We start from the raw sequence: 115343 nt of genomic DNA on the forward strand, positions 1-115343 counted from the left end.
TTCCAAGTAATCTTCGGCTCGCTCTTTTCGCTTTATTTTTATATAAGTGGTTATTATACGAACTGGCGAGATGCGATATTTTATGGATTTTATCAAGCTATTTCTGCAGTGACTAATTCAGGCTTTGATATTTCAGGTGATTCAATTATCCCTTTTGCTCATGATTATCTCTTTTTACTGGCAATTATGTTCTTAATTTTTATCGGCGGAATTGGATTTCCCGTTTTACTGGAAATTCATGAGTGGTTACATTTTAAGAAAAAGAACTTTCGCAAGAAGAAACGAGGCTTGCCTTTCCGCTTCTCATTGTTTAGTAAAATTGCTTTGCTAGCGTTTATTGTTCTGTTTATTGGTGGGACTATTTTGATTTACTTATTAGAAAAAGATCACCTATTTTTGACAATGAATGAAAGTGGCCGTTGGGTAAGTTCGATGTTTTATTCGATGACTACACGAAACGCTGGCCTCCAAATTAATGATTTAGGGGACTTCCAAATTACAACGTTGATTATTTTTTCTGTGTTAATGTTTATTGGTTGTAGTCCTAGCTCTGTTGGTGGTGGTGTTCGAACAACGACTGTTGCGATTATTGGCTTGTATTTGTTAGCCTTTTTAAAAAGTGAAGATGATATTAGCGTCTTTAGCCGTAAAATAGATGACGATGATGTCAAAAAATCGATTGTCGTCTTCATGTTATCTTTGATTATGTGCTTTTTCGCTGTCGTCTTTTTGTCAGCCACTGAAAATCTTCCCTTGATTTCAATCATTGTGGAAGTCGCTTCTGCCTTTGGGACAACCGGTCTTTCTTTGGGCATTACAGACGATTTAACAACAGTAGGTAAATTAATGATTGCCTTATTAATGTTTATTGGACGTATTGGTATGCTTTATACCTTAATGATTTTTGTACCAAAAGAAACACGTGACTTAGGCTACGAATACCCTTCAGAAAAAATTATTATTGGATAAAAAAACAAAGCCTCTCAAGTAAGAGGCTTTGTTTTTTTATTTTTTCATGTGTGTGACTAGTTTGTTATAACTTTCAGAGCGTTCAATTGCATCTTCTTTAGTTTTATCAAGTAAATGTTCGACTACTTCTTGATTCTGTTTAATTGTATGCAACGCAGAGTAACGTGTTTGTTTTTCAAGGAAATCACGCATTTTGTCAAAATCTGTTTTCTTGTAGTCAATGACCATCGGATCTTTGCCTTTCTTAACTAACTCTGGATTATAGCGATAAAGTGGCCAATAGCCAGATTCAACGGCTTCTTTGGCTTGATCTAACGTCCGAACCATTCCACCTTTGACCCCGTGATTAATACATGGGGTATAACCAATGATAATTGATGGGCCTGGGTACCGCTCCGCTTCGTCAATTGCTTTAATCGTTTGCATTGAGTTTGCGCCTAAAGCCACTTGTGCAACATAGACATTCCCATAAGTGATTGCCATCATCCCTAAATCTTTTTTAGAGGTATGTTTCCCACCCGCTGAGAATTTGGCAATGGCTGAAGCTGGTGTAGCTTTAGATGTTTGTCCGCCTGTATTGGCATACACTTCGTTATCCATAACAAAAATATTAACATCTTCCCCACTAGCAAGAACATGATCAATGCCGCTAAACCCGATATCATAGGCCCAACCATCGCCGCCGACAATCCATTGACTCGTTTTCACTAATAAATCTTTTTGTTCGTAAATTTTTGTTAAAAGTGGATCTTCATCGGCTTCTTCACTTAATGCTGCCGCTAGTTTGGTTGCTCGCTGTTGTGTTCCTTCCCCTTCAGCCATGTGTTCCAACCAATCATTTAACAAGGCTTGAAGTGAATCTGATCCGACGTTTTTAGCAAGACTTTCTTCAACCAGACTAGCTAAATGTTGACGTTTCGTTCGATTGGCAATATACATACCATAACCATATTCCGCATTATCTTCAAACAGCGAATTACTCCAAGCTGGTCCTTGGCCACATTCGTTCGTTGTATAAGGCGTCACCGGTGACGAACCACCCCAAATTGATGAACAGCCTGTTGCGTTAGCAATCATCATTCGATCACCAAATAATTGCGTCAACAACTTAATATAAGGTGTTTCGCCACAGCCTTCACAAGCACCTGAAAATTCCATCAATGGCTGGTTAAATTGGGAACCTTTAACAGAAAGTTTTTTGACTGGGTTGGCTTTTTGTTTAAGAGTCATCGCAAAGGCCCAATTCATCGCTTGCTCTTTCTGAGTTTCATAAGGTTTCATTAAAATCGCCTTGTCTTTCACGGGACATGCCTGAACACAAAGACCACAACCTGTACAGTCTTCTAAAGAAACTTGGATACGATACATCAACCCATCTGTGCCACGCATTTCGCGCATGGCAAAACCTGCAGGTGCTTCTTTCAGTTCTTCTTCATCCGCTAAAAACGGTCGAATAGCCGCATGTGGACAAACAAAGGCACATTCATTACACATCGTACACTTATCCATTTGCCACTCAGGCACTTCTAACGCAATGCCACGTTTTTCATAAGCCGCAGTGCCCATAGGAATGGCACCGCCCTTCATTCCGTTTTCAATCAAATCTGAAACGGTCAGCTGATCCCCTTCTTGACGATTGATTGGTTCTAAAATATTTGTCACAAAAGCTGGAGCTTCCGACTCTTGATTTTCTGGTTCTAAAACAATGGTTGCCCAATCTTCTGGAACTACGATTTCTTGCAGCGATTCAAAGGTAGCATCAATCGCTTGGTAATTTTTTTCAACAATTTCCATTGATTTTTTTCCATAAGTCTTTTTCACTTCTTCTTTAAGTAACGGTAAATATTGCTCTTTCGTTAAAATATTTGTTACTTCAAAAAAGGCAGTAGACATCACTGTATTGATCCGACGGCCTAAGCCTACTTTGCGAGCTAACTCAACCGCATTGATAATATAAAATTTGATTTGGTGCTCCCCAATATATTTTTTTAACTTAGCCGGTAATAAACGGTGAACTTTTTCTTGATCCCAAATAGTATTCAGTAAAAACGTTCCGCCATCTTTTAAACCTTTTAACAGGTCGTATTTATGCAAATAGGAAGCATTATGACAAGCGATGAAATCTGCTTGTTCAATTAAATACGTGGAAGTAATTGGCTCTTTACCAAAACGCAGATGCGAAACGGTTAAACCGCCTGATTTTTTAGAATCATAACTAAAGTAAGCTTGTGCATAAAGGTCGGTATGATCTCCGATAATTTTAATCGCTTGCTTGTTTGCTCCCACAGTTCCGTCAGAACCAAAGCCCCAAAATTTTGCTTGGAAGGTAGTATCTGGCGTTAAATCTAAAGTAGGTTCTTCTGGCAATGATTGATAGGTTACATCATCAACGATCCCCACCGTAAAGCGTTGTTTTAATTCTTTAAATGGCAATAACAAATGGTCATAGATCGCTTTAATTTGATTAGGCGCTACGTCTTTAGAACCTAACCCATAACGTCCACCAATCACAATTGGACGATTTTCATGTTGATAGAGAGCGCTTTGAACATCTAGCAATAACGGTTCCCCTTCGGCTCCTGATTCTTTTGTTCGATCTAAAACCGCAACCTTTTCTACTGTAGCTGGTAATTTTTCAAGAAGGTTTTCGGTAGGAAATGGACGATATAAATGAATATTGATAAAACCAACTTTGCGTCCTTGTTGATTGAGATAGTCGACTGTTTGTTTGATTACTGGTGAAGCCGACCCCATTGAAATAATGACTTCTGTTGCATCTTCAACCCCATAATAATCGGTTAAATCATACGTTGTTCCACGAAGATTGTTAATTTTTTTCATGTATTTTTGAACAATTTTTGGCATTTCTTCGTAATTTTTATTGACTGTTTCTCTTTGTTGAAAATGAATGTCAGGATTTTGAGCGGTCCCTGAAACAGTGGGATGATTAGGATTCATGCCTCCCATTCTAAAACGAGTTACAGCTTCCTGATTCACCATTTCTTTCAGGTCATCATAATCAATCACTTCGATTTTTTGTAGTTCATGGCTCGTTCTAAAACCATCAAAAAAGTTTACAAAAGGTAAACTACCTTCTAAGCTAGCTAAATGAGCAACTGCCGACAAATCCATCACTTCTTGAACACTCGATTCTGCTAACATACAAAAACCTGTTTGGCGGGTAGCCATCACATCGCCATGATCACCAAAAATACTCAACGCACTTGTCGTTACTGCCCGAGCCGCCACATGAAACACAGAAGGCAGCAATTCTCCTGCGATTTTATACATATTGGGAATCATCAACAGTAAACCTTGTGAAGCAGTATAAGTAGTGGTTAACGCACCTGTTTTTAACGAACCATGAACTACTCCCGCTGCCCCAGCTTCTGATTGCATTTCAATAACTTGAACTTTTTGACCATAAATATTTTTTAAACCACTTTCCGCCCATTCATCTACCAACTCAGCCATTGTTGAACTTGGTGTGATAGGATAAATAGCGGCAACTTCTGTAAACGCATATGAAATATAAGCCGCTGCGGTGTTTCCATCCATTGTTTTTTTCATTTTTTCACCTTTTATCTTTCCTAAACATTGCTTGTGACTGTTGTTTTTTGTGTTTTGACATACTGATCAATTGCATTAGCTGCGATTTTCCCAGCGCCCATCGCTAAAATAACGGTGGCAGCACCTGTGACTATATCGCCCCCAGCAAAAACGCCAGGTATTGAGGTTGCTCCTGTTTTAGGATCAGCTTGAATGTAACCCCATTGGTTTAGTTCTATTTCTGGATATGTTGATAACAAGACGCGATTTGCCCCTTGGCCAATTGCCTCGATTACTGCATCAGCAGGAATGGTAAACGTGCTGTCTGGAACCGGTTCTGGCCGTCGTCTTCCAGACACATCTGGTTCACCTAAAACCATTTTGACACATTCAACACCGGCTAGATTTCCTTGTTGGTCATCTAAATAAGCAATTGGATTCGTTAACCAATAATAGTTAATTCCTTCTTCAAGGGAATGGTGGTATTCTTCAATTCTTGCTGGTAATTCTTCTAACGAACGACGATACACAATGTTCACATTTTCAGCGCCTAATCGTTTGGCTGAACGAGCGGCATCCATTGAAACATTCCCGCCGCCAATCACAACAACATTTTTAGCACGTTTAATCGGTGTATCATATTCTGGAAACTCATAGCTATGCATTAAATTGATTCGTGTTAAAAATTCACTAGAAGAATAAACCCCATTTAAACTAGTTCCTGGGATTCCCATAAAATTTGGTGCCCCTGCACCAACCGATAGATAACAGGCATCAAACTCTGACATTATTTCTTCCATCGTAATCGTTTTACCTACTACCACATTGGTTTCTATTGTTACACCTAAGGCTTCAATACTCGCAATTTCTTGTTTAACAATTTTTTTCGGTAATCGAAATTCAGGTATGCCATAGGTTAATACGCCACCAGCTTCATGAAGCGCTTCAAAAATAATTACTTCGTAGCCTAGCTTTGCCAAATCCCCCGCAACTGTTAACCCAGAAGGACCAGAACCGACCACTGCGATTTTCCCTTTTGTTGGTTCCGCTGTTTTCTTAGGAAACTTGTGATTTTCTAATGCCCAATCGGCAACTAAACGTTCTAATTTGCCAATTGCCACTGGTTCAAAGTTTTTGGCTTTCCCTAATTTACAAACTTGTTCACATTGTTTCTCTTGCGGACAAACGCGTCCACAAATAGCAGGTAAATTCGTATATTTACTTAAAATATCGGCTGCTTGTTCCATGTTTCCTTCACGAATAGCTAAAATAAATCCAGGAATATCAATCATCACGGGGCATTTAGCAATACAAGGTGCATTTTTACATTGTAAACAGCGAATCGCTTCTTCTTGCCCTTCTGCTAATGTATAGCCTAAGCAAACCTCTTCAAAATTATTCTTTCTGATAGTAGGTGCTTGTTCCGCAATCGGTGTTTTTATACGACTTTTTCTAGCCATTTTTCTCCACCTGCTCTTTCAAACGATCTGTAAAGCAAACTGCTTCTTCTTCCTGATATTGCTTCATTCGATTAATGAATTCATCCCAATTTACTTCATTGCCTTTAAACTCAGGTCCATCAACACAGGCAAATTTCATGGTGCCATCAACAGTGACCCGACAACCGCCACACATGCCTGTTCCGTCAATCATAATAGGATTCAAGGAAACATAAATTGGTAATTGATGTTTTTCAGCTGTCAAGGTACAAAATTTCATCATGATGCTGGGCCCAATCGCCCAACTGCACGCTACAGATTCACGTGCAATAACTTCTTCCATCGCTTCTGTTACTAAGCCCTTTTTACCTAATGAACCATCATCCGTTGTAATGATTAGCTCATCTGAATAACGACGGCATTCTTCTTGTAACAGAACTAACTCAGCTGTTCGTGCTCCCAAAATCGTAATCACTCGGTTGCCTGCTTCTTTTAAAGCCTTGATAATTGGATAAATAGCCGCGATACCAACCCCGCCACCGACAACCATCACCGTTCCATATTGCTTCACTTCTGTGGGCATACCTAAAGGTCCAGTGATATCCAACAAAGAGTCTGAAGTTTTAAGTTGGGAAAGTGCAGCTGTTGTCTTACCGATTACTTGGAAAATAATTCGAATACTGCCTGCTTGTGGATTTGTCTCCGCAATCGTTAAGGGGATCCGTTCTCCCTTTTCGTCAATTCTTAAAATAACAAACTGTCCAGCCTGAGCATGTGTCGCTATTCTTGGCGCTTCCAGCCAAAAATCAAATGTATTACTAGATAATTGAGTCGATTGAAGAATATTAAACATTGAAATACCTACCTTCATCGTTCCTTTTCATTCTGACTCCTACTTTCTTAAACCCTTAGGCAACGCTATCAGATAAAGTTGTGGCGACACTTTTAACAAATGTTTTTAGCATTTCGATGTCTTCTTCTTCTGCATTGTTTTCAATTTCAACTGTTTCAGCTACTTTTTTAGCACCAGCTTTTTCAAAAGCTCCTACAAAATCATGCGCTGATTTACAGAAAAATTCACCATATTCACGATCACCGGAGCCAACAACACCAAATGGCTTACCTGCTAAATCCTTCTCAGTTAATTCATCAAAGAAATCTTCAAATTCAAAAGGCAGTTCCCCATCACCATAAGTATACGTTGCGATAATACAAGCATCTGCATCATCAAAGAAGTCTACATCAACTTCTGAACATTCTTCACGTTCTACTTCAACTCCAGCTTCTTGAAACTGTTCTTCCAAAATCTCGGAAATTTCTTCTGTGTTTCCAGTCATACTTGCATAAACAATTTTTACTAGTGCCATCTTCATTCATTTCCTTTCTTTTTCCTAAATATTTCAATGCATTCAAATGCAATTGTAACCCCTTACATTAATCCTTAAAAAAATAACTTTTACAAATGATTTTATTCACAAACTAATCTAACTAAGTATGTACTCTTCCCCTTTCGAGATAGAGTATTTTTTACTACGTCTTTACTATACCACATTCCAAACCTTTTTAACAATATTTTTAAGGTAAAAAAAATATTATTTAGGTTCTTTTTTATAAAACGTTTTTCCTTCTTCCAATCATAAAAATTGCTTCTAAAACCGCTCCCCCTAATGCACGAGCTTTGTCGGAGATCGTCAAGCAATCGACTTTCTCAACTGGTCGAGGATCTACATCTGCACACTTCAACCCTTGATAACAGGTTACCTTTTCTGAAATCAATCCTCTCAAAGTCCCTGTCAGAGGCGAATAAACTGGAACCTGATCGATTAAAAATAATGCTTCCCCTTTCAACACGAGATCCCCTATGTTTTTAAGGTGGGTAACTTGTCCTGAAGCAGGGGCATGGACAACTCGTTCCGCACTTTTTCCGCCAATTTCACCTGGAATACCTGTATTAGGTAAAGCTGTTCCTTCAAAGTATAAACGTCCCAACCTATGTCCACGCATTGTCTCAATCACAACATCGACATCTTGCGGTGCTGAAAAGCCTGGTCCTAAAGCAATCGTAATCGGTGCCATTCCTCGATGCGTACCTAAATTTTTCTTAGCCAAAATCGCATCGATAACAATCAGTGGTTTCAATTGTTGAATAGCACTTGCTGTTTGATCGACAAAAACAGGCAGCTTATTTTGCTGCCAACATTTCGCGCAATCCTTTAATGAAGTAATTCGAACAGCAACCAAATCTTCCACTCTTTGTTCTTTCTGGAAAATAGCATCACAAACTGAAACAGTCCGCCGAATGGCCAAAGGACATTCTGTTTCTAATACTAGTATTTTAAAGCCAACGTGCCATAATTTTTGGATAACACCTGTCGCTAGATCGCCTCCTCCGCGAACAATCACTAATTTTTCTTGGATGTTTTGACTGATTTCTCCCATAAAATAAGTCCTTTCTCTAATTCCATATTGCAAGCAATAATCTTGTCTAATTTTTCAAAACAGCTTTTGGGTAATTGAAGACAGACATTCATCGCTTGAACGAACTCTCTTCGCGTATGGGTTTGATTTAAACATAAAATTCGTTGGCCTTGGCTCTCTTTAAACAATCCTTTTGGATGAGCAATCAGTTGAGCTAACAATGTTTCTGTGATTGGTTCTTGTAGTTGCGCATCGGTTAATTCCAAAAAAAGCGGCAACCGATGAATGGTCGTTACATCTATCTTTTGACCAATCACAGAAATCGGAAGCACACCAATTGTGGTGGTTGTTTCTTTTAATATCACGGGTTCATAAGAGGACCAGCCTTTCAAAGGTCGTTGTTTGGACCCATCCGCTTCTAAAAAAACTTTCGTGAAGTGCTGAAACAATGTTTGAAACGAGGTCATTGCAGGCATCGTTAGTTTTGTTTGGTTGTTGATAGCGGTTCCTGCTAAAGTGATTCCGCAGATATTCGGCGTTATTTTTTCAAAATGGTTTGTATAAAAATAATCATACAATTGACGTTGGGGAAACCCAATTTTTGTGGTTGTACTAACCAGAACAGCTTCCTTTCGATATGTTTTTGCTAGCGCCCACATTAAGCTTGTTTTCCCACCACTACCAACAATTGACACAATCTCCTTTCCTTGTAAATCAAAACACTTTTTTAAGGACTCCACAGTTGGTACCTCCTTTCCCCAAGGTCATTTTTCACAGAAAAAATAGAGGCTACGCGTACTTTTGCTTCTTCTAAAAAACATACACTGTGAGTTATTTCCGCTTCATTAATGAGTAAACCGATCCCACAGCCATCCGTCAATGATGGTGGCAAAGTAAAGACGCGAACAGCCACCTTTCTTGCCAACAGTACTTGTTCTGCCAGAACAGCATAATGTGTATTCGGAAAGGTTAGCAAATACTCCATCTTTTCACCTTCTTTTTTTGTTAAAGCGTAATTACTTTAGCCGCTTGATTCATTGTTTCAACAATTTCGTACATATTAGTAATAGAGCCGATAGCTAAGGTGTCTGTTAAATGATAAAAATCTAAACAGGCCCCACACGTTTGAATCGTGGTTCCCTTCTCCGCTAATTGTTGCAAATCAGCTAAGGTATTCGCTGCTTGATTCGTTAAAAACGCCCCTCGATTAAAGAATAATAGCTGTGTAGGAACAGTTTCTGCTTCTGATAATGATTGAAGATAACTTTTCATTAATAGTCGTCCTAGCTGCTCGTCTCCAGTACCTAATTGATCGGAGCCAATCGTAATTACTAAATCTGTTGCTGACTGACTTGTTTGTTGAGTCGCTTCTTCAGGTACCGTAATTTTGACAGAGAAAACCGTGGCTTCTATCTGCTTCGCAGTCAAAGTGGCCTGTTTTTTAGTAGCTAATTTTTTTAAATTTTCAATGGCTACTTCGTTATCGACTAATACCTCGATAGTGCCTCCAGCTAAACCTAACTCCGCCAAAGCTTTTTTTGTTTCAATCACAGGTATTGGGCAAGGTTTCCCCAATGCATCTACTAATTTCATATTTGGCCCTTCTCTCTATAAAAGTACTACTGCTTGTTGTTCTTTTGGCAGAACCTCGCCAATAATTTTGGCAACAGGGTCCTCTTTTTGAATAGCTGCTAAACAGGCTGCCGCTTCGTCAGCAGCGACACTAATTAACAGTCCGCCAGAAGTTTGTGGATCAAACAAAAGTTCTTGCATTTCCATAGAAATTTTTGAATAATCGATTGTCGTTCCGATTGTTTGGCGGTTTCTTTGCCCAGCTGCAGTGACTAAACATTCTGCGGCGTAGGCCAACGCTCCTGTAATGGTTGGTAATACTTCTGTATCAATCAGTAATGTTACCTGATTATCAGCCATTTCTTTTGCATGAATTAATAGACCAAACCCAGTCACATCAGTACAAGCATGTACTGCGTAGGATCGAGCATTCGCAGCGGCATATTTATTTAAACGTTCCATCGAATCTTGCGCGATTTTTTGTTCCGTCTGCTTCGCTAATTGCCCCCGAACAGCCGCTTGAATAATTCCTACACCTAATGCTTTAGTTAAAATCAAGACATCCCCCACCTGTGGCGTATTATTATGCCACAAATTTTCTGGATGAACTTCTCCAGTTACCGCTAAGCCATACTTGGGTTCATGGTCATAAATCGAATGACCTCCCGCCAGTAAAGCGCCCGCTTCCTTTAATTTTAAGCTGCCACCCAAGAGCATTTGTTCCAACCATTCTTTTGACATCTTTTGTGGAAAACAAACAAGATTTAGCGCATAAAGGACTGTTCCGCCCATGGCATAGACATCACTTAAAGCATTAGCGACCGCAATTTTTCCAAATGATAACGGATCATTGACCATTGGTGAAAAAAAATCAACCGTTGAAATCAAAGCTTTTTCAGGCGTTATTTGGTAAACAGCGGCGTCGTCGGCATGTTCAAATCCGACGAGTAGCCGCTCATTTGCCGGTGTTTCGGGTAAGTGTTGCAACAATTGGTTCAGTACACGGGATTCAATTTTTGACCCACAGCCACCTGATGTACATTGTGATAAAAAATCCATGCTGTCCGCTCCTTCTCAAATTAGTAGTTCTTGTAAAGCGTGAATTGTCCAAGTAATTTCTTCAGGCGTTGTCTGCCAACCAAAGCTAAAACGTAAGGTGCCAGTTGCTAAAGTCCCAGCTGTTTGATGGGCTAATGGTGCACAATGCAAACCTGCGCGCGTCATAATGCCATATTGTTCTGCTAGTTGCTGTGCCACTATTGTTTCTTCCTGATTCCACAGTGTGATAGAAACAACAGGGACAGTTTGTGCCACGTCCTTGGTTCCTAAAATTGTGACAGGTAACCCTGATAAACCATTTAAAAAATTCTGCATTAAGGTTCGTTCGTGCTTTTGAATCGCTGCTAAACCAATTTTATTCAACTCTTTAACAGAACTATTTAAGCTTAGAATACCTAAACTGTTTAACGTACCAGCTTCAAATTTATCTGGTAAAAAAGAGGGTTGATCAAAGGAATTAGAATGGCTACCAGTGCCGCCCGTTATCAGTGGTTTGACCGCTTCAGCCCCTCGCTCACTAAAAGCTAACCCACCAATACCTGCTAATCCATATAAGCTTTTATGTCCAGTAAAGGCTAACACATCAATGGCCATCTGAGTCATTTTTATTGGTAAAAATCCCGCCGTTTGAGCTGCATCCAAAACGGTTAATAATCCTTTCTGTTTGGCCCATTGAAAACATTCTTCAATGGGTAAAATGGTGCCTAAGACATTGGATGCGTGTGTCATCACCAAGGCTTTTGTATTCGTTCGCCAGGCTCGCTGAATATCTTCTACATCTAACAGACCCGTTTTTTGACAAGCAACATACGTCACTGAAATGCCTCGTTCTTTCTCAAGTAAGTGAAGCGGTCTAGCTACTGCATGATGTTCTAACATGGTCGTAATCACATGGTCGCCAGGTTGTAAAATCCCCGCTAATGCAAGATTTAAGGAAGTTGTTGCGTTATTCGTAAACGTAATCTGAGCCGCACTGGGTGCCTGAAAAAAGTCTGCTAACAATTGACGTGTCTCTAAAAGAGGAAGCCCCTCTCTAAGCAAAGGGGCATTTCTTCCGTAATTCATGAACTGATTTTCTGCTAAATAGGCAGTCAAAGCCTCAATGGTTGCTGGAAATTTTTTATAGGAAGTCGCTGCATAATTTAAATAAACCAAGTCCTTCATACGTTTTTCCTCTCTAACTATTGGTTTCTTGAATTAATTTTTGGTACTCTTCTGGCGTGTCGATATCTTTTAAACGGCCAGGAGTCGCTATTCTCAACATCTGAACTGCTTCTGGAAAGCGTTCATAAATCATGCGTCCGCCTGTTTCACCAGTCAATGTTAATAGTTCTTGTCGAAATTGATTACCGAATAATACTGGACTACTAGGACAACCATCTTTTTGTAATGGCACTATAATTTTATTTCTCTGACATTTATCTAACACGGGTTGTAGCATTTTAGGTGTTAACAATGGTTGATCACTAGGTAAGTATAAATAGCCAGCTCCCCGAGCTTGTTCAGTTCCTAAACGAATACTGCTACTTTGCCCTTCTTGCCATTGATGATTGAGAATCAACTGAATGTTCTTAGGTAAAGGAAACGCTGGCTGATTCTCAGGCGAAACAACTAAAATCCGTTCTAATACGTCTAATTGATTCACTAAGGTTAACGTGTGCTCTAAAAATGTTTTTCCTTGATATTTTAAGAACAATTTATTTTGGCCCATCCGTTGTGAATTGCCCGATGCTAGAATAATGACACTAACGAGTGACATGAGTTGTCTCCTTTTATCTTTTTTTCTTTTGATAAGGGGTATTTTCTAAAGGCAGACTTGGTCGGAGCTGACCATCCAAGGCAAAATATGCGCCTGCTAAAGCTGGTGCGGTAGGGATCGTTGCTAACTCACCTACGCCTTTAATTCCATAAGCTAAACCTTCGTGAAGATTGTCAGCATGAACCAAAATTGTTTCAATTGGTGGTACTTGAGTGGCGTTCACTAATCCTAGCGTTGCATATTTTGCTTTAACATAGCCTTCTTCTAAGGCAAATTTTTCAGTTAAAGCATACCCCATGCCCATCGCAATCCCACCTTCAATTTGACCTTCAGCAGCTCGTGGATTCACCACTTGCCCCATATCATACGCAGCCACAAATTTAGCTACTTTTCCTTTGTCATCTAGAATAGCTACTTCAGCAGCATAACCATAACCAGCATGACTAACTGGACTTTTTTTATCATTAATTAACGGATCCGTTTTCGCTGAATATTCCCCATAAAATTCTTCACCTTCCAAATCACTTAAAGCACGTCCCATATCAAGCTCATACCGTAATTGCATTGCCGCTCTTCTAGTAGCTTCTCCTGTGAAGAGTGACTGCCTCGAAGCCGTTGTTGTTCCTGAATTCGGCGTTCTTCTCGTATCAGGTGCTTCCGCAACAATCATTTCTGGTGGTAAATTTAATGTTTCACAGGCAATTTGCGTCGTAACGGTTGCCATCCCTTGACCGATACAAGCAGCACTTGTGCGGACATGTATTTTTCCTTCTTCAACAGAAATAATACAACGCCCTGTATCAGGTAGCCCCACACCCACGCCACTATTTTTAAAGAAACTAGAAATTCCAGCAACTTCCGCTTGTTCATAGACGTCTTTAACCGCTAACAAGGCTTCTTTTAACGCCGCATTTTTCGAGACCAATTGTCCATTCGGTAAAGTATCTCCTGGGGCGACGGCATTTTTAAAGCGTATTTCCCATGGTGATAGTCCGACTTTTTCTGCTAACAAGTTTAAATTACTTTCAATTGCAAAAGCCGTTTGGCAAACACCAAATCCGCGAAATGCACCTGCTGGCGGATTATTAGTATATACAGCAAACCCTTCCACATCAATCGTTTGATACTTGTAGGGACCTGCCGCATGTGTACAAGCCCGTTGCAATACCGGTCCTCCTAAAGAAGCATAGGCCCCAGTATCCGCATAAATCACTGCTTTCATTGCAGTTAAATTGCCTTCTTCATCACAGCCGGTCGTAAAGTCCATTTCCATGCCATGGCGTTTGGGATGAACCATCAAACTTTCTTCACGGCTTAGCAGTACTTTTACTGGTTTCTTCAATAACCAAGCGGCTAAGGATGCATGATGCTGAACACTCATGTCTTCTTTTCCACCAAAACCACCACCAACAAGTTTTGATTGAACATGAATTTTTTCCTTGTCTAGTCCTAACATCCGAGCCACTTCCCGTTGTTCATCATAGATACTTTGACCCGCACTAAAGAGTAAAATGCCCTCACCTTCAGGCTGTGCAATCGCACACTCGGGTTCCATAAAGGCATGTTCGTTAATTGGTACGGAATAATGTTCTGACACTACAAACGCAGAATTTGCTAACACTTCCTCTGCATTGCCACGTACCAAGTGTTCATGAGACAAGATATTGCCCTTTTCATGAATAGCTGGTGCACCTTCTGCTAAAGCAGCTTCACAAGAAGTAAGCGGTATCATTTCTTCGTAATCAACTTCCACTAAATTTTTTATCTCTGGTAAGGTTTCTTTTCTTTTTGAAACAACGAGTGCCACTGCATCCCCAATGTACCGTGTTATTTCTCCTTCTGGAATCATTACATCCCAATCGGAAATAAATTCTAAATGACCAATTTTATTATTTCCTGGAACGTCTTTAGCTGTGAACACAGCCACACAGTCAGGATGCGCCAATGCTTGGGTACTATCGATTGATAGAACTTTTGCGCGAGGATAGGCACTCCGTAAAGCAGATGCATGAAGCATTCCTTCTATGTCAATGTCATCTACATAAATCCCTGTTCCTAAGGTTTTCTCCACTGCATCGACCCGTTGGAAGTCTTCCCCTAATTTACCATTTGAATGTTCTTCTGTAATGCTCGTTTCTTCACAAAACATTTTAGCTGCTAACTGAATGGCTTCTATTATTTTCACATATCCTGTACAACGACAAATGTTTCCTCGTATAGCTTTCTGAATGTCTTCTTTTGTGGGTTCGGGTTTCTTGTTCAATAATCCTTGTGCCGAAATAACCATCCCAGGGATGCAATACCCGCACTGAACTGCACCCGTTTTTGCGAACGCATAGGCATAGACATCTTTTTGCCGTTGGCTTAAACCTTCGATTGTCGTGACTTCTTTACCAGCTAATTTTTCTAGAGTAAACAAACATGCTTTGGAAGCCTTTCCATTTACTAACACCGTACATGCACCGCAAGAGCCTTGGTTACAGCCATCTTTTGTTCCAGTTAGGCCCAGATCCTCCCGCAAAAAGTCCATTAATTTTTTGTTTGTTTCACAGGTTTCACTTTGACCATTTACAATAATTGAATACATTTCTTGCACCTCGATTTCTGATATAGTTTAGTGTTCAATCACCTAGATTATACCACAAATCTTCGTTCTAAAAATTATTTTTTAGCAAAAAAACTTTTTTATTTAACTTGAAGATCCTCATTATTGATAGCGCTGTTGAATTAATTCTCCCGCGATGCTAATCGCTAACTCTTCTGGTGTTTCGGCTGCAATATCTAAGCCAATTGGCATGAAAATTCTTTCAATTTCAGTCATTGTATAACCGACCTCTTTTAACCGTCGAACTTGTGAAGCAATTTTGTGTTTGCTCCCCATCACACCAATATATTTGGCTGGTGTTTCCAATAACTGTTTGGCAACGATGAAATCAAAATTGTGTCCTCTGGTAATCACTATACCATAATCGTCCGCCGTTATTTCAATAAACGCAGCTAAATTTTCTAAAGGAATCACCCGTAGTTCTTCAGCTTGTGGAAAAGCTTGTGCCGTCAAAAATTCTGGACGATCGTCCACTACAACGCAATAAAACGATAAATAGTTTAAAATAGGTACCAATGCGCGTGCGACATGACCACTTCCAAAAATATACACTTTCCCTACTTGGAGGATCGCTTCTGTTAAAAAAATTATGTCCTCTTTTTGCTCACAATGGATACCTTTAGGTAGCAAACTTAATTCCCCCTCCCAAGAAGTGGAACCAATCAATTCGCCTGTTTCACTATAAAAGGATACTTTTCCTAAATTGTTTTGATCTAGTTCAGTCACTAACCAACCTTGTTGGTTATTTTGAAAATGCGTTTCTATGGATTCACACAACTCCTTTAAAAATGGCGTTTCCCATGAAAGATAATGGAAAAAAATCGTGACATTCCCGCCACAGACCATACCTAAATCAGCAATATTATTCGGGGCTAAAATAAATTGACGTTGTGCATTTTCTTTCTCAAGAAGTAGCTTTTTTGCCACTTGTTCAGCCTGAAATTCAACCGCCCCACCACCAACAGTTCCGGCTATTCTACCTTCGGCGGAAACCAGCATTCTAGCCCCTTGACTTCGTGGTGTGGATCCTGAACTTGTACCAATCGTTAATAACATCGTGTCTTGCTTTTCCAATATTGCCTGTTTCAAACGCTGAAATACTTCTCTCATTTCAGTTCCTCCGATACTACATCCTGTTCTTTAAAGATTTCTTCAAAACATGCCTCTACCTGTTGATACACTTTTTTCTCAAATAAAAGATATTGATCAATCAACTCTTTTCCTTGATCCGTAACAATTGACCCGCCACCATTACAACCACCAACACTTTTGATAATTAATGGAAAAGATAGCTCTTCTTCAGCTACCCGCACAATCCGCCATGCCTTATTATAAGACATTTTCATCTCTTTTGCCGCTAAGTTTAGTGACCCAGTTTGCTGAATTTTTTGTAAAACTTCGACAACGCCAGGACCAAAAAAGTTCCGATCTGTTTTTAATTTTAAGTTTAGGGAATACGTAAACATCTTCTCCTCCTTTATTCGTTCATTTTTTTATAGATAACGTAAGGGAAAAAGGATACGAAAGCTTACTCACTTTCGTATCAAAAAAAGCAATCTTCACTCAAGTGCTACGCGCTTTTTTGGTTTTAAAATGACATTTAAAAGGACTGCTACCAAAGTGGTTAAGATAACTTCCGAATTACCGAAAATCGTTGTTACCCAAGTTGGAAAACCAGCTAAGCTTCCAGTAGACAATGTGACACCAATTCCAAATGCTAGAGCTGTTCCGACAACCCCAGTATTTCGAGGAGTCATTTCCTGCGAAGCAATCATCCGAATACCTGTCATAGAAATAGAAGCAAAAACTGAAATCGTTGCGCCACCAATTACCGCGTAAGGAATCGTAGTTAATAACGCAGCTACTTTCGGAACAAAACCAGCAATTAATAATATAACTGAAGCGAAAACCAGAACATACTTATTAATCACTTTTGTTACCGTAACCAGACCAACATTTTGTCCAAAAGTTGCCACTGGGATTGATCCAAATAAACTGCCAATAAAGTTAGTGAAACCACTCCCCATAATTCCGCCAGATAATTCTTCATCCGTTGCATCCCGATCCATTGCCCCAACCGTTGTTGCTGTAAATTGGCCGATGGCTTGAACAGCATCAACAATAAACATCACCACAAGCGTAAAGATTGGTACCAATTGAAAATCCAGTCCAAAGTGAAACGGGGTAATTACCTGAACGATTTTAGCATTTTGAACTGGCTCAAAACTAACCATCCCTAAAGCTAAAGAAATCAAATAGCCAATAACCATTCCGTTTAAAATTGCTGATAACTTCAAAAATCCTTTTGCAAAATAATTGAAGTAAAAGACAATCGCAAAGGTTAATAATGCAACTAACCAATTCCGGGCTGAACCAAAATCAGCACTACCAGCTCCTCCTGCCATATACTTAATCGCAACTGGAAACAAGGATAGTCCAATGCTTAAAATAACCGTTCCTGTTACTAAAGGCGGAAACAACACACGGATTTTTTTAATGAACAAACCAACAATAATAACAAGAATACTGCCAACTAATTGGGAACCAAAAATTGCTGCAATCCCAAAATCAGCTCCGATGGCCATCAAAATCGGTACATACGCAAAACTTGCCCCCATCATAACTGGTAACCGTGAACCCACTTTTCCAAAAATAGGGAAAAGTTGAATTAACGTTGCAACTGCTGAAAAAATCAATGATGTTTGAATCAAAATAGTCGTATCACTAGGACTTAATTGACAAACTTTGGCAATCATGATTCCCGGTGTGACAATCCCTACTACTGCTGCGACAACGTGTTGCAATCCCATCGGAATTGCTTCAGAAATTGATAGTTTCGCATCATATTCAAATAATGCTTGCTCTTTTTTTTCATTCATAGGATCGTTTCCTTCTTCTTTTTATTCTAAAAGGATTGTTCCCCTTAATCAATAAAGAATGCAATCCTTTTTCCCTCAGAAACATCTTAAAAATTATCCTTTGACAGCAACTGCTTCAATTTCAAATAAACCATCTTTTGGCAACTTGGCTACTTCTACACAAGAACGTGCAGGCAAAACTTCTGAAAAGTAATTCCCATAGATTTCGTTAATTTTGCTAAAATCAGACATATGTTGTAAAAACACCGTTGTTTTCACAACATTATCATAGGTCATCTCGACCTCTTTTAAAATCGAACCTAAATTGATAAAAGCTTGTTTTGCTTGTTCTTCCACTGTAGTCTTCATTTCGCCCGATTGCGGATCTAATCCTAGTTGTCCAGAAATGTACAACGTATTTCCCGCTAAGACAGAATGTGAATAAGGTCCTACAGCAGCTGGTGCCTGTGCAGAATTAATCATTTTGTTTGTCATCGTTTTCCTCCATTCTATGATTCTTTATTTTCAATTAAAGTCCCTGTTTTTCCAGATAATCCTTCTTTGGCTTTTTCTAATAACGTAATCAATGTTTTTCGACCTGGCTTAGATTCAGCAAACTTAATCGCTGCTTCAACTTTTGGTAACATTGAACCTGGAGCAAACTGACCTTCTTGCGCATATTGTTTCATTTTTTCTGTTGAAACATTCCCTAAGGCTTCTTGATTTTCTTTACCAAAATTAATACAAACTTTTTCAACTGCTGTTAAAATCACGAGCAGATCAGCATCCACTTGTTCAGCCAGTCGTTCACTACAAAAATCTTTGTCGATGACTGCATTGACACCTTTTAGTCGGTTCCCTTCTTGAATGACTGGGATGCCACCACCGCCGCCAGCAATGACTGTTTGGCCAGCATCAACCAATGTTTGAATCGTGAGAAGTTCGACAATATTTTTTGGTTTAGGAGAAGCGACGACTTGGCGATAACCACGGCCAGCATCTTCCATCACTTGTATATTTTTTTCTTTGACTAATTGTTCTGCTTCTTCTTTTGTCATGAAGCGACCAATTGGTTTCGTTGGTTTTTTGAACGCCGGATCATTTTCATCCACGACCACTTGAGTGACTACGGTGGTGACGGCTTTACTTATATTTCGTTGACGCAACTCTTCTTGTAGCGCATTCTCTAAATCATAGCCAATGTAACTTTGACTCATGGCTACGCACATGGATAACGGAACAACTGGATATTGTGGATTATTAAAGGAAAATTCTTCCATAGCTAATTGAATCATCCCCACTTGAGGACCATTGCCATGAGATAAAATAACTTCATATCCTGCTTCAATCAAATCTGCAATCGCTTTGGAGGTCTGTTTTACGGCAGTCATCTGCTCCGTCAAATTATTTCCTAAAGCATTGCCACCTAAAGCTACTACGACGCGTTTGCCCATTGCTTCACCTCATTTTCTGTTTTATAAAAAGGACGATGCTTTTTCTTTTTCACAACGAGTTTTCGTATTAACTGTCTGTTGTCGTTGCATGAAGTCAACGCACATGACTAAGCGTTCTTGACTCGAGACAATCACACATTCATGAATAGACTTGGGAAGGTCTTATTTGTTCATGTTGAAGAGGCAACTTCTAATGATTCATTGTGTAAAGAAAAAGCATCTGTCTTCATGCCAAATTCATTATTTTACTTCTCTTGGTGTCGCTTTATCCGCTAATTCTGTTAAGGTTTTTTGCGGATTTTTTACTTTACTTAAGAAAATCATAGCCGCAATAACATACGGTTTGTAGCTAGCTTCTTTGTAAAGTTCGACCCGATAACGATCGAAAACAGAAGCTTCCACTTCACCTTCTTCACAACTTACACCAGTAATATCAGCTGGTAGACAATGCATATACAAAGCTTTGCCGTCTTTCGTTGTTTTCATCAATTCTTCTGTACATTCCCAATCTTTGTGCTTTTTATTTTGAGAAAGTAATTCTTGTTCTAATTGATCAATTCCTGCTTGGTCACCATTGCCATATAATTCAGTTCGCTTTTCCATTGCCGCAAAAGGTGCCCAGCTTTTCGGATAAACAACATCCGCATCTTTGAATGCTTCTGCCATACTATTCGTTTTAGTAAAGTTTCCACCAAATTCTGCCGCATTTTTCTTCGCAACTTCTTCTACTTCTGGCATAATTTCATAACCTTCTGGATGTGCTAAGACGACATCCATTCCTAAACGGGTCATTAGACCAACAATTCCTTGAGGAACAGATAATGGTTTTCCATAAGATGGTGAATACGCCCAAGTCATGGCAACTTTTTTCCCTTTCAGGTTTTCAATGCCACCAAATTCATGAATTAAATGCAACGCATCCGCCATTGCTTGCGTCGGATGGTCAATATCACATTGTAAATTCACTAACGTTGGGCGCTGTTCCAATACCCCATCTTTATATCCTTCTTGGACAGATTCTGATACTTCGTGCATGTAAGCATTGCCTTTACCAATGTACATGTCATCACGAATACCAATGATATCAGCCATAAAAGAAATCATGTTTGCTGTCTCACGAACAGTTTCTCCGTGAGAAATTTGACTTTTTCCTTCGTCTAAATCTTGAACTTCTAAGCCCAAAAGATTACACGCTGAAGCGAAACTAAAACGTGTTCTTGTAGAGTTGTCTCGGAATAAAGAAATCCCCAAGCCACTATCAAAGATTTTAGTTGAAATATTATTTTCTCTTAAATAGCGTAATGTATCGGCAACTGTGAAAACAGCTTCTAATTCATCTCTTGTTTTTTCCCAAGTTAGGAAAAAGTCATTTTCGTACATTTTTTCAAATTCTAATTTATCTAATTTCTCAATATATTCTTTAAACGTTTCCATTCCATCTGCTCCTTTTTTCTTGTCTAATAATCCTTTACTTAACCACAATAGACCGTTGGTAATGCCGCATAAACGGCTGCACAACGAACCAAATCATCTTTCCAAGTTTTTTCATTTGGTGCATGTGCTTGTGCTTCGGCCCCTGGCCCGAAACCAATACAAGGAATGCCATTACGTCCCATAATTGAAACGCCATTTGTTGAGAAGGTCCACTTATCTAACAATGGGCGTTCTTCACGCATTTCCACTGTTTCTACAGAGCCTTTCCGTGTTTCTCCATAGAGATTTTTATGCGTTTCCATCAAGGCTTTTGTTACATCATGATTTTCTGGAATGACCCACGTTGGGAAATAACATTCAATTTCATAAGTTAAATCAGTATAAGAAGGACGATCATAGTTGTACATTGAAACCGTCACATCATCTCCATATTTTTTAACAGCTGGTAAATTGCGAATTTCTTCCAAACAACTTTCCCAAGTTTCTCCAGCAGTCATTCGACGGTCTAGTGAAACGGTACAGCCATCCGCAACAGCACACCGACTTGGTGAAGAATGGAAAATTTGCGAAACAGTCACCGTACCACGACCTAAGAAACGGGCTTCTTGCCATTCTGGATTGTACTTAGGATCTAACATACGAACTAAACCACGAATCGCTGTGCTTTCTGTATCTCCATTGTTGTTTAAGGCACGAACATCTTGTAAGATATCCGCCATTTTGTAAATGGCATTATCTCCACGTTCTGGTGCTGAGCCATGACACGAAACGCCTTTGACATCAACTTTAATTTCCATTCGGCCTCTTTGACCACGATAAATCCCACCATCTGTTGGCTCTGTTGAAACAACAAATTCTGGACGGATACCATCTTCTTTGATAATGTACTGCCAGCATAAACCGTCACAGTCTTCTTCTTGGACAGTAACTGTTACCAAAGCAGTGTATTTTTCTGATAATAGACCTAAATCTTTCATGATTTTAGCGCCATAAATAGCCGAAACAATCCCGCCTTCTTGGTCAGATGTACCGCGACCACCGATCTCAGTTTCTGTTTCATAACCATCGTAAGGATCAAATTTCCAGTTACTCATTTCACCAATTCCGACAGTATCCATGTGCCCATCAAAAGCAATTAATTTTTCACCAGACCCCATATAACCAAGTAAATTTCCTTGAGGATCAATGTCAATTTTATCGAAACCTAATTTTTCCATTTCGGCTTTTGCTCGCGCAATTTTGTTGCCTTCTTCTGCACTTTCTCCTGGAATTTTGACAAGGTCTCTTAAAAATTTGACCATATCTTCTCTGTAACCTTCTGCTGCTGCATTTACTGCATTAAAATCCATTCCTTTTACCTCCATAAAATTTTTTTATAATTGTCTGGATCAGTGTCCCCTTCGGTAGAAAACATTAAAACGTTTGACGTCTCATCCAGTTGCAATGCCTCACGTAATTCTTGATAGTCGGGATCTTGCATCACTGTAGCTACTAAGCCCATTGCTACTGCCCCAGATTCGCCTGATACAACTTGCGGATCCCCTTTTAATGGCGCGCCCAACATACGCATTCCTTTTTCAGAAACCCAATCTGGTGCTGAAACAAAGAAGGATGTATGATTTTTTAGAATATCAAAAGAAATCGTATTAGGTTCTCCACATGCTAGGCCAGCCATAATTGTCTGTAAATCACCATCGACAAAGCGAATTTCTCCGTCTTTTTTAATTGCTGATTGATATAAACAGTCAGCCGCCTGTGCCTCAACTACGACCATAATCGGTGGGTTTTCTGGAAAAGCATTAGCAAAATAACCAATCACCGCCCCAGCTAAACTGCCGACACCAGCTTGAACAAAAACATGACTAGGTCGTTCAGAGCCAAATTTTCTTAATTGTTGAGAGGCTTCTAACGCCATCGTTCCGTATCCTTGCATAATCCAAGTCGGAATTTTTTCATATCCGTCCCAAGCGGTGTCTTGAACCATGACACCGTTTTCAGTTTCTTCGGCCATTTTATTAGCCATTCGTACACATTCATCGTAATTAACTTCTTCAATTGTGACGGTTGCGCCTTCTTTTTCAATATTTTCTTTTCTCGTCTGTGTTGAACCCTTCGGCATGAGTACAACTGATTTTTGGCCTAATTTATTCGCAGCCCAAGCGACTCCTCGTCCATGGTTACCATCAGTTGCTGTAAAAAACGTAGCTTGTCCAAAAGCTGATCGTAATTGATCAGAAGTTAATTCATCATATGTTAGTTCCGAAACATCTTTCTTTAATTTTTCGGCAATATAGTTAGCCATGGCAAAAGAACCACCTAAGACTTTAAAAGCATTTAAACCAAAGCGATAAGATTCATCTTTAACAAAGAAATCATTTAACCCCAGATAAGCGGCCATATGATTCAATTCTGCTAATGGTGTTTCTGAATACTGTGGAAAACTTTTGTGAAAAGCCAAAGCTTTCTCAATTTTTTCTTTAGACATCAGAGGTAAGTACTTATCCTCCGTCTTCGGCATTTCATTTGCTGTCCATTTAATTTTTTCCAAAAATACTTCTCCTCCTTCTATTTTTAAGTTGCTTTACGAAAAACAAATTTTCCTTGATTTGCCAAGATGACTTGCCCAGCTTCAGCAACTTTTTGACCTCTTAAATAAACCATTCGAGCCTGTCCTTGTGTTTCAAATCCTTCATACGGCGTATAGTCGACATTTTGTAACTGCGTTCTCGCAGCAATCACGCCGGTTGTTCTAGGATCCCAAACAACTAAATCGGCATCACTGCCTTCTTGCACCACACCTTTTTGTGGATACATCGAGAATTGTTTAGCAATATTTTCAGAAAGCAGAGCAACCATTTTTTCCAAGGTGATTCGGCCCTTCGCCACACCTTCCGTGTAAATTAATTCTGGTCTCGTTTCAACACCTGGCATCCCATTGGGAATTTTACTAAAATCATCTTTGCCAACTGTTTTTTGTCCGTGAAAATTAAAACTACAGTGATCTGTCGATATTGTATTGATTGCCCCCTCTTTAATCCCTTGCCACAAAGCCTGTTGATCCTCTCGTTTGCGTAGTGGCGGTGAGCAGACATATTTTGCTGCTTCAAAATTAGGCGCATCGTACAAGTGATCATCTAGTAAAAGATATTGAGGGCAAGTTTCTACATAAACTGATTGTCCTCTTTGACGAGCCCGTTCCACCGCTTCTAACGATCGTTTTGTGCTTAAATGCACAATATTAACCGGCAAATCAGCCATTTCCGCTATCATCAAATATCTTGCTACCGCTTCTGCTTCAACAGCCGCCGGTCTTGATAACGGATGATAGTGCGGGGTTAGCTTTCCTTGAGAAACATATGATTGGATTAATTCATCTACTAAATCACCATTTTCACAATGAACGCCTAACATTCCATTAACTTTTTTTATTTCCTTCATCGCTTCAAAAATTTCCGCATCTGTGGTCCGCAAATTATCATAAGCCATATACATTTTGAAGGAAGTAATACCTGCAGCAATCATTTCCTGAATTTCAGCAGCTATCGTTGGTTTCCATTCAATCATGGACATATGGTAAGTATAATCACATGAACTCTTGCCTTCAGCCAATTGATTCCAAGTAGCTAAACAGTCTTTCAATGAGCCGCCTTTATTAGGTGTAGCCATATCAATAACCGTAGTCGTACCTTTGGCCACCGCCGCTTGGCTTCCAGTGGTAAAGTTATCCGCCGTACTTAACGAACCTTTGCCATTATTTAATTCCAGATGCGTATGCGCATCAATAAAGCCTGGTAATACATAACACCCCGTAACATCCTCAATCTGAGAATTTTCTACTGGTAAATTTGCCCCCATCTCTACAATTTGCTCGCCGTCAATTCGAATATCCAATTGACGACGATTATATGCAGATACGACGGTTCCACCTTTGAGCAGAATAGACATTTATTTATCCCCCAGTCGTAAATTTCCTTTTATGCTTGCATACAATAAGCATATTCTTCAATCATAGTTACCATTAATGCGATTAAATCTTCTGGTACATCTAATCCTTGATCCGTTAATTGAATTGTTGACACCGTTCCCCATAAACGCAGTAAACAAATTTTATCCACAGGATTTTGAACATAGAAACCTGAATTAGTACTGTCATAAAAATCAGATTCACTGTTAAATAAGGTAAATTTGTCTTTGTAAGGGGCACTTGCATAAGGGCAAAATGTTTCACAGTTGCCACATTCGTTACACATCCGATCAACATGGACAATTTGTGGTTTTCCTTCGACATACACAACAATATTTGCTCGGTTTGGACAGACATCCATACAAGATTCACAAATTGTGGAGCATTCTAAGCAACGACTAGCTTGACTACAAGACATCTCGTCTGTCACAAGGATACCCCGTTTGTTTCTAACAAATGCGACATCACTATTTAAATTATCTTTTTCATAGTGATGATTGTGGACAAGACAAATATTATTGGCCGCTTTGGTTGCATCAGCGATTGCTTCAACAATTGTGGCTGGTCCTAAATTAGCGTCACCAATGACATAGACACCTGGTATATTTGTTTCCAATGTTTCTTGATTTGAAACGACTTTCCCATAGTTGTCTGTGTGAATGCCTAATGCTTGGTAAAATTCTGTATCTACTTTTTCACCAACAGCGGCAATAACTGTATCAGCAGGAATATCAATCATTTCTCCTGTACCAATTGGTCGACGGCGTCCAGAGGCATCTCGTTCACCTAGGACCATTTTTTCACAAGTTAATTGTTGATTTTCATGTTTAATTGGCGAAAGTAATTCTAAAAAGTCAACACCATCTTCTAAAGCTAAATAAAGTTCTTCTTCATCTGCTGGCATATTGCGTTTATTCCGACGATAAACCACTGAGACTTTTTTAACACCAGGTAATGTTGTGGCTGCACGAGCACAGTCCATGGCTGTATTTCCGCCACCAACGACGACAATTTGTTCTCCGTAAGGATTAATCGTTGGATTTTCTCGATTTGCTTTTAAAAATTCTAACGAGTTCAATGCTCGACCAGATTCTAAACGAAGGACCCCATGTTTCCATGCACCAATGGCATAAATAACATTCGTATAGCCTTGGTTTTTCAATTCCGCCAATGATGGCGCCTCTTGTCCTGTACGGAATTCGGCTCCCATAAATTCCGCTAACTGAACGTCTTTTTGAACAGATTCCATAGAAATTCGAAATTCTGGTACAATCTGGCTACAAACGCCCCCAATTGTCTCGGATTTTTCAAACACAGTAACAGGCATGCCTTCACGTGCTAATAAATACCCAGCAGAGATCCCTGCAGGGCCTCCACCCACAACAGCTGTTTTAGGTGCATTTTCTTTTGGCTGTGGCTTTTCTAGTGTCGTCAATAATTCATCATAAGCATGTTCAGCTGCTTCTAACTTCACTTCCCGAATATGAATAGATTCTTCATAAAATTGACGTGTACATTTAGTCATACAAGGATGTGCACAAATGGTTCCAGTAATAAAAGGCAACGGATTCTTATCGACAATTACTTGCAAGGCCTTTAAATAATTACCTTCACTGACATAACGAAGGTAAGCAGGAATATCCTGATTGATTGGACAACCACCGTCACTTCGACAAGGAGCAATATAACAATCTGTTAACGGAACTGTTTTTCTTAGTTTGGTACTTTCTGGTAATTTAATTGATTTTTGGTAACGCGCTTGTGTTTTAGCTTTCTCAACAACTTGAGCTAATTTATCCAAGTTGACATGAACCATCTGAGGATATTCTGCTGCGCTTAATACATTAGCAACTTGATTCATTCGTTGATAGCCACCAGGTTTCAACAGAGTCGTTGCCATAGTGATTGGCCAAATCCCAGCATCGAATATTTCTTTACTATTGAAAATATCTGCACCGCCAGAATAAGAAATTTGTAGTTTCCCATCAAATGCTTCTGATAATTTTTGTGCCAATGAAATACTAAGAGGAAATAGCGAACGTCCTGACATGTACATTTCATCACCAGGTAATTCATTTGCTGCAATCGTTACCGGGAAAGTGTTCGTAATTTTAACTCCGAAGCTTAGATTTTTACTATTAGCTAATAATTGCAGACGTTGTAACATCGGTACTGCTTCTTCAAATTGTAAATCTTCTTTAAAATGGTGATCGTCAAAAACCATATAATCAAACCCTAGCTCATCCATCGTTTGACGCGCATATTCATAACCTAACATGGTTGGATTACATTTAATAAAGGAATGGAGCCCTTTTTCACTTAATAAATAGGCCGCAATTCGTTCAATTTCGTCTGATGGACAACCGTGTAAAGTCGACAGCGTAATAGAATGACAGACTTTAGGACTAATTGCTTCGATATATAAGTCATCTACTTTTTTAAAATAAGATAGATATTTTTTGGCAGCTGCTTGGCATTCCGCCCAAATCGGCGTTCCTTCTGCGTTCTGCATTTCGTTAATATAACGATCAATTTTTGGTGATTGAATCCCTGCCAAATCATAGCCAACACTCATATTAAAAATGAAACCATTCGGGTCACCTAGCTCGAACTCTTTACTAAGTAACTTCAAAACGAACCATGCTTTGACGTATTCATCATAAGCTTGGGGAACGCGCAATTCTGTGGACCACTCAACGTTGTAACATTCATCTGCTGCTGCGATACATGGTTTACTCACAGGTAAATCTTCTCCATCCAGTATCTGGACTGTCTTAACTTCAAAAAAACGAGAACCTGTTAAATAGGCCGCAATAATATTTTGTGCTAATTGTGTATGAGGACCTGCTGCTGGACCACAAGGGGTTTCCATTTTTTCTCCAAATAACGAAATCGTTTTTGTAGGATCCGCATGATAAAATTTACGAATGCCAAAAATTGTGCCATCTTGTTGATACTCACTAAAAATCCAATTTAATAAAGCCTCAATTGAGATGGGATGCATAATATCACTCATTAACGTCACTCCTTTTATTTATAATGAAAGCTATTGATTTACTCGTTTCCAGAAAGATTGTGCTTGCGTTTGCGCATCATGCCAAACTTTCTCTTCATCAATTCCTTGAACTTCACGATTACGCATCCGAATTTCTCCATTAATCACCGTGTCAGTGACCATCCCACCATTCATGCCGAATAAAATGTGCATGTTATAATTCTCTTTTGTCATTGGTGTCGGGCCATGATAATCAACAATAATGACGTCTGCTGCTGCATTAGGTTCTAAAACGCCTAGCTTTGTTTTAAAATAGCGATTTGCCATTTGCGGATTATTATCAAACAGCATTGTGGGAATTTCTGCCCAAGCCGCATTTGGATCAGCTAAATGATGTTTGTGGATAACATTTCCTACCTTATAGGATTCCGTCACATCATTCGTATAACCATCTGTGCCAAGACCCATCAAAATACCATACTCATTAAACATGCGCATCGCAGGTGGGCAACCGACCGCATTCCCCATATTCGACTCTGGATTCGTGACCACCATTGTGTCTGTATCTCTTAGTAATTCCATCTCATGAGGTCCAATATGGATGCAATGGCCTGCCATTGTCTGTTTTCCTAAAATCCCTAAATCAAATAATCGGTTCACAATCGGCTTCCCATATTTTTTCAAAGAATCATGAACATCGGCTAAATCCTCTGCAATATGAATATGATAACCAATCCCATCTGGCGTATTGGCTGCACATAATTCTAAAGAAGCATCTGATAAAGTAAAGGCTGCATGCATACCCATCATCGCTTTTTGCATATCATCATTTCTTAAGGAACTGGCTTTAATAAAGGCGGCATTTTCTTGAACTGCTTCCCGCATTTTCTGCTCACCATCGCGATCAGAAACTTCATAACAAAGGCAGGTCCGAATCCCTAACTCGTCCGCTGCATTAGATAATTGGGTTAAACTCCCTGTAATTTCTCCGTAACTAGCATGATGATCAAAGACAGTTGTAACACCGTTGCGAATACTATCTAAATAAGCAACCTTACCACTTTGATAAGTGTCTTCTAATGTCAAGGCACGATCAATTCGCCACCATTGATCTACCAAAATATCCATGAAATTTTTAGGATGATAATTCGTTAAACTTAACCCACGTGCAAAGGTACTATAAATATGATTGTGCATGTTAATAAAGCCTGGCATAATCACTCCACCTTTAGCATCAATAAATGTCGCTTCTGGATAAGCTTGTTTTAATTCTTCTGTCGTTCCGACTTGTTTCACAACTTGACCATCAATCGCCACACACCCATTTTCAAAAAAATGATTCTGCGCATCCCGAGTGATTAAACGCCCATTTCCAATTAATAACATGTATTCTCCTCCTATTTTCCAACCTATTCCCCACATGTAGCAAACGCTTACAAATCAATCGCTCAATCATTCACGAATATAGCTTGTCTAGCTTTTCTAATCTATATTCCCTACGAAAAGCATTTGAAGCGCTTGTATTTTTTACTAACGAACTCATTAACTTGATTAAAGTATATCACCTTACCTTAAAAAAAACAATGCTGCCTAAAAAATATTTTTTAGAATTTTGACAGCCGTTATCTTGTATTATTATTTTTATCATGCTATCATTATTTTTCAGAACAGGTAGTACGCGACATTAAAGGATTTAGCCCTGCCTATTCCATTTAAAAATATTATGTTAAATTTGACACAATCTTATAAAAACTGTTTGTGCCAGGCACATTAGAAAGGAGCTTATTTATGTTATCCGACGAAAAACTTACTTTTTTAACACAAATTGCTAAAGGTTTAGCTGGTCAATTTGGGGAAAACTGCGAAGTCGTTATCCACCAAATCAATGAAGACAATATTAACAACTCTATTGTTTCCATTGAAAATGGTCATGTCTCTTCTCGTCATCTGGGCGATGGACCTTCTCAAGTAGTCTTAGAAGCCTTAAAAAAAGACCCTAGTGAGTTGAATGATCATATTAACTATCTAACCCGTACCCATGATGGTCGTATTTTAAAATCTAGTACAATGTATTTTAAAGATGAGAATGGTCAACTCGATGGTATTTTTGCTATTAACTACGACATCACTACATTGATTGCTGCAGAGTCAAACTTAAAATCTTTGATTTCCACTGCAGAACCTGAAGAAGATAAAGACCCTGATTACATTCCTCAGGATGTTAATGAGTTGTTAGACGATTTAATTCATGAATCAGTCAAATTAGTTGGTAAGCCGGTCCCATTAATGACGAAGGACGATAAAATCAAGTGTATTCAATTTTTAAACAATAAAGGCGCCTTCTTAGTCACTAAATCTGGGGACAAAGTTTCTAACTTCTTCAATATTTCTAAATATACGCTATACAGTTATATTGATGCGAAATAAAAATGGAAATCGATGGAGGTCGGGACAGAAGTGTTTAACTCCAAGAACCACGTAGGTACTGTTCAACATCTATTTGCTTTGCAAATAGTGTTTCTCAGCAATAAGAAGGAATTTCCGAAAATTGTCATAAAACACAACGAGGTACGAGTTGATGTTGCATGATACACTACACTCCGTTTCGTTCGCATCAATTTCTAAGCATGGAACATGCTAGAATTGAAGGACCCGGTGTTCTTTAATTTTTGGAGACCAAGTAGGTATTGTTCATCATCGAATCACTACGTTCTTCGTGATTCTCAACAATTTCGGCTTATTTCCGAAGGACCTTCACCAAGTAGGTACGATGATTTCATCTGTTCATGTTTCACAGTGAAACATCGCAACTCTTAGAGCTGTAGCTCTTTTGAAGGCTGTACTGTGACGAGACGCATGTCGAGAAAACACCTTAGAAGTTGTTGAGATCGAAGCAACGCGGAGTGTTGCTTCTGTTCCCGCCGTTTATCAGTTTTTTAAGCCTGGGACAAAAATCCAAAGTGATTTTTGTCCCAGGCCCTATTCTTTTTTCCTTCACTATTCTACTTTTTCTAAAAGACTTTTTAAATAATAGTAAGAAAAAGTAAAAGGAATTAATTTTTTATTTTAGTTATGGTATGATAGATTGAGTTTAATTTAAAATAACGAAAAATTAAAGATATAGAAATTGGGGGACAACAAATGGGGATTCGAAGTCATTTAGCAATTGCTGCAGGAAAAACTTCGCAATGGGTTTTACAAACATTTTTTAAAGGCGGCAGTAGCTACCCAGGGAAATTAGCCCTAAAAATCGATCCTAAAATTTTAGATACATTGGCAAAAGACTATGAAATTGTCGTAGTCACTGGAACGAACGGCAAAACATTGACAACTGCTTTAACTGTTAACATTTTACGCCAAGAATTTGATGAGGTATTAACAAATCCAACTGGTGCTAACATGGAGCAAGGAATTGTCTCTACTTTTTTAAATGCCAAGGCGAAAAAAGGACAAAAGAAATTTGCGGTTTTAGAAATTGATGAAGCAAGTTTAAGCCGTGTCACTAAATATATTCAACCAAAATTATTTGTTTTTACGAATATTTTCCGCGACCAAATGGATCGCTATGGCGAAATTTATACGACGTATCGCTTAATTATGGAAGGCGCCGCTGCTGCTCCTGAAGCAACTATTTTGTGCAATGGTGATTCGCCAATTTTTAATTCAAAAGAAACTGTAAATCCTCGCAAATACTATGGATTTAATCATTTACCACCGAAAGAGCAATTGGCTCATTACAATACAGATGGGGTTTTATGTCCAAAATGTAATCATATACTTCATTATAAAATGATTACGTATGCTAATTTAGGTGATTACTATTGCCCAAATTGTGGCTTCAAACGCCCTGAATTGGATGTACAGTTAACGGAAATGGTCCGGATGGATAACACATCTGCTGATTTTGTGATTGATGGCGAAGAATACGGCATTGCTGTTGGTGGGATGTATAATGTTTATAATGCGCTAGCAGCCACAGCGGTAGCAGAATATTATCAGGTGGCACCAGATAAAATCCGAGCAGGTTTAGCTTATGATGAAAAAGTTTTTGGGCGTCAAGAAACCATTAAAGTTGGCGATAAAGAATGTACGTTAGTTTTAGTAAAAAATCCCGTTGGTTTAAATCAGGTCATTGATATGATGGGCTTAGCCCCTTACTCTTTCTCGCTGGTTTCATTATTAAATGCCAATTATGCAGATGGAATTGATGTCAGTTGGATTTGGGATGGTAATCATGAAGCCTTTGCTGATATGGACATTCCAAAAGTAATTGCTGGCGGTGATCGCCATGAAGATATGGCCTTGCGTTTAAAAGTTGCGGGTATTCCTGAAGAAAAATTACTAGAAATTGCTGATTTGGAGCAAGTAATTTCAGAAATTAAAACGTTGCCGACAGATCATGTCTATATTTTGGCAACCTATACTGCTGTTTTGCAATTAAGAAAATCATTAACAGCCCAAGGGTATATTCAAGGGGGAATGAATGGTGTCTAAAGAATTAGTCGTTTGTCATTTATATGGCAACTTATTAAATACTTACGGAGATAACGGAAATTTATTGATGCTTAAATATTTAACCGAAAAAATGGGCGTTACCTTCCGATCAGAAATTATTAGTATCTACGAACCGTTTGATCCCGAAAAATATGATTTAGTCTTTGTTGGTGGCGGTCAAGACTTTGAGCAACTGATCATCTCAGAAGACATTCAGAATAAAAAAGAAGCTTTGACTTCTTATATTGAAAATGACGGCGTCTTGTTAGCTATCTGTGGTGGTTATCAACTTCTAGGACATTACTATGTCGGCGCACAAGGCGAAAAAATTAAAGGAATCGGTGCATTAGATCATTACACTTTGAGCCAAGACAACAATCGTTTCATTGGTGATATCGAAATTTATAATGAAGAATTCGATGAAACGTATTATGGTTTTGAGAATCATAATGGCATGACTTTTTTAGGCGAAGGTGAACGACCTTTAGGAACAGTCAAACAAGGCAAAGGCAATAACGGTCAAGATAATGGCGAAGGCGTTGTCTATAAAAATGTGTTTGGCTCCTACTTCCACGGTCCAATCTTAGCACGCAACAAAAATCTAGGGATTCGGTTAATTCGGACCGCTTTAGAGAAAAAATATGGTGAACCGATCGCTATTCCTGAAACGCTTTATAAATAAAAGAAGAATCTAGTTCCTACATATAGGACTAGATTCTTTTTCATTTCTCCGACAACTATTTACATCTTTACAAAATATAGTAAGATAAAGAGGTGCATTTAAAATCGAGAATTTCTCGGACTGGTTCGGAAACTTCCCAGAATAAAAAACTAAGTATCTCTCAATACTAACTCAAGTCATAGCTTTTTTAACAAGAGTTATCATTTGCAGTTAACGAAAAAGGAGGATTGGAAAAAATGCAAAAAGTAATTATTGATTGTGATCCCGGAATTGATGACACGCTTGCTCTCTTGTACGCACTTGCTTCACCAGAGCTAGATGTCCAAGCGATTACAGTTGTTTGCGGAAATGTCCCTGTGGAGATTGGCGTGGAAAATGTTTTTAAATGTTTAGAAAAAGTTAATCGCTTAGATATTCCTGTCTACCAAGGGGCTGCTAGCCCTTTAAAACGGCCATTTGTTAGTGCACAAGATACACATGGCATGGATGGTTTAGGTGAAACTTATTTCCCCAGAACTAGCAAAATCCAAGCACAAGCGCTTTCCGCTGCTGACTATTTAGCACAAACCTTTCAACAAGCTACCGATTGCTCAATCATTGCCCTTGGTCCTTTAACAAATATTGCTTTGGCTTTAAAAAAAGAACCTCTTCTTGGGCGAAATCTTCAACGTTTTGTCTCAATGGGTGGTACCTTTAAAAGCCACGGCAATTGCTCTCCTGTTGCAGAATTTAATTATTGGTGTGATCCTGATGCAGCAGCTTGGGTTTTTGAGGAATTAGGTGCAAAAATCGAGATGGTCGGCTTAGATGTCACACGAGAAATTGTTTTTACACCAACAATTCTCAATTATTGCCAACGACTCAACCCAAAAATGGGGAATTACCTCGCTGAGATTACTCAATTTTATTTTGATTTTCATTGGAAATATGAACGTATTTTAGGGTGTGTTATCAACGATCCCTTAGCGGTTGCTTATTTTATTGATCCTGCGCTCTGCCAAGGCTTTTCCAGTTACGGACAAATTGTTCCTGACGGCATTGCTATGGGGCAATCAATGATCGATCAGTATCATTTCCAGCAGCAACCAGCTAATTGTCATGTCTTGACTACGGTTGATAGTCAACAGTTTTTCGTGAAGTTTCTATCCATTCTTTTAAATGTACAAATAGATGAGATCGAAAGAGATTTCAAAAATTTAAGGATGGGACAACCATGAAAAAAATAACACCACGAATCATTACAATTATCGCTTTTAGTGTTGCTTTAAATTACCTTGGCAGTACCATTGCGTTACTCCTTCGTTTACCAATTTATCTTGATAGTGCGGGAACTATTTTTACAGGTGCGTTATTAGGCCCACTCTTTGGTGCACTGACAGGTATTTTAACAAGTCTACTAACTGGATTGACAACGGATATCTTTTCTCTGTATTATTCACCTGTCCAACTCTGCACAGGAATTTTAGCAGGTTTGCTCCTTCATCAGCAGTTAAAAGTAACCAAATTACCATTTAAAACGTTGTGGTTAACGATACCAGGAACAGTGATTTCTTCCTTAATCACAGTTTGTTTATTTGGTGGAATTACTTCTGCTGGCTCCAGCATAATTGTCCAATTTTTATATGGTTTAGGCTTAAATCAGTTAGCAAGCGTCCTGTTGGTTCAATTGATAACAGATTACGGGGATCGTCTGCTAGCAGTCATCATCGTCACAGCTGTTATCGCTGCCTTACCTAAACGTTCCTTTATAACAAAATAAACTGTTTTAATGCCAAAAAATGAGGAAATCATCTGTTGATGATCTCCTCATTTTTTTAGCGACTGCCAGGTTCTGAAGCTATAATCGTTAGATCACCTTCAAAACGCCAGCTCGGAATATCTGTCGGAAAGATGAAGCTATCGCCTTTTTTCAAATCAAAAGTAGCCACATCTGCTTTTGCAGCATCTTCTGTAATCAATCGACCCACACCTTCAATAACTGTTGCTAATGTATAAGGTGCTTGTTTTTTGACTTTTAGAATCCCACTGACACGCCACTCATAGACATTAAAGAAATCTGTTTTTACATAAGTAACAATGCTTGATTGTCCTTGATTTTCTTGTTGAATAGAGAGGTCAGGATCCTTCGCCGGAACGGTTGTCACATCAATGGATTGTTGAATATGCAATTCCCGGGTCTTTCCTTGATCATCTGTTCGATCATAATCATAAACCCGATACGTAGTATCACTGCTTTGTTGCGTTTCTAAAATTAAAATACCCGAGCCGATGGCATGAATAGTGCCGCTTGGTACATAATAAAAATCGCCTTTTTTCACTGGTACTTTTCTTAAAAGATCGTCCCAACGACCTTCTTCAATCATTTCTGCAAGTTCTTCTTTTGTTTTCGCGTGATGTCCATAAATGATTTCAGCGCCAGGTTCTGCATCAATAATGTACCAACATTCAGTTTTGCCTAGCTCGCCTTCATGTTTTTGGCCATATGCATCATCAGGATGAACTTGCACGGATAAATCATCTTCAGCATCTAAAATTTTCGTTAATAATGGAAAGACAGCACCACCTGCATGGCCGAATAACTCTTGATGGTCTGCCCACAATTCATCTAATTTTTTTCCTTTAAATTCGCCATTTAAAACAGTACTAACGCCATGTGGATGTGCACTGATTGCCCAATCTTCACCAATTTTATCGCTCGGTAAATCGAAACCAAATAGCGTGTGTAGACGATTGCCGCCCCAAATTTTTTCTTGAAAAACAGGTTGTAAAAATAATGGTTCTTGCATTGACTGTGACCTCCCAAATTGAATTCGCTCTCATTATATCACTAAAAACTAGTCATTTCATCTGAAACTGATGATTTCTCTTTTAAATAGGTTGCCAACAACTGATCTCTTTCTTCGATATAAGTATTCCGGTGGTCCTCTGGATGGACTCGATTAGATAAAAAGATAAACGCTGATTGTTGTCGCACATCAATTAGCAAAAAAGTGCCTGTATAGCCTGTATGGAATAATAATGGCCGTTGCGTAGCTACATCATATTTAAAATCCCAGCCTAGAGAACGTGGTTTATCTGCAGCTGGCACTTGGTTAACTAGTAACAAATCAATTGTCTCTTTTTTCAAGAATTGGTGATTGTGATAACTGCCTCGATTTAAATACATTCGAACAAATTTTGTTAAATCATAGACATTGCTAAACAAGCCAGCATTCCCTGCATGTTCCCGTAAAACAAATGCCTTAGGATCATGGGTTGTACCTCGAATCAACCCTCTTTGTTCATGTAATTCTGTTGGCACACAGTTTAAAGGATTCTTTGGTAGAAACGTACTTTCGTTCATCCCTAAAGGAAGCAATACTCGCTCAGATAAAATTTCTATCATTGATTGTTGGAACATTTCTTCTAACATAAAGCCTAATAAAATAGTCCCTGCATCTGTATAGACGACTTTTTTACCTATTGCTTTGCCTGCGTGAAATGAATGATTGTAGGCGTCTTTTAATTCTTGGGCATTCAGCTGATCACGATTAGGAATATAGCCTTGTAAATCTGCCGTATGTGTCAACAAATGCCGGATTGTAATATTAGAATCTTGAAAAGAGGGATAATAAGTTTGTAATGATTGATCTAGAATAATTTTTCCTTCTTCCACTAATTGCAAAATAACGGTGGTGGTGCCGACTACTTTGGTTAAAGAAGCCACATCAAACAGCATGGCCGAGGTTAATTGTTCTTTGGTGGGTTTTACTTGTGCCAGTCCCCAACAATTGCTCTCCTCTTTTTCACCTTCAATGAAACAAAAACTAGCCCCCGAAAAAACACCTTTTTTCATCATTTTTTGAATTTTCCACTTTGTTTTTTCGTACATTTTTTCACCTTCTATTTTTAATATTAAAGGAAAAGTCTAGAATAAGTTCCGAACAAAAGTAGCGTTAAACTTTTATTCCGACTTTATTCCAGACTTGCTAAAACAAGCTTATTTTGTCTGTCTAAGCGTTTATTTTAAGACAAACCACCATTCCAAGCCAATTGGATCAAACACAGTGACAATCGCTTTTTTCTGGTCAATAAAGAACTCTTGATTTTTTGCCGTTAATTGTTGCTCCATTACTAAAATATGTTCTTGATCAGAGAGCTTAATGGTAAAGAAATCTAAACCTAAGTGTGGATCAGGTAATTGATCCACTTCACTTGTTTCAGGTTTTTGGAATCCAATAGTTGCTTTGCCATCTTCTAAAACAAATTGATCTTTTTCATTGCGTTTTAAACCCAGAACTTCCTCATAGTATGCTTTTATTTCTTTTTGATTGTTTGTTTTTAATTGCACATGCGCTAAATATGACCCAGCGGCTAACCCTTGATGTGGCTCTAAGTCCTCACTGATAAGATCTTTAAGCACAATTGGTTGCTTTTCAGAAGTCGAATTTGCTGTTGCTTCATCGTGAAAAATCTCAAATTGATTGCCTTCAAGATCAGTAATGAACATGCTTTGACGTGTGCCAATTTGGAAACTTTCATCAATTGGGTAGTCTTGTTCAAGCACTCGTTGAGCAATTTGTAAAAATTCTTTTTCCGTAGGAACTTTAATTGAAAAATAAGCCATTTGTTTTTCTTCATTATGAAAATCTTCGGCTTTTCTAGTTTCTTCTAAAATTAATAATTGCGTTCCTGCTTCACGTGTACCCCAGATAGACAGGTTATTTTCTTCTGACTTTAAAACAAAACCCATTACTTTTTTATAAAAGTCGACCATTTCGCCAACTTTTTTCGCACGAATGGCAATTGTTTTTAATGTCGCAGCTTTTTCTAATTGAAATTCAGTCATTTTTTCTGTTACCTCCATTTTCTTCTCTCCCATTTTATACATCTCTTGCTATTTCATCAAGTAATATCCTGTTTTTCTCAAAAGAAAATAGAAATTTTTCAATTTCGCTAACTTTTTGTCAAAAAAATAAGGCTTTAGGAACCAGTCTTTACGACTATGGTTCTTGAAGCCTCATCATGAATTACTATTTTTTTGCTTCGCCTTTTAGGCTACTTCTTCTGAAAACTGACTGTTATATAAGTCAGCATAAAAACCGTTTTTCGCCATTAATTCATCGTGGGTTCCTGTTTCTACAATTGAACCTTCTGCCATAACGATAATCGTATCGGCGTCACGGATAGTCGACAAGCGATGAGCGACCACAAAGCTGGTCCGATTTTCCAATAAACGATTCATTGCTGCTTGAATCAGTATTTCTGTTCGAGTGTCCACACTTGAGGTGGCTTCATCCAAAATTAAAACGTCTGGATTTGCTAAGAATGCTCGAGCAATTGTAATTAATTGTCGTTGACCTTGAGAAATATTGCTGGCTTCTTCATTTAGAATCGTTTGATAGCCTTCTGGTAATTTTCTGACAAAATCATCCACATGGGCTGCTTTCGCCGCACGGATCACTTCTTCTTCACTCGCTTGCTCATTACCATAATGAATATTGTCATAGATACTTCCAGTAAACAACCAAGTATCTTGAAGAACCATTGAAAAGTGTGCTCGCAACTCTTCGCGAGATAAATCGCGCGTATCAACGCCATCATATTTGATGCTGCCGCTACTAATATCATAGAAGCGTTCCAATAAGTTAATTAGGGTTGTTTTCCCAGCACCTGTTGGGCCCACGATTGCGACCATTTCCCCAGGTTTAACATTTAAATTGAAATCTTTCATTAATAATTTCTCTGGTGAATAGCCAAAAGCAACATGTTCAAAAGAAACACGATAAGGACTATCTGTTTCCACTGGTATGCCAGAAGGTTCATCCACCATTTCTTCTTCATCTAATACTTCAAAGACACGTTCTGCCGAAGCCACCGTAGCTTGGATTGTATTCATTAAATTAGCGATTTGAGTAATCGGTTGTGAAAATTGATTGGTATATTGAAGAAATGCTTGGACATCCCCTAAATCCATCATACCATTCGCTACTTTTACGCCACCAAGGACTGCAACAAACACGTAGCCTAGATTTTTGATAAAGTTCATTAAAGGCATAATGATCGCTGAAATAAATTGTGCTTTGCGACCAGCATGATATAATTTTTCATTTTCTTTTTCAAATACTTCTTGATCACTTTCTTCGTGGTTGAAACTTTTTACTACTACGTGACCACCGTAGGTTTCTTCGACTTGGTTATTCAATAATCCTAAGCTTTTTTGTTGAGCCGCAAAATGTTTTTGTGAGCGAGGCGCCACAACCATCACAACAATTAAACTTAATGGCACTGTTGCTAAGGCAATTAGTGTTAACTGCCAGCTAATGGTCAGCATCATCCAAAGTACGCCCACAAATGTCACGATACTGGTAATTAATTGGGTTAAGTTTTGTTGTAAAGTACTCGCAATATTATCCATGTCGTTAATTGCCCGCGACATGATGTCCCCATTACTATGAATATCATAATAGGAAATTGGAACTTTGTTCATTTTCGCTTCTAATTCTTGACGTAATTCATAAACTGTTCGCTGTGAAACACGTGTCATAATTACTTGCTGCAAGAAATTAAAGACAGCAGAAATAAGGTACATGGCAATAACAATTAATAAAATTTGACCGATTTTGTCAAAATCAATTGGAAAAGATGTTATTTTTAAGCCTTGTTTCATTTCAGCAGCGCCTTTCATGACGCCTTTAAAAATTTCAGTTGTTGCCTGTCCTAATACTTTTGGTGTTTGAATTTGGAAAACGACGGCTGCGATTGCTAATACTAAGACAGCAATAATTGACAGCATTCGTTTAGACATGTACCGAAATAAACGTTTCACTGTTTTCCAGAAATTTTTTGGTTTTGGCCCTTTTGCGCCAATGTTGCGTCCTGGTCCCCCGCCCATTGGTCCGCCTTTTGGTCGACTACTCATGCAAGGTCCTCCTCTCTCAATTGAGAATGTACAATTTCTTGATACGTTTGGTTATTCGCTAATAACTCTTCATGCGTTCCTTTACCAACTAATTTCCCTTCGTCTAATACTAAAATTGTCGATGCTTCCATAACCGTACTTACACGTTGGGCCACTAAAACGACAATTGCATCCGTCATCTGCTCTTTTAAGGCTTTTCTTAAATTAGCATCTGTTTTGAAATCCAATGCAGAAAAGGAATCATCAAAAACATAGACATCTGCTGGTTTTACTAAAGCACGAGCAATAGCCAACCGCTGGCGTTGTCCGCCAGAAAAATTACCGCCACCTTGTTCGACATGACTATCCAAACCTTCTGCCAATTCTGAAACAAACGCCTTCGCCTGCGCAATTTCTAAGGCTTGCCAAATTTCTTCATCGGTCGCATTTGGGGCGCCGTATTGCATATTTTCACGAATCGTTCCTGTAAATAAAACAGCCTTTTGCGGTACAAAGCCAATCATTTCTCGTAAATTATGCTGTGACGTATCTTTAATATTTTTACCATTTAGCAAAATTTTGCCAGATTCAACATCATAAAAACGTGGTAAAAGATTAACCAGCGTTGTTTTCCCAGAACCTGTCCCACCAATAATTGCGACCGTCTCCCCAGATTTTGCTGAAAAATCTATATCTTCCAGTGCTAAGTTTTCAGCATGCTGGTAACGATAATTAACATGTTCAAACGCCAATGTTGCTTTGTCGCCTTTTAGAGAGAGTAGTTCTGGATTGGGTACATCTTTGATTTCTGAATCAGTATTTAGCACCTCATTAATCCGATCAGCAGAAGCTTGCGCCCGCGGTACCATGACAAAAATCATGGATAGCATCATGAAACTCATCAAAATTTGCATGGCATAAGTCATAAAGGCGATTAAGTTCCCTACTTCTAGTTGCATTTCCGCAATATAATGACCGCCAAACCAGGTGATTGCAATATTGGTACCACTCATAATGAGTGTCATTAAAGGAATCATCAAAGCGACAATCGTATTCACTTTAATCGCCGTTTGTGTATAATCCTTATTGGCTTCATCAAAACGTTGTTCTTCATAGTTTGCTTTGCCAAAGGCCCGAATCACACGAACCCCTGTTAGTCCTTCACGAAAAACTAAATTTAAACGGTCGGTTTTCTTTTGCATGCTTTTAAATAACGGAACCGCTAAAAACATGATACCGCCCACTAAAACAGCCATAATTGGTAAAACATATAGAAAAATTTTCGTTAATTGTGGGTCCTTGTTATACGCCATGAAACTTGCACCAATTAACGTTAAAGGTGCGTTAATCATTAAACGTAAAAACATTTGCATAACCATTTGAATCTGATTGACATCATTGGTTGTTCGTGTAATTAGCGAAGCTGTCCCAAATTTGTCAAATTCATTATTAGAAAAATTTTCAACTTTTCGATAAATATCAGTCCGTAATTTTTTACCTAAACTTTGTGATTCTTTGGTGGCAAAAAAGGTATTTCCAATAGAAGCGACAATGCTAATCAAAGAAAAGCCTAACATGACAACTCCTGTACTCCAAATATAGTTAATATCTCCTTTAGCGACACCGTCATTAATGATATTAGATGTTAATGTGGGCAGATATAAATCTGCGATAATTTGCACGATCATAAATAAAACCGCTGCAAAGACCGACCATAACGACATCCGTTTGACTAGTTTAATCAACTAACTTCTCCTCCTTTTTGCTACTTATAAGCGCCATTTTTCAACCAATTTAATTTCATTTTTAATTGTTTGACTGCTTCAGTTGAATCATAGGCGGGATTTTCTCTTTGTTGACGATACCCGTCAACAATTGTTGAGAAAACGGCATGCATCGCCGTCTGCATGAACCATGTGAATTCTTTTGGCGTTTCAATGGTTAATTTCGAACGATCGATTATTTGATAAAGATGTTCTGCATAGGCAGCATGGCCTTTTCTTCCTCTATGCTTATGACAGTGCTGTTTCCTATTTTTTTCCTCTTCACCAGTCGCTAAATTATCTGTCACCCGACGTGAAGCACGATAGTCCATGTTGACAAATAAATTCCGATAGAAAGAAGCATTCTCTCCAGTTAGCACTTCGACAATCATTTTGGAGAAATAGACATCCATGGCTTCGATTAAATCACCATTTTCCGCAATAATTTGTTTCTCTAAATCTCGTTCACTATTTTTTCTTAATGTCGCAAAGTAATAAAAATACAAATCTTCTTTGTTCTCAAAATATTGATAAAAGCTACCGCGCGGAATTCCCGCTAATTTAACAATATTTGCAATTGACGCTTCTTGTAAAGAATGGCGCGAAAATTCAATTTGCGCAGCATCTAATAAGCGTTGTTGCTTTTCTTCTGGCAAATGAAAAAACGTATTCGTAGGCATATTTGTGTTCCTCCCTTTTATGACACATTGTCATATGACACCATGTCATTATAGCACTCTCTATTCAGAATGCAAGTTTTTTACAAAAAAAATCAAGCACCTAGCAAGACAAAATTGATGTTAGATTCTGTCTCACCAGTTGCTTGATTAATAATAGTGTTTGATGCATTCTTGTAACAAGCCAGCGACCTCTTTTATAGGTCCATTGGCATCTATTCGTTGATAATTAGGATATTGTTCCAATTGGTTTTTGATAAGAATTTCTTGATCATAAAGGTTTAAACGTTCTTCAATAATTTTAGGATCAGATTCTCGTTGTTTTAAACGTTGATAAATATTTTCTTTTGAAACGTCAAAAAAAACTGGAATGACGGACTCGCCGAAACGCTCAAAGACCGCTTGAAAGCCTGGAAAAGTTAACGCATTATAGGCTGGATGCTCTTTCGTTGTTTCAACGATGGCATCTACACCGACACCGTAATAGTTTCCATGGTAAAAATCATACTCCACTAACTGATTGGTTTCAATCAAGGCTTGAAAACTTGCTTTTGTTTCAAAATAGTAATCCACGCCATCCACTTCATCCAATCGTTTTTTCCTCGTAGTATGCGAGATAACTTTATAGTTTTTCGGAAAAACCTTACTTGTAATTGCGGTCTTGCCAGAACCACTCGGACCCATAATAACAAAAAATGGATGTTGTAATTGCTTAATCATTAGAAACGCTCCTCTCAGTTGTTTCTATTATAACGTATTGTGCACTATTTTGAAAAATTGACAAAAAAGAGCTTGGGCCAAAAATCACTTTAGATTTTTGGTCCAAGCTTAACAATTAATAAACGGCGGGAACAGAAGCAACAACCTACTACGCTTATCTTGTTTTGTTTAATTACAATAACTAGTCTAAGTTTTGTCCATTAGTTTCAATAACTTGTTTGTACCAATTAAACGATTTTTTTTCATAACGGTTTTTAGTACCATTTCCTTCATCGTCTAAATCAACGTAAATAAACCCATACCGTTTACTCATTTCACCTGTGGAAGCACTGACTAAATCAATACAGCCCCACGGCGTATAGCCCATTAAATCGACGCCGTCTGCAACTGCTTCTGCCATTGCTTCAATATGACGACGTAAATAATCAATCCGATAGTCGTCTGCCACATAGAAATTTTCGTCTACTTTATCAATTGCACCTAAGCCGTTTTCCACAATAAATAAAGGTTTTTGATAACGATTATATAATTCATTTAGGGCAATTCGTAACCCTTCGGGATCAATTTGCCAACCCCATTCACTTGCTTCTAAGAAGGGATTTTTAACGCCGCCTAAAAGATTCCCATTTGCTGTATCGTTGGTAGTACCAGTAACATCGACAGCAGTCGACATATAATAACTAAAGCCAATGTAATCCACTGGGTATTCTTTTAATAATTCTAAATCTCCTTCTTCAATAACTAAGTCTTTCACAGCATATTTTTGATACATGCGTTCTGCGTATGCTGGATATTCACCACGAACTTGAACATCTGTACAATAATAATTAAACTCTTGGTTTTCAATCATTGTAGCAACTTGATTGACTGGATTCGAATCAATGCCATACGTTGTTGCATAAATAATCATACATCCAATTTGTAATTCTGGATTTAATTCATGGCCAATTTTTACAGCTTTACTACTTGCAACAAATTGATTATGCCATGCTTGGAAAATGTTTTGATAATCATTGGCTCCATTGCTTTTCACCAATCCTTGACTAAGTGCTGGGAAATGGAAAGCTGAATTAATTTCATTGAATGTCATCCAATAGTTAACTTTTTGGTGGTAACGTGTTAAAACAGTTTCCGCAAAACGTTCATAAAAGTCAACTAATTGACGATTTTTCCACCCGCCGTATTCTTTCGCTAAATGCAGTGGCATTTCATAATGAGAAATCGTAATTACTGGTTCAATGTTATAGCTTAAACATTCATCGATAACCGCATCATAAAATTTCAAGCCGGCTTCATTCGGTTGTGTTTCATCTCCTTGTGGAAAAATACGCGACCACGCAATTGAAAATCGATAACATTTGAAGCCCATTTTAGCAAACAACGCAATGTCCTCTTTAAAGCGATCATAGTGATCAATTCCTGTATGATTAGGGTAGCGATATTTCGTTTCGTCAATCGTCCAATCAAACGCTTCATCTCCTAAAATAGCGAAACGTTGTTTTCCTCCCGGCATCGCATCTGCCACAGATAACCCTTTACCATCGGCTAAGTAAGCCCCTTCTAATTGATTGGCTGCGGTCGCACCGCCCCATAAAAATCCTTTTGGAAATTTTGTCGTTGTTGTCATGCTTGTTCCTCCTCCAATTGTCTTTTATTTAATAATGGCTAAAAAGTCTTCACCATGTAACACGTCTGTTTGGTTCATATCCAAAACATCTAAATAATCACTCGTATTCGTTACCACAATCGGTGTAACTACTGGATAACCAGCTTCTTTAATGGCAGCAATATCAAAAGTAACCAGCAAATCTCCTTTTTTAACAGAATCACCTTGTTTCACTGATAATTCAAATCCTTTACCATCTAATTCGACTGTATCCATGCCAATATGCATTAATAATTCAACGCCCTCTGTTGTCGTCAAGCCAACAGCATGTCCTGTCGGAAATAATGTGGTGATTTCACCATCTGCGGGTGCATACAGTTTGCCTTCAGTCGGCTCAATTGCAACACCTTTTCCTAAAGCACCTGAAGCAAAAACAGGGTCTTGTACTTTTTCTAGCGGTAAAATTTCACCTTGAAGTGGACTTGCTAAAATAATTTTGTCTTCTTGATTCGTTTTTACAGGTGCCACCATCTTATCAGTTGCTGTTTTTTCAGTTGCTGTTTCTGGATTAGGTTGATCTTCAAAACGTAAGACAAACGTTAAGACAAACGCAATGATAAAGGCAATTCCGGCACCAATTGCACCAGTAATCATCGGTGCAGTATCTTTTGTCTCTGCAGGAATAAAGCCAGGCAAGCTCAACATACTAACCAAGCCAAACGTAAAGTTTTTCACGTGATTCATAGCCACAAATGCACCACCGATACCGCCACCAATACAAGCTGCAATAAATGGTTTTTTCAATGGTAAAGTCACGCCATATACAGTTGGTTCAGTAATTCCAAAAATAGTTGTAATGCTTGAAGACAAAGCCAAACCTTTTAGTTTCACATTTTTTGTTAGGAAAAAGACAGCTAAAGCAGCCCCGCCTTGTGCAATAACGGCTGGTAATAACATTGGTACCATCGTATCGCCACCTTGTGTTAAGTTTAACATCATAATTGGTACAAAGCCCCAATGCATACCAAACATTACCAAGACTTGCCACAACGAACCCATTAATAACCCTGCGATAATTGGACTAAAAGCGTAAATTGCGTTGTATCCTTGTCCCAACCAATCGCCGATGACCGTCCCGATAGGACCAATAGCTAAGAAGGTAACAGGTGCCATAATAAGGAAAACAGCTAACGGAACGCAGATAATTTGTAGAAAACTCGGAATTACTTTTTTGAAGAAACGTTCTACATAACTTTGTGCAAAAACAGCCAAAATAATTGGTAAAACCGAAGAAGTATAGCCACTTGGCCCAATAATCACTGGAAGACCAGCAAAGCTAATTGTTTTGCCTGCTAAAGCAGTAATGCTGGGATGAACTAAGGCCATCGCCAAAGCAACCGCTAAAAAGGGATTAGTATTGAATTTTTTAGCAGCCGTAAACGCTAACATAATTGGTAAGAAAGTAAATAAACCATCTGCAATCGAAAAGAGAACAAGATATACGCCTGAAGTGTCAGCTAACCAGCCCATAGTTACAGCCAATGTTAAGAAGCCTTTTAGAACCCCAGCGCCGGCCATTGCACCTAAAAACGGTGTAAAAATAGAAGAAATAATATCAATTAAACGGTTAAAGATATTTCCGCCACTTTCTTTTTCTCTATTATCAGAATCATTACCTAGTCCACTGTTGGCCATCAAATCCTTATAGACATCACTAACGTGACTGCCAATAACCACTTGATATTGTCCTGCACTTTGAACTACCTGAATAACATCTGGGTCAGCATTCAATGCAGCAGTATCTGCTTTATTTTCATCTTTTAATTTAAAACGTAAGCGTGTAGCACAGTGAACAACACTATTAACGTTGCCTTCGCCCCCAACAGCTTTTAACACACGTGCTGCAATTTCTTGATTTTTACTCATCTCTAGATCCTCATTTCCATTAATTTTTAATATCAAAAAAACCTACATTGAAAAAGAGCCAGATCCTTCTCTTCACAGCTGCGCAGTCTGCGAAAATCGTTATCGGTTTTTTCAATCTAGGTTTTGCCTGCATTATCAGTAACAATCCGCGATTATTGGTTGTTATGCTTTTTTATCATTGACCACTCTTTGGATATGAATGGTTAAATAAATCATTTCCGCTTGATCAATTGGTCGATCATAGCTTTTTAATAAATACTCATTAATACGTTGGACCGCTTGAAACGCCTTAGGATACTTTCCTTGGACCAAAGCAAAAAGAAATTCGTCCTCCTCATCATGCGCTTCTTGTTTTAAATAACGTTGCGCAAAATATTGAAGATGTGTAACAATTCGTTGATAGTTCAATGAATCTTCATCAAACACCTGTCCAAAGTAGCGACTAATAATCGTTAAAATATCACGAACCATCTTGGTTGCTTCCATGGTAACTTCCATATTGCCATTTCCTTGTTCAGCATTCACAATATGAAAAGCAATGAAGCCCGCTTCATTTTCTGAAAATTGAACCCCTAGCTTTTCAGCAATAATCGCTAATGCTTGCTTTGCGATTTCAAATTCTTTAGGATAAAATTTGCGTGTTTCGAATACAAGAGGATTCGGAATATCAATTCCTTCTTTGGCTCGAAGTAACGCATAGTGAATATGATCCGTTAAAGTTAAATAAATATTTGATGAAAGCTCAATCGCTAGCGTTGTTTCTGCTAAATCAACGATTTGTTTGACGACTTCTACTTCTTTGGTGGGGACGTCTTCAAACAGCTGCTGGAATTGCCCTGCCATAGCGGAGTCCTTTAACACGAATTCCTTTTCAACATAATCTGGATTGATCGTGTCTCCAATCTTCTTTTGAAAGGCTAAGCCGCGTCCCATATAAACAATTTCTTCGCCTTGCTCATTTCTTGAAAGCACGACATTATTATTTAAAACTTTTTCAATCCTCATGATGAATGCAACCTCACTTTTTTATAAAAAAAGCCCAGAATCCCTCCACTGATTGTGTTAATGGAAGACTCTGGTTTTGCCTGCAAAGCAGTAACAATCCTTATTTACAAAGTAATAATAGCATGCTTTTTTTTAATATGCAAGCCTTTCCAAAAAAATATTTTTATTTATTTTTTACTCTGTTGATCCATTTTAAAAAAAAGTTTACTAAAAGTAAAAAAAAGACTTGCTTTCTCTTACTTTTTATTAGTAAAATAGAGATGTTGAATTTTTAAACTATTTATTTTAAGGAGATTACACAATGTCAAAATTATTAGTTGTTAAAGCACATCCATTAACAAAAGAAGAATCACGCTCAGTTCGTGCGTTAGAAACATTTTTAGCTTCATACCGTGAAACAAATCCATCAGACGAAATCGAAATTTTAGATGTTTATGCACCAGAAACAAACATGCCGGAAATCGATGAAGAATTATTATCTGCTTGGGGTGCACTTCGCGCTGGCGCAGCATTTGAAACATTAAGCGAAAACCAACAACAAAAAGTGGCTCGTTTTAATGAATTAACTGATCAATTTTTATCTGCAGACAAAGTAGTAATTGCTAATCCAATGTGGAACTTAAACGTACCGACACGCTTAAAAGCTTGGGTAGATACAATCAACGTTGCTGGAAAAACATTCCAATATACTGCAGAAGGACCAAAACCTCTAACAAGTGGTAAAAAAGCCTTACACATCCAATCAAATGGCGGCTTCTACGAAGGAAAAGATTTTGCTTCTCAATACATTAAAGCGATTCTAAACTTTATTGGCGTTGATCAAGTTGACGGATTATTCATCGAAGGAATCGATCATTTCCCTGATCGCGCGGAAGAACTTTTAAATACTGCCATGACCAAAGCAACTGAATACGGTAAAACATTCTAAATTTTCCGAGTGATTTACATCAAAAAGAGACAAGCAGTTCGTTCACTGCTTGTCTCTTTTGTTACGTAGATTCTTGTTGATCTGGCTTATCTTCATCATACAAACCGGAAACGATTTGATACCACTCAAAAATGTGTGTAATTATCACCTTAGCTGCGGCATAAACAGGAATTCCTAAAATCACCCCAACAATCCCAAATAGTTTACCAGACGTTAATAAAACAACCAAAATGGTGACTGGATGAATGGATAACTGACTGCCTAGGACAAGTGGTGAAATAAACCGACCTTCGACCGTTTGCTCAATGGCAAAAACAATCAAGACTTTAATTAACAAAGCTGGCCCACTGACAATTCCTAAAAAGACTGCTGGAATCATGGCTAAAAATGACCCTAAATAAGGGATTAAATTTAAAAAGCCTGCTGCAATACCTAAAGTGACTGCATAATCTAAGCCAATGACAGAAAAACCAATCATAAACATAATTGCCACTGCGAAAGCGACAGTTAACTGTCCTCTAATATAAGAAGAGACTTGATCATTGACTTCTGCAAGAACTTTTAAGGTTGGTTTACGCATCTTCACTGGTAAAAACTTCATTAAATATGGCGCTAAGTTTTTGCCATCTTTCAGTAAATAAAATAGAATAAACGGCATCGTAATGATGGCGACAAAGATCGTAGCCACCGCCCCAAAGAAATTACCAATTCCTTGTACTGTGAACGTTGAGACGTTTTTAATGATGGTACCTAACGAACTGACAACTTTATCGCCTGCCGCTTCAAGTTGTTCTCTAAATTGCGCGAAAAGTGGATCACTTAATATTTCCTGCGATTTTTGATCAATTGTATCAATATATTGAGGAAAATGATTCACAAAGCTGACAGATTGCTCACGAATTTTAGGAACGATTACAATACCACCCCAAATGAGTAGTGCCACAATTAAAATAAATAGGCCGATAATACTCCAGACACGTGAGATTTGTTTTTTCTCTAAATAATCGACAATTGGATTTAATAAATAATATAAAATCCCCGCCATAATTACTGGTAAGCCGACAACGCCGAAAAACTGCCAGACGGGCTTAAATAAATAAGAAACTTTCGTAAAAGTTAGAATAATTAACAGCACCAATAAGACAATCAGTAAGGCTGTTACTACTTGATTATTTAAAAACCAACGCCAAAACCAAGACAGGCGTTTATCAGTCGTTTGTTTTTTATCCATTGATTCACGCTCCATTTACTAAATAATCAATTGTTGTTCCAATGGTTATCTTTGGTAACTGATGAGGCGTTAAATAAACACCATTTCGGATAACATCATCCTCATCGGTTGGTGCATCAGCAAAGATTAAAGTGCTGTGAGCGATACTTTGCAAGTTACTATTGGCAAAAGAACCCACTTTTGTGATTGTATAGTTTGTATCGCCAATTTTCAGATGATCTCCTTCTGCCAAGGTAACTTGGTCTTTTTCTGGGAATGATTGAATAACTGCATGTTGCTTCAAGGTATCGGTAGCAGTTTCTCCAAAAAGAATAATCATTTTTTCTGAATCATCGATTGCATGTTTGCCTATTTCTGTTACGGTTGCTTGCATCTTCCATCCCACTCCTTCATTATCTTACTTCTATTATTATAGCATAGAATAAAATAGATATTCAGGAAAAAGAAAAGGCGGTGAACAATCGTCAATTGACTTTTGTTCACCGCCTTAAAATAAGTTTTTATTTAAAGAAGTTCATAATATGAGTCCAAATTTTTTCATCAAAGACATCCATTGGATTCCCATTTCCAATCAAACCATAACCAATCATTGTTCCCACAACAAATAAGATAATGACTAACGAAATGACCACTAGAATTTTCAATAATGTTACTAAAATATAACGAAATGAACTCATACGTTTGACTCCTTTAGATTACTGTCGTTGCTTGTTTTTCTTCAATTTTTTCATCATTGACACGTTCAACGTTCGCGCCTAATTTTTGAAGTTTTTTATGGAACTCATAATAGCCACGATCTAAATATTTCAAATTAGAGACACGTGTAATGCCATTTGCACGTAACCCTACTAAAATCAATGCGGCAGCTGCCCGTAAATCAGTGGCTTCCACTGCTGCTCCTTGTAACTCGTTGCCACCATTAATAACGGCAATGTTGCCGTCAATTTTTAAGTCAGCGTTCATTCGACGCATTTCCTCTAAGTGTTGGTAACGATTTTCAAAGACTGTTTCTGTCACGATGCTTGTTCCTTCAGCAAACATTTGGATCGCTGTCATTTGTGCTTGCATGTCTGTTGGGAAACCAGGATGCGGCATTGTCTTAACATCTGTTGGTTTTAGATGTTTTGGTCCAATTACACGGATGCCATTTTCTTCTTCTTCAATGATTGCACCCATTTCAGTTAATTTAGAAATTAGCGGACGATTATGTTCAGAAATTGCTTCTTCAATTAAAACATTGCCCTCAGTCATTGCTGCAGCTACCATGAACGTACCTGCTTCAATTCGATCTTGAACGATTGAATGCTCTACGGCATGTAATTTATCGACGCCTTCGATACGCATCGTTTCTGTTCCAGCACCGATAACATTGGCACCCATTTTGTTTAAAATGTTTGCTAAGTCAACGATTTCAGGTTCACGAGCAACGTTTTCAATGATGGTTGTTCCTTTCGCACGAACAGCAGCCATCATAATGTTTTGCGTAGCGCCGACACTTGGGAAGTCTAAGTAAATAGTGTTACCGATTAGTTCATCCGCAATTGCTTCAATATAACCATTTTTTTGGATGATTTTTGCACCTAATGCTTGGAAGCCTTTTAAGTGTAAATCAATTGGTCGTTTCCCAATGGCACAGCCACCTGGCATTGCCACTTTGGCATGACCATTACGAGCCAATAAAGGTCCCATTACAACGATAGAAGCACGCATTTTACTAACGTACTCATAGTTTGCTTCGATCCCTAAAGGTTGTGTTGCGTCTATTGTTACTTCATTCGCGTCTTCATCAAAATCAATGGCTACATTCAAATGCTTAATTACTTGATTCATTGTAAATACATCAGATAAAATTGGTACATTTTTTAAAGTAGTAACGCCTTCTTCAGCTAAAAGAGTAGCTGCTAAAATTGGTAAAACAGCGTTTTTGGCGCCTTCAATTTTTACAGTTCCTTCTAATTTTGTATTACCACCATGAACAATAATTTGTTCCATTTTGTTCCCCCCAAAAAAATGAGAATAGGTATTCCTATTCAAAATCTTTACTATTATACCATTATTCAACTAAAAATTGTACCTTTTTTTATTTTTCAATTTTTAAGGAAAATACACAATGAAAAGATTTCGACAAAGCGCAATCAATTCTAAAGCAAACGAGCTAACTGTGTATCCGATAGCGATGGCGAAAAATACCATCAACATTCTGATTTGCGGTGTAAATTGGGTTTTGAAAAATTGCTCAATACGCAATGATTGCAACGCCCAAAAACTTATGTAAATGAACATAAGATGACTAACGATTCGAACAATAGCATCTACTCCATAGTATTGCATAAGGAGCCTCCTTTTTTCTAACGTAGGAACATTTTATCACAAAATAATAAAAACCGATAATTAATCCACTTGAAATGCCAAAATTTGACACTATTTATTAAAAAATACGAAGAAATAGAGTTTAAGGCACCTGACTCAATAGCAAGCGCCTTAAACTCTACAAAAGTGACTGAATCCTTCAGCCTTTTTTACCCATGTTTCGATACGTTGATCCGGTTGATTGCACGATGCAAAGCAACAGTCGCACGACGTAGTTGATCGCGGTCGTCTTTTGCTTTGGCTTCTTCAATTAAACGTTCTGCTCGTTGTTTTGCTCGTTCAGCACGAGGTACATCGATATCTCGTTCACGTTCAGCACTATCGGCAATAATAGAAACGACATTATCACGGACTTCCATGATACCACCATTTACAGCTACCCAGTCAACATGTGTATCTGAATCGGTCCGTTTGATGCGGACTTCATCAATCGCTAGCGGAACGATGATTGGCGCATGTTTTGGTAAAATACCAATCTCACCATCTGTTGTTTTCGCCACAACGATTTTTGCATGGTGGTCATAAACTAGACCATTCGGCGTTACTACATTCACAGTAAGACTATCCATTGTGTTTGCCGCCTTTCTAGTAGTTTAATTGTTTCGCTTTTTCGATGGCATCTTCAATTTTACCGACACTACGGAAGGCTTCTTCTGGCAGATTGTCATGTTTACCTTCAAGAATTTCTTTAAAGCCACGAACTGTTTCCGCAACTGGTACATAAGAACCAGGTTGACCTGTAAATTGTTCAGCAACGTTAAAGTTTTGAGATAAGAAGAATTGAACACGGCGTGCGCGACCAACAAGTACTTTTTCGTCATCTGATAATTCGTCCATCCCTAAAATAGCGATGATATCTTGTAATTCACGGTAACGTTGTAAAATATGTTGCACTTCGGTAGCCACTTCGTAGTGTTCTTCTCCAACAATTTCAGGAGCCAAGGCACTAGAAGATGAAGCTAACGGATCTACCGCTGGATAAATCCCTTGTTCGGTTAATTTACGTTCCAAGTTAGTTGTTGCATCCAAATGGGCAAACGCTGTTGCTGGCGCTGGATCGGTATAGTCATCGGCTGGAACATAGATTGCTTGAATAGAGGTAATTGATCCTTTTTTCGTTGAAGTAATCCGTTCTTGTAATTGTCCCATTTCAGTCGCTAAAGTTGGTTGGTAACCTACGGCTGACGGCATCCGACCTAAAAGGGCAGAAACTTCTGAACCGGCTTGGGTGAAACGGAAAATGTTATCAATAAATAATAGCACGTCTTGTCCTTCCACATCACGGAAATATTCAGCAATCGTTAACCCAGTTAAGGCCACACGCATCCGTGCACCTGGTGGTTCGTTCATTTGACCAAAAACCATGGCTGTTTTTTCAATAACGCCTGAATCTTTCATTTCATAGTACAGGTCGTTCCCTTCACGTGTCCGTTCACCAACACCAGTAAAGACGGAAATCCCTCCATGTTCTTGGGCAATATTATGAATTAATTCTTGAATTAAGACGGTTTTACCAACACCGGCACCACCGAAAAGTCCGACTTTACCACCTTTTAGATAAGGCGCTAATAAGTCAATAACTTTAATCCCTGTTTCTAAAATTTCATTACTGGTACTTAATTCATCAAATGCTGGCGCTTTTTTATGAATCCCACTACGTTCAGCATCTGCAGGGAATGGCGCTTCTAAGTCAATTGTGTCTCCTAAAACGTTAAACACACGACCCAATGTATCTTTACCAACAGGAACTGAAATTGATTTTCCTGTATCGATAACTTCCATTCCACGTTGTAAACCATCTGTCGATTCCATGGCGATAGAACGAATCACTCCATCACCTAGTTCTAAAGCGACTTCAAGTACTACTTTTTGTTTTGCTTCGCCATTTTTATAAACGACTAAAGCGTTGTTAATATCGGGTAAGGATTGATCTAATGAAAATTCCACGTCAACAACGGGACCGATTACTTGAACAATCTTTCCTGAACTCATAATTTCTTTCCTCCAGTCTTCATAAAGTCACACGCTTTGAACGTTTTTATAAACGTTCAAACGTAAGACTAGATTATTCTAGTGCAGCTGCACCAGCAACAATTTCTGTAATTTCTTGGGTAATCGCCCCTTGACGAGCACGGTTATAAGAAATTGTTAAATCGCTAATAATATTTTGCGCATTGTCAGTGGCTGTTTTCATGGCGGTCATCCCAGCAGCATGTTCTGCTGTTTTCGCATCAATGATCGCCCCATAAATTAAGCTTTCTGCATATTGTGGTAATAATTGATCCAAGATTGCTTCAGGTGAAGGCTCTAAAAGATATTCTTGTTCGTAAGAGGTCGCCTCTGATGGATCTAAATCAGTAATTGGCAACATTTTTTCCACACGAAACTGACTCGTTAGTGAGTTAACGTGGTGATTATAACAAACATACAATTCATCAAACACTTCGTTTTGGTACATAGTCGTTGCCGTTGTCACAATCTTACGGACTTCTTCAAACGTTGGTTGATCCGTTAAGCCTCTTAGCTCATAGGAAACATCGATTCCGCGTGCTTTAAAGAAATCCGCCCCTGTACCACCAATGGCGATTAAGGCATATTCTTTATTAGAATCATGGTCTTCTTGAATCATACTCATGGTTTGTTTTAAGATTGAGCTATTGTAGCCACCAACTAACCCTTTGTCAGAAGTGATAACGATATAGCCTGTTTTTTTGACAGGTCGTTGTGCTAACATCACATGATAGTTCCCTTCACTAAGAGAAGATTGTTCTGTTTCACGTAATTCACTTAACTGAGCAGCTACTAAATGCGTAACGACACTACGAATTTTTGAAGAATATTCTTGAAAGCTTTTAGAGGCGCCTTCTGACTTGGTCAATTTGGCTGCAGAAACCATTTGCATCGCTTTGGTAATTTGGCTTGTCTTTTTTGTTGATGCAATGCGTTGTTTGATTTCGTTTAATGAAGCACCCAATGTCGCTCACCTCTCTTATGCGTTATCGATTTTTTCTAAAGCTTCTTTGGCTGAATCTCCGCTATTGTTTGCCGCTGCAAACATTTCAGAAAACTCTGTAATCGCTGCATCTAATGCATCAGTATCTGGTAAGTCTTTCGTTGTACGAATAGTTTCCAATAAGTCTGCATGTTTGCCATCAAAATAATCGAATAAATCTTGTTCAAAGTGTAAAATTTTATCCACGCTCACGCTATCTAAAAAGCCGTGTGTTAACGCATATAAAATTAAGACTTGTTTTTCTACAGGCAGTGGCGCATGTAGTTTTTGTTTTAAAATTTCTACCGTACGACGACCACGGTTTAATTTAGCTTGTGTTGCCGCATCTAAATCAGAGCCAAATTGTGTAAAGGCTTCTAACTCACGGTAACTAGCTAAGTCTAAACGAAGCGTTCCGGCAACTTTTTTCATTGCTTTGATTTGCGCTGATCCTCCGACACGAGAAACAGATAACCCAGCATCAACGGCTGGACGAGTGCCTGCATAGAACAAGTCGCTTTCTAAGAAAATTTGTCCATCAGTGATTGAAATAACGTTTGTTGGAATATAAGCAGAAATATCGCCTGCTTGTGTTTCAACGAATGGTAAGGCTGTCATTGAGCCGCCACCTAATTCATCACTTAATTTAGCTGCACGTTCTAATAAACGTGAGTGTAAATAGAAGACATCCCCTGGATAAGCTTCACGACCTGGTGGACGGCGTAATAGTAGAGAAAGTTCACGATAAGCCACGGCTTGTTTTGATAAGTCATCAAAAATAATTAAGACATGTTTGCCGTTATACATGAATTCTTCACCCATTGCAGTTCCTGCATACGGTGCAATGTAAAGTAATGGTGCTGGTTGTGAAGCCCCTGCAGTCACAACGATTGTATAATCTAAGGCACCAAATTTACGAAGTGTTTCTACTTGGTTACGAACAGTAGATTCTTTTTGACCAATCGCTACATAAATACAAATTACATCTTGTCCTTTTTGGTTAATAATTGTATCAATTGCAATCGATGTTTTCCCTGTTTTACGGTCTCCAATAACCAATTCCCGTTGTCCACGACCAATTGGTACTAGGGCATCAATGGCTTTTAAGCCAGTTTGCATTGGTTCAGCAACAGATTGACGTTGCATAACACCGGGAGCTGTTGCTTCCACAGGACGTGTTTTGTCTGTTTTAATTTCGCCTAAACCATCTAATGGTTGACCTAATGGATTAACAACACGGCCAATCAAAGCTTCCCCAACGGGTACTTCCATGATTTTGCCTGTGCGTTGTACTTTATCTCCTTCACGAATGGTTTCAAAATCGCCAAGGATAATAATCCCTACATCATTTGTTTCTAAGTTTTGTGCCATTCCGTATGAACCGTTTGAAAACTCAACAAGTTCTCCACTCATGGCATTTTCTAAACCGTGGGCGCGGGCAATTCCGTCACCGACGTAAGTGACTGTTCCAACTTCTTCAACAGCAAGCTGTTGTTGATAGTTTTCGATTTGTTCTTTAATCAAGGCACTGATTTCTTCTGCTTTGATAGCCATTCAATTCACCTCTTTGTAGTCCTAAAGATTATTTTAATAACTTCTGCTGCATATGTTCTAATTGTTTGCGGATGCTGCCATCGATTACTTGATGGTTTGCTTCAATAACCACTCCGCCGACAATTGACGGGTCAATTAAATTGACTAAATGCGCTTGTTCATACCCTAATAACTGGGCAGCTTTTTCTTCCATTGCTTGATGTTGTTCTTTTGATAAAGGAATGGCTGTTGTCACTGAACCCAAAATTAGTCCTTGGTGCTCATCATAACGTCGTTCATATTCATCAATCATCAAGAGCAGATCATACATGCGACGATATTCGTAAACCACTCGCAAAAAGTTTTGCATCATTTCACTAAAACTTGTTACTAGTTTTTCCATGATGCTGTCTTTTTCATAAGGTTCTAATCGATCATCACTTAAAATATCGCCAATACCAGGTACTTGGTGATAGACTTCGCGAAGCGTCAATAATTCTTGATAAATTGCTTCAGCTTGGTTCTTTTCAACTGCCAACTCAAACAAAGCCTTGCCGTAGCGTTTACCAACTGTATATTTATCTAGTTTCATTTGCTTTACCTAAACTTTCAATATAAGAATCAATCAATGCTTCATGTGCATCTGGTGTTAATTCTTTATTTAAAATTTTGGCTGCAATTTGAAGAGAAAGATCTGCCACTTCATTTTTTACTGAAGACAATGCTTCTTCACGTTCTTGAGAAATATCTGTCCGAGCTTTTTCGCGTAAGCGAGTAACTTCCGCAGTTGTTTCTTTTAATGTTTTTTGGCGAGTCTGTTCTCCACTTTCTTTCGCGTTTTTAATAATTTCAGCTGCTTCTGATCTGGAAGAAAGTAATTGTTGTTGACGTTCTTTTTCCATTTTCGCTGCTGCTACGCGAGATTGTTCTGCAGAGTCTAAATCGTTGGCAATTTTTTCTTCACGTTGTGTCAAAATATCTACGATTGCTCCCCATGCATATTTCTTTAATAAGAGCATCAAGATTAAAAATGCACCACTGACAACAATCATCGTGCCTAGTGTGGTACTAGGAGCCGTTTCACCGACTACCAATGTAGTAAGTAGCATGAAGTCTCAACTTCCTTTCCTGCAAAAATCGATTTAGCTTCTTCAACTGCTTTATCACCAGCTATTGAAAAGGCTAAAGATAGAAGAAAGCAGTGACGGTCCCGATAATAATCAGCGTCCTGCCTCCATTTTATTGCTTATCTGAATAAAAGTAATAAAGAAACAACGACACCTAAAATTGGCACAGCTTCGATTAAAGCGACCCCGATAAACATTGTTGTTCTTAATTGACCAGACATTTCTGGTTGACGAGTCATTGACTCGATTGTTTTTGAAATAACTTGTCCGTTACCGATAGCGGCTCCGATAGCTGAACCGAAAATTGCAATTGCTGCTGCGATAAAATTTAATCCTTCCATTGTGTAAAATCCTCCTAAAAGATAATTTTTGTCCTTCGTATTTCTTGATTATTCTTCTGTTTCAATTTTGTGTGACATATAAACCATTGAAAGTGTCACAAAGATAAACGCTTGGATACATCCAATAAAGATTGAGAATGCTACCCAAATCATTTCTAGCGGAATTGCTAGTGGGATAACCCATAATCCGACGCTTGCTACGGTTCCAGCAATTAAGCCCAATAGAACTTCGCCGGCAAAAATGTTTCCGTACAAACGCAAGCCTAATGTTAATAGATTCGTGAATTCTTCCATTAATTTTACCGGTAGTAAGAAACCAACGGGTCTTAAATAACTATTAACTAGATAGCCTTTAAAACCAAAGCGTTTCATACCAAAGAAGTGTGTTAAGACAATCATCATCATCGCTAACGTTAAGGTTACGATTGGATCGGCGGTTGGACTTTTCCAAACGCTGAGATCGTCGCCCACAACGATTTTTGTAACGAGACCCAAGATGTTTGAAACAAGTACAAACATGAAGAGGGTAAACGCCATTAAATGAAAATTGCTCACTTCTTTACGAGGTAAATTGTCTGTAATGATTCCACGAATAAAATCCACTAACCATTCGATGACCGTTTGTTTGCCTTTAGGTCGTAGCTTCATATTTCTCGTACAAGCATAGACAAAGGCGAAAACAATGATACACGTCAACAGCACCATCAAAACAATGGTTCCATCAAACCAAATTGGTCCGATATTGAAGAGTAATTTCTTCTCTTCCAAATCAATTCACCTCTTTTCCAACAATCTTTCAGAAGTTTCATCCTACTCCTGAGTGATAATCCCTGGCAAAGCTATCGTACCACCACTTGTTGATAATTTACAAATAGTTTACTTTTAAAATTTCATGTGTTGAAAATTGGTTGGAAAACCTTTTCCATAAACCAATCTAATGCAGGGTGGTACTGCTTTCCGAAGCGATTAAAAAATGAATCATTTACATTCATTTACTCAACACTTACCAGATTTTACACCTAATCCGAAGAAAGGCAAGCAAATATGCGAAAAAGAATAAATTTACATTTTTAACGTCGGTTATTTTTTAATGTTCGGCTGATTTGTCGGTCAACTTCCTTACGTTTCAAGTCTTCACGCTTGTCGTACTGCTTTTTCCCTTTAGCTAAACCAATCAAAACTTTGGCATAGCCGTCTTTAATATAGACCTTCAAAGGTACTAATGTGATACCTGTATTTTTGGTTTCGCCGATTAACTTATTAATTTGTTTTTTGTGTAATAATAATTTTCTGGTACGTAATGGGTCATGATTAAAAATATTGCCCTGTTCATATGGACTAATATGAACATTATACAAAAAGGCTTCTCCGTTTCGAATTCGTGCAAAACCATCTTTTAAATTGATACGACCATTTCGAATAGATTTGATTTCTGTTCCTTGTAAAACAAGCCCAGCTTCAACCGTATCGATAATTGAATAATCATGTCTAGCTTTGCGGTTTTGTGCGATTAATTTTCCTTCCCCTTTTGGCATAAGCGACCTCCTCTACTTCTTCTTTTTCCCTTTTTTATTTTTTTGTTTCATTGCTTCTTTATAAAAAGGTTGTTTTTTGCCTTTGCCTTTTTTCTTATTTTTCTTTTTCTTACCATCAAATGATTCATCTTTTTTATTTCTTCGTTGATTATTTGAACGAGTTGAAGAATTGGCTTTACCTTTTTTACGTCCTTTTGGTCCTTCGACTGGCGCGACTTCCTCAGCTGAAATCAATTCAAAATCAACTTCTCTTGTTTCTGGATCAGCTTTTTCAACACGGATTTGAACTTTCTGACCAATTTTCAAAGTCATTCCCGTCCGTTCACCAACTAACGCCATATGATTTTCAATAAAGTGGAAATAATCTTGTTTTAAGTTGTTCACGTGAATTAAGCCTTCTATTGTATTAGGCAGTTCCACAAAGATACCAAATTTTGTGACTGAGCTGATAATCCCGTCATACGTTTCTCCCACTTTATCTACCATAAATTCGGCTTTCTTCATGGCGTCCACTTCACGCTCTGCATCAACTGCGCGACGTTCCATACTTGAACTATGATTGGCAATTTCTGGTAATGCTTCGTTCCATTTTTCTTGATTTTTTTCAGATTGATCTTGGCTATAGCTGCGAATCAAACGATGCACAATTAAATCTGGATAACGACGTATTGGTGAAGTGAAATGCGTATAATATTCAGCAGCCAACCCATAGTGTCCGTAGTTGTCTTCTGAGTATTTCGCTTGTTGCATACTTCTTAGCAACATCGTATTGATAACCACTTCTTCCGGCTTATTTTCAACTTGCTCTAAAACTTTTTGTAAATCTTTCGGTGAAATGTTTTCTTTTGTTCCTTTAACAAGAATGCCAAGTACTGCAGCAAAGTCAAAGAAACGTTGCATTTTTTCTTCTTTTGGTTGTTCATGAATCCGATAAATGAATGGCAGTTTTAAGTCATGATAATGACGTGCCACAGTTTCATTTGCTGCCAACATAAAGGATTCAATTAATCGTTCACCCACGCCACGCGTGCGTAAAAGAATATCTTGGGGATGACCATTTTCATCAACTAGGACTTTGGCTTCACGATCTTCAAAAGAAATCGCACCACGGCGCATACGCATCTCTTCTAATATATGGTGCAGCTCACCCATCTCTTTAAACATGGGAACTAGCTCTTTGTAGCGTTCTAACGTTTCAGGTTTTTGCTCTTCTAAAATTTCATTGACTGCTGTATAGGTCATTCGCTCCGTTGTTTGGATTACACTTTGGAAAATTTCATGCGAAATAACCTCTCCTTCTGGTGTAATTTCCATCTCACAACTCATGGTTAAACGTGGAACATGTGGGTTTAGCGAACAAATCCCATTTGATAATCGCTGCGGAATCATTGGCACAACACGGTCTGTCAAATAGACACTTGTGCCACGTTCATACGCTTCCATATCCAATTGGCTTCCTTCAGTTACATAATAAGAAACATCTGCAATATGCACCCCTAAAAAGAAATTGCCATTTGCTAACTTTTGTACCGTTACTGCATCATCTAAATCTTTCGCATCTTCTCCATCAATCGTCACAATCAACTGATCACGTAAATCCCGACGACCGACTAAATCGCTTTCTGCAATAGTTTCTGGTACTTGGTCCGCTTCAGCCAAAACTTCGTCAGGAAATGCTGTGGGAATTCCATGAGCCACCACGATTGATAAAATATCCATTCCTGGATCATTTTTATGACCAATCACTTGTTTGACTAGTCCTTCCATACTCGTTGGATATTCTTGATCTGGATAATAGGTAATTTCAGCAATGACAATGCTACCATCTACTGGCTTAATCCCTTCAGGTGCAATTGATACAGTATACTGATTCAATTTCTTATCTTTGGGAATCATGTAGCCATACAGTCCCATTTCTGCCATTTCTTCTTCACTATATGCCACAAATTCTCCGACAACTTGGCTCACTGCTCGCTCTTTAATTTCTTTGACTTTACCTTCTGCGCCGCGATCTGAAAAAGGATCCGCATGTTGGATCACGTCAATTAAAACCGTATCTCCATCCATTGCAAAGTTCGTTGCCTCTTTCGGAATATAAACATCTGGTTCTTCAGGATCGATGGTTACAAAACCAAAGCCTCGTTCATTCGCACGAAACGTTCCTTCTATTAATAAGTCTTTCATTGGTAACAGGACTTTGCCTTTTTTGTTGAAACTAACTGACTTTTCTCGTTCCATTTGTGCAATGGTTTGCACTAAAATTTTAAAATCTGAACTTTTTTCTAAATTCAAGCCCTGTGCAATTTCTTCCATTGAAAAGCTTTTCTTTTTTTGGCTTTCCATGAAATGTAAAATTTGCTCTTTAATTGTTTGTTTTGTCATTATTTCTCCTCATTCCAAGGTAGTGTTGCTAAAAATTGCACCACATCTTGCTCTAATTGTTTGTGTTCTCCACTCACCGTAATGACATGTCCGCTGTTTGGGTACCATTGTAAGGTCACACGTGCTTGTGTTAGTGCTTGGGCCGTTTGATAGACGCCCATTGGCTCAATCATTTCATCTTTGCCAGCTTGCGCTAAGAAAAGAGGTGCGTGGATTTTGTTTAGTTTGTCAGCCGTCTGACTAGCAATCGTTTCAATCGCTCCTAATTGTTGTTTGACTCGTTGCTCAATCGATTGCAACCGGCTTTGTTGTTCCTCTGCAGGAACTTCTGCGATTTTCATCACGTTTTTTGCGTATAATACAAAATTTTCTGGGACTTTATTTGCGACAGGGTAGATCGGTGAACAGAAAAATCCACCACCAATTAATCCTGTTAATTGTTCCGTTAATGCATGCATACTGAAAATCCCGCCCATTGATAAACCAAAAATGGCAATTTCTTGATAGCCTCTTTCTCTCAAAAAAGCGACTGCTTCTTGTGTATCTTGCCACCATTGTTCCGTTGTTTGATCTAAAATATCTTCAGGAACTAGCGTGCCATGTCCTGAAAAATTAGGCGAATAGACAGTATAATTTTCTTTTTCTAAACGTCTGCTTAACATCCGTACATCATTACTGCTGCCAGAATAAGCGTGTAATAAAAGGACCGCCCGTTTTCCTTTTTCTGAAAATAACGGCTTCGGTAAATTGATTTTTTTTGCCACTTCGCTCACCTCAGCTTCATTCTATCATATTCTCAAAAGAAAACCTTCCGAAATGATAAGTTTCAAAGACTTTTTCAGAAAGAAAAAGAACAGAAAAATAAGTGTCCGCACTCATCTCTCTGTTCTAAACTTGTCATTTTAAAAGATTACGTACTTATTTTGAAGATAAGAACGCCAAAACAAATAATAAAATCATCCAAATTGCGCCAAGAACTGCTGTTGAGCGTTGCATAACAGCTTCAAAACCGCGCGCTTTTTGCTTCCCAAATAATTTATCTGCACCGCCAGTGAAGGCACTTGCTGCACTGTTTTGTTTGCTTGGTTGCATCATAACAGTAATGACGATTAAAACAGATAAAATGATGACCAACGTTAAGATTAGATTATACATGCGTTAATTCTCCTTTTTATACAAATATGCGAAATTCATCTACTTTAATGTAGCATATTTTATCTGTAAACACCAGTGAAATTTAATGTCTTTCCTTATTTGTCTCTAATAGCAACAGCCGCAAGTAGGAATCAGATTCCTACTTGCGGCTGTTGCTAGTTTCTTCTTTATTTTCTCAATACGTCTCCGTATTCAGGTTTAGTATCAAATTCTTTTTTGGCAAATGGACATAGCGGAATAATTTTTTTATGCTCTTTTCTCGCTTTTTCAACACCTGCTAAAACAAGTTTTTCAGCTAATTTTTGTCCACGATAAGTTGGATCAACAAACGTATGATCAATAATCATCATGCTTTCGCCAGCATCTGACCAAGTCATTTCACCAATTTCTTGGTTTTCATCGTTATATAGAGCAAAACGATTGTTTTCTTCTTTAATTTGCATATTCGTTCCCTGCTTTCCGAATATATTTTAGAGCACCACTTGGACATGAATCTACCACAATCATGTCATTTTCAACACTTCCGTTATCTGGAATAATCCATGGTTTCCGACCAACTTCAAAGACTTCTGGATTTCCGCGAACACAATTACCAATATGTTCACAAATATCTTTATTATAAAAGATATCAATTCCTTCCCCAGTATATTTACGGTAACCTTCTTTTAATAGTTGTTCTTCCGTGACTGGTTGCCCATCTATTTGGTTTCCTTTCATTGCACAATCTCTCCCCTGTAACTTATTAATATTAAAAACGTACCTTTATTTTACCACTAAGCTGGACATTCAGGCAATTAATTGTTCCACCTTACTTGCCAATTCGACGAGCACGCAAAGCAGATAAGATTGACACAGTGTCCACGACTTCTTGTAGCATAGCCCCGATTAGCGCCGGAATGATCCCGGTACTAGCAATTAGCATTAGTAAAACGCAGATAAAAATTCCGATTAATACAGATTGTTTGGCAATTTTCATGGTATCTTGGGCAATTTCGACCGCTTGGCTGACTTTACTTAAGTCATCTTTTAAAATAACAACATCAGCAGTTTCACTAGCCGCAGTAGCTCCATGAGCGCCCATAGCAATACCTACGTCTGCAGCAGCAAGCGAAGGTGCATCATTTACACCATCTCCTACCATGATGACTGGATGATTTTCTTTAGGCAATTCTTTTAGAATAGTTAATTTATCTTGTGGTAAACATTCCCCATGTACTTCGGTAATTCCTACTTCTGCAGCAATCGTTTCTGCGACGGATTCTTGATCCCCCGTCAGCATTAAAATTCGTTGAAGATGTAATTGGTGTAATTTTTCCATAGTCTCTTTTGCTTCTGGGCGTACAGTGTCTGTAAAAGTAATTCGGCCTAAATATGTGCCATTACGTGAAATATGAATAGTCGTTTTATCAATTTTTTCAGTTGCTTGAGACTCTTGTGTCACAAAATTCTTTTTACCTACCCGTATCTCAGCACCATCCACAAATGCCTTCACGCCAGCACCAGAAACTTCCGCTAGATCTGTAATATTTTTTAATGGGACATCTTGCTTTCTGGCATAAGCAACAATTGATCTAGCTAAAATGTGACTTGATTCTTGTTCCACGCTTGCTGCCAATCCCACTAATTCAGCAGCAGTTATTTCAGCATTGATTGGTTGGACTTGATCAACAGAAAGTTGTCCTTGCGTAATCGTGCCTGTTTTATCAAACGCAATCGTTTTTGCAGAAGCTAATTTTTCGACCATCGTTCCCGATTTAATAACGACCCCATGACGACTTGAACGACCCATCCCTGCCACTAAAGCAATTGGGGCAGATAGAATTAAAGGACACGGCGAAGCAACAACTAAGACTTCCGCAAAACGTGTCGGACTTTTTGAAACAAACCAAGCAACACCTGCAATTAGGTAGGCAACTAGTGTAAAAGGTACCGCATAGCGGTCTGCTAAACGTACAAAATGAGCTGGTCGTGCCGCAGATTCTTTCACTAAGTTCACAATTGTTTGATATTGACTGTCGGCTACAGTTTTTTCAGCAACTATTTTCAAAGAGCCATCACCATTCACGGAACCCGACATTAATTCATCCCCAGGATTTTTTTCAATTGGTTTTGATTCTCCTGTTAATGAAGATTCATCGACTGTTGATGTCCCGGTTTTTACCAAGCCATCAACTGGAACTAGTTCCCCTGGTTTTACTACTAATTCATCGCCAACATTGATTTCCTCAACAGAAACATCTTCTAAACTTTCGCCATTCAAGCGATGAGCTTTTTGTGGCGAGTTATCCAATAATGACTTCAGCTCTTGGTTAGCTTTTCCAGCGGCATAGTCTTCTAATGAATCACCACCAGTCAACATAATTAAAATCATCAAACTGGCCCAGTATTCTCCCACAGCTAAGGTTGCAACGATAGCGGTAATCGCTAAAATATCGACACCATATTTTCCTTCACGTAAGGTTTGAATCATTTCCCAGAACATCATTAACGCCATTACAGAACCTGTTATTAAAATAATGCCATACGCCCAATTCGGCTGATGTAAAATAAATTCAAATAATAATGCCAAAACTCCTGTTATAATTGTAATCCCCAATTTTGTTACATGCTTCATCTCTTTTTCTCTCCCATCATTCACTTTACATTATTGAGCGTACCTTTTCTGTTTTGAAAAAGAAAGTGAAAACGCCTAAATGAAAACGACTTTCATTATCATGGGATAGTTGCTGTAGCAACGTTTACTTTCTGAAAAGTAGTTATGTAAAAAAACACAGACCATCGTTCATTCGCCGATGGTCTGTGTTTTTATTTCCAAAAATCATCAAAAATTGTAATGGGTAAATGCCGTTTGTGTTGTCCTTTTTTATACCAGTTTTCAATTGTTTGTTGATCTGTTTCCGAGACTTTTTTGCCTTCCAAATAGTCATCAATGGCATCATACGTGACACCTAAGGCAACTTCATCTGCAACTAACGGTTTGTCATCTTCTAGATCAGCTGTTGGTATTTTTAGATACAAGGCTTCTGGTGCCCCAAGTTCTTTCAGCAAAGCTTTTCCTTGGCGCTTATTTAAACGAAATAACGGTAAAATATCCGCTCCGCCATCGCCATATTTGGTGAAGAAAGCTGTGACATTTTCGGCTGCGTGGTCTGTGCCAATTACTGCGCCAGCATTTTCGCCAGCTACTGCATATTGTGTAATCATACGTTGACGTGCTTTCATGTTCCCTTTATTAAAATCGCTAATTTGAACGCCAGCGTTTTCTAGCGAACCAACCATTGCATCCACTGCTGGTTTAATATCCACTCGTAAAGAAACATCTGGCTGGATAAAGGCTAGCGCGGCTTGTGCATCAGCTTCATCTGCTTGCTCACCGTATGGAAGGCGAATCGCAATAAATTGATACGACATATCTCCTGTTTCTTCGCGCATTTCAGTCATCGCTAATTGTGCTAAGCGCCCAGCTAATGTTGAATCTTGTCCGCCACTAATTCCCAAGACAAAGGTTTTTAAAAAAGGATGTTTAGTTAAATAAGCTTTCAGAAAATCAATACTTTTACGAACTTCTTCTTTTGGATCAATTGTCGGTAAAACACCTAACTCTTGAATGATTTTTTCTTGAAGTGTTGTCATTTCTAGGCCTCCTTATTCACCGTTTCCGTTAAATGTTTAACGTCTTTACGCACTTTTTCCAATAAATTCATTTTGTGGTTCCAACAATCTGTTGAAAGGTCCACTGGATATTTCTGCGGATTCAAGTCCCGCTTGTATTCTTCCCAAAGTGAATCTAAATTTTCTTTTGCATATTGTTTAATTTCATCTAAAGTTGGTAATTCGTACACACGTTTTCCTTCAACGAAAATATCTTGGAGTACTGGCCGTGCTTCAAAATCACGGACATACTTATTAATAAAGGTATGAACGGGATGGAACATATAAATTTCTTCTTCTTGGCGAGGATCTTCGTTCCAAAGTGTCACATAGTCCCCTTCTGACTTTTTATCAGATTTACGTGTAATGCGCCAGACTTGTTTTTTTCCTGGTGTTGTCACTTTTTCAGCATTGCTAGATAGTTTAATGGTATCTTTCATTTGACCATCTTCACCTTCAATTGAAACTAATTTAAACACCGCTCCTAAAGCCGGTTGATCATAGGCGGTAATTAGCTTGGTACCCACGCCCCATACATCAATTTTTGATTTTTGCATTTTTAGATTCAAAATCGTATTTTCATCTAAATCGTTCGATGCATAAATTTTTGCTTCAGTAAAGCCTGCTTCGTCCAGTTGTTCACGAACTCGTTTAGAAATATAAGCCATATCGCCACTATCAATCCGCACGCCTAGGAAATTAATTTTATCACCCATTTCTCGAGCTACTCGAATTGCGCTTGGCACTCCCGCTTTCAAAGTATCATACGTATCAACAAGGAAAACGCAATCCCGATGTGTTTTGGCATACGCCATGAATGCTTCATAATCATTTCCATACGACTGAACCAATGAATGGGCATGGGTCCCACTAACCGGAATACCAAAAATTTTACCAGCACGAACATTACTTGTCGCGTCCGCCCCACCAATATAGGCGGCTCTTGTGCCCCAAATGGCAGCATCTAATTCTTGTGCTCGGCGTGTTCCAAATTCCAATAAAGGATCATCGCCAATCACGGATTTAATTCGAGCCGCTTTTGTCGCAATTAATGTTTGGAAATTCACCATATTTAGCAAGGCAGTTTCTACCAATTGACATTGTGCCAAAGGACCTTCAATTTGAATTAACGGTTCGTTATTAAAAACCAAATCCCCTTCTAAAGCAGAGCGTACAGTACATTTAAATTCAAAATTTGCTAAATACGTCAAGAAATCTTCTGGATATTCTTCAACTTCTCTGAGATATGCAATATCAGATTCTGTGAACGTTAAATTTTCGAGATAATTGACTAAACGTTCTAAACCTGCAAAAATTGCGTAGCCATGATTAAAAGGCATCTCTCTAAAGTAACATTCAAAAACAGCATGCAAATCTGCTCTCCCTAATTCCCAGTATGTTTGCATCATATTGATTTGATACATATCTGTATGCAATGTCAAACTATCATCTGCATATGTATAGTCCATCGTTTTCTACCTCTATTCTTTGTATTAAAAACTTGTTTATATTATAACAAAAAAATTTTTTTTAGCCTAAAATCTGCTTAGACCTCTTTTTCTTTAAAAATGAAAAACTTACTGAAGAAATAATTTAAAATCACTACTACAACTTGTGTAATCATTTTCGCCCAAAACGATGAAAAATGAATGCCATCAATTAGGAGAATCATTAAACCCATATCAGCCACAAAAGATAAAATTCGGTACCAATAAAATAAGCCCATTTCTTTAAAAAAACCAGCTATGCTTTCATGCTTACTTGCGAATACCCAATATTTATTCGTGAAAAAGGCAAATAGAACAGATAAAAACCAACTAATTGCGTTACTTATCTTGTAATCCAGCCCTAACACATTTTGACAAACAAAAAACACAACTAAGTTGACGACAGTCGTTGCACCACCAAAAAATAAATAAGCCAGTACTTCTCGGTATTTACGAAATAATTCTTTCAATTTTCACGCATCCTTTCAACTAATCATTTTATCAAACTTCGGCAAGAAAACCTATCTATTTTGTGTAAAGACACAATTCTCTTGCTAATTTTACTATTTATTAAGTATTTATGAAAAACATAGTAAGAGTAGAGGAAAAGTTCATCCATGAATGAACTTTTCCTCTACTCTTCGTCTAATAATATATTGACTCTATCGACCAATAAGTTAAATCAGCATTAGTCCTTTAGCTTAGGAAGTGCTATCGTTTGTCCTTCGGTTAATACAGAATACGTTAAGTCATTTGCCTGCTTGAGGGCGGTTAAGGAATAGCCCGTTTTTTTAGCAATTTTTGCGAGTGTCTCTCCTCTTTTTACTTCATAATACTCAGTAGACTCTGTTTTTGAGTCATTCGCTGTACCATTTGATTGCTCTGCTGTTTCCAAAGCATTAGTCACCGATTTACTGATTATTAGTGATTGAAGTAACGCTTGTTCTTTCGGCTCTAGAGAAGTCGCCGCTGTATGCTGAGGAATCGTGATTTTTTGGCCAATATAAAACATTTCTTGAGTCTTTGAATTTTGCTTTAAAATGGCTGTTGCTGACACACCAAACGTCTGGCTAATGGTGGCGAGAGAATCTCCTTTGCTTACTTCATAGATGACTGCTTCTTTTTTTAGCTGTTCTTTGACTGCTTCCTTATCAAACGAAGGTTTCTTTTCTTCTGCCAAATTAGTCACTACTGGTTTCTTCTTTTCTTGATCGTATTCAGTTAATTGATAGGTTTCAATCAACGCGTTTAATTTTTTATCGTAATATGTATCCGTTGCATAACGACCTGTTAAAAATTTTGTTGCCTGCTGATAATTCGTCGTGTTTGCTTTCAAAACGCCGTGATAAAACGTTGGATTACCAGCCAGCCCATTGATGATTAATTTACTATAGTCTGTTAATGACTCTTTATAGGATGGATACTGACGAAAATCGGCATGAATGGTGGTCATCTTCCCTTTACCATCATCTTCTTGTGTGGGAAAGCTGACACTTTGACCTTGATAAGCGCCTTTAATGCCAAACAAATTATAATTAGGCGGCGCTGCTAACGCACTATTGCCCGAGCCACTTTCTAAAATAGCTTGAGCTATCATGACAGAAGCGTATAGATCATGTTGCTGACCAATAACTCGTGCTTCTTCACCGATTTTTCTAATAAACTCAGAAGTAGAAGCATTCTCTTGGACAACAAAATTTGCCTCGGCTTGTTGTTGAATTCCTGCTTGCTTTTCCTTTTCTTGACTATTGTCTATCTCTGAATGTACCAACGGCTCTTTGGTCTTTTCAGTTAATGTAGAATTTTGTGGTTCCTGATTATGAGGCGGCTTTTCAGTGAGTGCTTTACGCTCTTCAGACGCTGGTTGCTCACTTTGTAACGATTCGGTTGGTTTAGTACTAGCAATTGGCTTTTCTTGTGGCGGTAAACTATTTTCAGATTCTGAAGGTTCCACATTATTTTCTGGATGGTCACTGGTGTCATTTTGTGTTGAGCTTTCTTGTTGTTCAGACGAACTTATTATTGTTTCGTTCAGCGTTGAAGAAGTAAGGGTTCCTTGATCTTGATTGGCTTGGTCCGCTCTTTTTTCTTCCAGCGATAGCTGTCGACTTTCGTCCCTCGTTTCGGTCTCTTCTTGAGCGATTAATGGTTCCGAATTGTAGTAACTGGCGCCCGCATAAATCCCTAAAATTCCAATACATACCAACTTCAAATATCTCGCCTTTCTTTTTTTCATCGCATTTCTCCTTCATTTACCTCTTTATTTCTGCTAATAACTGCTCTATCTGTTGGTACGTTCCTGTTGATTCATTCTTGATTGTCAGCATTTGTTCACAATAAGCTTGGTACTCTCTTGCCACTTGCTTCATGCGTGTTAAAGTTGCTAAACGTTGTTCCATTTCTTCATGAACTGTTGCAACTTGTTGTTTGGCTTGACTAATTGTTTCTTTTGCTTGACGTTTGGCTTCCAATAACACTTCGCCAATTTCTTTTTGAGAAAGCGTAACGGCTGTGTCTAAATTCTCTTCACTGGTCTGTCTCTGTTGCATCTTTTCTTCAGACAATTGTTTCTGTAAAGAAGTGATAGTTGTTTCTTTATCACTTAATGTTTCTTTAACATGTTTAAGTTGAACATCTTTTTCGACTACTTGTTTTTGTAATGCTTCCACTTCATTGGTTTGCATTAATAATTGCTCCGTTAGCTTTTTAATGGATTGCTGATATAGTTGATTTTCTTCTTCTAGTTTTTCAACAAAAGAAAATGATTCTTCTGACAGTTCAGTCGGCACTTGTTGCTGGACCTGCTTAACTTTTGCAGCTTGCTCTTTTGCATAAACAACCTCGTCATCAAAGCTTGCTTCCTCTGTTACCTTTGGTTGTGCTTTCATCGATTGTTCATTTTCAAAATCCGGCATCTTCTCATACTCCTCATCTTCATTGTTTTTAGTCAAAAATTGCCACATCTTTTTCTCCCCCTTCGTACCTTTTACACCGTTAACATATAGCCTTTTGAACGAATTGTTTTGATATATTGTGGTTTGTTCACATCTTGTTCAATTTTTTTGCGCAAATGGAAAATCACATTAGCGACACGATATTTTCGTTCATTCGCAGTATCTTTCCAGACATTTTTGTAGAGTTCTTCATATGTAATTGTTTGTCCTGCGTGTTTGTATAAATACTCTATTGTGAAAAATTCCAATTTTGTTAAAAGAATTTCTTCTCCACTTCCCAAGCAAACACTCAAATTTGGCGCAATTAAATACAATCTCTCAGAAAGATTCTTAGTAACTGTTTGTTCCTCGTTTGCAATAGCTAATTTAGGATAAAAACGTCTTTTTACACGTTGCAATAAATTACTCATGCTTAACATGCATTCTTGACGATCATAAGAATGATCAAAAACGCCATCTGCACCTAATTGTAAATAAATAATTCGATTGACTTTACTAATTACTTCTGTCCGAGAAAATAACCAAATCGGTAAATCTGACTGCTTGCGAATCGCCATTAATAACTCACAACAAGTATTTACTTGCTGGTGGTCAGTAACTTCAATCACTAATCCATCAATATGGTGCAAATGAAGAAGTATATTTGTTCCTTGGATGATCTGACATTCTACTTGATTACTAACAAACCAATTTTGACAGTATTCTTTTGTTTCAATTGTCAAAGGAACGACACCAATTGTATATTTTTCCATTTTTCCACCTCAATCTTCCTAATATTCCCCTTCAAAATATAATAATTTTTATTTATATTATATTAATAAATAAAAATTACCAACTACTAGTTTTCAAAAAATGATTGTTATTACTAAATTTTATCGAATAAAAACAAGGCTGTCTAGCTAAAACGAAGCCTTTAAATTATCATCTTTTTTGTTAATTGAGTAAATATTTGAGAAAACACCATAAGCAAAGATATTATTTAGATTATTTATTCTTTATGTAAAAAAAAGCTTACGATTTTTCAATCGTAAGCTTTTAGAATACTTTTTTATTTTTACATCATACCGCCCATGCCCATTGATGGATCCATCATAGGAGCTGGTGCAGCTGGTTCTGGTTTGTCTGCAACAACTGCTTCAGTTGTTAATAATAAAGCTGACACAGAAGCTGCATTTTGTAAGGCAGAACGAGTTACTTTTGTTGGGTCAACAATACCGGCTTCAACCATGTTTACCCATTCACCGTTAGCTGCATTGAATCCGATACCTAAGTCAACATTTTTTAGTTTGTCAACAATCACTGATCCTTCATAACCAGCATTTTCAGCGATTTGACGGATTGGTTCTTCTAATGCACGAACGACAATCTTGATCCCTGTTGCCACATCGCCTTCAGCTTCTAGCGCAGCGACTTTACCAATTACATTGACAAGTGCGGTACCACCACCAGAAACCATGCCTTCTTCTACAGCGGCACGTGTTGCATTTAATGCATCTTCAATTCGTAATTTTAATTCTTTTAATTCTGTTTCAGTTGCAGCACCGACTTTAACGACAGCAACCCCGCCAGCTAATTTAGCTAAACGTTCTTGTAATTTTTCACGATCAAAATCAGACGTTGTTTCGCCGATTTGGTTTTTAATTAAATGAACGCGGGCATCAATGGCTTCTTTTGAACCAGCACCTTCGACAATTGTTGTGTTATCTTTGTCGACAACTACTTTGCTAGCATTTCCTAAGTTTTCAATAGTTGTGTCTTTTAACTCTAACCCTAAGTCGTCAGTGATTACTGTACCACCTGTTAAAATAGCAATATCTTCAAGCATCGCTTTGCGGCGGTCACCAAATCCTGGCGCTTTTACTGCGACAACATTAAATGTACCACGGATTTTGTTCAATACTAATGTTGGTAGAGCTTCCCCATCAACATCATCCGCAATGATCAATAGTGGGCGGCTTTGTTGTAGAATTTGTTCTAATAAAGGTAAGATATCTTGAATATTTGAGATTTTTTTGTCGGTAATTAAGATATATGGATTTTCTAAAACAGCTTCCATTTTATCGTTGTCAGTAACCATGTATTGAGATAAATAACCGCGGTCGAATTGCATTCCTTCAACCACATCTAATTCTGTTTCAATCCCTTTTGATTCTTCAATGGTAATTACGCCGTCGTTACCAACTTTTTCCATTGCATCAGCAATTAATTGGCCGACTTTTTCAGAACCTGATGAAACAGCAGCGACTTGTGCAATCGCTTCTTTTGAATCAACTACAGATGAAATATTGTGTAATTCTTCTACTGCTGTTTTTGTTGCTAATTCAATCCCACGGCGAATACCTAATGGGTTAGCTCCAGCAGTTACGTTTTTTAAACCTTCACGAACAATGGCTTGTGTCAAAACAGTCGCTGTTGTTGTTCCGTCACCAGCAATATCATTCGTTTTAGAAGCAACTTCTGAAACTAATTTTGCACCCATGTTTTCAAAATGATCTTCCAATTCAATTTCCTTAGCAATTGTTACCCCATCGTTAGTAATCAATGGTGAACCAAATGATTTTTCTAAAACAACGTTACGACCTTTAGGGCCTAATGTCACTTTCACTGTATCTGCTAATACATCTACTCCGCGTAGCATTGCTGCACGTGCATCTTCTGCAAATTTAATCTCTTTTGCCATGATTTCTTCACCTCATAATTTTTTTCTTCTATTATATTATTCTGTAAAAGTTGTTTATTATTCAACAGTGGCAATAATGTCTTTGGCTGATACAATTAAGTATTCTACGCCTTCGTATTTCACTTCTGTTCCTGAATATTTTTCAAACATTACTGTGTCACCAATTTTTACTTCCATCGGAACTTTTGTGCCATTTTCAAGCACACGACCTTCACCTACTGCGATAACTTCACCTGTTTGTGGTTTTTCTTTTGCAACGGATGCAAGAACAATTCCTCCAACAGTTTTTTCTTCTTCTTTCGCGACTCTAATTACGACGCGATCGCCTAATGGTTTTAACACAATAAATCCCTCCAAATAAAAAGTTTTCGCTTATTTTAGCACTCGATACATAAGAGTGCTAACTCACACTATTTATAATACTCATTTCACTCTAAAAATGCAAGTCTTTTCTCTCTTTTTCTTGTCAATTATAAGATACGCATTTTTTATTGAGTATTCTTTTTTCATGGAATGTTTTTCCAATCCTTTAATTCATGGTAAAATAAATTGACTACGATTGGAGGCGAATAAAATGAAACAACGTTTACTTACAGCACTAATAGCAACATTCGTTTATTTTGTGATAGCGAATTTAGGAAATCTTGTTTTCAGTGTCACAGAAGGAATTGTTTCGACACTTTGGGAATCTCTTTTCTTTTTCTTATTCGTTTTTCTTTTATTAGGATATCGCAATAATCGTAAAAAATAATTATAGAAAGGATTAACCATGACCTTAAGAAAATCAAGTTTATTTATTTTAGTCACATACATTATCGCTTTTTTCGGGCCGTTACTTTTTTCGGGTATTTCCCCCAATGCAGCGATTAATGTGACAACTGCTCTCTACATTATTGGCGCCCTTGTAATGATTGGCATCTTTTTAAAAACAACAGAACCTTCTCCTTTAGAGGAAACAGCAACCTTGAAATCACCTATTTTTATTTTTTTACTAGGTGTTAGTGGGATTTTCATTGCCATGCTGATTCAAGGGGTTACTTTTGCCATTGAAGTAGCCATCACAGGAGAACAAGCTACTTCTCAAAATACACAAGCTATTGTAGCGGTGATTTTGGCAAATCCTTTATTTATTTTGGCAACTACTATCGGTGGTCCGATTATGGAAGAATTCGTCTTTCGTTATGCATTTATCCATTTAATCCAGCCTTTTACAAATTTCTGGATTGCGGCTACTGTTAGTTCGGCGATTTTTTCACTCGCACATGCCGATGGTCACTTTTTTGTTTATTTCTTTATGGGATTTTTCTTTGCTCTTTTGTACAAGCAAACTGGAAAAATTTGGACCTCAGTTATTGCCCATTGCGGCATGAATTCCTTGGTAATACTGATTCAATTAACCTTAGCACAGACAACGATCAACTAAAAAAGAGCATTATTTAAAGTTAGATTTTTTGGGACTAACTTTAGATAATGTTCCAAATTAATAACTCTCATTCAACAAATAATGTTGTATAATCAAAAAGGAGAACTTAACAATGAAATTTTTTAGTAAAATAAATTTTAAAATAATACTCCTATTAGGCTTTATAATACTTTTAATTGGAACGATTTTATCAGTAAATTTTATACCAGTTAGCACTAGTAATATGACGTATGAAGAAAAGAAGATTCTATTGAATGAGTTTGCGATTAATCTAAAATTAGGAAGACAGTTACAATTTATTTCTCTTCTTTTTTTCATAGTTGGAATTTATTTAAAAATAAAAAGAAAGTAATTGAAAGCAAAAAATAAAAGATTCAGAGGAAAAAATCCTTTGAATCTTTTATTTTTCTCTCATTCATTATCTCGAGATTTCTTTCACAATCTCTATTTTGAAAGGTCTTATATATCCAGCCCGCTGCATTGCATACGCATAATTATTTCCAAAACCTACTCCAAAATTGCCATCATAACCGTTTTGTTCCCACTTGAAATCAAAAATATCTGTAACCTTTGTTTGTGTCCAATAATTTCCATTGGCTTGTTTTCTATAAGAAACTGTATAGCTCACGCCCCTTAACGCTGTAAGCAAATGACCAGAATTAAAAGTATAACTTCCAGTAAACGAACCTGAAGTTCTTCCACCTCTGAAAGCTTCGGCTTTCAATCGCGAATAATAAGCAGTCACTAATTCTTCACCATCTACTATATTTGCCCACGTATCATTTCTATTGTAATAAGTAGGAGGCCGCCAACTAGGATTCCATGTAACATTATACAAAGAAGCAATAGCGTGATTCATGTAATTTGCAGTTTGCCAATGTCCTCTACGTTGCACTAACAATATACCAGCTTTGTATGCACTAAGTGCCGTAGCATACGCGGGATTAGCAGGTGTTATTGTTCTTGTAGTAATTCTATTTTCAGGCAAAACCTGAAGTTCATTGTTTTGGACTTCTGAAGATACTTCTTTCATGTAGTTATCCAAAAGAGCACTTTGCTCTTCATCATACTTGGAAAGTTCAGTTAAAGACTCATTTAAAGATTTATTAAAACTTTCCTCTGATTCTAACTCATTAAATATTCTAATAACACCATCTAAGTAATCTTTATTCGATTCTTCTCTTGCGATAGCAGCACTAATCAAATCTTGATTTTCTGTTGATATGGCGTAATTATTCTCAGCAGCAGAAACCGGCACAACATCACACATTAAAACAACAACCCCTAAAAAAACGCTTACAATTATTTTCCTCAAAAAATCACTCCTTATTCTTTTATATATCTAACGTAACATATTTATAAAAAAAAAGACAATACATATTAAGTTTATCATTTATAAAAAAACAACAAGAACTACTTTCGTTATTTTTTTTTAATAATTTAAAAAATTAAAAATAACTTTTTTATTCATTAACACAAGTTAATCAACCTTTTATCATAGTAAAAACGAAAAGAAAGATGAATTTTACGTAAATAACAGAAAAAGCTAATCTTATTCATAAATAAGATTAGCTTTATTATTTTATTCCTTTTTTGTAAAAACAATAATATTATTTCACTCATTCAAATACGACCTTAAATCTCTTTTTTAGTCTTCTTCTTCCAATAATTCATTGTCATGATGTAAGAAATAAATTAATGTTTGTAATTCGTTGGTTAAGTCAACATTTTGAATTAATACTTCAGGTGGCGCTACTAAACGCGCAGCCGTAAAGTTTAGAATTCCTTTAACCCCTGCTTCGGCAAGTTTGTTCACAACTTCTTGCGCTTTGCGAGCTGGAATAGTTAAAATAGCTACTTCGATTTGTTGAACACGGATTTGTTCCATCATATCTTCCATTGGATAAACCGGAATACCGTCAACAATGCGTCCCACAATATCTTCATTCACATCAAATGCGCAACTTACACGAATACTGTTGCTTTGATGGAATTTGTACTTTAATAAAGCACTTCCTAAATTACCAACCCCGATTAATGCGACATTGGTTAACTCATCTTCATTCAATGTTTTTGCAAAAAAGTTCATTAAGTTTTCAACATCATAGCCGTACCCACGTTTACCTAATTCACCAAAATATGAAAAGTCACGACGAATAGTCGCACTGTCTACTTGTACCGCTTCACTTAATTCAGTTGATGAGACTTTATTTTTTCCTGTATCATGTAACATTCTTAAGTAGCGATAATATAAAGGAAGGCGTCGCGCCGTTGCTTTTGGAATAACTTGATCTTTCACAATTGGACCTCCAATACTTTCACTTAAATCTTATCCATTAACATAATAGCAGTTTTTCACAATAAAAAGCAATTCTATGGCTCAAAAATAGCATTTTTCTTCAAAAGTTTGTGATAAAAGGTATAAACCTTCACAAAGCATTTTTTGATACGTGCTATTTTAGCAGATTTTATGCTACACTAAGGGCAATGAATTTAGAAATGAGGACTACTGATGATTTTATTACAAGCAAATCAAGTTGCCCGGCATTTTGGCTCGGAAACATTGTTTGAAAACATACATTTAGAAATTGCAACAAAAAGTCGGATTGCCTTAGTTGGTCGTAATGGTGCTGGAAAATCGACTTTTTTAAAAATCATTGCAGGCATTGATGCTCCCGATAGCGGAACCATTGCCAAAAATAAAACTGCTACGTTAGGTTATTTAGCTCAAAATACCGGCTTAGAATCAGATAAAACCGTTTGGGAAGAAATGACAAAAGCCTTTGCTGACATCCTAGAAATGGAACAGCGTATGCGAGAATTAGAAACTAAAATTAGTGAAATGGATCCAACCACTTCCGTTTATGAAGGAATTTTAAAAGAGTACGATCAATTGCAACATACGTTTTCTGAAAAAAATGGCTACGGCTATGAAAATGAAATTCGTTCAGTCCTTCACGGCTTTGGCTTTGATGAATCCTTTTACACGAAAGATATTCAAACCTTATCTGGTGGTCAAAAAACCCGGCTTGCATTAGCGAGAATGCTTTTACAAAAACCAGACATTTTAATTCTGGACGAGCCTACAAACCACTTAGATATCGAGACGCTTTCTTGGCTGGAATCTTATTTGCCAAGTTATCCCGGCGCCCTATTAATTGTTTCCCACGATCGTTATTTTTTAGATAAGGTAGTTAATGAAGTTTATGAACTGAGTCGCAAAAAAATGACTCACTACAAAGGAAACTATTCCAAATACTTAGAGTTAAAAGCAGAACAATTAGCCAGTGAATGGAAAGCGTATGAAAAGCAACAAGAAGAAATCAATAAGTTAGAAGATTTCGTTGCCAAAAATCTGGTTCGTGCATCTACAACGAAACGTGCACAAAGTCGCCGAAAAGTATTAGAAAAAATGGACCGTTTAGACCGACCTCAAGGAGATGAAAAATCGGCGCATTTTCTTTTCGATAGTGAAAAAGTCTCGGGAAATGTTGTTTTACAAGTCGAAGATGCCGCCATTGGTTACGACCAAGAACATATTTTATCCGAACCTATTCACTTGGATATTCGTCGCAAAGAAGCCATTGCCTTAGTCGGACCGAACGGAATTGGTAAATCCACTCTCTTGAAATCAATTATTGACCGCATTCCTTTCATTAAAGGAAGTAAAACTTTTGGCACCAATGTTTCTGTAGGTTACTATGACCAAGAGCAAGCCAATTTACATGGCAATAAAACGGTCCTAGCGGAATTATGGGATGAACACCCAATCACACCTGAAAAAGAGATTCGAAGTATTTTAGGCGGCTTTCTCTTCAGTGGAGATGATGTTGAAAAAACGATTCCTTTATTAAGTGGTGGCGAAAAAGCCCGTGTGGCATTAGCAAAATTAGCGATGGATCGTGACAATTTCTTGATTCTCGATGAGCCAACCAACCACTTGGATATCGATAATAAAGAAGTTTTAGAAAATGCGCTGATTGATTATGAAGGAACCATCCTCTTCGTTTCCCATGACCGTTACTTTATCAATCGAATTGCAACAAAAGTTGTTGAGCTTTCTGAAAAAGGCAGCAAACTTTATTTAGGCGACTATGATTATTATTTAGAAAAGAAACAAGAGGAAGAAGAAATCGCTGCCCTCTTAGCTAATGAAGAAGCGGCGAAAAAACCCGAACCAGTTACAGCCAAAAATACCTTTTATCAAAACAAGGAGCAACAAAAATTACTCCGTACTTTGCAAAGAAAAATAACACAAGTCGAAGAAAATCTTGCTCAGTTAGATACGACAATTGCACAATTAGAAGCACAAATGAGTCAACCAGACATTCTAGAAAATCATGTTGAATTGCTGGCTTTAAACCAACAATTAGATGACGCTCGTCAGCAACAAGATGAACTACTTGAGCAATGGGAAAATTTCAGTTTAGAATTAGAAGAAATGGAAAATAACAATTAACGGAGGGATTCACTATGGCTTCCAAAAAAATCAGTTTAACGAAGCCCAAATATCAACAAATCGCCGTTGATGTTGCGGAAAAAATTGCAGAAGGCAAATTACATGTTGGAGATAAAATTCATGCCCGTTCCACCCTAGCTAACCAATACCAAGTGTCGCCAGAAACAGCTCGCAAAGCCATTATCGTTTTAGTTGATTTAGAAATCGTTAAAGCCAAACACGGCAGCGGCTTCTATGTGGCATCAAAAGAAAAAGCGCAGGACTTTGTGACACAATATCAAGACGTTCAAACGATTGCTGAAATTAAAGAAGAATTGCTAGATAGCGTAGCGAAACAAAAAGAAGAACTTACTCATTTTTCTAGCATTCTAGATACTCTTGTTGAACAAACAAAGCGTTTTGATTCTTTCAATCCAATGAATCCTTATTCATTAGTTTTAACAGAAGAAGCTGCTTATCTTGAGGCGACGATTAGCGAAATGAATTTTTGGCAAAACACTTCGGCAACGATTATCGCCATCAAACACAAAGAAGAGCTTCTGGTCTCACCTGGTCCATATGCAAAGATTTCGTTGAACGACACACTTTATTTTGTTGGACATGACGAATCAACCTTACAACGAGTGCAGAATTTCTTTTATCCTTAAACAAAAAAGTGACTACTTATCTTGCGGTAAATAGTCACTTTTTTTATTTATTATTTCTATTTTTCATAAAAAACCACTATAAAACCTAGTTAAAATACTGTTTTTCTTCATTTTCAGAAAGATTTTCATCTAATTTGACAAAGTGACAACTTTATAGTAGTCTGATGTAGTCACTTTTTTAATGAGGAGGAACAATGATTTGCCAAAAGTAAAAGTAAATCACCTTACCAAGATCTTTGGTAAGAAAACCAAACCGGCACTTGAAATGATTCGTGCCAACAAAAGCAAAACAGAAATTTTAGAAAAAACGGGTGCCACAGTCGGTGTTTATGATGTAAATTTCGAAGTTGAAGAAGGCGAAATTTTCGTTATTATGGGGTTATCAGGAAGTGGGAAATCAACATTAATTCGTTTATTAAATCGTTTGATTGAACCAACTTCAGGAAATATTTATATTGATGGACAAGATATTTCTTCTTTAGATAAAGAAGGATTACGTGAAGTACGTCGAAATAAAATGAGCATGGTTTTCCAAAACTTTGGTCTTTTCCCCCATCGAACTATCTTAGAAAATACGGAATATGGTTTAGAAATTCGTGGTGTTCCTAAAGAAGAACGCCAAGCAAAAGCTGAAAAAGCCTTAGAAAATTCTAGCTTAATTGCTTTTAAAGACCAATTACCAAGTCAATTATCTGGTGGGATGCAACAACGTGTCGGCCTTGCTCGTGCCTTGGCTAACGATCCAGAAATTTTATTAATGGACGAAGCGTTCTCTGCTCTTGATCCGTTAATTCGTCGTGAAATGCAAGACGAACTATTAGATTTACAAGAAAATGTCAAAAAAACCATTATCTTTATCACACATGATTTGAATGAAGCTTTACGAATCGGCGACCGGATTGCTTTGATGAAAGATGGTCAAATTATGCAAATTGGGACTGGAGAAGAAATTTTAACCAACCCAGCCAACGAATATGTGCGAACCTTCGTGGAAGATGTGGATCGTTCAAAAGTCTTAACTGCCCAAAATATTATGGTACCTGCTTTAACTACTAACATTGAAATTGATGGCCCAACTGTTGCTTTAAAACGGATGCGTCAAGAAGAAGTGAGTATGTTACTTGCCGTGGATAAAAAACGCCAACTAAAAGGCGTTGTACGCGCAGAAAAAGCTTTAGAAGCGCGTAAAAACGGGACTTCTCTTGTAGAATGTGTGGATCCAGAAATTCAAACAATCGACAAAGATATGTTAGTGAATGATATTTTTCCACTGATTTATGATGCACAAACGCCTCTTGCTGTGACTGATAACGGCAAACTATTAGGCGTGGTCATCCGTGGTAGCGTACTTGAAGCACTTGCAGAAACAGAGGTGAACGAACATGAATAAGTATCAATTACCTGTCGCGTCTTGGGTTGAAAGTTTTACTGATTGGTTAACTTCAACATTTGCTGGATTATTCAGCTTTTTACAAACAATTGGTCAAAGTGTAATGGACAACATTACTGCCTTACTAACAGCCGTACCACCACTTGTGCTGATCGTGCTATTAACGATTGCTGCTTTCTTTATTTCTAATAAAAAAATTGGCTTAAGTTTATTCACGTTTATCGGCTTAATGTTTATCTATAATCAAAACTTATGGAACGATTTAATGAGTACCGTTACGTTAGTTTTACTTTCTAGTGTTATTTCCATTATCATTGGTGTGCCACTAGGGATTTTAATGGCGAAAAGTGAAAAAGCCAAGAGTATTATTACACCGATTTTGGACTTCATGCAAACAATGCCTGGTTTCGTTTACTTGATTCCAGCCGTTGCATTCTTCGGAATTGGTATGGTTCCTGGGGTCTTCGCCTCTGTTATCTTCGCTTTACCACCAACCGTTCGCTTTACGAACTTAGGAATTCGACAAGTGCCAAATGAACTTGTTGAAGCAGCTGATTCTTACGGTAGTACTGGATGGCAAAAATTATTCAAATTAGAATTACCTTTAGCCAAAAACACGATTATGGCTGGTGTTAACCAAACAACCATGCTAGCTCTATCAATGGTAGTTATTGCTTCAATGATTGGTGCGCCTGGATTAGGACGTGGCGTCCTTTCCGCTTTACAACGTGCACAAGTCGGGAACGGTTTCGTAAATGGTGTGGCTTTAGTTATTTTAGCGATTATCATTGACCGTTTTACTCAACATTTAAATAATAAAAAAGTAGCCCCTAAAGCAGCTGGTGCCACCTCTAAAAAGAAAAAATATGGGATTATTGCAGCGGTTGTTGTAATTGTCGCTGGCTTAGTTGGTGCTTCAATTTTTACAACAACAAATGATAAGCAAATTTCCCTTTCTTATGTGGAATGGGATACCGAAGTAGCCTCCACACATGTGGTTGCCGAAGTCTTAAAAGATATGGGATATGATGTTAAAACGACTCCTTTAGATAACGCAATTATGTGGGAATCTGTAGCTAAAGGTGAAACAGATGCCATGGTTGGTGCGTGGCTGCCAGGAACTCACGCAGAGCAATATAAACAATATAAAGATAAATTAGACGACCTTGGTGAAAACCTTAAAGGTGCGAAGCTAGGAATTGTCGTCCCTTCTTATATGGATGTTGATACTATCGAAGATTTATCTGATCAAGCTGGGAAAAAGATTACTGGAATTGAACCTGGGGCTGGTGTTGTTGCAGCAGCAGAGAAAACTAAAGAAGCTTATCCTAATTTGAAAGATTGGTCTGTTGAAACTTCTTCATCAGGTGCCATGACTGTCGCCTTAGGACAAGCAATTAAAAACAACGAAGACATCGTTATTACTGGCTGGTCTCCTCACTGGATGTTTGCAAAATATGATTTAAAATATTTAGCTGATCCAAAAGGCACTATGGGCGGCGAAGAAGCGATTCACACAATGGCTCGCCAAGGCCTAAAAGAAGATCAACCAGAAGCTTACAAAGTGTTAGATAATTTCCATTGGACAACTAAGGATATGGAATCTGTCATGTTAGAAATTAACGAAGGCAAAGACCCACAAGAAGCTGCACGCGATTGGGTTGATTCACATAAAGACCAAGTAGCAGAATGGAAAAAATAATTCTTAACAAATGACTTCCCCATCTATTAAAAGAGGACGTTGAACAAATTGTTCAACGCCCTCTTTTTTCGCAAAAAAAACCACTCAGTTGGGTAGACTGAGTGGAAAGGAGTTATTTTTACTTGAGGAGTAAAAATGAAAAGTGTTTATGTTGGGTGTTTTGTTGGTATGCTTATATATTAACGAGAACCTGTGAATAATTTGTGACGAAAACCTTGGAAATTTGCTACGAATTACTTAAAAAAGTTTAAATGTGTCTCACCCTAGTTAATCAATACAGCGATTATTTCTTTTTAGCATTTTGGATGGCTTTAAATAATGTTGAAAATTGTCCTTTGAAAGACATCACATCATCAAAGATATCAACACCATCGTTTAACATTTTGACGGTAACCCAGCCAAGCGCTTCCGTAATTGCTACTGCAACTGAAGCATTGACCATGCCACCAGTCACAGTTCCGACAACAGGAATCACTTTTAGAATATTTCCGACTGCGCTCTTACCTAAACTAACCACTACTAATTCTTTGGTTAAACTTTTCCCTAAGCTTTCAGACCAAGACTGACCAAAAATTTTATGCAGCCGTGACATCATAGTTAATTGAACAGGTACCAGTAAAAAAGCATCCGAAAACGGAATTGGCGAAAACCCAATAATTGCTGCTGACAATGCAGCAAAATGAATCGTTTGATGACTTTTCTTTTTCACGTCAGGTGAAACACCAGCCAAAAATTCATCAAATACTTTGTCGAGTTGTGTTTGACTGTTCGTCACTAATTGTTCTGCTTTACCTTTAGAAGTTGCGAAAGCATTCATTATGGCCGTAGACGTTTTTTGTGGAAATTTTTTCAAGACATCTTGAAAAAAAGAACGAAATTCTGGGTCTTCGATTTCTTCATTCAATTGCTTAGTTTCTTGTTCTGCTAATTCTTGTTTTTCAATCTCTTCAAAAAGTTCTTGTTTCTTTTTGTTTTTATGTTTTTTTCTTCTCATCTCATTAACTCCCTTATCTATCAATATGTAGAAACAAAGTATAGCATAGCCTCTGATTGATTCTCTTTTAGATGATTTGAAAAGCCAGAACTTATCTGTTTTTTAAACAAATAGAAATGTTCTAGCTTTTCTCAAAAAATCAGCTATTTTGTTTGTTCTTCACCGCAATACACCGTCAAGTGTTTAGGTAAAATTTCCAGCGTAATTGGCAAAGCAGCTCCTTCATCACCATCCACATTAGTGGTTAATTCTTCTTGGTTTTCTAAGGAGATTGTTCCTTCTTTAAAGGTTAGGTAAACTAAATTATCAGTGGACTGGTCGACGCCTTTTAACAAATCTGGGACTGCTTTTACTGCATCCCACAATGATTGATCTTTTAAATAAACTAAATGAAGTTTGCCATCATCCACTTGGGCCTCTGGTAATAATGTTTCAAACCCACCGATTGAATTTGTTAAGCCAACTAAAACGGTACTACTTTCAATGGTTTGTTCTTTTTGATCCAATCTTAAATGAAAAGGATACGTTTGAGCATTCGCTAAATGTTTGGCACCTGAAATAAAATAAGCGAGTTTTCCTAACTTCGTTTTTTGTTCAACGTCCACGTCGTTAATTGACTCTGGAATCGTCCCAATCGCAACGACATTCATAAAGTAGTCGTCATTGATTTTCCCCACATCTAAAGCACTGGTTTTTTCTAAATCTAATTGTTGAATCGCTTCTTCAGGGTCCATCGGTAAATTCAAGGCTCGCGCTAAATCGTTCACCGTTCCTAAAGGAAAAAAGCCAAATTTTGGGCGGTAAGCTTGTTCTGCCAACCCGCTAATTCCTTCATTAACGGTTCCATCTCCCCCCATTACGAAAACACTGTCGAAGTGACTTTCCGCAGCTTCACGGGCAAATTGTTCTGCATCGCCGCCTTTTTCTGTTTGTTTCACTACAACTTCATCAAATAACTGCTTTAATTTTTCTTCTGCTAACGTTTCAAATTCTTTGGCTTTTTCACCACCAGAACTGGGGTTAACAATTAAAACTGCTTTTTTCACTGGCACCACTCCTCATTGATATCTAAATCGTTTGATTCCTTACAATTATTATAAAAGATATTTTTGATTCTGGCGAAAAATATGCTGACACTTGCTTAACAAACAAGCATTCCTGCTCCTCACTACTTTTCAAAACGTTCTTTAAAGCAATAGGCAAAATAATAGAACAATTTCCAAAAATCTTGCCAAACTTTTGGATCCATCCCCGTCAATTCATGAATTCGTTTCAAGCGGTAATTCAATGTATTTCGATGGATATGTAATACTTGTGAGGTTTCATTGATGTTTAAGTTATGATTGGCGAAAAAAATAACGGTTTCATAGTATTCATCATAAATCGTCTGGATGGTTTCAAAAAAATCCAATTCAATATGAAAAGGAAAATTAAAAATGCCTTGAATGAAAAAATCTTCTGCTTGGTAAAACTTAGCCTTTTCTAATTGAAGAAACGATAGAAGTAAATACGTGTTTTGTGCCTCTTGGACCATTTGTTGAATCGTGGCTTTTTCCGAACTTATCACAAGGTATTCTGTTACTGGCTTTGTTATCTGAGGTGGTTCAGAAGTAATCACCAGATAACAATTTTCCCATTCAAATATTTCATGGCCAGGATAATAACTGGATAATAAGCGCTTGTCCTTGGTCAGTACACAATGATTCTGGTCATCTAATTGAAGGTTATATAGTTCCAACGCTTCAAGTTTTAAGGCTTCTGAGTAAGCAGAATCAACATGCATTAAGTGCTGGATAAACTGATTTTTTTGTTTTTTCTTTTTTTCGCGTTCTTGTTGTGTATTTAATTCTTCTGTCAGTAAAAGAACAATCGAGCGCACAAGCTTGGTAAATTTGCGCACCTCGTCTGGTTCTCCTGAAATGCCTACGACACCTAAAATGTGATCATTCAAAATAATCGGTTCATTGGTGCCTTTTTTCTCTAAAGAAGTATCTTTATAAATTTCAATATTTTTTCGTTCATTGATGGCTCTTTCTGCGCCACGATGGCGCTCCCCAATTCGAGCAGAATCTCCACTCGCAATAATTTTTCCTCGTTCATCCATAATATTGATGTTATAAGGAATATCCGCCATTAACTTTTCAACAATTTTATTTGCTTGGATTTTGTCTAATTTTAACATTGCTATCGCCAACTTTCTAAAAAGCGAGTAGCGTTTGGGACATAAGCCGCAATGACTTATGTCCCAAACGCTTAATTCTTCAGATCAACGACTGAACATTTTTATTTCAGCTTTCATTACTGATGATACCATGGTTAGTTCTTAGTCACAAGGCACCAGCTGTAATGTACGAGCAATATTTTCAACGGTTCTTTCTAAGTTAACTGGTCCATTTTTCAATGCTGCTTCCAATGGTTCGGCTTTGGCCAAAATTCCAAAAATAGCCGTCATCCCTTCTTCATAGAGGACATCCACATCTTTGCCGATATAGCCAGCACAAGCGAAAACCGGTTTTTGATACTTCTTGGCCAAACGTGAGACGCCATAAGGGGCTTTGCCAAATTTTGTTTGAAAATCCATACCGCCTTCACCAGTAAAGACATAATCAGCGGCTTTTATTTTTTCTTCTAATTGATTCACTTCTACGACAATATCAATTCCTGGGCGTAACTGAGCTTTTGTGAATGCTAGTAACCCTGCACCCAAACCGCCAGCGGCTCCTGCGCCTGGCATCATCTCAACATCAATGCCGATCTCTTTTTTGATGATCGCTGCATAATGGGCTAAGTTTTTATCTAATTGAGCCACCATTTCTTCTGTCGCACCTTTTTGCGGGCCAAAGACATGAGACGCCCCTGTTGGCCCTGTTAGTGGGTTATTCACATCACTTGCTACTAGAACTTCGGTAGCAAAAATGCGTTGATCAAACTGTGTTAAATCGATCTGCGCCAGTTTATCTAATGCACCACCGCCACGTGTCAATTCTTGCCCTTCCTTGTCTAACAAACGCACACCAAGTGCCTGAATCATACCTGCACCCCCATCATTTGTCACGCTACCACCAATGCCGATAATGATTTTTTTTGCCCCATGATTGAGCGCATGTTGAATCATTTCTCCTGTACCATAAGTAGAAGTGATCAAGGGATTACGTTCTGCTGCTTTGACCAATTCAATTCCGTTGGCTTTCGCCATTTCAATGACCACCGTTTCTTGGTCACCTAATAAGCCGTAATAGGTTTCAACGATTTGATCAGGAAGCGGTCCTGCCACACGCACTGGTACTCTTGTGCCTCCTGTTGCATCCACTAAGGAATCCACCGTTCCTTCCCCACCGTCTGCCATCGGGACGTGTTGAATGTCTGCATCTTTAAATACAGCTAAAATCCCTTTTTCCATTGCCAGACAGGCTTCTTTTGCACTCATACTTTCTTTAAATGAGTCTGGAGCCAAAACAAATTTTTTCGTCATCTTTTCGCGCCTACTTTCCAACTAGTTTAAAATAAAGCCATATAAAATGGTTGCAACAATCGTCATTACCCCACCGACACACATTTCATAAGGAATCACTCGAATTCTTTCTTTAATCGTCATATTCATACTTTGTGCCGTAATATGGAAATAATTGCCTTGAGGAACACTATCAATCACAGTTGCCCCAGTATGCACCATGACTGCTGCTGAAAGTGAAGATGTGCCCATATCTAAAATCGCTGGTCCAAAAGAACCTGTCGCTAAAATAACCGCTGTGGATGTTGAACCAACTGCTAAGCCCATTAAAATACCAGAAATCGGTGCCAAGAAGGTTCCAGAAATTCCCATAACAGAAATTAAGTGGACAATTTGTGTTGATAAATCAGAAACAGAAATTAATCCAGCAATTGCACCTGCACCAATTAAAATTAAAACGGTATCGGTTACTCTCTTCAAGCCAGAAGATGCATAAAAGGCCAGTTGTTTTGTTTGCCCAATCGCAATTGTCCCAACAACTGAAGCGAACGGCAAAATATACAGAGCATCAATATTCAAACTTTTGATGAAAGAAATATTTAAAACGGCGCCAATCGGATTAAGTAATAATAAGACAATCGCTAACACTGGCGCGATTAACGCCTTTTTCAAAGGTAATAATTCTTTTGTTTGTTCCTCCACAAGATCCGTTTCTTTGACCATTGATCCTTTACTTCTCATAATATTTGCAAGAACAACAGCTGTAATTAAGCCAAATACGGCTGGAATAAAGCCAGCAATCATAACGTCACTTAGAGGTAAATCAAAGCCGTTCGCCGCTGCAATAGTATTTGGATTAGGCGAAATAATATTGCCCGCTTTGCCGCCACCTGATAAGGCAATCAATAATGATAACTTACTGATACCCGTACTTTTCCCAACAGATAGAGCAATCGGGGCAACAATCAACACTGCAACAGGAATGAATACGCCCACTGCTGTAATTACCATTGTGGATAATGCCAAAGATAAAATAGCTTTTTTCTCGCCAAGCTTTTGTACAATGGCGTTGGCAATTGATTCTGCCGCACCAGATTCCATCATCACACCCGCCAACATGCCGGCTGCTAAGACACGGATTGCGGTTCCCATAATACTTTGTGTTCCGTTTAATAGAACAGCGACTGTATCTGACAGGGAAGCGCCTCCAATAAGACAACCAACAATTGCACCAAAAAACAAGGAATACACAGGATTAAATTTTTTCAAAATTAATACTATCGCTACAACTAATCCTAAAATTGCAGCAACCCAAGATATTGTAATATCTGGCATTCAAAATCAGCTCCTTAAATTGTTTACGCTTTCATTCTATCAAAGTCCTTTCTTTTTAAAATTGTAAATTTAACAGGATTTATTGTTCAAATGCACAAAAAAACCGTTCTTAAAGAACAGTTTTTTGAAATCTTTTTCTATCTTTCTCAATAATGACCACCAATCCAACGAACAAAAGAACACTCACAATTAACAATACTGCCGTTTTATTATATCCATGAAATAGCGCTTCGCCTCCACATGCGTAAAGTATTGAGGAAGGAATTACACCAATGAATATAGCGGCTATTAAATTTTTTAATGGCAACTGCATAGTATCTGCAGCAAAATTAATCACAGAAGAAGGAATAATTGGAATCATGTAGCCCACCATAATCCCAATTTTTGGATGCTTCATCCGTCGAATGGACTGGACCCAATGATTGGTCTCCGTTTTTTTATCTAAAAATTTTATATGATGCATCAAAAAGATTGCAACCAAATTTCCCATACTATTCCCTAAAACGTTAATGAGTGTGCCGCTGAAGGGACCAAAACTCAATCCTGCAATCACACCAATTACTGAGGTCGGAATCCCTGGTACTGCACACATGATCGCGGTCAAAAAAACCAACAATAGCGCTGCTGAAAAACCATGTGAACGAATTCGCTCTAATAATTGTGTCTTACTAGCTTTAGGATTCAAAAATAATTGAATATCTGTTTGATATTCTAGATACAAACGGTAACCTACCAGCAGGATTAAAATAAGCCCGCTACTGATTAGTAGTATTCGGATTGTTTTCCTCTTCATTTTCTTTGCTCCTTTTATGCTTTATACAAAGTGTAGCACAGGATTCTTTGTGCCTCAATTAGAAGCTTGTATGAATAAAAGCCGCCCCTAAAAGTTAGACTAAAAATCTAACTTTTAGGGGCGATTCGAAAGTTACGAAGATACTTTTTTTATTTCCGATACATCTTAAACTCCAAGAACAGATCGTTATAAATTCCTAAGTATTCTTGACCTAAGTCTTGGTAAACTTCTAAATGTTTGATAGTTTCATCATCTGGATAAAATTGTTTATCTTCGGCAACTTCTTTTGGTAATAGTTTTTTAGCTTCTTTATTTGGTGTGGAATAACCAATATATTCTGCATTTTGTGCCGCATTTTCTGGTCGTAACATAAAGTTCATAAATGCATAGGCACCCTCTTTATTTTTGGCTGTCTTAGGCATCACAATGTTATCAAACCAGAGATTAGAGCCTTCACTGGGAATCACATAATGTAGATGTTCATTGTTTTCTAGCATTTCAGCAGCTTCACCAGAGAAAGTTACAGCAACTGCACTTTCTTCATTAGCCATGTACATTTTGATTTCATCGGCAACAATTGCTTTGACATTGTTCGTTAATCGGTTTAACTTATCGGTAGCCTGACGTAATTGTTGGTCGTTTTTACTGTTTAACGAATAGCCTAAACTGTTCAAAGATAATCCTAACACTTCGCGAGCGCCATCAATCAGCATGACATTATTTTTTAATTCCGGGCGCCATAAATCATCCCAATGTTGGATCTGACGGCCGTCAATAAATTTATCATTATAAATAATCCCCAACGTGCCCCAGAAGTACGGAACGGAAAACTTATTTTTGGGATCAAAGGATTGATCTAAAAAGCGTGCATCAATGTTTTCTAAGCCTTTTAATTTGCTGTGATCAAGTGGTAAAAGCATCTTCGCTTTCATCATTTTTTGAATCATATATTCAGAAGGAATGGCAATATCATAGGCTGTACCACCTTGCTGAATTTTTGTATACATAGCTTCATTAGAATCAAAGGTTTCGTAATTGACTTTATAGCCTGTTTCTTTTTCAAATTTCTTAATCAAGGCTGGATCTATATAGTCCCCCCAATTGTAAATGGTCAAGGTATCTGCTCCTGCCATGCCACTTGCTTTCTCCAATTGGCGGACGCCAAAAAACAAGATGACAATAATAGCGATAATTCCAATAAAAAGTGACTGTAATTTTTTCATTTTAACTTGGCCACCTCACTTTGTTCCCGACGCATTTTCTTTAAACGTTTTGGCGTATTGTCTTTACTGATAAAGTAATAACCGACAACTAGAATCATTGAGAATAGGAATACTAACGCACTTAAGGCATTGATTTCTAAACTAATTCCCTGACGTGCTCGTGAATAAATTTCAACAGATAATGTTGAAAAACCATTGCCTGTCACAAAGAATGTTACGGCAAAATCGTCCAACGAATAAGTAAAGGCCATAAAGTAGCCAGCAATAATTCCTGGCGCTAAAAAAGGCAAAATAATATTTTTAATCACTTGAACATTATTGGCCCCTAAATCCCGTGCCGCATCTACCATAGAATCGTTCATCTCTTGTAGTTTTGGTAAAACCATTAAAACAACAATTGGAATACTAAAGGCAATATGCGACAATAACACACTTGTAAAACCTAAACTGATAAACCCTACTGCCGTGAAGAAAATTAAGAAACTGGCTCCAATAATAACATCTGGTGAAACGAGTAAAATGTTATTAAAGCTAAGCAACGTGTTCCGGTTTTTACGACGTTTTGTATAATAAATCCCCATCGCGCCAAATGTTCCAATGATGGTTGCTATTAAAGCCGATAAGAAAGCTAGCAAAAACGTATTCAGAACAATGGTTAACAAGCGTGTGTCTTCGAAAACGTTCCGATAATTATCTAACGTAAAACCAGTAAACTGATTCATCGTTTGCGTGTCGTTAAACGAATAAAAAATCAAATAAAAGATTGGTGCGTACAGTAGCGCAAAGACAACGAATAAATACACATAAGACCATTTAAACTTTTTCTTTTGCATTATTTGCCACGCCCTTTCTTCTTCTCACCCGTCAGCAACATCACAATAAACATGGCAACAATTAAAATCACACCAATTGTTGAACCCATGCCCCAGTTTTGCGTTACTAAGAAGTGTTCCTCAATCGCCGTTCCCAACGTAATCACCCGATTGCCGCCAATTAAACGCGTTAACATAAAGAGCGAGAGCGAAGGAATAAAGACAGCTTGAACGCCACTTTTCACACCGTTTAGGGAGAGAGGAAAAATGACACGGCGGAACGTCTCCGCACTGCTAGCTCCTAAGTCCCGACTAGCACTAATCAATGAAGGATTCATCTCTTCTAAAGCATTAAAAATCGGCATAATCATAAATGGAATTTCTATATACGTTGCGACAAATAAAAAACTGAAATCTGTAAACAGAATCTGGTGCGTACCCAAACCCATAAAACTCATAAACTGATTGATACTCCCATGAATACTGAAAATCCCAATAAAGGCATAAGCTTTTAATAATAAATTCACCCACGTTGGTAAAATAACGAGCATTAACCATAACTGTTTATGCTTGAGCTTTGTCAAAAAATAAGCCGTAGGATAACTTACCAATAACGTAAAAATGGTAATCAGAAAAGCATACCACACTGAATTAATGGTCATACTTAAATACGTTCCTGATGTAAAATACGTTTGGTAATTCGCCAAAGTAAACTGGCCATTCATATCGAAAAATGATTGATAAATAATCATTAGCACTGGCGCAATGACGAATAAAAGTAACCACATTACATAGGGAATCGAATAAATTCGACGCATTGTTTTCATTTTATTTTCCCCTTTCGTTTACTCGTCGTAACTTTCTAAACGGGCATCAAAGTCTTCTTCTGATTCATTGAAGCGCATCACGTGAATATCTTCTGGCTCAAAAGAGAGACCTACTTGAGCACCTTCTTTGGCTTTTCGAGTGGAATGCACCATCCATTCGTTTCCTTGTTCATCAAAACAAATAATTTCATAATGAACGCCGCGGAATAACTGTGTATCCACCGTTACGGTTAGCTTGCCTTTTTCAAGCGTGGTAATCGTTAAGTCTTCTGGACGTAAAACGACTTCTACAGGTTCATTTTTCCGCATGCCGCCATCGACACATTCAAACTTTTTTCCCACAAATGAAACTAAATTATCTTCCAGCATCACGCCATCCACAATATTACTTTCCCCTACAAAGTCAGCAACAAAGTGATTAATCGGTTCATCATAAATATCGACTGGTGTGCCACTTTGCACGATATGACCTTTATTCATGACAAAAATTTCATCACTCATCGCTAATGCTTCTTCTTGATCATGGGTCACAAAAATAAAAGTAATTCCTAAACGTTGTTGTAAATCACGTAGTTCATATTGCATCGCTGTGCGTAATTTCAAATCTAAAGCGGATAACGGCTCATCTAAAAGCAATACTTTTGGCTCATTGACAATCGCTCGAGCAATTGCGACCCGCTGACGTTGGCCCCCAGACATTTCACTAATTTCACGTGTTTCGTAGCCCGGTAATTGAACCAAACGTAATGCCTCTTTCACTTTTTTTTCAATTTCTGCTTTGGATAGTTTTTTGATTTTTAAACCAAACGCAACATTATCAAAAACATTCATGTGAGGAAACAAAGCATAATCCTGAAACACGGTATTGACTTGGCGTTTATTGGCAGGTACATCATTTATTCTTTTACCATCAAAATAAACATCGCCAGAAGTCACGTCATTGAATCCCGCAATAATACGCAAAATCGTTGTTTTGCCACATCCTGAAGGTCCTAATAACGTATAAAATTTTCCTTCTTCAATTTCAAAGCTGACATTTTTTAATACTGGTTCATCGTCAAATTGTTTGACAACATTTTCAAATGAAATCACATGGTTTCTCACTGGATAAACTCCTCCATTTCGTCCTTTATAAATACGATTCTGTCGCCACAATTAACGCACGACTTTTTCCTCGACCATTGTTGCTAATTTGGTGAGGTTCTGTTGCTTGGTAATACATGGTTTGACCTTTTTTAGCAATATACGTGGCTTCCCCTAATGTCAAACGAATGGAGCCATCAATCACATAAATAAATGTTTCCGATAGAGAAGGTTCAAACGTTTTATATTCGCCATTTTTATCAAAAGTAATAATGACAGGTTCCATTTCTTTTTCATTTGAGGCTGGAATTAACCATTTTAGTTCATAGCCATGTTCTTCATCATAATAGAGGGTACTTTCTTCTTCATTGTAGACAATTTTCTGTTCAAGCGGTTGCTGACTAAAAAACTGCTCTGGCGTCACGCCTAGTACTTCTAAAATTGAGAAAAATGTTTCCATTGATGGTGAGCTTAAATCCCGCTCCAATTGGGAAATATAGCCTTTGGATAAATCCGTTCTTTCGCCTAATTCTTCTTGTGTTAAATTTTTCTGAATGCGTAAATTTCTCAACTTCTCACCAATTTCCATGGCACACCTCGTTTCTATTTTCAGCTAATCTTTTCAACAAAAGTTTTGTAATACTAAACTTACAGTTTAGTTTTACCTTTTTTAGTATACGAACTTTTTGAAAAATTTCAACCATTTTTCTTTATTTTTCTAGTCTAATTGTCACACAATCTTTCTTTTCTGTATAACTTACTGTTTATAAGAAGAAAAATGATACGAAAAAATCAGAATATGATAAAATAAGACGAGTTGCTTTTTTACATAATTGGAAGGAGAGTTTTTATATGAATTCATTTCAAGCATTTACGTTAAGAGAACAAGATACATCTGTTATTGGTCAACTAGAAACCATTACTTTAGACGATTTATCAGAAGGCACTGTAGTAATCAAAGCAGCCTACTCCTCAGTTAACTTTAAAGACTCTTTAGCTTCAAAAAAAGACGGCGGTGTGATTCGCAATTATCCAATGATTCCAGGAATTGATGTCAGTGGCACTGTTGTCACATCGGAAGATCCTCGTTTCAAAGAAGGCGATAAAGTGATCGTAACAGGCTATCAATTAGGGGTTAGTCATACTGGTGGTTATTCTGAATATGTGCGTGTTCCTGGCGATTGGGTAGTTCCACTTCCTGAAAAAATGAGTCTCAAAGAAGCAATGATCTTCGGAACTGCTGGCTTTACGGCCGGATTATCTGTCACAGCTTTAGAAGACGATGGCTTACGCGACGACAAAGAAGCCCCCATTATTGTAACTGGTGCGACAGGCGGTGTTGCGACATTGTCTATTGCGATGTTGCATCAATTAGGCTACACTTCAATCACTGCATTAACTAGAAAGCCAGATTCTTTTGAGCTTTTAAAAGAGTTAGGTGTTAGTGAATGCTTATTAGTAGAAGATTTCTTAGCAACTCCTGTTAAAGCATTGATGAAACAGCGTTTTGCTTTTGCAATTGATACCACTGGTGGGGAAATTACTTCTGCTGTTTTACCACAACTTCGTTATGATGGCCGTTCAGCCATTTGTGGCCGCGCTGCTGGAATTACATTAGAGACAACCGTTTTACCCTTTATTTTACGGGGCGTTCATTTATTGGGCATTGATTCGGTTAATGTTGGTATGGACAAACGAAAAATAGTTTGGCAACGTCTTGCCACTGATTTAGACATCACTGAAAAAGCTGTGTATCAAGAGATTACTTTAGAAGAACTTCCCCCTGTTTTTGAAGCATTACAAGCAGGCCAACATATTGGACGGACCATTGTCCGAATTTCTTAAGGAGGCGTTTTGATTATGGATGTTTTAGTTACTGCTGGCGGAACGTCAGAACCGATTGATAATGTTCGTTCGATTACCAATCATTCTTCTGGCGGACTAGGAAAAGCAATTGCTGAAAGTTTTTTAGCTGCTGGACACACCGTAACCTACGTAACAACCAAACATGCATTACGTCCAACCCAACAATTGGACTTATCAATTAAAGAAATAGAAACAACGGTTGAATTAGCCACTACGTTAGAACAACTCTTTGCTGAAAAGCAATTTGATGCGATTGTTCACGCAATGGCAGTCAGTGATTTTACGACGGAAACTGCGCAAACGGAAGAACAATTTATTGATTCTTTTGCTCAACAATTAAGCGAACAAACATTGCCAAAGACCAAAGAAGCCTTGGTAACTATCGTTCAAAACACATTGAATCAGATTGCTGATATTCCTCAAACAGCAACAAAAATTTCATCTGATACGGACCGATTATTAATTTTTCTAAAGAAAAATCCTAAAGTCATCCAAATGATTCGTGACAAGCAACCCCAAACTGTTTTAGTGGGCTTTAAATTACTTGTCGACGTTTCACAAGAAGAACTTGTCCAGGTTGCACAAGCCGCTTTGGTTAAAAATCGGTGTGACTTTGTCTTAGCCAATGACTTGATGAACGTTCATGAAACAGAACACGAAGGATTATTAATTAACGAAACGGGCATTGTCCAAGAAGCTTGTTCAAAACAAGGGATTGGTTCAATGATCGTTAAAAATGTTGAAAAGAAATGGAGAGAACAACAATGAAAACTATTTTATTAGGCGTCTCTGGCAGCATTTCTGCATATAAAGCAGCAGATATTACAAGTCAACTAGCTAAGCTTGGCTACAATGTGGAAATTTTAATGACTAAAAGCAGCACAGCGTTCATCACTCCGCTGACGTTACAATCACTTTCTAAGAATCCAGTGCATACGGATGTCATGATGGAAATTGATCCCAGTAAAATTAATCACATTGAGTTAGCTAAAAAAGCGGATTTATTTTTAGTAGCACCTGCTTCGGCCAATACAATTGGGAAATTAGCCCATGGGATTGCCGACGACTTATTATCAACAGTTGCTTTGGCACTTTATCCTGAAACACCCAAAATTATTGCGCCCGCGATGAATACGTATATGTACCAAAACCCCATTGTCCAACGAAATATTGGCATTTTAAAAGAAGTCGGCTATCAAGAAATAATCCCACGTGAAGCTCTATTAGCTTGTGGCGATTATGGTCGTGGCGCACTTGCCACTGTTGAAGATATCCTTCAAACAGTGATGAAAATTTTAGCATCTGATAACAAGGAGTAATTTATGAATAACACGAAAAAATTTACGTTAACAGCAATGTTCTTAGCTATCTTACTTTTACTGGCTTTAACCCCGCTAGGATTTATCACATTAGGTCCTTTAAATTCGACCACGATGCATATTCCTGTAATTATTGGTTCCATTGTTTTAGGGCCAAAAATCGGTAGTATGTTGGGCGGCACGTTTGGGATCATTAGCTTAATTAAAAATACGACAGCACCAACACCTTTGTCGTTTGTTTTTTCTCCATTTATTCCTGTGATCGGTACCGATCATGGTAGTTGGAAGGCACTTTTAATTGTGCTCATTCCGCGGATTTTAATTGGGGTCGTTCCTTATTTCGCTTACAAATGGCTAAATAAATTAACGAAGGAAAAAGCGCAACCTGTCTCCTTATTTGTGGCTGGTGTTTTAGGCTCAGCAACGAATACCATTTTAGTCATGAACATGATTTATTTTCTTTTTAATTCAGCTTATGCTGAAATTATTGGTAAAGCTGGAACTGCTGTTTACCTAGCTATTATTGCGACGATTTTCAGTTCTGGTGTGCCAGAAGCTCTTGTTGCTGGTGTAGCTGCTTCAGCAATTGCTAGCGTTTTGCTTCGCTTAATGAAACGGAATGCAACACAAAAACTATAGAAAAAAACACATGGACTAAAAATCAAGTTTGATTTTTAGTCCATGTGTTTTTTATTTATTTTTTTTGTTTTCGTAATTTATAGGCATATTCACTGGCTTTAAATAATAATTTATTAACCGGTAAATCGAATTCCCCAATAAATTCATTAATCGTTGGGTTGAAGTTCGCTTTAAACTTAATTAAGCCATCATTTAAACTACCTTCTAAGCCGCCCATATTACAGCTTTCGCAGCCACGGTTAAAACATTCTTGAATGGCATCTCGCCAAGTCACATATGTTGGCATGTAGCGTTTATAACGATCATCTAAGCCAGCATAAAGGATTTCACTTGTTGGACCAAATGTCACAGCCAAAGCGCCAGCAACCGTGACGATTTCACCAGCTTCTGCGATATTTTCTTCTAATTCTTTTAGTTCCCGAGTCAAGGAAGCATCTAATTCTTCTAAATTATGGCGCTTTTTCACTTGATTTTCTTTCAAATTACTCAAGTCTTTTTGATTTTTGTCATAGCGTTGTCGCGTGCTGTCTAAGCGTTCCTTTAAATTGACTTGCGCCAGCATAATAAAGGAGTCTTCTGGGTAAATGTTCAACAGCTTCTTAAAGTAATCACTATTCCGTAAAGAAATATGTTGGCGTTCCATGGTTGATTGAATGACTTTTTCAAATTCATCAACAAAGTCAACATGCCCTTGCTGCACAACGACCCCTTTTTTTTCAGCTGTTTTAATCATTTTCTTGGTACTTTTTGACAATTGTTCCTCACTAAAATCTTCACGATAAATATTCGCTTGGAAGCGAGGCTGGATGGTGGCCCCCATATCCATTGTCAGTCCTTGATATTTGGCCCCTGCTTCTTTCAAGGTCTCAATAATAGATGTCGCTTCAGCATGCGGTTGGTGTTCTTCTCCCAAATGAAAATCTTGATAATGAACCGCTGGATCCATTTTTATAAATAAAGCTCGTTTTTTCTTGCCAAATTTTTTCAATTCAGCCATAAAGTAGCTGACCAAACGTTCATTTGTATAGTCCATTACTGGACCTCTTGGTGTATATAACATCGTAAAACCGACTGGTAATGGTTTGATTAAAACTAAACTTGATGCAACTAATGTATCCTTTTCATAAACCCCAACAATTTCAGAACCCCAGTTATCCTTGACTTTTGCCCATGAAGATGACTGTAGTAAATTACATAATGGGTGATTTTTAACAAATGTATCGTGTACTTCTGCCGGAATACCGATTTTAAATGTGTACATGTTCAAACTCCTCTGCTGTGACTTTCCAATAGTCCGTTTATCTTACACTATCATAGTGTATTCCAACAGACTAGTAAAGTTTTACATGAAAATTTTTAGAAAAAATGTAGATCTTATTCTTTATGTAAAAAAGACGAGGTAGAAACAGTTCATTCTATCACTTAGTTCACTAATAGCAACGACACTTTTCTTCACTGCCATTCAAAGGATGAATCATTTCTATCCACATCTTTTCAATTAAATACGTGTTTCAAATTTTAATGACTTGTTGATAAAATACATGATTGGTGCTGAAATCGTCATAATAATCGCTTCACTTAATGCTAACCAACCATAAGTTGTCCAAAATGCTTGACCGCCACTTGGTACTAGCATAAAGGCAATAAAAAACATACTTACAGTGAAAAATAGACTATTTAGACACATTCTAACAGGAATACTTGGTACCTTTTTTTGTAAAAAAGCTGTTAAGCTCAACGCAAATAATGTTTGCGCTCCACCAAACAGAGCATCCATTACACCGAAACCAAAAAATAAGTTAAAAAAGATAACGCCGCCTAAAACACCCCACATCAATTTGCGATTGAAAACGACTAGGTGATTCAAACTTTCTGAAATTCTAAATTGAATCATACCAGAAGAAACTGGCCGAACCAATAAAGAGAGGACAATATATAAGCCCATAATGATACCATTGGCTAAGACTGTTCTTAGCTTTCGATTGGCTTGAAACGAATTTTGCATACTTTTTCCTTCTTTCTCCGAGTTTTTTTACAAGGGATGGTTGATGAACCTTGGTTACAATTGCAACAGTTCACATTCTAATATGGAAAGTCAAAATAGTCAATGAAAGCCCTGTTTTACTTTGCACTTATTTGCAGTTTTCACCTCTCATGCATTGTTTCGTGCCTTTTTCTAGTCATTTTTTACTTTTTTAAGCAATCTTTATTCGCAGAAGTTCCTCCCTCTGGTATAATGGACAATAGCGATTCAAAGGAGGAGCTCAATGAACATTCACTACTATCTTATTATCAACGAGCAGGCAAGTAGCGGCAATGGCCGAAAAGTCGCTAGAAAAGTGATTCAACAACTCAAGCAACAAGAACTTAAATATACGGCTCTTTACACTGATTACGCTGGACATGAAAAAGAATTGACGAAGGAACTTGCAGAAACAACTTTACTTCCTTGGTCTGAAGACTTAGACGTTTCAACTTTTCCAATCCTAGTCGTGCTAGGCGGCGATGGCACACTACATAATGTCATTAATTCATTACTTCCATATGATTCAGCTATTCCTTTAAGCTATATTCCATGCGGCTCTGGAAATGATTTTGCACGAGGGGTGGGATTATCAAGAAATATTGATAAAGCATTGCATCAAATCCTGCGCACCAGACGACCAAAAGAAATTCAAACAATTCATTATGTAGAAGCCAACCAAGAAGAAATCGGCTTAGCCACCAATAATGTTGGCTTAGGATTAGATGCGGCAATCGTGGAAAAAACCAACGAATCGTCATCAAAAAAAGCCTTAAATAAATTTAAGCTTGGCTCGCTTTCCTATATTTCTTCAATCATTCATGTCTTTTTTAAACAAAAAGGCTTTCCAATTTTAGTTGAAATGAATGGTAAACAATACACATTTAATCGTGCTTTCCTATGTACGGTCACAAATCATCCTTATTTTGGCGGGGGCGTATCAATTATGCCGACGGCCAATCCTCGCAAAGCAGTCGTGGACTTAGTTGTCGTGGAACGAATCAATATTTTTAAAATTTTGTGGCTTATTTTCCTATTGCTTCGCCAAAAACAAGGGAAATCTAAACATTTTCATCATTTTCAATCAAGTAAAATTCGAATTGTTTCGACGATTCCACAAACCATTCACGCAGATGGCGAGATTTTAGGCAAACGAAGTATTGATATGGTTTATACCACACAAAAACGTTTGTTTTGGTTTTAACTGAGTCCCTTAAGGTTGAAAAAGAGTGCCATAAGTCAAAACGACTTATGGCACTCTTTCCTTTTCTCACATAAATTGATAAGGCGTCGTATCCTTCATTCCAATCATTGGATCAACAGCATTTGTTTGAATAATTTCGACTGTTAGTCGTGGTTCTTTTGGTAATGGTTCTTCGACAACTTTTGTCGCTTTCTTTGCTGTTTCTGGGGTTGACTCTTCCCCTTCATCAGCAAATAGTGAAACTTCTTGTACCGTTGTGTCAACTAATTGCTCGTCTGTTTCTTTGATCTGATCGGCTTTCGTTGATTGCTGTTCATTTTCATAAGAGACAGCTTTTGTTTCTTTTTCAGTAAATGGATGGTCTGCCGTTAAACCTTCTTCATAGGCTTCTAACTGAGTTCTAGTCGTTAAGGTCATTTGTTCTGCGTTCACGATTCGTTCTTTTAGCATCGTCATGCGACTAGCCGATTCGTTTTTGACACATGTTTCAAAAGCAGAAACCTCACCTAGTAGAATTAATAATTCTTTACTACGTGTCACTGCTGTATACAGCAAATTTCGTTGCAGCATTCGGCTATACTGATGAACCATTGGCAGTAACACCATGCGGAATTCACTACCTTGCGCTTTATGAATCGAACAACAATACGATAGCGTAATTTTATTCCATTCATTTCTTTTATACGTTACTTCATTATTATCAAACTGTAAAACCAACTCGTCCACTTTGTCCTCTGAGTCTTTGGCTAAAGTAATTCCGACGATTTCTCCCATATCTCCATTGAACACATTTAATTCTGGCGTATTGACTAGTTGCAAAACTTTGTCCCCGATCCGATAGACGGTGTCATTCCACTTGACTTCTTTTTTCTTCCCCTCATTTGGATTGAAGATTTCTTGCATCATTTTATTCAAGGCATCAATGCCAGCTGCGCCACGATACATTGGCGCTAAAACTTGAATATCTTGTGGCGTAAACCCTTTTGCTTTTGCCTTTGTGACGATTTGTCGAATGTATTCTTCAATATGACCAATATCACTTGCAAAGAACGAGCGATCCTTTTGATTTTTTTGAAAATCAGTAGGCAATTTTCCTTCTTTAATTTCATGGGCAAGAGGAATAATACTTGAACCGTCTCCTTGACGATAAATTTCGTTTAGCTCACATTTGGGAATTTCGTTAATTTGCAATAAGTCATGTAAGACTTGACCTGGACCGACAGACGGTAGCTGATCCTTATCACCAACAAAAATCACTTGCATGTTTGTCGGAATAGCTTTTAATAACGTATTGGCTAACCAAGTATCCACCATGGACATTTCATCTACAATTAGCAAACCACCTTCTAATTCTTTGGCGGTTAAACTCGGATTTTTTTCACGACCTGTCAAGCCTAACAAACGATGGATGGTACTTGCAGGTAAACCTGTCGTTTCGTTCATACGTTTCGCTGCTCGCCCAGTTGGCGCCGCTAGCAAGATTGGAAACATCTCCTGCGTATAGTCTTTGAGATCTAATGAAAGACCATTTAGTTCCGCAAACAACGAGACAATCCCATTAATAACAGTAGTTTTTCCTGTTCCGGGCCCTCCAGTTAAAATAAATAACGGCGATTTAATCGCTTCTTCAATCGCTGCTTGTTGCGAGTCGCCATACTGAATATTTAAACGTTTCTCAATCATTCGGATATTTTTTTGGACTTCTTCTTCCTCATAATGAATTTCTTTTTTACGAGAAAGTAAACGCTGAATCGAAGTACCAATGCCCCATTCAGAAAAATAGAGACTGTTCTCAAAAAGTTTAGTCTCTTCTTGTTGGATTTTTCCATGTTCGACTAACGTAATGATTTCATTGGCCACTTGATCAGGTGAGATTTCCACTGGGCGACTTGCTTCCAAGGTCCGAATCGCTTCTTCTAATAAAACATCTGCTTGAACATACGTATTGCCTGAACGAATAGAGTGTTCAAACACTTCATGTAAAATCGCTGCCCGAATTCGAACAGCAGAATCCGCCTGAATGCCGATTTGTTCAGCAATATTGTCCGCTCGTTTAAATCCGACTCCCTCAATATCTTCAACTAACTGATAGGGATTTTCTTGAATCACAGAAAGGGTTTCTTCTTGATAAGTTTGATAAATTGAAAAAGCTAACTGACTACCGAAGCCGTATCGATTTAGTCCCACAATCACTTGCTCCATCCCGTGATTCAAGCGAATTGTTTCGACGATTACTTGACGTTTTTTTTCATTTAAAACAGTAACTTCTTCCAAAACACTCGGGTCATCAATAATTCGGTCAATCGCACTTTCCCCTAATACTTCAACAATTTTTTCAGCAGTTCGTTTACCAATGCCAGGAAATTTGTCACTTGATAAATAGTTAACCACCCCACTAGCTGAAGTCGGTCTTTCTTGCTGATAACTATCCACCTGAAACTGTCTGCCATAACGAGGATGGTCCACAAAATGACCAAAGAAACGATAGGGTTCCTCTTCTTGAACTTGGCCAAAACTTCCAGTTACTACAATTTCTTTTTCTAAATAATCTGTATTTGTATCGGTCACATTTACAAGAACGACTTTATAAAAATTACTGGGATTTTCAAAAAAGATTGCTTGTACAGTCCCAACAATAAAGGCTTTTTCTTCGTCCTCACCAAAAAGTGTTACCACTACAAGCCCTCCTTTCTGTTGTGCGCTTATTGTGCTTTTTCTTTAGCTAAAAAAGACGTATCATTCCATAACGTTAAGTCGTACGGCATGTTCCTTGATGCCTCTTTGGTTTCAAGGATTGAAAGGCTATTGTTTAACAGCCCGCCCATTGTCCGTAATTCTGATAATGGTTTACCAGCCATCGCTTGGATTGCCGCCGTCAGCGCTGCTCCGTGTCCGACAAATAGAACTGGACCTTCGTGCTGCTTCGCCGCTTCAGCAACTGTTTCTGAAATCCGTTGAATCGCTTGCTCGATTGGTTCACCATCAAAAATTGTTGGATCATACAAATCTAAACGATGCCGTAAATGATCTAATTCTTCTCCATAAAAATTACGCATTTCTTCAATATATTGTCCTTCTAAACGACCTAAACCTAATTCTTTTAAGCTATCTGTATAAACAATTTCAACTGGACGATTCAATTCTTGTTGAATTCCCCGCGCAGTATTTTTGGCACGTAATAGCGGACTAGAATAAATTTTTTCAAACGGAATATCTTGTAAATATTGGCCTAATTGTTTAATTTCGTCATAACTAGTTGGTAATAACGGCGAATCTCCTGTCATTCCTTGAAATCGTTTCTGTTGATTCCATTCAGTTTTTCCATGTCGTGTAAAATATAATTTCATGTAACTTCTCCAAACTTCTTTATCTCTTCATATGTCTTTCTAGTTTATCACTTCCCTGCGAAAATATCCATGGAAGTTTCTAGTAATCCAAGCAAAATAAGCCTAGAACAAAAATCTAAATTGTTTTTTGTTCTAGGCTTGAAAATTGGGCAACAGTAAAAATAAAACCACTTTCTTCTGACATTTTTGAAAAAAGCGCTACTGTCTTAACTTTTTTTAATCCAATTTATCATTTTCATAATGATGCGTCAGTTCTAAGTTCGGAAAATTTTGCTGACGTAAGGCTTCATAAACAATTAGTGCGGCAGTGTTAGAAAGATTCAGTGAGCGCACATGTTCATCATTCATAGGAATTCGGATACACTTTTCTTCGTTTTCTCGCATAAACGTTTCTGGTAAGCCCGTTGTTTCTTTTCCAAAAAGGAAATAATGGTCCTCGCCATCATTATAATTGACCTCGCTGTATGTTTGGTGAGCAAATTTGGTTACTAAATGCAAGTGTTTGCCTGCCACATGAGCTAAAAAGGCAGCCAAATCTTTATGATACGTAATATTTACATCATTCCAATAATCTAATCCGGCACGTTTTAAGTGTTTATCATCTGTTGAAAATCCTAAAGGTTCAATTAAATGCAACGGTGTATTCGTCGCTGCACATGTCCGTGCAATATTTCCAGTATTTGCTGGAATTTGTGGTTCAAATAAAACAATATGGTTCGTCAACTATCTTCAGCTCCTCAAATATCAATCGTGTTCATTTTAGCATAAATTCAAAATAAATAGCGCCCACAATACTTATTTTCAAAAAAACCGCATGACGCGATGATGTCAGGCGGCAGCTGTTCTAACCAATAAAAAAAAACGTACCGTCTCGGTGTCTAGCACGGCGAGTCGTTACGTTAGTGAAGGTCTCTTCACTAACTTTTATCAGAACAGGACCCTGATAAAAACCAATGAAAAAACAACTTGTAAGTAATATAACACCAATGTCACTTTATTGCAAGACTTTTTTAGGATTTTCTTCACAAAAAAGTCTATCTTTTACGACCTACTAACAAGCGGACGTCAATCGTGATTTTTTCCAATGGTCGCTGTTGTAGTTTGGCTTTAACTTCTTGAGAAACTTGCCACTCTAATGGCGACATTTCTAATAAATCCAACCGTCTTTCCTCGGGAATGTCAAAGCAATAAGTTATTCGTTCATCTACTTCCACTGCTAATTCCTCGGCAAAACGTTGGACTACTTTTTGATTGGAATAACTTTGTTTCTTTTCGTCATTGGGATAAAAAGCCGCTCGTAATTCCTTTAAATAATTCTCTTCAGGAATAATTTTAATCACAGTCCCGTCAGCTTTTAGTACTCGCCGAAATTCTTGATAATGTGAAGGAGAAAAAATATTTAAAATCGTATCAAGCCCTTGATCCGCAAATGGCAAATTCGTTAAATCCGCCACACACCAAAACGCATCAATTGGCTGATTACTTGCTAAATAGATTCCTTCCTTTGATAAATCAAACCCGATTTTCAGTCCAGATAAGCCTGCTTGACTTAACTCAGCAAGAAAACTCCCTTCACCACAACCAACATCGACTACTGTTTTATTTTGAGGAAGATAGTGCATAATTTTGTTTAAAACAGGCGCGTACATGCCACTTTGAATCATTTTTCCCCGAGAAGTAAACATTTTTTTATTATATTCTGTCTGAACGCCATGATTTAGAAAGTATAGCGTGCCTTTCTTGGATAAATCAAATTGATGCCTCTGTTGACAAATCAGACCAACCCCTTCTACATGCATTGGTTCATGACAAGTTGGACAGCGAAATACGGCTGCTTCTTTTTTCAATAATTGTTGTGCTCGTTCAATTTTCTTTAACATTTAAAACTCCTTACGTTCATCAAATGAACATTTTCTCTTATAAAAAGTTGCACTCTTTTTTTCAGGGCTATGGTAGTAAGCAGAATTATGGTACAATGCCTGTGAAGAAAAAGCAAGGAGCGATAAGAAATGATTAAAGAATTCTGTGCCGAAAATTTCACTAAGATTCCCCAAGCCATTCAAAAAGGTGCGAATCGCATCGAATTATGCGATAACTTAGCCGTGGGTGGAACGACGCCAAGTACTGGTGTTATTGAAGAAGTCTTAGCATACGCTGGCGAACATTCTGTACCAGTGATGACAATCATTCGTCCTCGTGGCGGCAATTTTGTCTATAATGATATTGAATTAAAAATTATGCATACCGATTTAATCGAAGCAAAGAAATTAGGAACCGACGGCATTGTTATTGGCTGTTTAACTGAGGACGGTTGGTTAGATGAAGAAGCTTTGGACTTATTCATTGAAACAGCTGAAGGCTTGCAAATCACTTTCCATATGGCTTTTGATGCCTTGTCGAAAGAAAACCAATTTAAGGCGATCGACTGGTTAGCTGAGCGTGGTGTGACACGTATTTTAACTCATGGCGGGCCAGCTGGTACCCCTATCGAAGACAACTTTGATCATTTAAAAGAATTAATTGCCTACGCAGATCAACGGATTCTTATTTTACCAGGTGGCGGTATTTCCACAGAAAACGTTCAAACTGTGATGGACACTTTAAAAGTCACAGAAGTCCATGGCACAAAAATTGTTTAATTTCTTGTATCTAAAAAAGTGAGGTAGCCGTCGTATTATCGGCTATCTCACTTTTTTGATTTCAAGCAAACCAACGAATCCTTTTACCTCAGTCTCATGATAAATAAGTGCAATTTTTTAAACAAAATAACGCATAAACATGCTGGCAATATTGAAATAAATTAATACACTGGTTAAATCACTTAAGGTAGTAATAAACGGACCACTGGCAACTGCGGGATCAAACCCTAATTTATCCATTAACATTGGGATTAAACTCCCTGCTAAATTCGCCACAGTAATTGCACAGAGCATTGCCATCCCAATCACAAATCCAAGCGGAAGATTATGTTGCCACACGCCAACCACAATCATAATGGTTAAACCTGTCACAGCCCCCGTCACTAGTCCCGTGAGTACTTCACTTAAGATTAAGCGACCAAAATTACTATCCTTTTCATCTTTCATAGCCAAACGGCGTACCGCGACCGCCAATGATTGTGTCCCGGCATTGCCGGCTGTTCCGGTAATTAAAGAAATAAAAACGGCTAAAATACTCGCTTCGCTAACTAACGACTCATAATTACTGATTAACGAGGCCGTAGACATTCCTAAAAACAATAGCGTAATTAACCAAGGTAATCGTTTAGAAGCGGCTTTTAAAGGGTTCTCACTAACTTCTTCAACGTCGACCCCGGCTAAACCAGAGTAGTCGCTAGCGGCCTCATCATCGATAACATCAATAATATCATCAACTGTTACAATCCCCAACAAATGATCATCATAATCTGTAACTGGCACAGCTAAGAAGTCATAGTCACGAATTGTTTGCGCGACATCTTCTTGGTCATCGCCAACATGAACTGAAATAACCCGTTCATTCAAAATATCAGCAATCAAGGTATCATCATCATTAACAATTAAATCCCGCAACGAAATAACGCCGACTAAATGATTTTCTTGGTCGACTACGTAAACGTAATAGATTGTTTCCGCCATGTCCGCTTGATTCTTTAAGACGTACATCGCAGAACGCACTGTTTGATTCGCCACAATCGAAACAAATTCGGTGGTCATAATCGCCCCAGCAGTTTCATCTTCGTAATGAAGTAACTCTTTAATTTCGCCTGCTTCTTCACTACTTAACAAACTAAGATATTTCGCCTTTTGACTCTTATCTAACATATTTAGTAAATCCACCGCATTATCGGTATACATCTCAGCTAACATATCGGCTGCATAACTTGGACGCATTTCAGCTAAATAATCTTTCATATTCTCATTATCTTCTTCGATAACATCAAACATATCCGCTAGTTCTTTCGGAGATAGGTAATTGTATAAATGTTGTCGGTCTTTTTCATCTAACGATTGGTAAAATTGTCCTTGTTCATAAATGTGTAACGCTAAAAATAGCTCACGAAATTCGTTCATTTGTTGATTTTTTAGCGTTTCTAAAAGAAGGGCAAATTGCTCTTCCATTTCTTGGCCTTCATTCATCTTACACTTTCCCCTCCTGCCTCTTTATTATTATAACGTATCATCTACACTTTTCATATCCTCCGCTAGTGGGGAAATCAGATGAACCGTTTCTTTGGTAAAAGGATGAGTAAAAATTAGTTCCATGCAATGCAACGCTTGCCGCTCAATTCCTTGATCCATCTTTCCATGATACATCTCATCCCCTAACAATGAACAGCCAATTGCTTCAAAATGTACCCGAATTTGATGTGTTCGTCCTGTATGGAGCTGAATGCGCACAGCTGCTGCTTGGGCTCCTCTTTTTGCGAGCCAATATTCTGTACTAGCAAATTGACCTGTTTCGATAACTTGGCGTTTTAATAAAGAGGACAAGTCGCGCCCAATTGGCTTTTCAATCAATTGATGCTCGTTTAACTGCTCAATCGCTCCACCAACAAGGGCATAATAAATTTTTGTCACCTTTTTTTCTCGTAATTCTTGGTCAATTAAAGCATGAGCAAAGCCGTGTTTCGCAAATAACATCAGCCCAGAAGTATCTCGATCTAAACGAGTCACGACATGAATAACTTGATTCACGTAATTTTGTCGCTTGTAATACCCCTTAACACGATTCGCCATCGTTCCTGAAGGATGATACTGAGCAGGTATTGAGGCAATGCCAGCGGGCTTATTAACTACTAAAAAATGATCATCTTCAAACACAATTTCAATCGGTTCATCATCTGTTAATAATGTCTCATGTTCCGCTTCATCTGGAATCGTCATTTTAACGACATCGCCAGTTTGTAAAGGATAGATGGCATTTTGAACGGTCCCATTCACTTGAATTTTACCACCCTGAAATTTCACCTTAGCTAATAACCCTTTTGAAACGCCTTGTTCCTTTAAAAAATATTTCACTTGTTGTGTTGTTTCTTTGTCGTATGTCCATTGAAATTCCATCGTTTAATTAATCCTCACCAATAAAGGCATCTTTCACTCGATGCCAAAAATGCATGTGCCGATAAGAGGCAAAATGAATCCGTTCGTCTGCAATTCGATAGCAGACGGAAGCGATATTTTCTTGATAAATATCTAATTGGTCCACCGTGACAAAATAATCATCACTTTCCTGTAATTTAATCTCCAGCCACTCCGTATGTGCGATTACAATCGGTGACCCCAATGTTCGAAAGACACGATTGTTTAAGGAGGCGATTTCGGTTAACTGAAACGCATTAATGCTAGGATGCAAAACAGCTCCACCAATACTTTTATTATACGCAGTAGAGCCGGTTGGGGTCGAAATCGACAACCCATCACCACGAAATCGTTCAAACAGTTCGTCTTTAATAAACACATCGCCCACCATCGTCCGGTTTCCTCGTTTAATTGTTGATTCATTTAATGCTAAAAAATGTTTATCTGGTTTCCCATCTCTAAACCGAATCCGCACATCTAATAATGGATAACTCGTACTTTTTTCACGATGAATACACAAACTCTCAACTAGTTCTTTTAATTCATAATCACGCCAATCTGTATAGAAACCCAAGTGTCCGGTATGTACACCTAAGAAACTTACTTCGTTTAACAGATGATTAAATCGATGAAAAGCGGAAAGAAGCGTACCATCTCCGCCGACTGAAATCACAAGTTCAGGTTGACGATTGTCTATTTGAATTTGGTTTTGCTCTAATAGTGTTGTCAGTTGTTTTGTGACTTGTTTCGATTTTTCTTCCGAGTTATGAACAATCGCCACTTTCATAAGCAGACTCCTTTACTGATTTTCTGGTGTTTCGTTTTTAATTTGCTTATAGTATTCGTTTTCTAACAATCCACGGCCATGAGAGAAGTAATGTTGTGCTTCTTGAATTTCTTCACGAATAGATGACATTTCTTCATCTAATAAATAGGCTGCCTCTGCCGCTCGCTGAAGGCGTTCTTTCATTTCTTCAGGAAAGACACCTTGATATTTATAATTCAAAGAATGTTCAATCGTTGCCCAAAAATTCATGGAGAGTGTCCGAATTTGGATTTCGGCCAAAATAATCTTTTCCCCGGTGACTAATTGCACAGGATATTCCACCACCACATGGTACGAACGATAGCCACTTTCTTTTTTATTTTCAATGTAGTCCCGTTCTTCCACAATTTTTAAGTCTTTACGATTTCTTAAAAGTGCGACTACCTGGTAAATGTCTTCCACAAATTGGCACATAATCCGCAAACCAGCAATGTCTTGCATTTCTTCTTCAATCCGATTTAAAGGAATATGCCGAATAGCCGTCTTTGTCAAAATACTATCTACTGGTTTCACACGTCCTGTAACGAATTCAATTGGTATGTGTTTATCTTGCTCCCGAAATTGTTTACGAATACCTCGTAGTTTTACTTTTAATTCGCTGACCGCCTGTTCATATGGCGCTAAAAACAGCTCCCACTCTCGTTCCATGGTAGATCCCTCAATTTCCTTGAATTTCATTCACTGATTATTTTACCACAGTCCTCCCTAAAATAGGGTGTTATTCGCTATTTGATTTCCAAACGCCTTTCATTAGAAAAATTTTTCACAGAGAAGACCACTTTTCTTGACGGAAACCTATATAATATGTGAAAATTGGAGTGATTTAAGAAAGAGAGAGAACCCCATGAGTGAGCACTTAGAAATTGAATTTAAAACATTAGTTAGTCCGCAAGATTTCAAACGATTAATCGACCATTTTGCTATTCAAAAAACGGACTTTTTTACGCAAACAAATCATTATTTTGATACGGACGATTTTCAATTAAAAGCACAACGAATGGGCTTAAGAATTCGCGTATTAGCAGATCGTGGTGAGTTAACCTTAAAAGTTCCTGCGCCAGAAGGATTATTAGAAATCAATGACCCTTTATCGCTTGAGACGGCGAACCACTTTATCAAGAGGAATCACCTCCCTACTGAGGGGGCTGTGGCGAAGAAATTACAAGAATTAGGTATTGAAATCGCCTCGATCCATTTAATTGGTTCATTAAAAACAGCACGTGCAGAAAAACAAATTCCTCAAGGACTACTTGCGTTAGACGAAAGTTGGTATAACCAACAGCACGATTTTGAATTAGAGTTAGAAGTTACTGAAGCTGAAAGCGGCAAGCAAGCGTTTCAAACATTAATGGCTGATTTGAACATTCCCATTACGCTTGCACCTAACAAGATTCAACGTATGATGCGGACCACTGCCCCTTAGTATTCGAAGCACTGACGTTCTGGCACCTGTATTTGAAAAAGCATGGCATTGGAGGAAGTATGAATGGTTGAAATTTATTTGTTCGTCAATCCTTTAGGCGGCGTCTGTTTAGAAATTGAAAAAGAAATTATACAATTGTCTGTTAACGACAAGAAAAAAATACAATTGCGCTTTATTCCTTTATTAAACATGAAAACGATCAATGAATTTTTAAGTCGTCAACATATTCCGATTAATGACATTAAACGACGGAATCGAATTTTTGAAGATTTATACTCAGCCGCTCTTGACTATAAAGCAGCACAGTTACAAGGCCGAAAAAAAGGCCGACAATTGTTGATTGGCTTACAAAAAGCAGTAGCTGAAGACGGTCTAGCTTACTCTCCTGAGTTATCAGAAGAACTACTTCTAGCGGCCGGCGGGGATATTGATATGTATCGTAAAGACCGACAATCAGATTTTGTCAAAGAATCTTTCCAAACCGACCAAAAAGTTGCTCGAGAAATGGGGATTAAACAACACCCTACCGCAGTCGTTTACAACTATACTTGCGAGAACGATTTCGGCATTTTAGTCGAAAATTTTGAAAACATGGATGAAATTAAACAACTTTGTCGTGTCCATCCACATAACGAACCGTTGCTGGACCAAGGTGACGCAACCTTTGAATTTAAACGTCGCTCCAATTATCATTTTCCAAATGGACATTTACATTTATTATAAAAAAGAAGGACCAGTTGACTGGCCCTTCTTTTACTATTTTCACCATGTTCTATAATAATAGATAAAGTCTAATACTGCTACATTTGATGATTTGTTCTTATAAAAGACAGCTATGGAATGGGGCCATGTATATATTATGTACTTTTAAATATTAACACCGAAATTTGTATCGACCACCAATATTTATTTCAGTTCATCGACTAACCTCTTGGAACGCTATCAGACAATACTCGCCGATACTAACTCAAAAAATCGAGGAAATTTTATTCGGTTTAACACAAGCTAATTTATTTCTTCCCATTTATTTTTAGTCTGCTTATATAATATGGTTAGTTCTTTTTTATCCTTATCTAAATTTTTATTTATTAATTCCTGAATCTCATAAGAAAATTTATTTCTTTGATTTACATTGTCAAAGATGAATTCTTTATCAAAAGATAACTCTAACCCATTTAATGCTCCTGTTGTCCAGTAAATTTTTATATTCGAATCATCACCGCTATAATACATATTAAACTTTTCGTTTTCAGAGATATACGAACTCATTAATTCCAATTCTTCTGGAATTGTAAACAGATTATAATTATCAATTTTAACCACATGATATTGAATGTTATCTTCTATTAAATTATAAGTTTGACCATTTTGATTCCATTCTTTGACACCGCTATAAAAATTATTCAGACGAAGTTGTAAAATAGTAAAATATCCACCTATACATAGTACTATAATTAATAATATTAAAAATAATTTTTTGTACTTCTGTCCCTCTCTAATATCTTTCGAAAGTTTCTCCACCATCGTATTGTCCTCCTTCAATAATCGATCCAAGGTCATTTCATAAAGATTACTTAGTTCAATTAAACAATCAATATTAGGATATGATTTATTATTCTCCCAGTTAGAAATTGTTTGCCTAGTAACGTATAATTTCTCAGCAACCTCTGATTGTGTCAATCCTAATTCATTTCTTCTCATTTTTAATGAATTCCCTATGTTCAAAAAAAACCTCCTTTTATTACTCTAAAGATAATAGAAGCTTGATATAAAAGAAAGCAAAGAATCTTTGCTTTCTTTTATATAACAGCAACAATCTATTTAATTATATAACTAAACCTGGTTTTACACAGATATATTTACTATTCTGTGTAAAACCAGGTTTATATTTTATGTTTACTAAGAAGTTACGACTTATAATTTTTCAACCAAAGCTTCTAATTCCGTTAAACGTTCTTCAAAAACTTTCATTGCATCTTCGATATACGCGGCTTGTGTCATATCCACGCCCGCTTTTTTCATCACTTCAATTGGGAAGTCACTACTTCCTGCTTTCAAGTAGTTAAGGTACTTCTCTAAAGCTCCTTCTTCTCCAGCTAAAATATGTTTAGACAATGCCGAAGCGGCTGAGAAGCCAGTTGCATATTGATAAACATAGTAATTGTAATAAAAATGTGGAATTCTAGCCCATTCGTAACTGATTTCTTCGTCTCTAACTACTTCTGGTCCATAATATTTAGCATTGAGCTCGCCATAATACTCACTCAAATATTCACTTGTTAATGGCGTTCCTTTAGCATCTTCCGTGTGAATAAAATGTTCAAATTCCGCAAATTGCGTTTGACGGAAAATGGTTCCCTTAAAGCCGTCTAAATAGTGATTTAAGACATACGCACGTACTTTAGGATCTGTTTCTGTTTGTAATAAATATTCTGTTAAAATATTTTCATTTGTGGTTGAAGCAATCTCAGCTAAGAAAATTGAATAGTCGCCATAAACATACGGCTGATTATTTCTTGTATAGTAACTATGAACACTATGGCCCATCTCATGGACTAATGTAAATAGTTGATCCAAACTATCATGCCAATTCATTAAAATGTATGGGGCTGTATCATAAGCTCCTGAAGAATATGCGCCGCTTCGTTTTCCTTGATTTTCAATCACATCAATCCAACGACTTGAAAAAGCTTCTTTAACAATAGATAAATAGTCTTCACCTAGTGGTTTTAAAGCCTCAATTGCTTTTTCTTTTGCTTCTTCATAGCTGTAACGAATTGGTGCTTCACCTAGCAAAGGCGCATACAAGTCGTACATGTGTAATTCTTCTACGTTTAATAATTTTTTTCTTAATTTTACATAACGATGTAGCAAAGGTAAATGTTTATTTACTACAGCTACTAATGTTTCGTGAACACTTTCAGGGATATGATTACTTGCTAAAGAGGCTGCCCGAGCAGAATCATAATTTCTAATTTTTGCTTTATAATTATGTGTTTTAACATGTGCACCTAAAGTTGAGGCTAATGTATTTCTAAATTGTTTGTACACTTTGTACAACCCTTTAAATGCTGCTTCACGAACAGATGGATTGACACTTTCCATTAATTGACCATAAACGCCATGAGAAAGTTGAATCGTTTCGCCTTCAGCATTTTGCACAGTTGGAAATTCTAAGTCTGCATTATTTAAAATTGAAAATGTATTACTTGAGGCACCAAAAATTTCACTAGCCCCCGCCAGTAAAGCTTCTTGTTCCATCGATAAAACATGGGGACGTTCATCTAAAATATTTTGAATATA

General features: G+C 37.8%; 108 protein-coding genes and 1 riboswitch (2 of these 109 only partly in view). Of the genes, 22 read left to right on the top strand and 86 right to left on the bottom strand.

Features of this window, described 5'->3' with window-relative positions:
* A protein-coding gene (locus IGK72_RS10175) for a TrkH family potassium uptake protein (protein WP_165548609.1) crosses the window boundary here: on the top strand, positions 1 to 969 show its 3' portion. 447 nt of this gene lie to the left of the window's left edge; only the last 969 of its 1416 coding nucleotides appear in the window; its start codon lies beyond the left edge, outside the window; it ends in the stop codon at positions 967 to 969.
* Between the two features lie 36 nt (positions 970 to 1005).
* On the opposite strand, the gene nifJ is transcribed toward IGK72_RS10175, so the two are convergent.
* The 23 genes from nifJ to ssnA form a co-directional block, all read right to left on the bottom strand.
* Entirely contained in the window at positions 1006 to 4539 is a 3534-nt protein-coding gene (gene nifJ, locus IGK72_RS10180; RefSeq protein WP_023894473.1) for a pyruvate:ferredoxin (flavodoxin) oxidoreductase, read from the bottom strand.
* A gap of 20 nt (positions 4540 to 4559) precedes the next feature.
* On the bottom strand, positions 4560 to 5978 hold the full coding sequence (gltA, locus tag IGK72_RS10185; protein WP_165548613.1) for an NADPH-dependent glutamate synthase: 1419 nt from the start codon (positions 5976 to 5978) through the stop codon (positions 4560 to 4562).
* Positions 5971 to 6828 carry a sulfide/dihydroorotate dehydrogenase-like FAD/NAD-binding protein gene (locus tag IGK72_RS10190; protein ID WP_002365019.1) on the bottom strand — a complete coding sequence of 286 codons (858 nt, stop codon included), beginning with the start codon at positions 6826 to 6828 and terminating at the stop codon, positions 5971 to 5973. Before IGK72_RS10190 ends, gltA begins: the two co-directional genes overlap by 8 nt.
* 37 nt (positions 6829 to 6865) lie before the next feature.
* Positions 6866 to 7330 (bottom strand): flavodoxin, encoded by a 465-nt coding sequence (locus IGK72_RS10195; protein WP_002382673.1) that lies wholly within the window; start codon positions 7328 to 7330, stop codon positions 6866 to 6868.
* A gap of 235 nt (positions 7331 to 7565) precedes the next feature.
* Entirely contained in the window at positions 7566 to 8396 is an 831-nt protein-coding gene (yqeB, locus tag IGK72_RS10200; RefSeq protein ID WP_002356611.1) for a selenium-dependent molybdenum cofactor biosynthesis protein YqeB, read from the bottom strand.
* On the bottom strand, positions 8360 to 9115 hold the full coding sequence (yqeC, locus tag IGK72_RS10205) for a selenium cofactor biosynthesis protein YqeC (RefSeq protein WP_002356605.1): 756 nt from the start codon (positions 9113 to 9115) through the stop codon (positions 8360 to 8362). The genes yqeB and yqeC overlap by 37 nt, the downstream gene beginning before the upstream one ends.
* Complete coding sequence (locus IGK72_RS10210; protein WP_002356603.1) at positions 9103 to 9360, bottom strand: DUF3343 domain-containing protein; 258 nt, start codon at positions 9358 to 9360, stop codon at positions 9103 to 9105. Before IGK72_RS10210 ends, yqeC begins: the two co-directional genes overlap by 13 nt.
* Before the next feature lie 20 nt (positions 9361 to 9380).
* A complete protein-coding gene (yedF, locus tag IGK72_RS10215; RefSeq protein ID WP_002356602.1) occupies positions 9381 to 9968 on the bottom strand; it encodes a sulfurtransferase-like selenium metabolism protein YedF in 588 nt (195 codons plus the stop codon).
* Positions 9969 to 9983: 15 nt separating this feature from the next.
* Positions 9984 to 11006, bottom strand: coding sequence for a selenide, water dikinase SelD (gene selD / locus IGK72_RS10220; RefSeq protein ID WP_165548615.1), 1023 nt, complete (start codon positions 11004 to 11006; stop codon positions 9984 to 9986).
* Positions 11007 to 11021: 15 nt separating this feature from the next.
* Positions 11022 to 12170, bottom strand: a complete 1149-nt coding sequence (sclA, locus tag IGK72_RS10225) for a selenocysteine lyase SclA (RefSeq protein WP_023894475.1) — start codon at positions 12168 to 12170, stop codon at positions 11022 to 11024.
* A gap of 13 nt (positions 12171 to 12183) precedes the next feature.
* On the bottom strand, positions 12184 to 12765 hold the full coding sequence (gene mocA / locus IGK72_RS10230) for a molybdenum cofactor cytidylyltransferase (protein WP_002362594.1): 582 nt from the start codon (positions 12763 to 12765) through the stop codon (positions 12184 to 12186).
* Between the two features lie 13 nt (positions 12766 to 12778).
* Entirely contained in the window at positions 12779 to 15352 is a 2574-nt protein-coding gene (xdh, locus tag IGK72_RS10235; protein ID WP_165548617.1) for a selenium-dependent xanthine dehydrogenase, read from the bottom strand.
* A 120-nt stretch (positions 15353 to 15472) separates the two neighbouring features.
* Positions 15473 to 16480 (bottom strand): XdhC family protein, encoded by a 1008-nt coding sequence (locus IGK72_RS10240; protein ID WP_002397107.1) that lies wholly within the window; start codon positions 16478 to 16480, stop codon positions 15473 to 15475.
* The gene (locus IGK72_RS10245) at positions 16477 to 16836 is read right to left on the bottom strand and encodes a winged helix-turn-helix domain-containing protein (protein WP_002356595.1); all 360 of its coding nucleotides are present in this window, start codon (positions 16834 to 16836) and stop codon (positions 16477 to 16479) included. The genes IGK72_RS10240 and IGK72_RS10245 overlap by 4 nt, the downstream gene beginning before the upstream one ends.
* Positions 16837 to 16929: 93 nt before the next feature.
* The gene (locus tag IGK72_RS10250) at positions 16930 to 18249 is read right to left on the bottom strand and encodes a nucleobase:cation symporter-2 family protein (protein WP_002356594.1); all 1320 of its coding nucleotides are present in this window, start codon (positions 18247 to 18249) and stop codon (positions 16930 to 16932) included.
* 93 nt (positions 18250 to 18342) lie between these two features.
* On the bottom strand, positions 18343 to 18723 hold the full coding sequence (locus IGK72_RS10255; protein WP_002362244.1) for a RidA family protein: 381 nt from the start codon (positions 18721 to 18723) through the stop codon (positions 18343 to 18345).
* 14 nt (positions 18724 to 18737) lie between these two features.
* Complete coding sequence (gene arcC / locus IGK72_RS10260; protein ID WP_002367131.1) at positions 18738 to 19682, bottom strand: carbamate kinase; 945 nt, start codon at positions 19680 to 19682, stop codon at positions 18738 to 18740.
* Positions 19683 to 19922: 240 nt separating this feature from the next.
* On the bottom strand, positions 19923 to 21116 hold the full coding sequence (gene ygeW / locus IGK72_RS10265) for a knotted carbamoyltransferase YgeW (RefSeq protein ID WP_002379712.1): 1194 nt from the start codon (positions 21114 to 21116) through the stop codon (positions 19923 to 19925).
* Positions 21117 to 21154: 38 nt separating this feature from the next.
* On the bottom strand, positions 21155 to 22480 hold the full coding sequence (locus IGK72_RS10270) for a YgeY family selenium metabolism-linked hydrolase (RefSeq protein ID WP_002362247.1): 1326 nt from the start codon (positions 22478 to 22480) through the stop codon (positions 21155 to 21157).
* Positions 22471 to 23664: a diaminopropionate ammonia-lyase gene (gene dpaL, locus IGK72_RS10275; protein WP_002356589.1), complete on the bottom strand. Its 1194-nt coding sequence runs from the start codon at positions 23662 to 23664 to the stop codon at positions 22471 to 22473. Before dpaL ends, IGK72_RS10270 begins: the two co-directional genes overlap by 10 nt.
* Positions 23665 to 23687: 23 nt before the next feature.
* Positions 23688 to 25061 carry a dihydropyrimidinase gene (gene hydA, locus IGK72_RS10280; protein WP_002374254.1) on the bottom strand — a complete coding sequence of 458 codons (1374 nt, stop codon included), beginning with the start codon at positions 25059 to 25061 and terminating at the stop codon, positions 23688 to 23690.
* A gap of 29 nt (positions 25062 to 25090) precedes the next feature.
* On the bottom strand, positions 25091 to 28096 hold the full coding sequence (gene ygfK, locus IGK72_RS10285) for a putative selenate reductase subunit YgfK (protein WP_002356587.1): 3006 nt from the start codon (positions 28094 to 28096) through the stop codon (positions 25091 to 25093).
* A 30-nt stretch (positions 28097 to 28126) separates the two neighbouring features.
* Positions 28127 to 29461 carry a putative aminohydrolase SsnA gene (gene ssnA, locus IGK72_RS10290; RefSeq protein ID WP_002359625.1) on the bottom strand — a complete coding sequence of 445 codons (1335 nt, stop codon included), beginning with the start codon at positions 29459 to 29461 and terminating at the stop codon, positions 28127 to 28129.
* Between the two features lie 402 nt (positions 29462 to 29863).
* Between ssnA and IGK72_RS10295 the strand changes: the two genes are divergently transcribed.
* The 5 genes from IGK72_RS10295 to IGK72_RS10315 all read left to right on the top strand — a co-directional run bounded on the left by IGK72_RS10295 (position 29864) and on the right by IGK72_RS10315 (position 35010).
* A complete protein-coding gene (locus tag IGK72_RS10295) occupies positions 29864 to 30502 on the top strand; it encodes a helix-turn-helix transcriptional regulator (protein WP_002381503.1) in 639 nt (212 codons plus the stop codon).
* A 714-nt stretch (positions 30503 to 31216) separates the two neighbouring features.
* Entirely contained in the window at positions 31217 to 32569 is a 1353-nt protein-coding gene (locus IGK72_RS10300; RefSeq protein WP_002356584.1) for a Mur ligase family protein, read from the top strand.
* On the top strand, positions 32559 to 33251 hold the full coding sequence (locus IGK72_RS10305; protein ID WP_002356583.1) for a type 1 glutamine amidotransferase: 693 nt from the start codon (positions 32559 to 32561) through the stop codon (positions 33249 to 33251). The genes IGK72_RS10300 and IGK72_RS10305 overlap by 11 nt, the downstream gene beginning before the upstream one ends.
* 114 nt (positions 33252 to 33365) lie before the next feature.
* Positions 33366 to 33410: riboswitch (PreQ1 riboswitch) on the top strand.
* 77 nt (positions 33411 to 33487) lie between these two features.
* Complete coding sequence (locus tag IGK72_RS10310; RefSeq protein ID WP_023894734.1) at positions 33488 to 34468, top strand: nucleoside hydrolase; 981 nt, start codon at positions 33488 to 33490, stop codon at positions 34466 to 34468.
* A complete protein-coding gene (locus IGK72_RS10315; protein WP_023894735.1) occupies positions 34465 to 35010 on the top strand; it encodes an ECF transporter S component in 546 nt (181 codons plus the stop codon). The genes IGK72_RS10310 and IGK72_RS10315 overlap by 4 nt, the downstream gene beginning before the upstream one ends.
* Positions 35011 to 35065: 55 nt before the next feature.
* On the opposite strand, the gene manA is transcribed toward IGK72_RS10315, so the two are convergent.
* The 10 genes from manA to licT all read right to left on the bottom strand — a co-directional run bounded on the left by manA (position 35066) and on the right by licT (position 47828).
* Complete coding sequence (gene manA / locus IGK72_RS10320) at positions 35066 to 36037, bottom strand: mannose-6-phosphate isomerase, class I (protein WP_002356580.1); 972 nt, start codon at positions 36035 to 36037, stop codon at positions 35066 to 35068.
* Positions 36038 to 36078: 41 nt separating this feature from the next.
* Positions 36079 to 37122, bottom strand: coding sequence for a serine hydrolase domain-containing protein (locus IGK72_RS10325; RefSeq protein WP_023894736.1), 1044 nt, complete (start codon positions 37120 to 37122; stop codon positions 36079 to 36081).
* Positions 37123 to 37251: 129 nt separating this feature from the next.
* Positions 37252 to 38121 (bottom strand): VOC family protein, encoded by an 870-nt coding sequence (locus IGK72_RS10330; protein ID WP_165548621.1) that lies wholly within the window; start codon positions 38119 to 38121, stop codon positions 37252 to 37254.
* Positions 38122 to 38283: 162 nt separating this feature from the next.
* On the bottom strand, positions 38284 to 40152 hold the full coding sequence (locus IGK72_RS10335; RefSeq protein WP_002381498.1) for an ABC transporter ATP-binding protein: 1869 nt from the start codon (positions 40150 to 40152) through the stop codon (positions 38284 to 38286).
* Positions 40149 to 41876: an ABC transporter ATP-binding protein gene (locus IGK72_RS10340; protein ID WP_002356575.1), complete on the bottom strand. Its 1728-nt coding sequence runs from the start codon at positions 41874 to 41876 to the stop codon at positions 40149 to 40151. The genes IGK72_RS10335 and IGK72_RS10340 overlap by 4 nt, the downstream gene beginning before the upstream one ends.
* 20 nt (positions 41877 to 41896) lie before the next feature.
* Positions 41897 to 42574 carry a TetR/AcrR family transcriptional regulator gene (locus IGK72_RS10345; protein ID WP_002362260.1) on the bottom strand — a complete coding sequence of 226 codons (678 nt, stop codon included), beginning with the start codon at positions 42572 to 42574 and terminating at the stop codon, positions 41897 to 41899.
* Between the two features lie 147 nt (positions 42575 to 42721).
* Complete coding sequence (locus tag IGK72_RS10350; protein ID WP_023894738.1) at positions 42722 to 43291, bottom strand: guanylate kinase; 570 nt, start codon at positions 43289 to 43291, stop codon at positions 42722 to 42724.
* Between the two features lie 181 nt (positions 43292 to 43472).
* Positions 43473 to 44918, bottom strand: coding sequence for a glycoside hydrolase family 1 protein (locus IGK72_RS10355; RefSeq protein WP_002362575.1), 1446 nt, complete (start codon positions 44916 to 44918; stop codon positions 43473 to 43475).
* A gap of 24 nt (positions 44919 to 44942) precedes the next feature.
* The gene (locus tag IGK72_RS10360; protein WP_023894741.1) at positions 44943 to 46823 is read right to left on the bottom strand and encodes a beta-glucoside-specific PTS transporter subunit IIABC; all 1881 of its coding nucleotides are present in this window, start codon (positions 46821 to 46823) and stop codon (positions 44943 to 44945) included.
* A gap of 162 nt (positions 46824 to 46985) precedes the next feature.
* Positions 46986 to 47828, bottom strand: a complete 843-nt coding sequence (gene licT / locus IGK72_RS10365; protein WP_002359608.1) for a BglG family transcription antiterminator LicT — start codon at positions 47826 to 47828, stop codon at positions 46986 to 46988.
* Positions 47829 to 48129: 301 nt separating this feature from the next.
* Here licT and IGK72_RS10370 point away from each other — a divergent pair, with 301 nt between their 5' ends.
* Positions 48130 to 48756, top strand: a complete 627-nt coding sequence (locus IGK72_RS10370; protein ID WP_002367152.1) for an FMN-dependent NADH-azoreductase — start codon at positions 48130 to 48132, stop codon at positions 48754 to 48756.
* 61 nt (positions 48757 to 48817) lie between these two features.
* On the opposite strand, the gene IGK72_RS10375 is transcribed toward IGK72_RS10370, so the two are convergent.
* The 28 genes from IGK72_RS10375 to groES all read right to left on the bottom strand — a co-directional run bounded on the left by IGK72_RS10375 (position 48818) and on the right by groES (position 74536).
* Positions 48818 to 49987 carry an AI-2E family transporter gene (locus IGK72_RS10375; protein ID WP_002381494.1) on the bottom strand — a complete coding sequence of 390 codons (1170 nt, stop codon included), beginning with the start codon at positions 49985 to 49987 and terminating at the stop codon, positions 48818 to 48820.
* Between the two features lie 4 nt (positions 49988 to 49991).
* Complete coding sequence (locus IGK72_RS10380; RefSeq protein WP_002356567.1) at positions 49992 to 50360, bottom strand: PTS glucitol/sorbitol transporter subunit IIA; 369 nt, start codon at positions 50358 to 50360, stop codon at positions 49992 to 49994.
* 127 nt (positions 50361 to 50487) lie between these two features.
* Positions 50488 to 50664: a DNA-directed RNA polymerase subunit beta gene (locus IGK72_RS10385; protein ID WP_002356564.1), complete on the bottom strand. Its 177-nt coding sequence runs from the start codon at positions 50662 to 50664 to the stop codon at positions 50488 to 50490.
* 13 nt (positions 50665 to 50677) lie between these two features.
* Entirely contained in the window at positions 50678 to 51979 is a 1302-nt protein-coding gene (murA, locus tag IGK72_RS10390) for a UDP-N-acetylglucosamine 1-carboxyvinyltransferase (protein ID WP_002356562.1), read from the bottom strand.
* Positions 51980 to 52081: 102 nt separating this feature from the next.
* Positions 52082 to 52318, bottom strand: a complete 237-nt coding sequence (locus IGK72_RS10395; protein ID WP_002356560.1) for a DUF1146 family protein — start codon at positions 52316 to 52318, stop codon at positions 52082 to 52084.
* A gap of 188 nt (positions 52319 to 52506) precedes the next feature.
* Complete coding sequence (locus IGK72_RS10400) at positions 52507 to 52926, bottom strand: F0F1 ATP synthase subunit epsilon (RefSeq protein ID WP_002356559.1); 420 nt, start codon at positions 52924 to 52926, stop codon at positions 52507 to 52509.
* Between the two features lie 16 nt (positions 52927 to 52942).
* Positions 52943 to 54349, bottom strand: coding sequence for a F0F1 ATP synthase subunit beta (gene atpD / locus IGK72_RS10405; protein ID WP_002356558.1), 1407 nt, complete (start codon positions 54347 to 54349; stop codon positions 52943 to 52945).
* Positions 54350 to 54422: 73 nt separating this feature from the next.
* Positions 54423 to 55331 carry a F0F1 ATP synthase subunit gamma gene (locus IGK72_RS10410; RefSeq protein WP_002359606.1) on the bottom strand — a complete coding sequence of 303 codons (909 nt, stop codon included), beginning with the start codon at positions 55329 to 55331 and terminating at the stop codon, positions 54423 to 54425.
* 15 nt (positions 55332 to 55346) lie between these two features.
* On the bottom strand, positions 55347 to 56903 hold the full coding sequence (atpA, locus tag IGK72_RS10415) for a F0F1 ATP synthase subunit alpha (RefSeq protein ID WP_002356555.1): 1557 nt from the start codon (positions 56901 to 56903) through the stop codon (positions 55347 to 55349).
* Between the two features lie 28 nt (positions 56904 to 56931).
* Positions 56932 to 57474 carry an ATP synthase F1 subunit delta gene (atpH, locus tag IGK72_RS10420; protein WP_002397092.1) on the bottom strand — a complete coding sequence of 181 codons (543 nt, stop codon included), beginning with the start codon at positions 57472 to 57474 and terminating at the stop codon, positions 56932 to 56934.
* Positions 57461 to 57991, bottom strand: coding sequence for a F0F1 ATP synthase subunit B (gene atpF, locus IGK72_RS10425; RefSeq protein ID WP_002365031.1), 531 nt, complete (start codon positions 57989 to 57991; stop codon positions 57461 to 57463). The genes atpH and atpF overlap by 14 nt, the downstream gene beginning before the upstream one ends.
* A 137-nt stretch (positions 57992 to 58128) precedes the next feature.
* The gene (gene atpE, locus IGK72_RS10430; protein ID WP_002356552.1) at positions 58129 to 58350 is read right to left on the bottom strand and encodes an ATP synthase F0 subunit C; all 222 of its coding nucleotides are present in this window, start codon (positions 58348 to 58350) and stop codon (positions 58129 to 58131) included.
* A 48-nt stretch (positions 58351 to 58398) separates the two neighbouring features.
* The gene (gene atpB / locus IGK72_RS10435) at positions 58399 to 59118 is read right to left on the bottom strand and encodes a F0F1 ATP synthase subunit A (RefSeq protein WP_002356551.1); all 720 of its coding nucleotides are present in this window, start codon (positions 59116 to 59118) and stop codon (positions 58399 to 58401) included.
* Positions 59119 to 59420: 302 nt separating this feature from the next.
* Complete coding sequence (gene smpB, locus IGK72_RS10440) at positions 59421 to 59885, bottom strand: SsrA-binding protein SmpB (protein WP_002356550.1); 465 nt, start codon at positions 59883 to 59885, stop codon at positions 59421 to 59423.
* A gap of 12 nt (positions 59886 to 59897) precedes the next feature.
* Entirely contained in the window at positions 59898 to 62267 is a 2370-nt protein-coding gene (gene rnr, locus IGK72_RS10445) for a ribonuclease R (RefSeq protein WP_002356549.1), read from the bottom strand.
* Positions 62267 to 63040: an alpha/beta hydrolase gene (locus IGK72_RS10450; RefSeq protein ID WP_016626166.1), complete on the bottom strand. Its 774-nt coding sequence runs from the start codon at positions 63038 to 63040 to the stop codon at positions 62267 to 62269. The genes rnr and IGK72_RS10450 overlap by 1 nt, the downstream gene beginning before the upstream one ends.
* Positions 63041 to 63185: 145 nt before the next feature.
* Positions 63186 to 63422 (bottom strand): preprotein translocase subunit SecG, encoded by a 237-nt coding sequence (secG, locus tag IGK72_RS10455; protein ID WP_002356546.1) that lies wholly within the window; start codon positions 63420 to 63422, stop codon positions 63186 to 63188.
* A 167-nt stretch (positions 63423 to 63589) separates the two neighbouring features.
* Positions 63590 to 63865: a GNAT family N-acetyltransferase gene (locus IGK72_RS10460; protein WP_002356545.1), complete on the bottom strand. Its 276-nt coding sequence runs from the start codon at positions 63863 to 63865 to the stop codon at positions 63590 to 63592.
* Positions 63855 to 64139 carry a (4Fe-4S)-binding protein gene (locus IGK72_RS10465; RefSeq protein ID WP_002356543.1) on the bottom strand — a complete coding sequence of 95 codons (285 nt, stop codon included), beginning with the start codon at positions 64137 to 64139 and terminating at the stop codon, positions 63855 to 63857. The genes IGK72_RS10460 and IGK72_RS10465 overlap by 11 nt, the downstream gene beginning before the upstream one ends.
* Positions 64140 to 64230: 91 nt before the next feature.
* Positions 64231 to 66060, bottom strand: a complete 1830-nt coding sequence (locus IGK72_RS10470) for a heavy metal translocating P-type ATPase (protein WP_165548624.1) — start codon at positions 66058 to 66060, stop codon at positions 64231 to 64233.
* Positions 66061 to 66227: 167 nt separating this feature from the next.
* Positions 66228 to 67055 (bottom strand): ammonia-dependent NAD(+) synthetase, encoded by an 828-nt coding sequence (gene nadE / locus IGK72_RS10475; RefSeq protein WP_002356540.1) that lies wholly within the window; start codon positions 67053 to 67055, stop codon positions 66228 to 66230.
* Positions 67056 to 67057: 2 nt separating this feature from the next.
* Entirely contained in the window at positions 67058 to 68542 is a 1485-nt protein-coding gene (locus IGK72_RS10480) for a nicotinate phosphoribosyltransferase (protein ID WP_002356538.1), read from the bottom strand.
* Positions 68543 to 68619: 77 nt separating this feature from the next.
* Positions 68620 to 69030, bottom strand: coding sequence for a GtrA family protein (locus IGK72_RS10485; RefSeq protein WP_002367164.1), 411 nt, complete (start codon positions 69028 to 69030; stop codon positions 68620 to 68622).
* A 218-nt stretch (positions 69031 to 69248) separates the two neighbouring features.
* Positions 69249 to 70796: a glucosaminidase domain-containing protein gene (locus IGK72_RS10490; RefSeq protein WP_002397087.1), complete on the bottom strand. Its 1548-nt coding sequence runs from the start codon at positions 70794 to 70796 to the stop codon at positions 69249 to 69251.
* Positions 70797 to 70812: 16 nt separating this feature from the next.
* Complete coding sequence (locus IGK72_RS10495; protein ID WP_002359600.1) at positions 70813 to 71523, bottom strand: hypothetical protein; 711 nt, start codon at positions 71521 to 71523, stop codon at positions 70813 to 70815.
* 23 nt (positions 71524 to 71546) lie between these two features.
* Positions 71547 to 72266, bottom strand: coding sequence for a response regulator transcription factor (locus tag IGK72_RS10500; RefSeq protein WP_165548626.1), 720 nt, complete (start codon positions 72264 to 72266; stop codon positions 71547 to 71549).
* A gap of 302 nt (positions 72267 to 72568) precedes the next feature.
* Positions 72569 to 74194 carry a chaperonin GroEL gene (gene groL, locus IGK72_RS10505; RefSeq protein WP_002362559.1) on the bottom strand — a complete coding sequence of 542 codons (1626 nt, stop codon included), beginning with the start codon at positions 74192 to 74194 and terminating at the stop codon, positions 72569 to 72571.
* A 57-nt stretch (positions 74195 to 74251) separates the two neighbouring features.
* Positions 74252 to 74536: a co-chaperone GroES gene (gene groES, locus IGK72_RS10510; protein WP_002356531.1), complete on the bottom strand. Its 285-nt coding sequence runs from the start codon at positions 74534 to 74536 to the stop codon at positions 74252 to 74254.
* Between the two features lie 232 nt (positions 74537 to 74768).
* On the opposite strand from groES, the gene IGK72_RS10515 reads away from it, so the two are divergent.
* The 3 genes from IGK72_RS10515 to IGK72_RS10525 all read left to right on the top strand — a co-directional run bounded on the left by IGK72_RS10515 (position 74769) and on the right by IGK72_RS10525 (position 75969).
* Positions 74769 to 74945 carry a hypothetical protein gene (locus tag IGK72_RS10515; RefSeq protein WP_002356530.1) on the top strand — a complete coding sequence of 59 codons (177 nt, stop codon included), beginning with the start codon at positions 74769 to 74771 and terminating at the stop codon, positions 74943 to 74945.
* A gap of 18 nt (positions 74946 to 74963) precedes the next feature.
* Complete coding sequence (locus IGK72_RS10520; RefSeq protein WP_023894750.1) at positions 74964 to 75617, top strand: CPBP family intramembrane glutamic endopeptidase; 654 nt, start codon at positions 74964 to 74966, stop codon at positions 75615 to 75617.
* A 112-nt stretch (positions 75618 to 75729) separates the two neighbouring features.
* Complete coding sequence (locus IGK72_RS10525) at positions 75730 to 75969, top strand: hypothetical protein (RefSeq protein WP_002404859.1); 240 nt, start codon at positions 75730 to 75732, stop codon at positions 75967 to 75969.
* Between the two features lie 66 nt (positions 75970 to 76035).
* Here IGK72_RS10525 and IGK72_RS10530 read toward each other — a convergent pair whose 3' ends face one another.
* Positions 76036 to 76887, bottom strand: a complete 852-nt coding sequence (locus tag IGK72_RS10530; RefSeq protein WP_002404858.1) for a hypothetical protein — start codon at positions 76885 to 76887, stop codon at positions 76036 to 76038.
* A 378-nt stretch (positions 76888 to 77265) separates the two neighbouring features.
* Positions 77266 to 77916: a redox-sensing transcriptional repressor Rex gene (locus IGK72_RS10535; protein WP_002359595.1), complete on the bottom strand. Its 651-nt coding sequence runs from the start codon at positions 77914 to 77916 to the stop codon at positions 77266 to 77268.
* A 213-nt stretch (positions 77917 to 78129) separates the two neighbouring features.
* Between IGK72_RS10535 and IGK72_RS10540 the strand changes: the two genes are divergently transcribed.
* The 4 genes from IGK72_RS10540 (at position 78130) to IGK72_RS10555 (ending at position 83815) form a co-directional block, all read left to right on the top strand.
* The gene (locus IGK72_RS10540; protein ID WP_165548628.1) at positions 78130 to 80076 is read left to right on the top strand and encodes an ABC-F family ATP-binding cassette domain-containing protein; all 1947 of its coding nucleotides are present in this window, start codon (positions 78130 to 78132) and stop codon (positions 80074 to 80076) included.
* A gap of 14 nt (positions 80077 to 80090) precedes the next feature.
* A complete protein-coding gene (locus IGK72_RS10545) occupies positions 80091 to 80723 on the top strand; it encodes a GntR family transcriptional regulator (protein ID WP_002356525.1) in 633 nt (210 codons plus the stop codon).
* Between the two features lie 199 nt (positions 80724 to 80922).
* The gene (locus IGK72_RS10550; RefSeq protein WP_002388977.1) at positions 80923 to 82113 is read left to right on the top strand and encodes a quaternary amine ABC transporter ATP-binding protein; all 1191 of its coding nucleotides are present in this window, start codon (positions 80923 to 80925) and stop codon (positions 82111 to 82113) included.
* A complete protein-coding gene (locus IGK72_RS10555) occupies positions 82106 to 83815 on the top strand; it encodes an ABC transporter permease/substrate binding protein (RefSeq protein ID WP_430608790.1) in 1710 nt (569 codons plus the stop codon). The genes IGK72_RS10550 and IGK72_RS10555 overlap by 8 nt, the downstream gene beginning before the upstream one ends.
* A gap of 283 nt (positions 83816 to 84098) precedes the next feature.
* Here the strand turns inward: IGK72_RS10555 and IGK72_RS10560 are convergent, their stop codons facing one another.
* From IGK72_RS10560 to IGK72_RS10610, 11 genes are all read right to left on the bottom strand, one after another.
* Positions 84099 to 84833, bottom strand: a complete 735-nt coding sequence (locus IGK72_RS10560) for a YcjF family protein (protein WP_002384134.1) — start codon at positions 84831 to 84833, stop codon at positions 84099 to 84101.
* A 119-nt stretch (positions 84834 to 84952) separates the two neighbouring features.
* Positions 84953 to 85855 (bottom strand): diacylglycerol/lipid kinase family protein, encoded by a 903-nt coding sequence (locus IGK72_RS10565; RefSeq protein WP_002362556.1) that lies wholly within the window; start codon positions 85853 to 85855, stop codon positions 84953 to 84955.
* Between the two features lie 122 nt (positions 85856 to 85977).
* On the bottom strand, positions 85978 to 86991 hold the full coding sequence (locus IGK72_RS10570) for a CdaR family transcriptional regulator (protein ID WP_002356518.1): 1014 nt from the start codon (positions 86989 to 86991) through the stop codon (positions 85978 to 85980).
* A 141-nt stretch (positions 86992 to 87132) separates the two neighbouring features.
* Positions 87133 to 88281 (bottom strand): glycerate kinase, encoded by a 1149-nt coding sequence (locus tag IGK72_RS10575; protein ID WP_165548632.1) that lies wholly within the window; start codon positions 88279 to 88281, stop codon positions 87133 to 87135.
* A gap of 21 nt (positions 88282 to 88302) precedes the next feature.
* Positions 88303 to 89595 (bottom strand): GntP family permease, encoded by a 1293-nt coding sequence (locus tag IGK72_RS10580; protein WP_002359581.1) that lies wholly within the window; start codon positions 89593 to 89595, stop codon positions 88303 to 88305.
* 109 nt (positions 89596 to 89704) lie between these two features.
* Positions 89705 to 90388 carry a TVP38/TMEM64 family protein gene (locus IGK72_RS10585; protein WP_002362276.1) on the bottom strand — a complete coding sequence of 228 codons (684 nt, stop codon included), beginning with the start codon at positions 90386 to 90388 and terminating at the stop codon, positions 89705 to 89707.
* Positions 90389 to 90537: 149 nt separating this feature from the next.
* On the bottom strand, positions 90538 to 91611 hold the full coding sequence (locus IGK72_RS10590; RefSeq protein WP_002376560.1) for an ABC transporter substrate-binding protein: 1074 nt from the start codon (positions 91609 to 91611) through the stop codon (positions 90538 to 90540).
* Positions 91608 to 92444 (bottom strand): ABC transporter permease, encoded by an 837-nt coding sequence (locus IGK72_RS10595; protein WP_002356512.1) that lies wholly within the window; start codon positions 92442 to 92444, stop codon positions 91608 to 91610. Before IGK72_RS10595 ends, IGK72_RS10590 begins: the two co-directional genes overlap by 4 nt.
* Positions 92444 to 93250, bottom strand: a complete 807-nt coding sequence (locus IGK72_RS10600) for an ABC transporter permease (protein ID WP_002356510.1) — start codon at positions 93248 to 93250, stop codon at positions 92444 to 92446. Before IGK72_RS10600 ends, IGK72_RS10595 begins: the two co-directional genes overlap by 1 nt.
* Positions 93251 to 93268: 18 nt before the next feature.
* Positions 93269 to 94354 carry an ABC transporter ATP-binding protein gene (locus IGK72_RS10605; protein ID WP_002356508.1) on the bottom strand — a complete coding sequence of 362 codons (1086 nt, stop codon included), beginning with the start codon at positions 94352 to 94354 and terminating at the stop codon, positions 93269 to 93271.
* 25 nt (positions 94355 to 94379) lie between these two features.
* Positions 94380 to 94922, bottom strand: a complete 543-nt coding sequence (locus IGK72_RS10610) for a helix-turn-helix domain-containing protein (RefSeq protein ID WP_002356507.1) — start codon at positions 94920 to 94922, stop codon at positions 94380 to 94382.
* Positions 94923 to 95185: 263 nt separating this feature from the next.
* Here IGK72_RS10610 and IGK72_RS10615 point away from each other — a divergent pair, with 263 nt between their 5' ends.
* From IGK72_RS10615 to IGK72_RS10630, 4 genes are read left to right on the top strand one after another with little or no spacing between them, the layout of a single operon-like run.
* Positions 95186 to 96178, top strand: coding sequence for a YhdH/YhfP family quinone oxidoreductase (locus IGK72_RS10615; RefSeq protein WP_002356506.1), 993 nt, complete (start codon positions 95186 to 95188; stop codon positions 96176 to 96178).
* A 15-nt stretch (positions 96179 to 96193) separates the two neighbouring features.
* Positions 96194 to 96967, top strand: a complete 774-nt coding sequence (gene coaB, locus IGK72_RS10620; protein WP_002359575.1) for a phosphopantothenate--cysteine ligase — start codon at positions 96194 to 96196, stop codon at positions 96965 to 96967.
* A complete protein-coding gene (coaC, locus tag IGK72_RS10625) occupies positions 96964 to 97518 on the top strand; it encodes a phosphopantothenoylcysteine decarboxylase (RefSeq protein ID WP_002359573.1) in 555 nt (184 codons plus the stop codon). The genes coaB and coaC overlap by 4 nt, the downstream gene beginning before the upstream one ends.
* A 3-nt stretch (positions 97519 to 97521) precedes the next feature.
* On the top strand, positions 97522 to 98157 hold the full coding sequence (locus IGK72_RS10630) for an ECF transporter S component (RefSeq protein WP_002356501.1): 636 nt from the start codon (positions 97522 to 97524) through the stop codon (positions 98155 to 98157).
* A 55-nt stretch (positions 98158 to 98212) separates the two neighbouring features.
* Here IGK72_RS10630 and IGK72_RS10635 read toward each other — a convergent pair whose 3' ends face one another.
* Positions 98213 to 99418: an aminoacyltransferase gene (locus IGK72_RS10635; RefSeq protein WP_165548633.1), complete on the bottom strand. Its 1206-nt coding sequence runs from the start codon at positions 99416 to 99418 to the stop codon at positions 98213 to 98215.
* Positions 99419 to 99655: 237 nt separating this feature from the next.
* Complete coding sequence (locus IGK72_RS10640; protein ID WP_002356499.1) at positions 99656 to 100162, bottom strand: QueT transporter family protein; 507 nt, start codon at positions 100160 to 100162, stop codon at positions 99656 to 99658.
* A 262-nt stretch (positions 100163 to 100424) separates the two neighbouring features.
* Between IGK72_RS10640 and IGK72_RS10645 the strand changes: the two genes are divergently transcribed.
* The gene (locus IGK72_RS10645; protein WP_002356498.1) at positions 100425 to 101384 is read left to right on the top strand and encodes a diacylglycerol/lipid kinase family protein; all 960 of its coding nucleotides are present in this window, start codon (positions 100425 to 100427) and stop codon (positions 101382 to 101384) included.
* A gap of 66 nt (positions 101385 to 101450) precedes the next feature.
* Here the strand turns inward: IGK72_RS10645 and recD2 are convergent, their stop codons facing one another.
* From recD2 to IGK72_RS10665, 4 genes are all read right to left on the bottom strand, one after another.
* A complete protein-coding gene (recD2, locus tag IGK72_RS10650; RefSeq protein WP_002397079.1) occupies positions 101451 to 104060 on the bottom strand; it encodes an SF1B family DNA helicase RecD2 in 2610 nt (869 codons plus the stop codon).
* Positions 104061 to 104086: 26 nt separating this feature from the next.
* Entirely contained in the window at positions 104087 to 104731 is a 645-nt protein-coding gene (locus tag IGK72_RS10655) for a histidine phosphatase family protein (protein ID WP_002365042.1), read from the bottom strand.
* Between the two features lie 216 nt (positions 104732 to 104947).
* Entirely contained in the window at positions 104948 to 105454 is a 507-nt protein-coding gene (gene trmL, locus IGK72_RS10660; RefSeq protein ID WP_002356493.1) for a tRNA (uridine(34)/cytosine(34)/5-carboxymethylaminomethyluridine(34)-2'-O)-methyltransferase TrmL, read from the bottom strand.
* Between the two features lie 311 nt (positions 105455 to 105765).
* The gene (locus IGK72_RS10665) at positions 105766 to 106611 is read right to left on the bottom strand and encodes a methyltransferase domain-containing protein (RefSeq protein WP_002372268.1); all 846 of its coding nucleotides are present in this window, start codon (positions 106609 to 106611) and stop codon (positions 105766 to 105768) included.
* Between the two features lie 129 nt (positions 106612 to 106740).
* On the opposite strand from IGK72_RS10665, the gene cutC reads away from it, so the two are divergent.
* Entirely contained in the window at positions 106741 to 107370 is a 630-nt protein-coding gene (gene cutC / locus IGK72_RS10670) for a copper homeostasis protein CutC (RefSeq protein WP_002359565.1), read from the top strand.
* Between the two features lie 117 nt (positions 107371 to 107487).
* Here the strand turns inward: cutC and mgtE are convergent, their stop codons facing one another.
* The 4 genes from mgtE to IGK72_RS10690 are packed head-to-tail and all read right to left on the bottom strand — an operon-like array spanning position 107488 to position 111265.
* Complete coding sequence (gene mgtE / locus IGK72_RS10675) at positions 107488 to 108849, bottom strand: magnesium transporter (RefSeq protein ID WP_002362548.1); 1362 nt, start codon at positions 108847 to 108849, stop codon at positions 107488 to 107490.
* 30 nt (positions 108850 to 108879) lie between these two features.
* Positions 108880 to 109773, bottom strand: a complete 894-nt coding sequence (locus IGK72_RS10680) for an RluA family pseudouridine synthase (protein WP_002362281.1) — start codon at positions 109771 to 109773, stop codon at positions 108880 to 108882.
* Positions 109774 to 109780: 7 nt separating this feature from the next.
* Positions 109781 to 110578: an NAD kinase gene (locus tag IGK72_RS10685; protein WP_002356486.1), complete on the bottom strand. Its 798-nt coding sequence runs from the start codon at positions 110576 to 110578 to the stop codon at positions 109781 to 109783.
* Positions 110579 to 110590: 12 nt separating this feature from the next.
* Positions 110591 to 111265 (bottom strand): GTP pyrophosphokinase, encoded by a 675-nt coding sequence (locus tag IGK72_RS10690; RefSeq protein ID WP_002356484.1) that lies wholly within the window; start codon positions 111263 to 111265, stop codon positions 110591 to 110593.
* Between the two features lie 196 nt (positions 111266 to 111461).
* Between IGK72_RS10690 and IGK72_RS10695 the strand changes: the two genes are divergently transcribed.
* Positions 111462 to 112040, top strand: coding sequence for a CYTH domain-containing protein (locus tag IGK72_RS10695; RefSeq protein ID WP_002356483.1), 579 nt, complete (start codon positions 111462 to 111464; stop codon positions 112038 to 112040).
* 63 nt (positions 112041 to 112103) lie between these two features.
* Positions 112104 to 112763 carry a ClpXP adapter SpxH family protein gene (locus tag IGK72_RS10700; RefSeq protein ID WP_002356482.1) on the top strand — a complete coding sequence of 220 codons (660 nt, stop codon included), beginning with the start codon at positions 112104 to 112106 and terminating at the stop codon, positions 112761 to 112763.
* 282 nt (positions 112764 to 113045) lie between these two features.
* Here the strand turns inward: IGK72_RS10700 and IGK72_RS10705 are convergent, their stop codons facing one another.
* Positions 113046 to 113765, bottom strand: a complete 720-nt coding sequence (locus IGK72_RS10705) for a helix-turn-helix transcriptional regulator (protein ID WP_002356481.1) — start codon at positions 113763 to 113765, stop codon at positions 113046 to 113048.
* 189 nt (positions 113766 to 113954) lie between these two features.
* Positions 113955 to 115343, bottom strand: partial view of an oligoendopeptidase F gene (pepF, locus tag IGK72_RS10710; protein WP_023895563.1) — the 3' portion only. It continues 423 nt past the right edge of the window; the window shows 1389 of its 1812 coding nt (coding positions 424-1812); its start codon lies off the right edge, out of view; its stop codon occupies positions 113955 to 113957.

This window comes from Enterococcus sp. DIV0183 (assembly GCF_050541505.1).
Lineage (GTDB): Bacteria > Bacillota > Bacilli > Lactobacillales > Enterococcaceae > Enterococcus > Enterococcus faecalis.

Excerpts from the sequence above, each read along its gene's own strand:
- nifJ (WP_023894473.1), bottom strand. The coding sequence starts at position 4,539 with ATGAAAAAAACAATGGATGGAAACACCGCAGCGGCTTATATTTCATAT.
- gltA (WP_165548613.1), bottom strand. The coding sequence starts at position 5,978 with ATGGCTAGAAAAAGTCGTATAAAAACACCGATTGCGGAACAAGCACCT.
- IGK72_RS10190 (WP_002365019.1), bottom strand. The coding sequence starts at position 6,828 with ATGAAGGTAGGTATTTCAATGTTTAATATTCTTCAATCGACTCAATTA.
- IGK72_RS10195 (WP_002382673.1), bottom strand. The coding sequence starts at position 7,330 with ATGAAGATGGCACTAGTAAAAATTGTTTATGCAAGTATGACTGGAAAC.
- yqeB (WP_002356611.1), bottom strand. The coding sequence starts at position 8,396 with ATGGGAGAAATCAGTCAAAACATCCAAGAAAAATTAGTGATTGTTCGC.
- IGK72_RS10210 (WP_002356603.1), bottom strand. The coding sequence starts at position 9,360 with ATGGAGTATTTGCTAACCTTTCCGAATACACATTATGCTGTTCTGGCA.
- yedF (WP_002356602.1), bottom strand. The coding sequence starts at position 9,968 with ATGAAATTAGTAGATGCATTGGGGAAACCTTGCCCAATACCTGTGATT.
- selD (WP_165548615.1), bottom strand. The coding sequence starts at position 11,006 with ATGGATTTTTTATCACAATGTACATCAGGTGGCTGTGGGTCAAAAATT.
- sclA (WP_023894475.1), bottom strand. The coding sequence starts at position 12,170 with ATGAAGGACTTGGTTTATTTAAATTATGCAGCGACTTCCTATAAAAAA.
- mocA (WP_002362594.1), bottom strand. The coding sequence starts at position 12,765 with ATGTCACTCGTTAGTGTCATTATTCTAGCATCGGGCAATTCACAACGG.
- xdh (WP_165548617.1), bottom strand. The coding sequence starts at position 15,352 with ATGTATTCAATTATTGTAAATGGTCAAAGTGAAACCTGTGAAACAAAC.
- IGK72_RS10240 (WP_002397107.1), bottom strand. The coding sequence starts at position 16,480 with ATGAGAGAAGTATTTCAGCGTTTGAAACAGGCAATATTGGAAAAGCAA.
- IGK72_RS10245 (WP_002356595.1), bottom strand. The coding sequence starts at position 16,836 with ATGTTTACGTATTCCCTAAACTTAAAATTAAAAACAGATCGGAACTTT.
- IGK72_RS10250 (WP_002356594.1), bottom strand. The coding sequence starts at position 18,249 with ATGAATGAAAAAAAAGAGCAAGCATTATTTGAATATGATGCGAAACTA.
- IGK72_RS10255 (WP_002362244.1), bottom strand. The coding sequence starts at position 18,723 with ATGACAAACAAAATGATTAATTCTGCACAGGCACCAGCTGCTGTAGGA.
- arcC (WP_002367131.1), bottom strand. The coding sequence starts at position 19,682 with ATGGGCAAACGCGTCGTAGTAGCTTTAGGTGGCAATGCTTTAGGAAAT.
- ygeW (WP_002379712.1), bottom strand. The coding sequence starts at position 21,116 with ATGGAAACGTTTAAAGAATATATTGAGAAATTAGATAAATTAGAATTT.
- IGK72_RS10270 (WP_002362247.1), bottom strand. The coding sequence starts at position 22,480 with ATGGAGGTAAAAGGAATGGATTTTAATGCAGTAAATGCAGCAGCAGAA.
- hydA (WP_002374254.1), bottom strand. The coding sequence starts at position 25,061 with ATGTCTATTCTGCTCAAAGGTGGAACCGTCGTATCTGCATATAATCGT.
- ygfK (WP_002356587.1), bottom strand. The coding sequence starts at position 28,096 with ATGAGTGATATTATGCATCCCATCTCAATTGAGGCTTTATTAAATTGG.
- ssnA (WP_002359625.1), bottom strand. The coding sequence starts at position 29,461 with ATGTTATTAATTGGAAATGGGCGTTTAATCACTCGGGATGCGCAGAAT.
- IGK72_RS10295 (WP_002381503.1), top strand. The coding sequence starts at position 29,864 with ATGTTATCCGACGAAAAACTTACTTTTTTAACACAAATTGCTAAAGGT.
- IGK72_RS10300 (WP_002356584.1), top strand. The coding sequence starts at position 31,217 with ATGGGGATTCGAAGTCATTTAGCAATTGCTGCAGGAAAAACTTCGCAA.
- IGK72_RS10305 (WP_002356583.1), top strand. The coding sequence starts at position 32,559 with ATGGTGTCTAAAGAATTAGTCGTTTGTCATTTATATGGCAACTTATTA.
- IGK72_RS10310 (WP_023894734.1), top strand. The coding sequence starts at position 33,488 with ATGCAAAAAGTAATTATTGATTGTGATCCCGGAATTGATGACACGCTT.
- IGK72_RS10315 (WP_023894735.1), top strand. The coding sequence starts at position 34,465 with ATGAAAAAAATAACACCACGAATCATTACAATTATCGCTTTTAGTGTT.
- manA (WP_002356580.1), bottom strand. The coding sequence starts at position 36,037 with ATGCAAGAACCATTATTTTTACAACCTGTTTTTCAAGAAAAAATTTGG.
- IGK72_RS10325 (WP_023894736.1), bottom strand. The coding sequence starts at position 37,122 with ATGTACGAAAAAACAAAGTGGAAAATTCAAAAAATGATGAAAAAAGGT.
- IGK72_RS10330 (WP_165548621.1), bottom strand. The coding sequence starts at position 38,121 with ATGTATAAAATGGGAGAGAAGAAAATGGAGGTAACAGAAAAAATGACT.
- IGK72_RS10335 (WP_002381498.1), bottom strand. The coding sequence starts at position 40,152 with ATGAGTAGTCGACCAAAAGGCGGACCAATGGGCGGGGGACCAGGACGC.
- IGK72_RS10345 (WP_002362260.1), bottom strand. The coding sequence starts at position 42,574 with ATGCCTACGAATACGTTTTTTCATTTGCCAGAAGAAAAGCAACAACGC.
- IGK72_RS10350 (WP_023894738.1), bottom strand. The coding sequence starts at position 43,291 with ATGATTAAGCAATTACAACATCCATTTTTTGTTATTATGGGTCCGAGT.
- IGK72_RS10355 (WP_002362575.1), bottom strand. The coding sequence starts at position 44,918 with ATGACAACAACGACAAAATTTCCAAAAGGATTTTTATGGGGCGGTGCG.
- IGK72_RS10360 (WP_023894741.1), bottom strand. The coding sequence starts at position 46,823 with ATGAGTAAAAATCAAGAAATTGCAGCACGTGTGTTAAAAGCTGTTGGG.
- licT (WP_002359608.1), bottom strand. The coding sequence starts at position 47,828 with ATGAGGATTGAAAAAGTTTTAAATAATAATGTCGTGCTTTCAAGAAAT.
- IGK72_RS10370 (WP_002367152.1), top strand. The coding sequence starts at position 48,130 with ATGTCAAAATTATTAGTTGTTAAAGCACATCCATTAACAAAAGAAGAA.
- IGK72_RS10375 (WP_002381494.1), bottom strand. The coding sequence starts at position 49,987 with ATGGATAAAAAACAAACGACTGATAAACGCCTGTCTTGGTTTTGGCGT.
- IGK72_RS10380 (WP_002356567.1), bottom strand. The coding sequence starts at position 50,360 with ATGCAAGCAACCGTAACAGAAATAGGCAAACATGCAATCGATGATTCA.
- IGK72_RS10385 (WP_002356564.1), bottom strand. The coding sequence starts at position 50,664 with ATGAGTTCATTTCGTTATATTTTAGTAACATTATTGAAAATTCTAGTG.
- murA (WP_002356562.1), bottom strand. The coding sequence starts at position 51,979 with ATGGAACAAATTATTGTTCATGGTGGTAATACAAAATTAGAAGGAACT.
- IGK72_RS10395 (WP_002356560.1), bottom strand. The coding sequence starts at position 52,318 with ATGCAATACTATGGAGTAGATGCTATTGTTCGAATCGTTAGTCATCTT.
- IGK72_RS10400 (WP_002356559.1), bottom strand. The coding sequence starts at position 52,926 with ATGGATAGTCTTACTGTGAATGTAGTAACGCCGAATGGTCTAGTTTAT.
- atpD (WP_002356558.1), bottom strand. The coding sequence starts at position 54,349 with ATGAGTTCAGGAAAGATTGTTCAAGTAATCGGTCCCGTTGTTGACGTG.
- atpA (WP_002356555.1), bottom strand. The coding sequence starts at position 56,903 with ATGGCTATCAAAGCAGAAGAAATCAGTGCCTTGATTAAAGAACAAATC.
- atpH (WP_002397092.1), bottom strand. The coding sequence starts at position 57,474 with ATGAAACTAGATAAATATACAGTTGGTAAACGCTACGGCAAGGCTTTG.
- atpF (WP_002365031.1), bottom strand. The coding sequence starts at position 57,991 with ATGCTACTTACTACATTGGTAGTCGGTGAAACGGCTCCTAGTACCACA.
- atpE (WP_002356552.1), bottom strand. The coding sequence starts at position 58,350 with ATGGAAGGATTAAATTTTATCGCAGCAGCAATTGCAATTTTCGGTTCA.
- smpB (WP_002356550.1), bottom strand. The coding sequence starts at position 59,885 with ATGCCAAAAGGGGAAGGAAAATTAATCGCACAAAACCGCAAAGCTAGA.
- rnr (WP_002356549.1), bottom strand. The coding sequence starts at position 62,267 with ATGACAAAACAAACAATTAAAGAGCAAATTTTACATTTCATGGAAAGC.
- secG (WP_002356546.1), bottom strand. The coding sequence starts at position 63,422 with ATGTATAATCTAATCTTAACGTTGGTCATCATTTTATCTGTTTTAATC.
- IGK72_RS10460 (WP_002356545.1), bottom strand. The coding sequence starts at position 63,865 with ATGCAAATTAAAGAAGAAAACAATCGTTTTGCTCTATATAACGATGAA.
- IGK72_RS10465 (WP_002356543.1), bottom strand. The coding sequence starts at position 64,139 with ATGAAAGGAAACCAAATAGATGGGCAACCAGTCACGGAAGAACAACTA.
- nadE (WP_002356540.1), bottom strand. The coding sequence starts at position 67,055 with ATGACAACACTTCAAGAAAAAATCATTCAAGAGTTAGGTGTTTTACCG.
- IGK72_RS10480 (WP_002356538.1), bottom strand. The coding sequence starts at position 68,542 with ATGGACTATACATATGCAGATGATAGTTTGACATTGCATACAGATATG.
- IGK72_RS10490 (WP_002397087.1), bottom strand. The coding sequence starts at position 70,796 with ATGAAAAAAAGAAAGGCGAGATATTTGAAGTTGGTATGTATTGGAATT.
- IGK72_RS10495 (WP_002359600.1), bottom strand. The coding sequence starts at position 71,523 with ATGTGGCAATTTTTGACTAAAAACAATGAAGATGAGGAGTATGAGAAG.
- IGK72_RS10500 (WP_165548626.1), bottom strand. The coding sequence starts at position 72,266 with ATGGAAAAATATACAATTGGTGTCGTTCCTTTGACAATTGAAACAAAA.
- groL (WP_002362559.1), bottom strand. The coding sequence starts at position 74,194 with ATGGCAAAAGAGATTAAATTTGCAGAAGATGCACGTGCAGCAATGCTA.
- IGK72_RS10515 (WP_002356530.1), top strand. The coding sequence starts at position 74,769 with ATGAAACAACGTTTACTTACAGCACTAATAGCAACATTCGTTTATTTT.
- IGK72_RS10520 (WP_023894750.1), top strand. The coding sequence starts at position 74,964 with ATGACCTTAAGAAAATCAAGTTTATTTATTTTAGTCACATACATTATC.
- IGK72_RS10525 (WP_002404859.1), top strand. The coding sequence starts at position 75,730 with ATGAAATTTTTTAGTAAAATAAATTTTAAAATAATACTCCTATTAGGC.
- IGK72_RS10530 (WP_002404858.1), bottom strand. The coding sequence starts at position 76,887 with ATGTGTGATGTTGTGCCGGTTTCTGCTGCTGAGAATAATTACGCCATA.
- IGK72_RS10540 (WP_165548628.1), top strand. The coding sequence starts at position 78,130 with ATGATTTTATTACAAGCAAATCAAGTTGCCCGGCATTTTGGCTCGGAA.
- IGK72_RS10545 (WP_002356525.1), top strand. The coding sequence starts at position 80,091 with ATGGCTTCCAAAAAAATCAGTTTAACGAAGCCCAAATATCAACAAATC.
- IGK72_RS10555 (WP_430608790.1), top strand. The coding sequence starts at position 82,106 with ATGAATAAGTATCAATTACCTGTCGCGTCTTGGGTTGAAAGTTTTACT.
- IGK72_RS10570 (WP_002356518.1), bottom strand. The coding sequence starts at position 86,991 with ATGTTAAAATTAGACAAAATCCAAGCAAATAAAATTGTTGAAAAGTTA.
- IGK72_RS10575 (WP_165548632.1), bottom strand. The coding sequence starts at position 88,281 with ATGACGAAAAAATTTGTTTTGGCTCCAGACTCATTTAAAGAAAGTATG.
- IGK72_RS10580 (WP_002359581.1), bottom strand. The coding sequence starts at position 89,595 with ATGCCAGATATTACAATATCTTGGGTTGCTGCAATTTTAGGATTAGTT.
- IGK72_RS10585 (WP_002362276.1), bottom strand. The coding sequence starts at position 90,388 with ATGAAGAGGAAAACAATCCGAATACTACTAATCAGTAGCGGGCTTATT.
- IGK72_RS10590 (WP_002376560.1), bottom strand. The coding sequence starts at position 91,611 with ATGAAAAAATTACAGTCACTTTTTATTGGAATTATCGCTATTATTGTC.
- IGK72_RS10595 (WP_002356512.1), bottom strand. The coding sequence starts at position 92,444 with ATGCAAAAGAAAAAGTTTAAATGGTCTTATGTGTATTTATTCGTTGTC.
- IGK72_RS10600 (WP_002356510.1), bottom strand. The coding sequence starts at position 93,250 with ATGAAAACAATGCGTCGAATTTATTCGATTCCCTATGTAATGTGGTTA.
- IGK72_RS10610 (WP_002356507.1), bottom strand. The coding sequence starts at position 94,922 with ATGGAAATTGGTGAGAAGTTGAGAAATTTACGCATTCAGAAAAATTTA.
- IGK72_RS10615 (WP_002356506.1), top strand. The coding sequence starts at position 95,186 with ATGAATTCATTTCAAGCATTTACGTTAAGAGAACAAGATACATCTGTT.
- coaB (WP_002359575.1), top strand. The coding sequence starts at position 96,194 with ATGGATGTTTTAGTTACTGCTGGCGGAACGTCAGAACCGATTGATAAT.
- coaC (WP_002359573.1), top strand. The coding sequence starts at position 96,964 with ATGAAAACTATTTTATTAGGCGTCTCTGGCAGCATTTCTGCATATAAA.
- IGK72_RS10630 (WP_002356501.1), top strand. The coding sequence starts at position 97,522 with ATGAATAACACGAAAAAATTTACGTTAACAGCAATGTTCTTAGCTATC.
- IGK72_RS10635 (WP_165548633.1), bottom strand. The coding sequence starts at position 99,418 with ATGTACACATTTAAAATCGGTATTCCGGCAGAAGTACACGATACATTT.
- IGK72_RS10640 (WP_002356499.1), bottom strand. The coding sequence starts at position 100,162 with ATGCAAAATTCGTTTCAAGCCAATCGAAAGCTAAGAACAGTCTTAGCC.
- IGK72_RS10645 (WP_002356498.1), top strand. The coding sequence starts at position 100,425 with ATGAACATTCACTACTATCTTATTATCAACGAGCAGGCAAGTAGCGGC.
- IGK72_RS10655 (WP_002365042.1), bottom strand. The coding sequence starts at position 104,731 with ATGAAATTATATTTTACACGACATGGAAAAACTGAATGGAATCAACAG.
- IGK72_RS10665 (WP_002372268.1), bottom strand. The coding sequence starts at position 106,611 with ATGTTAAAGAAAATTGAACGAGCACAACAATTATTGAAAAAAGAAGCA.
- cutC (WP_002359565.1), top strand. The coding sequence starts at position 106,741 with ATGATTAAAGAATTCTGTGCCGAAAATTTCACTAAGATTCCCCAAGCC.
- mgtE (WP_002362548.1), bottom strand. The coding sequence starts at position 108,849 with ATGAATGAAGGCCAAGAAATGGAAGAGCAATTTGCCCTTCTTTTAGAA.
- IGK72_RS10680 (WP_002362281.1), bottom strand. The coding sequence starts at position 109,773 with ATGGAATTTCAATGGACATACGACAAAGAAACAACACAACAAGTGAAA.
- IGK72_RS10685 (WP_002356486.1), bottom strand. The coding sequence starts at position 110,578 with ATGAAAGTGGCGATTGTTCATAACTCGGAAGAAAAATCGAAACAAGTC.
- IGK72_RS10690 (WP_002356484.1), bottom strand. The coding sequence starts at position 111,265 with ATGGAACGAGAGTGGGAGCTGTTTTTAGCGCCATATGAACAGGCGGTC.
- IGK72_RS10695 (WP_002356483.1), top strand. The coding sequence starts at position 111,462 with ATGAGTGAGCACTTAGAAATTGAATTTAAAACATTAGTTAGTCCGCAA.
- IGK72_RS10700 (WP_002356482.1), top strand. The coding sequence starts at position 112,104 with ATGGTTGAAATTTATTTGTTCGTCAATCCTTTAGGCGGCGTCTGTTTA.